The sequence below is a fragment of the Humitalea rosea genome, from assembly GCF_003253705.1.
Lineage (GTDB): Bacteria > Pseudomonadota > Alphaproteobacteria > Acetobacterales > Acetobacteraceae > Humitalea > Humitalea rosea.
The window spans coordinates 1-112,355 of the sequence record NZ_QKYU01000003.1; the positions used below are offsets into that span (position 1 = coordinate 1).

Genomic DNA, 112,355 nt, shown 5'->3' on the forward strand with positions numbered 1-112,355 from the left:
AAAACCATCCCGACACCGCCGCCGCGCCGTGATCCTGGCATGCCAGGATCACGGCGTCAGGCACTGCAGAAGCAGCATCTGAACGGTAGGGCAGCATGACCGCGGTGGTTCACCCGCCGGTCAGCCTGACCGTGAATGGCATCGGCGCCTTGGTGCTCGCCCCGCCCCAGACCCGGCTGAGCGAGGCCCTGCGCCACCACCTCGGCCTGACCGGCACCAAGGTGGGGTGCGATGCCGGCGATTGCGGCGCCTGCACCGTGCTGCTGGATGGCGCCCAGGCCTGCGCCTGCCTGGTGCCGCTGGGCCAGGCCGAGGGGAGCGAGGTGATGACGGTGGAGGGGCTCGCCGCGGATCCGCTGGGGGCTGCGTTGCAACGCGCCTTCCACCACCATGGGGCCGCGCAATGCGGGATCTGCACGCCGGGGATGCTGATGGCCGCCCGTGAGCTGCTGGCGCGGGAGCCCACCCCCGATGCGGCAATGGTGGAGGCCGCACTCGGCGGGGTGCTCTGCCGCTGCACCGGCTACCTCAAGATCATCGAGGCGGTGAGGGACGCGCCCCGATTCCGTGACATGCGCGCCGCGCCGCCCCCCGAGCCCGGTGCCGCCGTGGGCGCCCGCCTGCCGCGGCTGGATGGGCGCGAAAAGCTGGACGGCACCGAGCGCTACGGCGCCGATGCCTTCCCTGTGGATACGCTCTGGCTGCGGGCCGTGCGCTCGCCGCATGCGCATGCGCGCTTCACCTTTGGCGATCTGGCGGCGTTCCAGGCGGCGCGGCCCGGGCTGGTCGCGGTGCTGACGGCGGCGGATGTGCCGGGCGAGAACGGCTTCGGCATTTACCCCGACATGAAGGACCAGGCGGTGTTCGCCGAGGGGCTGGTGCGCTATCGCGGCGATGTCGTCTGCGCCCTGGTCGGATCGCGGGCGGCGGTCGCGGAGCTGGACGGGCTGCCCATCACCTGGGAGGTCTTGCCGCCCCAGACCGATCCCGTCGCAGCACTGGCCGGCCCGCCGCTGCACGAACGCTGGCCCGACAATGTCCTGTCCGAAGGGCGCATGGTCTGCGGCGAGGCCGCCCTCTCCGGCACGCATCAGGCCGCGGGCGCGTGGGAAACCGGCTTCGTCGAGCACGCCTATATCGAACCCGAGGCCGGCTTCGCCCGCCGCGTCGGCGACAGCATCGAGGTCACCGCCTGCACCCAGGCGCCGGGGATGGATCGCGATGAGGTCGCCCGCGTCCTCGGCCTGCCGCTGGCGCAGGTGCGGATCATCCCTTCCGCCTGTGGCGGCGGCTTTGGCGGCAAGCTGGACGTGTCGCTGCAACCCATGATCGCGGTGGCGGCCTGGCGGCTCAACCGGCCGGTCGCCTGCGTCTTCCCGCGTGGCGAGAGCATGGCCTCCAGCACCAAGCGCCACCCGGCGCGGATCACGGCCAGCGCCGGCTGCGACGCGGAGGGGCGCCTCACCGCCTTTCATTTCGATGGCATCTACGAGACCGGCGCCTATTCCTCCTGGGGGCCGACCGTCGCGGGGCGGGTGCCGGTGCATGCCATGGGGCCGTATCGCGTGCCGCATGTGCGCGCCCGGGCGCGGGCGGTGCTGACCAACCACCCCCCCGCCGGCGCGTTCCGGGGGTTTGGCGTGCCCCAGGCGGCGATCGCGCAGGAGGCGCTGTGGGACCAGCTTGCCGATGCCGCCGGGCTCGACCGGCTGGAGTTCCGCGCCCGCAACGCGCTGCGCCCCGGCGATACCATCGCCTCGGGCCAGGTGCTGGGGCCATCGGTCGGGCTGGTGGAATGCCTCGATGCGCTGCGGCCGCATTGGCTGGCGGCGCGGGCGGAGGCGGCGAGCCTTGGCGATCGCGGTGCCTTGCGGCGCGGGGTCGGGATCGCCTGCATGTGGTACGGCATCGGCAATACCGGCATGTCCAACCCCTCGACCATGCGGATCGAGCTTTCGGCCGCGGGGCTGCTGTTCCGCAATGGCGCGGTGGACATCGGCCAGGGCAGCACCACGGTGCTGGCGCAGATCGCCGCCGATGCGCTGGGGCTGCCGGTCACCGATCTGCGCTTCGTCATCGGCGACACCGCGCTGACGCCGGATGCCGGCAAGACCAGCGCCAGCCGCCAGACCTTTGTGAGTGGCCGTGCCGCCATGGAAGCCGCGCTGGATCTGCGGGCAAAGATCCTGCGCCTGACCAATGCCGGGCCGGAGGCGCGGCTGCGCCTCGATGGCGCGACGCTCTGGGCCGATGCCACCGCCCTCGACCTGCGCGGCCTGACCCTGGCGGGCGAGGGGCGGTTCGACCCGCCGACCGTGGCCCTGGATGCGGATGGTCAGGGGGTGCCCTATGCCTGCTACGGTTTCGCCGCGCAGATGGCGGTGCTGGATGTGGATACCGACCTCGGCACCGTGCATCTGCGGCACATCGTGGCCGCGCATGACGTCGGCCGCGCGGTGAACCCGACCTTGGTCGAGGGCCAGATCCATGGCGGCATTGCCCAGGGGATCGGGCTCGCGCTGATGGAGGAATTCTTGCCGGGACGCACCGAAAATCTGCACGACTACCTCATCCCCTCGATGGGCGATGTGCCGCCGATCACGACCATCCTGATCGAGACGCCGGAACCGCTCGGCCCCTATGGCGCCAAGGGCGTCGGCGAGCCGGCGCTGGTGGCGACGGCACCGGCGATCCTCTCCGCGATCCGCGATGCGACGGGGGTGGTGATCCGCCGCGTGCCTGCCTTGCCGCATCGTGTCCTGGCAGCACTCCATGGCTGACCGCACCACCCAGTTCGGCGCCCGCGAGGCCGATGGCATCGTCCGCTGCGATGCCTGCCCGGTGCTCTGCCGCATCCGGCCGGGTCGTGCCGGGGCCTGCCAGCGCTATGCGAACCGCGACGGCGAATTGGTGCGGACCGATCCGCTCGTGCTGATCGAGCGCACGGCCGAGGCCGGGGGCGCCGTCGTGCCCTTCCTCGACACTGACGACTGGGATGGTTCGGCGCTGCGCCCCGCGGATACCTTCGTGACCGCGATCGGCGCCGGCACCACCTATCCCGACTACAAGCCCGCGCCCTTCATCGTCGGCAGCCGGCACGCCGGGGTGGACACGGTCACCGTCGTCACCGAGGGCATCTTTTCGTATTGCGGGCTGAAGGTGAAGCTGGATACCGACCGCCACCTCGGCCACGAGACCGCGGCGGTGCGCGTCGATGGCGAGCAGATCGGCCATGTCACCACCGCCGAATACGGCAGCCAGATGCTCTCGCTTGGCGGGGTGCGGCATCTGACGGGTGGCTCCAAGCGCGAAGGGGCAGTGACCTGTCGCAGCATGTTGACCCTGTGCAACCGCGGTGCGGTCGAGGTCGAGATCGACGGCGGCTCCCGCGTGATCTTGCAGGCCGGGACTGCACCGATCGTGAACGGCGTCGCCGAGACCCGGATGCGCGTCGGCTGCGGCAGCGCCACCATCGGCATCTTCGCCCAGCAATGGTTCGGCCATGCCGATGAGGTCATCGTGCTCGACGACCACATCACGGGTGTGCTTTCGGAACACCAGGCGGGCAAGACGCTCGGCATGCGCCCGGCCGGCATCCGCGTGCGCGGGCGGCGCTCGACGCCGGGGCGCTATTTCCAGGTCGCCGAGCCCGGCGTGGGCTGGGGTGGCACCGCCATCACCGATCCGCTCTCGGTGATCGAGAGCATCGATCCTGCCTTGGCCTGGCCGGGGCTGCGTTTGTTGCTGACAAGCACGACGGGGGAGGACGCGCTCTGGGTCGAGTTGGACGAGGCGTTGCGCCCGGTTCCTGCGCCGATGCCGGCCATGGTGCGCCAGGTGGTCGATCGGATCGGGGAGAATTGCGAACCGGCGCTGACCTCCATCCTGTTCATGGCCGGCGCCGGCGGCTCGCTGCGCGCCGGGGTCACCAGCAACCCCGTGCTGCTGACGCGTCAGGTGCAGGAGGAGGCGGTGCGCGTGACCATGGGGGGCGCGCCCTGCATGCTCTGGCCGGGGGGCGGGATCACGCTGATGGTCGATGTGATGCGGTTGCCGACCGACGCCTTCGGCTCGGTGCCGACGCCGGCGCTGGTGGCGCCCATCGAATTCACCATGCGGCGCGAGGTCTTTGTGGCCCTCGGCGGGCATGATGATCAGGTGGTGCCGATCGAGCGGGTGATCGCGAATTACGGCGGCTCTGCCCGCCGCGCGCGTACCAACACCAACCCCTGGCCGGATGCGCCGTGACAGCGGCGCTGTTGCCGGATGGACGACTGCATCTGCAAGACGGTCCGATCGACCTGATCATCGCGGCCCATGGCGACGACCGCGCCCTGCCGGCGGCGGCGGCCGCATTCCGAGGGCTGCTGGCCGGGTTGGCGGCCGAACTGCCGGGGCTGCGCGCGCCGGTCGGGACGGTGGCGCTGACCCATCCGGTGGCGCTGCGGATGGTGGCCGCGTGCCTGCCGCATGCGGAAGCCTTCATCACGCCGATGGCGGCGGTGGCCGGGGCGGTCGCGGATCATATCCTGGCGGCGATGGTCACGGCCGCACCCGGGCTGCGCCGGGCCTGGGTGAACAATGGCGGCGACATCGCGCTGCACCTCGCGCCCGGCGAAGTCTTTCGCGTGGGGCTGGTGCCGGAGCTTGCGGTGGACGGGCAGGCGGTCATCGTCGCGGCCGATCCGGTGCGCGGCATCGCCACCAGCGGCTGGCCGGGGCGAAGTTTTTCTCTTGGCATCGCCGATGCGGTGACGGTGCTCGCGGGGAATGCGGCGGCCGCGGATGCGGCCGCGACCATGATCGCCAATGCGGTGGATGCGGAGCACCCCGCGATCCAGCGCGAGGCCGCCGAGATGCTTGATCCAGACAGCGATCTTGGCGCGCGGCTGGTGACGGTTGCGGTCGGGCCGCTGCCGGAAGCCCTGGTCGCCGATGCCTTGGCCCAGGGCCTCGCCGAAGCCGAAACCCTGCGCGGCCGTGGCCTGATCCTTGGCGCGCTGCTGCGCTGCCAGGGGCAGCAGGTCGCGACCGGGGCCGGCTACAGGCTCAGATAGCGCTGCCGCACCTCATCCGCCGCATCCAGCGCCGCCATGCTCCCGGTCCAGCGCACCCGCCCCGTCTCGATCACCACGGCGCGATCCGCGACCAGCCCGGCGAAATGCAGATTCTGTTCGGCCAGCAGGATCGACAGCCCGCCGGCCTTGATCGCCCCGATCGCCGCCGCCATGCGTTCCACGATCACCGGCGCCAGGCCTTCGGAGGGTTCGTCCAGCAGCAGCAGCTTCGGATTGCCCATCAGGGTGCGGGCGATGGTCAGCATCTGCTGTTCACCGCCGCTCATGCGGCCGCCCGGGCGCTTGCGCATGGCGGCGAGGTTGGGGAAGAGCGCGAACAGCCGCTCGGGCGTCCAGGGCTGCATCCCCGCCGGCGCCGCGCGGCGGCCGACGGCAAGGTTCTCATCCACCGTCAGATCCGCGAATATCCGGCGCTCCTCGGGCACGTAGCCGATGCCGGCGCGGGCGATGGCATAGGGGGGGGCGCCGGCCAAATCCTGGCCGAGGAAGGTGACGCGGCCGGCGCTCGGGCGCACCAGCCCCATGATGGTCTTCATGGTCGTGCTCTTGCCCGCGCCATTGCGGCCGAGCAGCACCGCGACCTCCCCGGCCGCGACCGAGAAGCCGACATCCTCCAGGATATGCGCGCGGCCATAATGCGCGGAGAGGCCCGAGACCTCCAGCATCAATGCCCCCCCGCCGTGGCGCCGGTGCCGAGATAGACCTCCCGCACCCGTGGATCGGCGCGGACCTCCTGCGGCGCGCCCTCGGCGATCAACTGGCCGCGATCCAGCACGATGATGCGGTCGGCATGGGCGAAGACGACATCCATGTCGTGTTCGGTGAAGAGCACGCCAATGCCGCCCTCCTTGGCCAGCCGCGCGGTCAGCGCCATCAGCGCGATGCGCTCGGCGGGCGCCATGCCGGCGGTGGGTTCGTCCATCAGCAGCAGCCGGGGGGTATTGGCCAAGGCGACGGCCAGCTCCACGCGCTTGAGGTCGCCATAGGCGAGCACGCCGCAGGGGCGCGCCGCCTGTTCCAGCATGCCGACGCGGTCGAGCAGCGCCTCGGCCTCGGCTGCCTTCTGCCCCGCCATCGGCCGCCACAGCCCGCCGAGCCCGCGCGCCTGGGACAGCAGCGCCACCTGCACATTCTCCCGCACGCTCATGGCGCCGAAGGTCGCGGTGATCTGGAAGGTGCGCCCGACGCCGAGCCGGAAGACGTGGCGCGGCGCCATGCCCGTGATGTCCCGCCCCGCCAGCAGGACGCGCCCCGAATCCGGCCGCACCTGGCCGTTCAGCATGTTGAAGCAGGTGGATTTCCCGGCGCCATTCGGCCCGATCAGCGCCAGCACCTCGCCCGCCGCCAGGCTGAACGACACCCCCGCCACCGCCTGCACGCCGCCCCAGGATTTGGCGAGGTGTTCGACCGCGAGCACGGTCACGCCCGCTTCTCCCAGGCGGCGCGCGCGGCGCCGGCCAGCCCTTGCGGGAAGAAGACCACGAGCAGGATGATCGTCGCGCCCAGCAGCAACCGCCAGTGATCGGTCCCGCGCATGAGCTGTTCCTGCAGCCCGGTCAGCGCCACCGCGCCCAGCAGCGGCCCGGACAGCGTCTGCACGCCGCCGAGCAGCACCATCAGCAGCGCATCCACGCTGCGCGAGATGCCAAGGTAGGTCGGGAACACGCTGCCCTTGGCATAGGCGAAGACCGAGCCCGCGACGCCCGCGAAGGCCGCCGAGATCGCGAAGGCCATCCAGCGGGTGCGAAAGGTGTCGATGCCGATCGCCTCGGCCCTGAGCGGGCTGTCGCGGCCCGCCCGCAGCGCCGCGCCGAAGGGCGCCCAGACGATCCGCCGCAACAGCATCGCCCCCCCCACGCAGAGCACCAGCGCCAGCAGATAGAACACCGGCTTGGGCTGCGCCCAGGCATCCGGCCAGACGCCGAGGATGCCATTGTCGCCGCCGGTGACCTCGACCCATTGGAAGGCGGTGCTCCAGGCGATCTGCGCGAAGGCCAGGGTCAGCATCGCCGCGTAAACGCCCGAGAGCCGCACGCAGAACCAGCCGAACACCAGCCCGAGCAGCCCGGCCGCGAAGGGGGCCAGCAGCATCCCCGCCCACATCGGCGCGGCCGCATGCTGCACCAGCAGCGCGGCGGCATAGGCGCCGGCGCCGAAATAGGCGGCATGGCCAAAGCTCGCGAGCCCCCCCGGCCCCATGATGAAATGCAGCGAGGCGGCGAAGAGCAGCGCGACCAGGATTTCGGTCAGCACCGACAATTCGTAATCCGGCAGCACCCAGGCCGAGCCGACCAGCAGCGCCAGCACCACCGCGCCCAACTGCCGCAGCGCCCTCGGCGCCGGCAGCAGCAGCGGATCGGGGGGGCCGGAGCTGGCATGCAGACCTTGGGGCGCCCGCCCGAGCAGCCCATAGGGCCGCACCACCAGCACCACCGCCATCACCAGGAAGACCAGCACCAGCGTGATCTTGGGCAGGATGAGGATGCCGAAGGCCGATAGCTCGCCGATCAGCAGCGCCGCCAGGAACGCGCCCGTCAGCGAACCGAGCCCCCCCACCACCACGACCACGAAGGCCTCGGTGATGGTGGAGAGGTCCATGTGCAGGTTCACGCTTTCGCGCGGCAATTGCAGCGCCCCACCCAGCCCCGCGAGCCCGGCGCCGAGGGCGAAGACCCCGGTGAAGAGCAGCGCCTGGTTCACCCCGAGGGCCGCGACCATCTCGCGATCCGCGGTCGCCGCCCGCACCAGCACGCCGAAGCGGGTGCGATGGAACAGCAGCCACAGCCCCGCCAGCACCAGCGGCCCGACGGCGATGAGGAACAGTTCGTACAGCGGAAACCGCAGCCCCAGGATACGCACCGCCCCGCGCAGCATCGGTGCCCGTGGCCCCAGCAGATCCTGCGCGCCCCAGGCCCAGAGCGCGACATCCTGCACCACCAGCACCACGCCGAAGGTCGCCAGCAACTGGAACAGTTCCGGCGCGCGGTAGATGCGCCGCAGCAGCAGCACCTCGATCACCGCGCCGATCGCGGCGGTCACCACCGCGGCACCCAGTATGCCGCCCCAGAACTGCCAGAACGGCCCGGCGAAGGCGAAGACGCCGTGGGTCACCAGGCTCCAGGCGACATAGGCGCCCAGCATGTACAGGCTGCCATGGGCGAAGTTGACGACCCGGGTGACGCCGAAGATCACCGTCAGCCCGGAGGCGACCAGGAAGAGCGAGGAGGCCGAGGCCAGCCCGCTCAGCGCCTGGACGACAAGATCATCCATCAGTTCAGAGAGGGCCGGTCAGACGGGCGCCGTCCGCAGCGTCCGCACCACCTCGTCGGTGGGGAAATACTTGGCGCCATCGGCGTAGCGCCAATCGGTCATGGTGCCGCGGCCATTGCGCAGCGCGGTCTTGCCGACGAAGGCGCCCAGCGTGGACTGATGGTCGATCGCGCGGAAGGTGACATCGCCGGTGCCGAAGCTGGTCGGGAAGGTCAGGCCGCGGAAGGTCGCGATCAGCGCCTCGGTCTCGATCGCGCTGGTCTTGCGCAGCGCGGCCGCGATCGCCGTCACCGTATCCCGCGCCACCACCGAGCCGAGCTTGGGATCGGCATTCCACCGCGCCTTGTAGGCGGCGCGGAAGGCGGTGTGGGTGGGGTTGTCGATCTGCTCCCAGGGGTAGCCGGTGACGATCCAGCCCTCCGGCGCCTCATCGCCCAGGGGCTCCAGGTATTCCGGCTCGCCGGTCAGCACCGAGACGACGCTGCGGTGCTCGAACAGCCCACGGGTATTGCCCTGGCGGACGAAGTTGGTGAGGTCGGCGCCGAAGGTGACGTTGAAGATCGCCTCCGGCCGCGCGCCCGCCAGCGCCTGCACCGTCGCACCTGCATCGATGCGGCCGAGGGCGGGGAACTGCTCCGCGACGAATTCCACATCGGGCTTGGCGCGGGTCAGCAGCTCCTTGAACCAGCGCACCGAGGACTGGCCGTATTCGTAGTTCGGCGCGACCATGGCCCAGCGCCTGGCGGGCAGCTTGGCCGCCTCCTCCACCAGCATGGCGCATTGCATGTAGGTCGAGGGCCGCAGGCGGAAGGTGTAGCGATTGCCCCGCGCCCAGACCAAGGCATCGGTCAGCGGCTCGGAGGCGATGTAGAGCTTGCGGTTCTGGTTGGCGAAATCGCCGAGCGCCAGGCCGATGTTGGACAGGAAGCCACCGGCCAGCAGATCGACCTTCTCATTGTTGATCAGCTCGCCGGCATGGCGCACGGCGTCCTCGGGCTTGCCGCCATCGTCGCGGAAGATGGTCTCCAGCGGGCGGCCGTTGATGCCGCCGGCGGCGTTGATCTGCTCGACGGCCAGGATCCAGGAATTGCGGTAGGGCGCGAGGAAGGCGGGCTGGGAGGTGTAGGAATTGACCTCGCCGATCTTGATCGGCGCTCCGGCCTGCGCGCGCGCCAGCATCGGTGCTGCCAGCACCCCGGTCATCACCACACGTCGCGAAACACCGCTCATCAGAGCCTCCTTTGTCCAGCCGGCGCGGATGGGACCAGAGGATGGCGCGCAACGGAAGGGCCAAAGCGCAATTCCGTGCCGGTAACCTCTCCTGCCCCCCGTCAGTATCGGGCGAGACGCCCCGGCACCGCCGCGAGCGCCGCCTCGGCCGCATTGGCGAAGGCAAGGCGCAGATGCCGTTCGTTGCCCGGACCGAAGAAGGGGCCGGGCAGGGTCTGCAATCCGTGCCGCGCGGCCAGGGCCTCCGCCGCGGCGAGGGCGTCCGGCGCGCCATCCGGCAGCCGCGTCCAGGCGAAATAGGCGCCCATGGCATCGATCCGCCACTCCGGCACCGCCGCCATGGCGTCGCGGAACATCGCGGCCCGCCCGGCCATCAGCCTGGCATTGCCGGCCCGCCACTCGGCCAGCGCCGGCACCGCCCAGGCAAGCGCCGCCTGGCCGGGGCGGTTGGGACAGATCTGCAAGGTATCCAGCGACTTCAGCAGCGCCGCGCGAAAGGCGCCGCCGCCGAGGATCGCGCCCAGCCGCTGGCCCGGCACGCAATAGGCTTTGGAGAAGGAATAGAGATGCACGACGCCCTCCCGCCATTCCGGGTCGGCGAAGAGCCCATGCGCGGGGCCGGGGGCGAGGAAGTCGCGATAGGTCTCGTCCAGCACCAGCCAGACGCCCCGCTTGCGGCAGAGCGCCGCGAAGGTCGCGATCAGCGCCGGTGAGCACACCGCCCCGGTGGGGTTGTCCGGCGTCACCAGCACCAGGGCGCGGATCTGGGGATTGGCATCCAGGATCGCCGCTGCCCGGTCGGGGTCGGGCAGGAAGCCGTCCCCGGTGCGGCGGGGCAGGGGGACGCAGGGGATGCCCGCCATCTCCAGCGCCATGCGGTGGTTGAAGTACCAGGGCAGCGGCAGCATCACCGCCGCGCCGTCGCCGGCCAGCACCGAGGTCACCATATGGAAGGCGAGGTTGCAGCCGGCGGTGATGGCCACGTCATCGCTCGTGACCGTGGCGCCATAGGCGCGGGAGATATCGGCGGCCAAGGCCTCCCGCAGCGCCGGATCGCCATCGATCGGGCCGTAGCCCGCATTGGCGGCGCGCCCGGCCTCCTCGCCCAGCCGTGCCAGCAGCGCATCGGGCGGCGGGTAGCCCGGCACCGCCTGGGTCAGGTCGAGCACCGGCCCGGCCGCGCCGTCATAGCCCATGCCCCAGGCGCGGGCGGCGGGGATGGCGGGGGCTGCGGTGCGGGCGAGGCGGGGGGAGAGCGGCGGCATGCCGCCGTATTGTCACGCTGCCCCGGCGCTTGCCAGACGCGGCACATGGTTCAGGCCACTTCTCCGGTCGGGCGCCCGCTGCGATGCCGCCACCAATGCCAGAGCAGCCGCGCCGCCACCCCGCGCCAGGGCGCCCAGCCCGCCGCCAGCACGGCCAGCGCCCGCGCATCGGGCCGCGCCGGCAGCCCCAGCAGATCCGTAGCCCCGGCGGCCAGCGCCACATCCCCGGCGGGGAAGATATCCGCGCGATCCTCGGCGAACAGCAGGTAGACGCTGGCCGTCCAGGGCCCGAGCCCGGGGATCGCCACCAGCGTCGCGATCGCCGCCGCATCCGGCGCTTGCGCGATGGCGGCAAAATCCAGCCGTCCATCCAGGCAGGCGGCGGCAAGGGCCCGCGCATGGGAGACTTTCGGTCGCGACAGCCCGGCCGCGCGCAGCAGCGCCTCGTCCAGCGCCAGCAGCCCCAACGGATCCAATGCGCCGGGAATCGCCGCGACCCGGCCCCAGATCGCATTCGCCGCGGCATTGCTGATCAATTGCCCGCAGATCGTCCGCAACAGCCCGGGAAAGCCGACGGGCCGGTTGCGCCAATCGAGCGGGCCGGCCGCGGGCAGGATGAGGGCGAAAGCGGGATGGGCCGCGCTCAAGGCCGCGATGTCGCGCAGCGCGGCGACGGGGATCTGGCGAGGCGGCGGAAGGGTGAGGGGAGTGCCCATCCGCCGCCTCTACCCGACGCCGCCTCCGGGGGGGAGAGGTGGTTAGCGCCGGTAAAAGGATATCTGGTGATCCAGGCGCCGTTGGACAGGCATCCTTCGTCGTCGGAAAGCAACGTTGCGTAACGGCAGGGGCTGCGGCAAAGCCCTGTAACAACTCCACGGCGCGGGCCGCCCGGCTCGTGTATGTAACTGGGATGGACACCACCCCGCATATCCTGATTGTCGACGACGACCGGGAAATCCGTGAACTCCTCTCGAAGTTCCTGGAACGCCAAGGTTTTCGCATCGCCGCCGCCCGCGATGCGCGGGAGGCACGCCGCCTCTGGCCGCTCGGCCGCTACCACCTCGTGGTGCTGGACCTGATGCTGCCCGGCGAGTCGGGGCTGGATCTGGCCCGCTGGCTGCGCAGCCAGTCCGATGTCCCGATCGTGATGCTCACCGCGATGGGGGAGGAGACGGACCGCATCGTCGGCCTGGAACTCGGCGCCGATGATTACGTCGCCAAGCCGTTCAACCCGCGCGAATTGCTGGCGCGCATCCGCGCAGTGCTGCGCCGGGCCTCGGGCGAGGCCGCCTCGGCCAAGGAGCCGCCGGCCAAGGCGATCCACTTCGCCGGCTGGACCCTGGAACCCGGCCGCCGCCGCCTGCTGAACCCGGATGACGTCGAGGTGCCGCTGACGGGTGGCGAATACGAGCTGCTGACCGTGCTGGTCGAGCGCCCGAACCGGGTGCTGACGCGCGACATGCTGATGGATCTGCTGCGCGGCCGGCAGGCCGGACCTTTCGATCGCGCAATTGATGTGGCCGTGTCACGCCTCAGGCGTAAGCTTGAGGATGATGGGCGCAATCCCACCCTCATCAAGACGGTGCGCGGCGGTGGCTATGTCCTGGCAGCAACTGTGGATCGGGCGGCATGAGCCCGGCCTCGTGAGTTGGCTGTCCCGCCGGCTGGTGCCGGCGAGTCTGGCGGGGCGGACGGCTCTCGTGCTGGTGCTCGGGTTGATGGTGGTGCAGGCGGCGGGTCTGACCATCCATGCCCTGGATCGCGTCGATCTGCAGCGCCTCGGCCAGGCGCGGGAAGTCTCCTCCCGCATCTTCGGGCTCTGGCGCAGCGTCGTGCTGGCGGCGCCGGACCGGCGCGAGGCGGTGCTCGCCGATATCGAACTGCCCCTTGGCCTGGTCGCCGCTTTGGATGCGCGCCCGATCGTGCGCCCAGGGATGCCGGCCCCGCCCTTGCCCGCGGTCCGGATGTTTCGGCTGGAGGTGATGCTGGCCGCCCCCCCGCGCTTCCGGCCGCGCGAGGTGCTGCTGGCCGCGACCCCGCAGGTCGATGGGATGCTGATCGCCTTCCGCCTGCCGGAGGGCGAGTGGCTCAACATGATCGTGCATCTGCCGCCGCCGCGCCCCTGGCATTCGGAGACCTTCCTCTCCGCCTTCGCGGTGATGACCATCGCCGCGGTGCTGATGGCGCTCTGGGCGACGCGGCGGCTGACGCGGCCGGTGGTCGATCTGGCCCGCGCTGCCGAGCGCCTGGGCCGCGACGTGAACGCCCCGCCGCTGCCCGAGGACGGCCCGCGCGAGGTCGGCATGGCCGCGCGCGCCTTCAACACCATGGCGAGCCGCATCCGGCGCTTTGTCGGCGACCGTACCCAGTTGCTGGCCGCGATCGGGCATGATTTGCGCACCCCGATCACCCGCCTGCGGCTGCGCGCCGAGTTCATGGAAGATGACGAGCAGCGCCGGAAGATGCTCTCCGACCTCGACGAGATGGAGGCGATGATCACCGCCACCCTCGCCTTCGCCCGCGACGATGCGGCGACGGAGCCTTCGGTGGCGCTGGATCTCGCGGCCCTGGCCCGAACCGTGCTGGATGAGGCGGCCGATGCCCGGCCGGAACTGGCGGATAGCCTGGACTACCAGGGGCCGGAGCGGCTGACGGTCCGGGTTCGGCCGGTGGCGCTGAAGCGCGCGTTGGCCAATCTGGTCGGCAATGCCATGGCCTATGGCGGGGCCGCCCGCATCCGCCTGTCGCTGCCGTCCAAGGGGCTGGTGCGGCTCGCGGTGGAAGACGACGGGCCCGGGATTCCGGAGGACCAGATGGAGGCCATGTTCCAGCCCTTCCGCCGCATGGAAAGCAGCCGCAATCGCGAGACCGGCGGCGTCGGGCTGGGCCTGCCGATCGCGCGCAACATCTTCCGGGCGCATGGCGGCGACATCACGCTCGCCAACCGGCCGGAAGGTGGCCTGGTGGCGATGGGCAGCCTGCCAGCTTAGAGGCCGATCCAGGCGCCGCTTGGCTCAGCGATTTTCGTTGTCACGGATGGAAGGCGCTCCCTTCACGTCGTGCAGCTTGCCGAAATGGCTTTCGAGCAAGCTGCGCAGCTTCTTCGCGGCGCCCACGCAGGCCTCGTCGACCGTCGCGGCCTCATGGGTGACGGCCAGCGGCTGCTGGTGCACCGGGCGGGCTTCCATCATGCAGCGCTTGTCGCGCTGACCGGACTTGCCGGCGTTTTCATCACTGATGTGGACCTCTACGCGGGTCAGGTGATCGCTGAACTGCGCCAGCGTCGCTGTCACCACGGCCTCCACGCCGGCGGTCATCGCCTCGCTGCCTTCAATGCTCTCATCGGTATTCACTTGGATCTGCATGGGGAAGCTCCTTGGCACGGTGGAAGGTTGTCCCGAAGGTGCGTTGTCCATGGTGTGCACATAATGCGCCAGATCAAAATCGGTTGCATTTTTCAATTTTTATCTGAAATACTTTGTGATTCAGAACAATTCTTGTCTTCCGCGAACACTCACGGGAACCACAGGAGGACAATGGCCAGATAAATTCTGATTCGTCTTTTCGAATACGTCATCAGATCGCCCATTGTGTCTCGTCGTTCAAGACCAAACGATCGACTCCCTACAAGACCGCCTGCCAATAGGCGGCGATGACTCGCACATTGAACAATTCATAGACTCCACAGGACCTAAAGCGGGAAGGGCCTAGCCGCGCCGCGGGTCAGATGGCCCTCCGCCATCGCCCCGCTCGCGGGGCAGCGGCCGTGGTGGTAGTCGCGCTGCCAGCCGGCGGCGGCGGCCTCGCTTCCCGGCACCTTCAGCGCGGTATTGAAAGCATCCCGCCCGAGGCGCCAGGCGGTATGGGCGGCCAGCAGCGCCGGGTCATCGGCCAGCCGCCGCACCTCGGGCTCGGTCGCGCCCAGGCGGTGGCGGTCGATCGGCATCATCCAGCAGACCGCCTCCCCGGGCCGGAAGCTGACCACGGCATGCGGCCGGGTGAATCGCCAGTTCATGGTGAAGGTCATCGGCGACCAATCCGTCTCGACCAGTCCCGAGAGCGGCATGATCCCGTCCCGTACCGCATTGGGCGGGCCCGAGACCCAGAGCGCGACCCCGGGATCGGTACGGAACAGCGCATCGACATGAAAGGTCAGCACCCCGGCGCCGAAATGCGCGAGGGGCAGCGGGCGGCCCGACGTCTCCGGCTGGTGGCGCCGGATCACCACGTCCTGCGGCTGGTCGCCGCCATTCCACCAGGCATCGAAGCCGACACCGCCCACGATCTCCCAGCCATGGGCGTTGGCCATGGTCAGCGGCAGGCAGCGATTGGCGAAACGCCGGGGCGAGGCCTCCATCCAATCGCGCCGGGGGGAGGCGGGACGCAGCGCCGGCAGCGGGTGGCCGAGGTCATAGGCGATGATCCGCGGGCCGGGCGGCGGGGTCTCGGCGTCAGGCATGTTCGCGTCCTGCGAGTAAAGTGAGCGGCCCATGCATTGCAGCACAGACATGTGAACCACTCCTCAACTGCAAGCTGCAATTATGGACGTCGAAATGCCTCGCAATTTGCAACTCATCCTAATTCTCCCGGGCCTATTCTTGTCGGCTTCGTCGCTGGCCCAGGAGGAACCGCTTCTCTTTACGCAGCCGGGCTGGGCGGTCGCCTATCTCGCGCCCGCCCCCAGCGCCGGCTGGGGCATCGCTGCCGGGCGGCTGGACCGCGAGGCAGCGCATCGGCGAGCCGAGGCGCTCTGCATCGCCCGCTCCGGCGGGGTGGCGTGCCGGCTGGTCGCGGAACTGCGGGCGCAGTGCCTCGCGGTGGCCCAGGCGCCGCTGCTGGGCGATGACCAGGGGCGGGTGGCCTTCGGCACCGTCGCCGGCGCCGCCGAGCGCGTCGATGCCGAGACCCAGGCCATTGCCACCTGCCAGATGCGGCTGCCCGGCCGGCTCTGCCGTATCGTGGAAAGCAGCTGCGCCGGGGGCTGACCCGACCCTGTCAGCCCAGCCGAAACCGGGCCTCTGCGATCACGCGCAGGGCCTCGTCCCATAGCGGCGGCAGCGCGTCGGGGGCGAAGAAGGCCGCCTCGGTCACGTCGCCGCCGGGGCATGGCTCGCCCGCCCGCCAAAGGGCGCAGAAATCGACGATGGTGTAGTGGAAGCGGATCCGCCCCTCCGCATCCGGCGTGATGGCATCGACCACCGCGGCGAGGTGGAGCGGGCCGGCGGTGATCCCGGTTTCCTCGGCCAGTTCGCGACGGGCGGCGGCCTCAGCCGTCTCACCCAGGCGCTGCGCGCCGCCGGGGATGGACCATTCGCCGAGGCGGGGCGGACGCCCGCGGCGGACCAGCAGCACATCCGCGCCACGCAGCACCACGCAGCCGATGCCGACCAGGGGCCGGGCGGGATAGTCCCGCCCGGGGCGGGCGTCGCTCAACGCGGCGCGGTGGGCACGGCGGGGGCCGGCTGGGGGGCGGGTTCGGGCGCGCGCACCAGCTCGGAGAGGCGTGGGAAAAAGGCCTTCTCCTTCCACGCCCCGACCTGATAGGCCCAGCCACGCCAGCGCGCGTTCAGCCGCGCCGCCTCGTCATCGCCGCTGGCCGAGAGGGTGATCCAGATGTTTTCCGCATCCCGCCGCCCACGCACGGTGACGCCGAGCCCGTCCGTATAGGTCAGCGCGGCCTCACCCACCGCCTCGCCCTTGTTGTCGGCCTCGGCGCGGACATCGGTGAAGGTCAGGAACTCCATGGCGCGGCCGACCTCGTCCAGCGCGCCTTCGTCGGCGGGGCCGGCATTGGCGGGAATCGCAATATGCAACGCGCTATCCGGCTCGGCGCCATGCAGCAGCTCGATCGAGCCATCCGCCGGGCGGTTGGTCAGCACCCGACGCAGCCGGTCATGGGTGAGGTTGGCGATGTCGCGGTCGATCCACAGGTTCAGGTCGGAATCGACCGGCAGCCGGCCCTCGGCCAGCCAGGCCTGAGCCTCGCCGGGGCGGCGGACGTAGATCGTCTCCGGCACCTGCGCACCCGCGAGCCCGCCCTGGGTCCGCATCCGGCGACGGCCCAGCACCAGCTCGGCGATCACGCCGCCGGTGCCATCCAGCAGCCGCAGCAGCTGCGAGGTGGCACCCGGTGCCGCCGGGTCCTCGACGCCGAGGCGCGAGAGCAGCTCGGCATTGGCGGTGCGCGGCTCGGTCAGGCGCAGCTCGGTCAGCCCGACCAGGATTTCGCGCACCTTCTCGCCGCGCGCCGGGTAGTTGCCCTTCTCGGGCAGCACCCAGCGATCGGTGCCGAGGCGGGCGATGGCGAGCGTCGAATCGCCGCGCCTGATCTCGATCCGCATCACCCCGGCAAGCTTGGGGGCGAGGCCGGGGAAGGCCAGGGTCGGGCCCGGCGGCGGCGGCGGGGCGCCCGGCGTCAGCACCAAAGCGGCAAGGCCGGTCACCGCGGCGGTGCCGCCGAGGACCAGGAGCGTGCGGCGCTGCATCAGGACAGGGTCCGCGCGGCCTGGCGCCGTTGCCGGCGCCACATCGCCAGCCCGATCGCCAGCACAACGAGCAGCACCGGCACGACGGCGATGTTCAGGATGCGCAGGCTGCGCTCCAGCGCCTCGATATCCCGCCGCAGTTCGAGCTGCACGATGCGAAGCTGCTGGCGGGTGCCGAGGATTTCCTCACGCGCACGATCGATCTCGGCGCGTTGCTCGGCGGTGATGATGGTCTGGGCCTGGTTGCGCTCGCCCCCCGCCGCGGGGCCACCGGGCGTGGTGCCCTGGCGGAGTTCGCGCAGGCGGCGCTGGGTCGCCTCCAGCCGCTGTTGCAGGTCGCGCTCGGTCTGGCGGAAGCGGGCCTCCGCATCCCGGCGCATGTCATCGACCAGCGTGAAGGGGCGCAGGGATTCGCCGCGCGAGCGCAGCGAGATCATCGCATCCCCGCCGACCAGCGTATCGGCGACATTCACCAGGAAGGAGGCGTTGTCGCTGAAAGGCTGGGCCTGGGACTGGCCGAAGAACTCCTGCACCCGGACCCAGAAGCGGTCCTCCAGCACATCCGCGTCGTTCATGACGAACAGGTTGGCCGGCGTGCCGCTGCTGGCCAGATGCCCCGCGGCGGGGGCGGTGGCCCCCTCCGGCGGCCCATCGGGGAAGGCGGAGGCGAGCACGCCCCGCACCCGGGCCGCGATCACCCGCCGCTCGCCGTCAGGCTTGAAATCGGCCAGCAACTGCGTCGGGTTCGGATCGGTCCTGACCTTGGCCGCATCGACCAGCATGCTGCGGTCGGAGGTTGTCAGCATCGGGGTAAGCTCGACGGTCGAGCCCTCCCGCCGCGTGACCTCGCCGGCGGAGGCGACGGTGACCTGGTTCAGCTCGGCGCTGGCGACATCGCTGCGCGAGAGGCTGTCGCCCTGCATGTTGTACCAGGCGATGTAATCCACCGCCTGCATGCGTTCGCCGGCATTGGCCCGCACCCGCCAGGCGCCGCGCAGGTCGAGCACGACCTTGTCCGATGGCGCATCCACGCCCCAGGCATGCAGCAGGGTGTCGAGGCTGGAGGCGGTATCGGTCGGCGGGCGGCCATTGGCGCCGGGTCGCCCGGCCTGGCCATCGGAATGCGGATCGACCAGGATCATCGCCTTGCCGCCATGCATGACGAACTGGTCGATGGCATATTGCGTCGGCAGCGGCAGGTTCTGCGGATGCGCGACCAGCAGCACCTTCACATCATCCGGGATCGCGGTGGCGTCGGTGGCGACATCGCGCACGGTGAAGAACTGGCGGAACTGGTTCAGCGCGACATAGGGTTGGCCTGCCCCCGGCTGGCGCATCATCGCCGCGCGCGGATCGCCCGAGAGCGGCAGCGACGAGATCACCCCCAGCACCGGCCGCGTCGGGTTCGACAATTCGAACACGAGCCGCGTCAGGTCGTATTCCAGGAAGCGTTCCCGCTCCGGCTGGAAGAAGGCGATGGTCCGCTCATCATCCAGCAGGTTTGCGCCGGCGAGGCCGAAATAGACCTGCTCGCCCGACTGATCGACCGGCACGCCCTGTAGCCCGAGCGAGAGCGCGCGGTCCTCGGTTTCCGAGAAGGGCTCGGGGTCAAGTACTTCCAGCCGGATCTTGCCGTTGGAGATGGAGACGTATTCCGCCAGCATCTCCCGCACCCGGTCGGCATAGGCGCCATAGACCGGGATCGTGGCGCCGAGGCGGCGCGAATAGAACAGCCGCAGGGTCACCGGGTCCTGCAATCCGCCGATGATCTGCTTGGTGCCGTCCGACAGCGTGTAGAGATGCGACTCGGTCAGATCGAGCCGGTCGCGCGCAAGGAAACGCTCGGACAGTACCACCGCGCCCACCGCCAGGAGGAGGGCCGCGAAGAGCCCAAGCAGGCTGTGCGAAAGGCGACGGGAAGGGGGTTTCGGGGGCATCAGTCGGCCTTCCTGTGATCAACCGCGACGCCATTGGCGAAGAGCCAGAAGCCGATGAAGGCGGCGAAGAAGACGATGTCGCGCAGCCCCACGACCCCGCGGGAAAACCCGCCCAGCCGATCGCTGATCGAGAGGCCGCGTGCGATCTCGGCCAGCATCGGCACCCGCAGCGAGAGGAATTCGGTGACGATGGGCGAGCCCGCCGCGGCGAAAAGGAAGCAGACCGCGACCGCCAGCACGAAGGCGATGACCTGGTTGCGCGTCAGCGCCGAAACCGCCGAGCCGACCGCGAGATAGGCGCCCGCGACCAGCAGGCAGCCGAGGTAGCCGGCCGCGATCACGCCATTGTCCGGGTTGCCCAGCACGTTGACGGTGATGACCAGCGGGAAGGTCAGAGCCAGCGCGATGGCGCAGAAGGCCCAGGCCGCCAGGAACTTGCCGAGCACCGCCTGCCATTGCGCGACCGGCAGGGTCAGCAGCAGCTCGATGGTGCCGAGGCGCCGCTCCTCGGCCCAGAGCCGCATGGTGATGGCCGGCACCAGAAACAGGAACAACCAGGGCACGAAGGAGAAGAAGGGCTGCAGATCTGCGGTGCCGCGCGCGAAAAACCCGCCGAGGGTGAAGGTCAGCGTGCCCGACATCACCAGGAAGATGACGATGAAGACGACGGCGACGGGCGTTGCGAAATAGGCCGCAAGCTCGCGGCGGAAGATGGCCAGCATCGCGGTCATGCGGCGGGCTCCATGTCCGCGGCATGGGCCACGGTCAGGTCGCGGAAGACCTGGTCGAGGCTCGGCCCCCGCGCGGCCAGTGCTGCGGCGGATTCATCCGCAACCACCTTCCCGTGGGAGATGACGATGGCCCGGCTGCAAATGGCGCCGACTTCCTCCAGGATATGCGTCGAGATCACGATGGCCTTCTTCGGCGACAGCATCTCGATCAACCGTCGCACATCATGCTTCTGGTTGGGGTCGAGCCCATCGGTCGGCTCGTCCAGCACGAGCACCGCCGGATCGTGCAGCAGCGCCTGGGCGAGGCCGACGCGGCGCTTGAAGCCCTTGGAGAGGGTTTCGACCGGCTGCAGCCGCACATCCTCCAGCGCCGTCACCGTCATCGCGTCATGGACGACCTGGCGCCGGTCGCTGCCGGAAAAGCCGCGCACGGCGGCGCAGAAGGACAGGAAGCCCTCGACCGTCATCTCGGGATAGGTCGGAGCCCCTTCGGGCAGGAAGCCGAGGTGCCGGCGGGCGGCCACGGCCGCGTCCTGCACGTCATGGCCGCAGATGCGCGCGGTGCCCGCCGTCGGCTGCATGAAGCCCGCGACCATGCGCATGGTGGTGGATTTGCCGGCGCCATTGGGGCCGAGAAAGCCCACGACCTCGCCTCGTGCCACGGTGAAGGATACGTCATCCACGGCGGTGAAGCTGCCGAAGCGCTTCGTCAGCCGCTCGATTTCGATCAGCACGTCCAAGCGAGCCACCTCCGATCTGGGTCATGACCCCGGGCGGCCGGTTTACTGCCGGAGGCAGCTTTGGCAAGGGCTTGGCCCCCTGGCGCGCGGTCAACTTGCGCCCGCGATACCATTTGTCACGGCCCAATTTTCAACGGGCCTATCCGGCGCGCAGCGTCTCGATCGCGGCATCCCGTCCGAACAGGCGCAGCAGGGCTGGAATCGCCCGTCCGCGCGGCGTCGCGGCAAGCTCCGGGTCGCGGTCCAGCAGCAGCGCCGCGTCGCGATGGGCCATATGGGCGAGCCGCTCCTGCGTCGCGGGATCGGCCAGGCGAAACCCGGGCAGGCCGGATTGGCGGGTGCCCAGCACATCCCCGGCCCCCCGCAGGCGGAAGTCCGCATCGGCGATGATGAAGCCATCCTCGGTGTCGCGCAGGATGGCGAGGCGCTCCTTGGCGGTCTCGGTCAGGCCTTCCTCGAACAGCAGCATGCAGAAGGAGCGCGCCTCGCCCCGCCCGACCCGCCCGCGCAGCTGGTGCAGCTGTGCCAGGCCGAAGCGGTCGGCGTGTTCGATCACCATGACGCTGGCCTCCGGCACATCGACGCCGACCTCGATGACGGTGGTCGCGACGAGCAGCCGGGTGACGCCGCTGCGGAAATCCGCCAGCGCCTGTTCGCGGGTCTCGGAGGGCATCTGCCCATGTGCCAGCCCGACCGCGTCGCCGAATTTTTCGCGCAGGGTCAAGGCGCGGGTCTCGGCGGCGGCGAGGTCGGAGATCTCGCTTTCGGCGACATGCGGGCAGACCCAATAGACGCGGGCCCCCTCGGCGAGCTTGCGGCCCACCGCCTCGACGACGGTCTCCAGCCGCGACAGCCCGTGCAAGGTGGTGGTGATCGGCTGGCGCCCGGCGGGTTTGCCGGAAAGGCGGCTGATGGCCATCTCGCCCCATTGCGTCAGCAGCAGGGTGCGCGGGATCGGCGTCGCGGTCATCACCAGCAGGTCGGCCGCTTCCCCCTTGCCGGCCAGCATCAGCCGCTGGGCCACGCCGAAGCGGTGCTGCTCATCGACCACGGCCAAGGCGAGGTCGCGGAATTCCACCGCCTCCTGGAACAGCGCATGGGTGCCGACCACGATCGGCAGCGAGCCATCCGCGAGGCCCCGGAGAACCCGGGCGCGGGACTTGCCCTTCACGCTGCCGGCCAGGATGGCGACGGGCACGCCGGCGGCGGCGCAGAGCGGGGCCAGGGTGCGCAGATGCTGCCGGGCCAGAAGCTCGGTCGGCGCCATCAGCGCCGCCTGGGCGCCGGCCTCCACCGCCCGCAGCATCGCCATCAGCGCGACCAGCGTCTTGCCGGCGCCGACATCGCCTTGCAGCAGCCGCAGCATCCGGTGGGGGGCCGCGAGGTCGGCGTCGATCTCGGCGATGGCGGCGGTCTGCGGCAGGGTGGGGACATGGCCGAAGGCGGCCAGCGCCCGCGCCCGCAGCCGCCCGTCGCCGGTCAGCGACCGCCCCGGCCGCGCCTTGGCCGCGCGGCGGACCAGCGCGATCGCGATCTGCCCCGCCAAGAACTCGTCATAGGCGAGGCGCAGCCGGGGCTGCTCGGCCGGAATCGCCTCCGGCTTTTGCAGCGCCGCCAGGGCGTCGCGGACCCCTGGCCAGCGCTCTCGCGCCATCAGCGGCCCATCATTCCATTCCGGCAGGGTCGGCAGCAGCGCCAGCGCCGCCTCCACCGCCCGACGCATCCGGGCGTTGGAGAGGGCGGCGGTCAGCGGCCAGACCGGCTCGATCTCCGGCGGGCGGGCCGCGGAGATCGCGGGGGCCAGCATCGACCAGCGGTCCTGCTCCGCCCGTACCGGCCCCGCGAACCAGCGGGTCGAACCCGGCGGCGCGGAGCGTTCGAGCCAGGCGGGCTTCAGCCCCATCACCCGCGCCAGCAGCGGCTCGCCGCCCGCCGTGGCCCGCAATTCGGTGTATTCGCGCCCGGCGGCGGAGCGGGCGCCCCGCAGCGAGTCGACCCGCGCGGCCAGGATCACCTCGCCCTCGGCCTCGGAGGGGCGTTCCACCAGCCGCCGCTGCACGTATCGTTCGGGCAGATGGAACAGCAGGTCGATCACCCGGTCCCCGCCGCAGGCGCGTGCGATCAGCTTGGCCATCGCGGGCGCGAGGCCCGGCAGGCCCGCGATCGGGGCGAAGAGGGCGTCGAGCCTCGCGGCCCCGTCAGGCCCGTCTTGCAGTTGTCGGGCTTCCGCGATTCCCATGTGGGCGTGTATGCCACTGCCAGCATGACCGACGAAACCGACCTCGACCCGCGCCGCCGCCGTATCCTCTTCCGTGCCTGGCACCGTGGGACCAAGGAAACCGATCTGATCATCGGTGGTTTCGTGCGCGCCCGGATCGCCGGCTTCTCCGAGGCCGAGCTTGGCGAGATCGAGGCGATCCTCGAATGGCAGGACCTGGACATGGCCGAATGGCTTTCGGGCCGCCGCCCGGTTCCCCCCGAACGGGCGACGCCGATGTTCCTGGAGATGTTGCAGACGGCCCTTAGCGGTGAGCACGCACATACCGGCCATCGCCCGGCATGAGCCCCGCCACCACCCGCGGCCTGACCGTCTTCGGCGCCCCCGAGGGCCATGACGCCGCTCTGCTGGCCCGCCGCCGCGCCGAGACCAAGGGCCACATCCTCCATGCCTGCCGCGACGATGCCCGCATGGCGCGGATGGAGGAGGCGCTGGCCTTTTTCGCGCCCGAGGCCGAGGTGCTGCGCCTGCCGGCCTGGGACTGCCTGCCCTATGACCGGGTCTCGCCCAACCCCGAGATCATCGCCGAGCGGGTCGCGACCCTGGCGCGGCTGCTGGAGCCCACGAGCAAGCCTCGCATCCTGCTGACCACGGTCAACGCCTTGGTGCAGCGCGTGCCCCCGGCCGAATCCTTCCAGGGCGCGGCCTTCGGGCTCAAATCCGGGGCCCGCGTCGATGTGGCGGCGCTGACCGCCTTCCTGGAGGCCAATGGCTATGGCCGCGCCGCCACCGTCATGGAGCCCGGCGAATATGCGGTGCGGGGCGGCATCCTCGACCTGTATCCGGCGGGTGAGGGGGATCCCATCCGCCTCGACCTGTTCGGCGACGAGATCGAGGACATGCGCCGCTTCGACCCCGCGACCCAGCGCAGCGGCAAGAAGGTTTCGGAGCTGACCCTGCGGCCCGTGGGCGAAGTCACCCTGGATGCGGCCTCCATCGCGCGTTTCCGCACCGCCTGGCGCGATTTGTTCAGCCCGGCGGCGGCCGAGGATCCGATCTACGTCTCCATCAGCGCGGGGCGAAAGCATCCCGGCATGGAGCATTGGGCGGCGCTGTTCCATGAGCGCATGGCGACGGTGCTGGAGTATCTGCCCGGCGCCTCGGTCAGCCTCGACCACCAGGCCGAGGATGTGCTGACCGCGCGGCTGGAGATGATCGCCGACCACTACCAGGCCCGCCGCCAGCCGCCGCGCGATGGCGAGACGCCCTATCGCCCGGCCCCGCCGGGGGGGCTGTATCTCGACCGCGGCGAATGGGATGCGATGCTGGCCGATGGGCCGCTGCTGCGCTTTTCCCCCTTCGCCATGCCGGACGGGGCCGCAGGCATCGATGGCGGCGGCCGGCCCGGGCCGCTTTATGCCGATGTGCGGACCTCGGGCGGCAATGTCTTCGCCGCCTATGCCGAGACGGCAGCGGGTGCGACGGCAAAGAAGATCCGCCCCGTGGTCGCCGCCTGGACCCGCGGGTCGCGCGAGCGCCTGGGCAAGCTGCTGGCCGAAAACCGCGTCCCCGCCCAGCCGGTCGAGGATGTCTGGGCGCTCCAAAAGCTGCCCGCCGGCGTGGTCGGGCTGGTCATCCTGGGGCTGGAGCGCGGTTTCACGGGGCCTGGCCTCGCTGTCACCGCCGAGCAGGATCTGCTCGGCGAACGCATCGCCCGCCCCGCGCGGCGGAAGAAACGCGCCGACCAGTTCATCGCGGATGCCACCCAGATCGAGGAGGGCGACCTCGTCGTCCACCAGGATCACGGTATCGGACGTTACGATGGCTTGACCACCATCGAGGTCAATGGCGCGCCGCACGACTGCCTGCGCCTGGTCTATGACGGCGGCGACAAGCTGTTCCTGCCGGTCGAGAACATCGAGCTGCTGTCCCGCTTCGGCAGCGAGGGCTCCGGCGCCTCGCTCGACAAGCTCGGCGGCGTCACCTGGCAGGCGCGCAAGGCCCGCGCGAAGTCGCGCATCAAGGACATGGCGGCGCAGCTGATCCGCACCGCCGCGGAACGCGCGACCCGGGTCGGGCAGCTGATGGCGCCGGAAGATGGGGCCTTCGACGAATTCTGCGGCCGCTTCCCCTTTGCCGAGACCGAGGACCAGCTGCGCGCCATCGGCGATGTGCTGGAGGATCTCGCCTCCGGCCGCCCCATGGACCGGCTGATCTGCGGCGATGTCGGCTTCGGCAAGACCGAGGTCGCGCTGCGTGCCGCCTTCGTGGTCGCCATGACCGGCGCCCAGGTCGCGGTGGTGGTGCCGACGACCCTGCTGGCGCGCCAGCACTTCCGGGTGTTCACTAGGCGCTTCGAAGGGCTGCCGCTGAAGATCGCCCAGCTCTCCCGCATGGTGACGCCGAAGGAGGCCAATGTCGTCCGCGCCGGGCTCGCGGATGGCAGCATCAACATCATCGTCGGCACCCATGCGCTGTTGTCCAAGACGATCCACTTCGCCTCCCTCGGCCTCGTCATCGTCGATGAGGAGCAGCACTTCGGCGTCGCCCATAAGGAACGGCTGAAGGCGCTGAAGACCGACGTGCATATGCTGACCCTGACCGCGACGCCGATCCCGCGCACCCTGCAACTCGCGCTGTCCGGCGTGCGGGAGATGAGCGTGATCGCAACGCCGCCGGTCGATCGCCTGGCGGTGCGCACCTTCATCATGCCCTGGGATTCGGTGGTGATCCGGGAGGCGATCCAGCGCGAGCGTTTTCGGGGTGGCCAGATCTTCTGCGTCTGTCCCCGCCTCGAAGATCTGCCGCGCATGGCCGAACGGCTGCGGGAGATCGTGCCCGAAGCCCGGCTGGTCGAGGCGCATGGCCAGTTGACCCCGACCGCGCTGGAAGCGGTGATGACCGAATTCGGCGATGGCCGCGCCGATATCCTGCTGGCGACCAACATCGTGGAATCCGGCCTCGACATGCCGGCGGTGAACACGCTGCTGGTGCATCGCGCCGATCTGTTCGGCCTCGCGGGGCTGTATCAGCTTCGCGGCCGGGTCGGGCGCGGCAAGCAGCGCGGCTACGCCTACCTCACCTGGCCGCAATCGCACCGGCTGTCGCCGGCGGCGGAAAAGCGGCTTGCGGTGATGCAGACGCTCGACAACCTCGGCGCCGGCTTCACCCTGGCCTCGCATGACCTCGACATCCGCGGCGCCGGCAATCTGCTGGGCGACGAGCAGTCCGGCCATATCCGCGAGGTCGGCATCGAACTCTACCAGCAGATGCTGGAAGACGCCGTACGGGACATGAAATACGGCCAGAAGGGCGATGGCGAAATCCCCGATACCGACTGGACGCCGCAGATCGGCCTCGGCCTGCCGGTGCTGATCCCGGAAGGCTATGTGCGCGACCTGCCGGTGCGCCTCGGCCTCTATCGCCGCATCGCGGGGCTTGCCACCGAGGGCGAGGTGGATGCCATGGCCGCCGAACTCGCCGACCGCTTCGGGCCGGTGCCGGAGGAGGTGGAGAATCTGCTCCAGGTGGTGAATCTGAAACGGCTCTGCCGCGAGGCCGGGGTGGAAAAGCTGGATGCCGGGCCCAAGGGCATCGTCATCGGCTTCCGCAAGAACCGCTTCGGCAATCCGGCGGGACTCGTCGCCTGGGTCACGTCCCAGAAGGGCATGGTGCGGCTGCGGCCGGACCTCAAGCTCGCGGTGGTGCAGGAAATGCCGCTGCCGCTGCGGGTGAAGACCGCGCGTGACATGCTGCGGGCGCTGGTGCGGGTGGCGAACCAGGCCCAGGCCGCCTGACGCCTGCTGGATTGGCGGCGGCTGGCGGGACGGATAGCCTTGCCTGGTCCATGACCGGGAGGTTCCAACAATGCGCGCCAAGGTCCTTTGCCTGTCCCTGCTGATCGCGGCCCCGGTGGGCGCGGTGGGCGTCTCGGCCGGGCATGAGATGCTCGAGCAGGGTGTGAACCAGACGACCTGCCTCGATCGCGCGTCGCAGGCCGTGGTCAGCCAGGGGCTGCGCCAACTCAGCCGCGACTCCCGGGCGGTCTGGGCGGAGAATTCCGAAGGCGATGAACTTTACGGCGTCTATTGCATCGCCGAGCGCGGCGTCGTGACCGTCACCGGCGCGGCCGAGCAGTCGCAATCGGCCGAAGCCATGGTGACGCGGCTGCGCGCGGCGATGCGGGCGGGCGGCACCGTTCGGCGCAAATAAGCGCGCGGGCGCTCAGACCCCCGCGGCGATCGCGGCGTCGAGCAGCCGCTCCAGAACCTCGGGCTCCTGCGCGCCGGCGATGGCATGGCGCTCGGCCACCACGAAGCAGGGCACGCCGTTGATCCCGAGCCGATGGGCGCGGAGGTTGTCGGCATGCACCTGGTCCGCCTCGGCCCCCGAGGCCAGATAGCGCAGCACGGGGGCCTCGGCGAAGCCCAGCCCGGCGGCGATGGCGCCCAGACTATGCGGATCGCCCAAATCCGCGCCTTGCGAGAAATAGGCGACGAACAGCGCATCCACCATCGCATCGCCAAGCCCATGCCCGCTCGCGTAGCGGACCAGCCGGTGGGCATCGAGCACCGGCGGGATCTGGCGCACGCGCTCGAAGCGGAAGGGCACGCCCTCCGCCCGCCCCATCTCGGCGATGGTCGCATGCAGCCGGCGCGCGCGGTCCTCGCCGCCGAATTTCCGCGCCAGGTAATCCGTCCGGGCGACGCCGCCGGGGCCGATATCCGGGTTCAGCAGGAAGGGGCGCCAGACCAGCTCGGCCAGGATTTCCGGTCGCGCCAGCAGCGCACGGCGCAGCCGCCGGGTGCCGAGGAAGCACCAGGGACAGACCAGGTCATAGACAACTTCGATCGTCAGCCTGGCACGGGGAGGAGAGAGGACGTTCACCGCCGGGAGTATCACGCCGCCGGGTGCGCGGCGTCCAGATCAAGCCGCCGGTCGGCGCATCATTTCCCTGCTCACCCCCCTCCCTGCTTCACCCCTCGGCGGTCGCGGGCGCCAGCAGCGCGGTGAGCGCCGCCACCAGCTCGCCCCGGGCCAGGGGCTTGCGCAGGACCGGCGCGCCCTGGGTCTGCTCGGACGGCAGGTTGGAATAGCCGGTGGTGAAGACCATCGGGACGCCCCGCTGGCGCAGCTTCTCCGCCACCGGGAAGATCTGCCGCCCGCCCAGGTTCACATCCAGCACCGCCGCATCCAGCCGTCCCGCCTGTGCGATCAGCGCGAAGGCCTCGTCCGGCGTTCGCGCCGGCCCAACCAGTTCGCAGCCCAGTTCCTCGATGATGTCCCGCAGTTCCAGCGCGATCAGCGTCTCATCCTCTGCCAGCAGGATCCTCCGGCCCCGCATCCCGGTATTCCTTGGGACCGCGTGCGGCGCGGCGTGCGGAACGCCAAGCGGCTGCGGCGCCGCGACATAGGGCTGCAGCATCGTCACATCGATGGTGATGATGGCCCGCAGGCCGAAGCGGCTCCAATCCCGCTCGAACTCCCCTTTCAACTGGCCGGCCACGGTCGCCTCGATGAGCGTGCTGCCGAAGCCGCGGCCGGTCGGCGGCTCGCTCACCACCGGGCCGCCGCTCTCGGACCAGGTCAGCCGCAGCTTGCCGCCGGGCAGCAGCACCCAGTCGATGTCGATGCGGCCGTCTCTGGCCGATAGCGCGCCATATTTCGCCGCATTGGTCGCCAGTTCATGCAGGACCATCGACATCGGCTGCACCGCATCGGCGATCAGGACCACCATGGGGCCGGAGGTGCGGAAGCGATCGCCGACGTCATGCGCCGCAAGCTCCTCCTCCACCATCCGGTTCAGTTCCGAGCCGATCCAGCGGCCCCTGGCCAGCAGCGAATGCGCGCGGGCGAGGGCGGCGACACGGCCCTCGATCGCGGCGGCAAAGTCGGGGACGGTGGCGGCCCGGGTCAGGCGGATGACGCTCTGCACCACCGCGAGCACGTTCTTGGCCCGATGGTCCACCTCGGCCGCCAGCAGCGCCTGGATCTCGGTGGCCTGGCGTTCCTCGGTCACGTCACGGGCAACGCCGGTGACACGGGCGGCGGCGCCGCTCATCGGGTCCGGCACCGCAAAGGCACGGTCATGCAGCCGCCGCTCACCACCATCGGCGCGCAGCATCCTGTATTCGATGTCGTACGGGCCTTCGCGGCGGGCGGCGCGGACGCGCTCGCGATCCTCCGGATGTACGGCCGCGAGCCAGGCCTCCGCGGCGTTCTGCGGCGCCGTCGCGGGGTGCCCGGTGATGCGCGCCCAGGCCGGGCTGACATAGCGCATGCGACCGGTCGAGGGCTCGGCCACGTAGAAGATCTCGTCGATCGTCTCGGCGATCTGGCGGAAGCGCGCCTCGCTTTCCGCCAGCGCCTGCTCGGTCTGCTTCAGCGCGGTGATGTCCAGATGCGCGCCGACCATCCGCAACGCCCGGCCCTTGGCATCGCGTTCGATCTCGGCCCGGGCGGCGGTCCAGCGGATGCCGCCTTCGGGCGTCACGATCCGGTATTCCTGGGCATAGGTCGTGGTCGTGCCCGGGCTCTCGATCGCATAGAGGAAGGCGGCCTGCGCCCGTTCACGATCCTCCGGATGCAGGCGCGCGACCCAGTCGTCGTGCTGCTCGGTCCTGGGCTCGGCCGCCATGCCCTGCAACGCCATGTATTCCGGGGAGCGGCGGTTGACCCCGGTCGGCAGGTCGATCTCGAAACCGCCGACACGGCCGATGCGCTGCACCCGCCGCAGCCAGGCCTCGCTTTCGAGCAGGGCGGAGGTGAGGCCGGAATTATCCGCCGTCAGCCGCTGCTGGTCCCGCCGCACCCGCAGGCTGAGCAGCAGCAGCGCCAGCGTCATGGGCAGGCCGAGCGCCAGATGCGGCAGCAGCCCGCTCCACCATTGCTGGATGATGGAGTCCCGCGAGCGACTTGCCAGGGCATAGATCGGGAAGCCCGGCAGCTGGCGCGCCGCGATGATCTGCGCATCGCCGGTGAAGGGAGAGCGGGTCTCGATCGCGAAGCCGTCGCCCTGCATGGCGCCCAGGATCGGTGAATCGGCAGGCAGCCGGGCCGGCGGGCCGCCATCGTTGCCGCCATCGTTGTTGGTGTGGACCAATACGGCGCCATCGGCCCGGACCAGCCCAATCACCGCTTCATCGCCGAGCACCCGGCGCATGCCATCGGCCAGCGTCGCCGGCTCGACCGAGAGGTTGACGATGCCGTCGAAGCTGCCGCGCGGCAGGCCATTGCCGGTGTTCTGCCGGCGGCGGGAGACGGCAAAGAACGGCCGCCCCTCGAAGTGCCCGACGTGGACCGCGCTGATATGCACATCCGGCGCATCCGCCGCCTTCAGCGCCAGGAAGAAGTCGCGATCCGCGACGACCGTCTCGTTGCGCGGGACCGGGAACAAGGTCGCGCTGAGCAAGGGCACGCCATCGCGGTCCATGACATGGGACGCAATGCCCTGGGGCACTTCGGCCACCATCTTGGCAAGGTCGCCGTGCAGCTCGGCCTCGCGCGCATGGATCTCCGCGTCCGACAAGCCGCGCAGCAACTCATTGATCCGCCCGGCGGCCAGGGCGTAGCCCGAGAGGATGCGGTTGCCGTAGTCAGCCCCGCCCTCCGCCGCGCGTTGCAGGTCGCTCCGCGCATCGCGCCAGACTTGCAGCCAGCTCAGTTCGGCGCCGGCGCCAAGCAGCATCATGGGGATCAGCACGGCCGCGTAGGGAAGCAGATGCACGAAGCGGGAGGGCCGGTGCGGCGGGAGGCGTTCGGTCACGGACTGGATCGGCAAGCAAGGTGTCTCCCCAAGGGGACTTATCTGGCGCCCTCAAATAAACGCCTTACGGCGCAACGCCGGACGGGGTGTGAAAGTTGCCTCGGTGTCCGGCCGAACTGCCGTCCCCGCCTTCAGCTGTTGTGCCCGGTCTCCGGTTTGTTGCCATGCGAGACCTCGGGCGTGCCGCGGAACAGGGACATATGGGTATGGGTCGCGACCCAGGGGGCGCCGATGGCCGCGCGGGCGAAGGAGACGGTGGCGCGGCCGCGGCGGTCGAAATCGCCGCCATCGGCCAGATGGCCGATGGAATCCCAGACCGCCATGCCCACGGCGAAGAGCCGATCGGGCGAGACGAGGGCCCGTACCCCATCCAACCGCCAGCGGAAGTCCTCGATGGTCGGCCAGACCTTACGCCACTGGGTCGTCTCGGCGTGCTCGCGGCCGGTGACGAAGTCGGTGAAGGTCCCGAAGGCCAGCAGGTCGTCGGCGAAGAGATGCCGTGCCCCGGTGTAATCCACCGCCCGCACCTGCGCCGAGAGCGCATCGAACCAGGCCTTCACCAGGGCCAGGTCGTCGGGATCGGTCGGGCTTTTGGTCATCGCGGTCTCCGGGGTGTCACAACAGGCCGCGCGCGATGCCACCATCGGCCGCAACGGACTGGCCGACCACATAGCCGCTGCGGGGGGAGGCGAGGAAGGCCGCCACATCGGCGATCTCCTCCGCGGTCCCGAACCGGCCGAGAGGGATGTCGGCGGCGAAGCGGGCCAGCACCGTCTCGCGGGTGGTACCCTCGGCCGCGGCCAGGGCATCGGCGCGGCGGCGCCAGAGCCGGGTGAGCGTGCGGCCGGGCAGCACGGCGTTGACGCGGATGCCCTGGGGCAGAAGCTCGGCCGCCAGGGTCTTCACCAGCGCGAGGTGGCCTGCCTTGTGGACGTTGGAGACGATCTGCTCGGGGTAGGGCATCCGCGCCGAGGCCGCGCCGAACAGCACAACCCGCGCGCCCTTCGCCCGGGTCAGCGCCGGCAGGAAGCCACGCACGAGCCGGACGGTGGCAAGGATGTTCAGCTCGTGGTTCGCCCGCCAGTCATCGTCGGTCAGCGCGGCGAAGGCGGAGCGCTGGCTGCCGCCGACCGCGACCACCAGAATGTCCAGATGCGGGTGCGCCGCGTCCCAGTCCATCACGAGGCGGGTGACCGAAGCCGCATCCGTGGCATCGGCGGTGAGGCTCGCCGCCCCGATCGAGGCGGCGGCCGCGGCAATGGTCGCGGCATCGCGCGCGACGAGGGTGACCTGGGCGTTCTCGGCCGCCAGGGCGGCGCCCGTGGCCAGCCCGATCCCGTCGCTGGCGCCGACCACCAGCGCCAACTGCCCGGCAATACGCAAATCCATTTGTTCGTCCCCTGTCCTTGGGGACGCAGACTGCGTGTCTAGGCCTCGACGGTCCAGACCTTGAAATCGGCGAGGATGTTCGGACCGAAGGTATTGCTGATCGCCACATCCGCCGCATCGCGGCCACGGGCGATCAGGACCCGGCCGATGCGCGGCTTGTTGTTGCGCGCATCGAAGGTGTACCAGCGGCCGCCCACGAAAACCTCCATCCAGGCAGAGAAATCCATCGGATCGGGCGAGATCGGCACGCCGATGTCACCGAGGTAGCCGGTGCAGTAACGGGTTGGGAAGTTCATGCAGCGCAGGAAGGCGATCGCCAGATGCGCATAGTCGCGGCAGACGCCCTTCTTTTCCTGCCAGGCATCCCAGGCGCCGCGGGTGGAGCGGGCGTCCTGGTAATTGAAGACGATGTGGTTGTGCACGAAGTCGCAGATCGCCTGCACCCGCGCCCAGCCCGGCGGTGTGTGGCCGAAGAGGTTCCAGGCGATGTCCGACAGGCGGTCCGTTTCGCAGTAGCGGCTGCCGAGGAGGTAGACGAGCGTGTCCTCCGGCAGATCCTCGACCGGCGTCTGCCAGGCATCCGGCTGCGCCGGATCGGGCAGGCCCGTGTCGTTGACCAGCGCATCGGTGCTGAGGCGGATGCGCCCGGCAGGGGCCACGATCCGCGAGCACCAGTTGCCGAACCCGTCGCGATAGGCCGAGACCGGCACCGGTGGCTCGGTCCTCAAATGGTCCGGTGCCACGATATCCGACACCCGCGAGGAGTGGATGTGCAGCGTCAGGATCATCGGCGTGGGCTGCGGGCAGTCGTAGGTGAGGGCGTATCCGAGGCGTAGGCGCAAGTCGGGGTGTCTCCGGCACCGGATCGGCGCATGCCGAACCTATCGTGCCTTAACGCCGAAGTCCCGGTTTGGTTTGACGCCGGATCGTGCTGCTATTTCTCGACGAAGGCTTTTTCGATGACGTAGTGCCCGGGGCTGGAGGACGAGCCCTCGACGAAGCCGCGTTCGGTCAGCAGCGCCTTGGTCTCGGCCAGCATCTCGGGGCTGCCGCAGAGCATGAAGCGGTCGCGTTCCGGCGACAGCGGCGGCAGGCCGAGATGGGTCGCGGCCCGGCCGCTGGCGAGCAGGGTCGTGATCCGCTCGCGCATCGGGAAGGGCTCGCGCGTCACCGAGGGCAGATACAGCAGCTTGCCGGCCAACAGCTCGCCCAGCATCTCGTCCTGCGGCAGGGCGGCGATCATGTCGCGATAGGCGAGCTCGGCCACCTGGCGGACGGTATGGCTGACCACGACGCGGGGGAAGCGGTCCCAGGTCTCGGGCTCGCGGATCACCGAGAGGAAGGGCGCAAGGCCGGTGCCGGTCCCGAGCAGCCAGAGCGTCTCGCCCGGCAGCAGGTTGTCGAGCAGCAGCGTGCCGGTCGCCTTGCGCCCGATCAGCACGGTGTCGCCCACCTGGATGTGCTGCAGGCGGGAGGTCAGCGGCCCGTTCGGCACCTTGATCGACAGGAACTCCAGCCCGTCGTCCCAGGGCGGGGAGACCATGGAATAGGCGCGCAGCAGCGGTCGGCCATCGACCTTCAGCCCGATCATGGCGAATTGCCCCGCGAGGAACCGGAACCCCGGATCGCGGGTGCAGCGGAAGGTGAAGAGCCGGTCCGTCCAGTGATGGACGTGGGTCACGGTTTCTTCGAGGAAGGGCGAGGGGGCGGCGCTGGCGGACATGGGCTCTGCTATGCCTCCACGCGTGCTGCGACGCAACGCGGCCCATCTGGACGGCGGCGCGGCCGGGGTGCAGGAGCCTGCCATGACCACCGATCCGACGACCGACACCTGGGGCAATCCCGTGGGGCCCTTGCTCGATGCGACGCCGCGGCCGCTGCCGGCGCGGGTGCCGCATCGCGGCGGGGTCATCGACCTCGAACCTCTGCATGTCCGCCATGTGCCCGATCTGTGGCGGGCGGTGCAGGGGCAGGACGCGAGCTGGTCCTGGATGGGCTATGGCCCCTTCGCGACCGAGGCGGCGCTGCGCGCCCAGGTCGCAGCCTTCGCCTCGGCGCATGATCCCCTGGTCTGGGCGGTGCGCGCGCATCGTTCTGGCGCCATCGAGGGCTGGCTGTCGCTGATGGACATCCAGCCCGGCAATGCCGCGGTGGAGATCGGCCATATCTGGTTCGGTCCCCGCCTGCGCCGGACCCGCGGCGCCACCGAGGCGATGGCGATCCTGATGCGCCATGTCATGGATGACCTCGGCTACCGGCGTCTGGTCTGGAAGTGCAATGCGTTGAACGCGGCCTCCAAAACCGCCGCGCTGCGGCTCGGCTTCGTGCCCGAGGGCGTGCTGCGCGCGGCACTGGTGATCAAGGGGCGGCGGCGGGACACGGCGATGTTCTCGATCCTGGCCGATGAATGGCCGGCCTGCCGCGACGCGCTGCTCGCCTGGCTGGATGAGGCCAATATCGACCATACCGGCGCCCCCCGCGAGGGGCTGGCCGCGATCCGCGCCCGGGGTTGAAGGGGCGCCCCGGCCCGGTGCCGGCAAGCCGGCGCTTGGCTCTGGGCCGGCATCAGGCTATGCCTAAGCTGTAACGGTTGGTTACCGGCCCGATCGCCGCGACCGAACCGCGCGGGGGGTTACAGCGTCATGTCCGATCCATCCGATCCCTATGGCGCTTTCATGCCCGGCCCGCGCGCGACCCTTGCCGGCGCACCCGAGGGGCCGCTGGCAGGGCTGAGCTTTTGCGCCAAGGATTTGTTCGACATTGCCGGCCATGTCACCGGCTACGGCAATCCGGACTGGGCGCGCACGCATCCGCCCGCAGTCGCCTCGGCGCCGATCATCGCGGATCTGGTCGCCGCCGGCGCCAGCCTCGCGGGCAAGAGCAAGACCGTGGAACTCGCCTATGGTCTGACCGGCGAGAATATCTGGTACGGCACCCCCATCAACCCCGCGGCGCCGGACCGGTTTCCCGGCGGATCGTCCTGCGGTTCGGCCGCGGCGGTGGCGGGCGGGCTCGTCGATTTCGCGCTGGGCTCGGATACCGGCGGCTCGGTCCGCATCCCGGCCTCCTATTGCGGCATCTTCGGCATCCGACCGTCCTGGGGGGCGGTGAACCTGACCGGGGCCTGCGGCCTTGGCCCCTCCTTCGACACCGCGGGCTGGTTCGCCTCCACCGCGGGCGTGCTGCGCCGGGTCGGCGATGTGCTGTTGCCCAGCAATGGCGAACTCGGCCTCGGGCCGCTGCTGCGGGTGCAGGAAGCCTGGGTGAATGCACTGCCGCAGGTGGCGACGGCACTGCAACCGGGCCTGGCCGCCGCCGAGCGGGTGCTGGGCCCGTCGCTGGCGCTGAATGTGGCGCCGGAGGGGCTGGTCGCCTTCTACGATAATTTCCGCTGTGCCCAGGCGGCCGAGGCCTGGACGACGCTTGGCCCCTGGGTCGAGGCGACCGGCCCGGCCTTCGGCCCTGGCGTGAAGGAACGCTTCGAGGCCGCCCGCGACCTCGCCCCGGCGCTCGCCGCGCGCGGCCGGGCGTTCCGCAGCCTGATCCAGGCCCGGATGCGCGCGCTGCTGGCCGGCGGGGCAGTGCTGGCCTATCCGACCAGCCCGGCGCCCGCGCCGCGTCTCGGCGCCGATCTCGCGACCCAGCAGGCGGTGCGGGAGGCGACCATGTCGGTCACCGCCATCGCCGGCCTCGCCGGGCTTTGCGAAGTGACGCTGCCGGTCGCGCGGCATGATGGCGCCCCGGTCGGGCTGTCTCTGGTCGCGGGGCCGGGGCGCGACCGTGCCCTGCTGGCCCTGGCCGTGCGCGTGGCGGCGGAGGCCGGGCTGCCGGGGTGAGCCTGTCCGGCCCTTTGCGCGCCCCGTTGTTTTTCGCCGCCCCACCGGCGCAGGCCGGCCCCGTTGCAAGGAGCCTTCCGCTGCGTTAGGCCGATGCCATGCCGATCCGTGACGCCACCGCCGCCGATGCCGACGCCATCGCCGTGATCTATGCCCATCATGTCCTGCATGGGACCGGGACCTTCGAGGAGACGCCGCCACCGGCCTCCGAGATGGCCGCGCGCATCGCCAAGGTGCAGGCCGCCGGCTGGGCCTGGCTGGTCGCCGAGGATGGCGGCATCGTGCAGGGCTACGCCTATTTCGCGCAGTATCGCGACCGCAGCGCCTATCGCTTCACGGCCGAGGACAGCGTCTATGTCCGCCCCGATGTGGCTGGCCAGGGCGTGGGCAAGTCCCTCGTCGCGGTGCTGCTGGCCCGGGCGGAGGCGGCGGGGTTCCGCCAGATGCTGGCGGTGATCGGCGATTCCGACAATGTCGGCTCGATCGGGCTGCATGTCTCGCTCGGCTTCAAGCCTGCCGGCACGTTCAAATCGACCGGGTTCAAATTCGGCCGCTGGGTCGATGTCGTGAACATGCAGAAGCCCCTCGGTGAGGGCGACCGTACCCTGCCTGCGTAAAGACGGGCTGGCCCGACAGGAGAGAACATCCATGGCGCGTACCCACCGCATCGCCGTGCTGCCCGGTGACGGCATCGGCAAGGAAACGGTGCCCGAGGGCCTGCGCGTGCTCGATGCCGCCGCGCGGCGTTTCGGCTTCAACCTTGAACTGAAGCACTTCGACTGGTCCTGCGAGACTTACAAGGAAACCGGGCGGATGATGCCCGAGGACGGGCTGGACCAGCTCCGCACCTCGGATTCCGTGTTCCTGGGCGCCGTGGGCTGGCCGGGGGTGCCGGACCATATCTCGCTCTGGGGCCTGCTGATCCCGATGCGGCGCGGCTTCGACCAGTATATCTCGCTGCGTCCCTGCAAGCTGATGCCGGGCACGCGCACGCCGCTCGCCGGCCGCACCCCCGCCGACATCGACTTCATCGTGGTGCGCGAGAACACCGAGGGCGAATACAGCAGCTCCGGCGGCCGCATGTTCCCCGGCACGCCGCGCGAATTCGTGACGCAGGACAGCGTCTTCACCCGCGTCGGCTGCGACCGGGTGATGAAATACGCCTTCGAACTGGCGATGACGCGCAAGCGGCGGAAGGTGACCTCGGCCACCAAATCCAACGGCATCACCTTCACCATGCCGTATTGGGACGAGCGCTTCGCCGAGATGGCGGCGCAGTATCCGGGGATCACCACCGACCAGTTCCACATCGACATCCTCTGCGCGCATTTCGTGCAGCACCCGGATTGGTTCGACGTGGTGGTCGGCTCCAACCTGTTCGGCGACATCCTCTCGGATCTGGGGCCCGCCGTGGCGGGCTCGATCGGCATAGCGCCCTCGGCCAACATCAACCCCGAGCGCGCGCATCCGAGCATGTTCGAGCCGGTGCATGGCTCGGCCCCCGACATCGCGGGCAAGAACATCTGCAACCCGATCGGGCAGATCTGGTCGGGCGCCATGATGCTGGAGCATCTGGGCGAGGCGGCGGCCGCCGCGGCGATCCTGGATGCGATCGAGCGCCTGCTGGCCGAGGGCGGACCACGCACCCGCGACCTCGGCGGCCAGGCGAGCACGCAGGATGTCGGCCGCGCCCTGGCCGAGGCCGTGGCGCAGGGCTGATCGCCCGCGGGGGGAAGTTTTGGCGCGAGGAGATCGCGAGGCCCGCTTCCCGGTCGCGGCGTCAGCTCTCCAGCTCGCTGTCCCAGTACAAATAGTCGCGCCAGGATTCATGCAAATAATTCGGCGGGAAGGACCGCCCATTATCCTGCAATTCCCAGGAGGTCGGCTGCCGAGGCGTCTGCCGCGGGTACATCCGGCACTCCTTCGGCAGCATCGCCGCTTTGCGCAGGTTGCAGGGGCCGCAGGCCGTCACGACGTTTTCCCAGGTGGTGCGGCCACCGCGCGAGCGGGGGATCACATGGTCGAAGGTCAGATCATGCGAGGGCCGGTCCACGCCGCAGTATTGGCAGGAAAATTCATCCCGCAGGAAGACGTTGAAGCGGGTAAAGGCCGGACGCCGCGCCGAGGGGATGTATTCCTTCAGCGCGATGACGCTGGGCAGGCGCATGGTCATGCGCGGCGAATGCACCGCGGTTTCATATTCACTGAGTACCGAGACGCGATCGAGCCACACCGCCTTCACTGCGTCCTGCCAGGACCAGATCGACAGCGGAAAATACGACAGAGGCCGAAAATCTGCGTTCAATACCAAAGCCGGGAACGTCTGACCGCCCAGGGCAAGTTGGGTGCCATGGGCCAGTTGGTTGCCCAGAGCCATTCCGCCATCGGGCACGGTTTGCTCCTTCCACCGCAGGGATGCGGCAGCGGTCCGAACGCCCGGGGGCCTGACCGGCGGTAAGGCCCCGAAACTTCTGGTGCCGCCGTGATCTGGAATGCAGCTTCATCGTGCAGGGCACAGGGGTCAACCGCCATGCAACGGGGTTTCATCCCTGCGTCATGGAACCGGGCTCAACCAGGCTCCAACATGGCGAAAGATCGCTGCAGAAAGAGCGCCCCACGGCTGATTCCGGCCTGATCGATGCCATGGCCGAGGCGGGGGCAGAACAACGACTCGACCGGCACACCAAGCGCCCGCAGCGCGGATTCGGTCCCGCGCGAGGCGGAGGCGGGCACCACCTGGTCATCCTCGCCATGCACCAGCAGCACCGGGGGGCGGCAGGCGATGCTCTCCGCCAGCCCCGCCACATCCGGCAGCCCGCCCGAATAGGCCAGGATCGCCGCCGGTGGCTCGGCCCGCCGCAGCCCATAGGAGAGTGCCGTCATCGCCCCCTGGCTGAAGCCCACCAGCGCGACATGGCTGAGCGGAATCCCGAGTGAGGCGCAGCGTTCCGCGATGGCGGCATCCAGCACCGGCCGCGCCGCCGCGAGCCCGGCCGCCAGGCGCGCCGGGGTGCGATCGGCGAGGCTGAACCATTGCCGGCCGAAGCCGGGGCCTGCCTGGTCATAGGCTTCGGGCGCATGCGGGGACCAGAACTGCGCCTCGGGCGCCGCCCCGGCCCAGCCGGGGGCGAGGTCGATCAGGTCGTTCCCATCCGCCCCCACGCCATGCAGCAGCACCACCAGATGTTTCGCCGGCCCGGTCTTCGGCCCCCAATGTGGCCCGTCCAATATCGGCATCGCTCTTGCCCCTTGCTGCGGTCCTTGGCTATCGCGGGCGGGGCGGCCCCGCAACATGACCCTGACCACACGCTTCGCGCCGAGCCCGACCGGGCTGCTGCATCTCGGCCACGCGCATTCGGCGCTGGCGGGCTTTTCGGCCGCGCGCGCCGCGGGCGGCCGGTTCCTGCTGCGGATCGAGGATATCGACAGTCAGCGCTGCCGCCCCGAATTCACCGAGGCCATCCTGCGCGACCTGGACTGGCTCGGCCTGGAATGGGATGGCGCGGTGCGGGTGCAGTCGCGGCATATGGCCGAGTACCGCGCCGTGCTGGAGGCGCTGGACGCGCGGGGGCTGCTCTACCCCTGCGTCTGCACCCGCGCCGATATCGCGGCGGCGGGGGCGGCGCCGCATGGGCCGGAGGGCGCGGTCTACCCCGGCACCTGCCGCGACCCCACGCGGGCGCAGCGCGCGGCGAGGCTGGCGCAGCCGCATGCGCTGCGGCTGGACATGGGTCGCGCCCTGGCCGTGGTGCCTGGGGATCTGTGGTTTTGCGAGGCGGGGCGGGGGCGCCTGCGCTGCGATCCCGCGCGCTTCGGCGATGTGGTGCTGGCGCGGAAGGATACGCCGGCCTCCTACCACCTCTGCGTCACCCACGATGACGCGGTGCAGGGGGTGACGCTGGTCACGCGGGGGGAGGATCTGCTGGCCGCGACCGATGTGCAGCGGCTGTTGCAGGCGCTTTGCGGCTGGCCGGAGCCGCATTACGCGCACCACCGGCTGCTGACCGATGGCACGGGGCGGCGGCTGGCCAAGCGGGATGGGGCGGCGACGCTGGCGAGCCTGCGCGAGGCGGGGCGGAGCCCGGCGGAGGTGCGGGCGATGGCGGGCTGGCCGGGTCAGCCGGCGAGGAGCCCCTCGATCGCCTGAGCCAGCGCCACATCGCGCGGGGACAGCCCGCCCGCGTCATGTGTGGTCAGGGTGATCTCCACCCTATTCCACACATTGGTCCATTCCGGGTGGTGGTCCTGCGCCTCGGCCAGCAAGGCGACGCGGCTCATGAAGCCCCAGGCCTCGGAGAAATTCTTGAAGCGCAGGCTCCGGTGGATGGCGTCGCGGTCGGGCCGCGGCTGCCATTGCGGCAGGCTCTGCGCCAGCCCGGCCCGTTCGGCGGGGGAGAGTTTCACGAGGGCGATGTTTTCTGTCATGGGGGGCCTCCTTCACCGAGATGGGCATTGACGCGGCCCGTGCCATCGGAGCCGATGCGCCCATGCGATACACAACGCCCCCCGCGATCGATGACCTGCTCGAAATGGCCGAGCGCGCCCTTGGCGCCATCCCCTCCGAACTGCGCGAGAATGTGCGCGGCCTCGCCATATTGGTGGAGGAGGTGCCCGATGATGACACCCTGGAGGAGATGGGGCTGGAACACCCCTGGGAGCTGACAGGGCTCTATCGCGGCACGCCGCTGACCGAGCGGAGCTTCGGCGATGTGCCCGCCCAGCCGGATACGGTGCTGCTCTACCGCGAGCCGATCCTGGTGGAATGGGTGGAGACCGGGGAGGATCTGTTCCGCCTCATCCGCAATGTGCTGATCCATGAGATCGCGCATCATTTCGGCTTCTCGGATGCGGAGATCACCCGGCTGGAGGGAGAGGGCTAGGCCAGCGCCCGCGCGACCGCGAGGCGCAGCGCCGGCAGCACCTCGGCCTCGAACCACGGGTTGCGCTGCGCCCAGCCGATGGTGCGCCAGGACGGGTGGGGCAGGGGAAACAGCCCCTCCGCCATATGCCCGGCAAAGCCCCGCACCGCCGTCTCCAGCCCCATGCGCGGCCCCAGCACCAGGCGGATGGCATAGCCGCCGACCAGCAGCCGCAGCCGCACATCCTTCAGCAACGGCATGATGCGCGGATGCCAGGCCGGCGCGCATTCCGGCCGGGGCGGCGCATCGCCGCCGCGCGGCAGCCGCCCCGGGTAGCACATGCCGCAGGGCAGGATGGCGACCTTGGTCGTGTCGTAGAACGCATCCACCCCCAGCCCCAGCCATCCCCGCAGCCGCTCGCCGGAGGGGTCGAGGAAGGGCGTGCCCGACAGATGCGCCTTGGTCCCCGGCGCCTGGGAGGTGATCAGCAGCCGCGCCCCATCCCCGATCTGCAGGATCGGCCGCGGCCCCAGCGGCAGGGCGGCGGCGCAAAGGGTGCAGGCGCGGGCGGCGCGGGCGGCCTGCTCCAGGGGCGTGTCGGACATGGCGGCTGAAGGGGCCACCGCCCGGGCCCGCCGTCAATAACGCCGGTTGCGACCGCGGCCCCGCCGCTCCATCATCCCTGCCAAGGGAAGAAAACATCCGGGGAGCCGCCTGTGGGCGAAGACGCGCCGATTCTGGCCGCTGACCACGTTTCCCTCCGGTTCGGCGGGGTGCGGGCGCTGACCGATGTCTCCTTCTCCGTGAACCGGGGGGAGATCTTCTCCATCATCGGGCCGAATGGCGCGGGCAAGACCTCGATGGTCAATTGCATCTCCGGCCGCTACCGCCCGACCGAAGGCAGTATCCTCTGGCAGGGGCGCGACATCACCCGCGTCGCCACCAACCGCCGCGCGGCGCTCGGCATCGGCCGCACCTTCCAGAACCTGGCGCTGTTCGGGCACATGAGCGTGCTCGACAACATCATGGTCGGGCGGCACCACCTCCTCTCCTCCGGCGTGGTGCAGGGCATGCTGTGGTGGCTCGGCGGCGCGCAGCGCGAGGAGATCGCGCATCGGCGCGAGGTCGAGGAGATCATCGATTTTTTGGAGATCCAGGCGGTGCGCAAGGCGCCGGCGGGCACGCTCTCCTACGGCTTGCGCAAGCGGGTGGAGCTGGCGCGCGCCATGGCGCTGAAACCGCAGCTCATCCTGCTGGATGAACCCATGGCGGGCATGAACCTTGAGGAGAAGGAGGACATGGCCCGCTTCATCGTCGACCTCAACGAGGAATGGGGGATGACGGTGCTGATGATCGAGCATGACATGGGCGTGGTCATGGATATCTCGACCCGCGTCATGGTGCTGGATTTCGGCCGCCAGATCGCGATCGGAAGCCCGGAGGAGGTGATGGCCCATCCCCGCGTCCGCAGCGCCTATCTGGGGGAGGAGGTCGAGGCGTGAGCGCCGATACCCTGCCCAAGCTGCTGGCGCGCAACGCCGCCGAGCATGGCGGCGAAACGGCGATGCGCGAGAAGCGCCTCGGCATCTGGACCGCGCTGAGCTGGGGGGAGGTGCAGGCCCGCACGCGCCAGATGGCGCTCGGGCTGCATGTGATGGGCGTGGGCGCGGGCGATGTCGTGGGGCTGATCGGCGACAACCGGCCGGATTGGGTGATGGGGGAGATCGCGGCCCATGCCATCGGCGCGCGCTCGCTCGGGCTGTATCGCGACGTGCTGGAGGATGAGGTCCATTACCTGCTCGACTTCGCCGCCGCGACGGTGGTGCTGGCCGAGGATGAGGAGCAGGTCGACAAGCTGCTGAACGTCGCCGACCGCCTGCCGCTGCTGCGCCACATCATCTACGGCGATCCGCGCGGGATGCGGAAATACGAGGATGCGCGGCTGCGGCCGTTGAGCGATCTGCTGGCCGAAGGTGCCGCGGCGCATGCAGCCGACCCGGGGCATTACGCGCGCCTGGTCGCGGCCGGCAATGGCGAGGATATCGCGATCCTCTGCACCACCTCCGGCACCACGGCGCGGCCGAAACTGGCGCTGCTGCCGGCGGGCTGCCTGGTGCGGCATGTGGAGATGTATCTGCGCTTCGATCCGCGCGGTGCGGAGGAGGATTACGTCTCGGTGCTGCCGCTGCCCTGGATCATGGAGCAGATCTACGTCCTCGGCTTCTGGCTGGTCTCCCGCATGCGGGTGAATTTCGTCGAGGAGCCCGAGACGATGATGGCCGATTTCCGCGAGATCGGGCCGCATTTCGTGCTCTTCGCGCCCAGGGTATGGGAAAGCCTGGCCGCCGAGGTGCGGGCCCGCGTCATGGATGCGAGCCCGATGAAGCGCTGGCTGTTCGACCTCGGCATGCGGCTCGGCCTCGCGGCGCTGGCCAAGGGCAAGCGCTCCTGGCTCGCCGATGTGCTGCTGTTTCGCGCGCTGCGCGACCGGCTGGGGTTTTCGAGGCTGCGCTCGGCCGCGACCGGTGGGGCCGCGCTGGGGCCCGAGACGTTCCGCTTCTTCCAGGCGATGGGGGTGCCGCTGCGCCAGCTCTACGGCCAGACCGAGCTTTTGGGGGCCTATACGCTGCACCGCGCCGATGCGGTGAACTTCGACACGGTCGGCGTGCCCATGGGGCCGGAGGTGGAGCTGCGGATCGAGGACCCGGATCGCAACGGCGTCGGCGAGATCGTCACGCGGCACCCCAACATGTTCCGCGGCTACCTGAACGTGGCCGAGACCCCGGACATGCGGGACGGCTGGATGTACACCGGGGATGCCGGCTACTTCGACAAGACCAGGCAGCTTGTGGTGATCGATCGCATCAAGGACATCGCGACCACCAGCGGCGGCGAGCGCTTCAGCCCGCAGTTCATCGAGAACAAGCTGAAGTTCAGCCCCTTCGTCGCCGAGGCCGTGGTGCTGGGCGATGCCCGGCCGCATCTCGCGGCGCTGATCTGCATCCGCTTCCAGATCGTCGGCAAATGGGCGGAACGCCAGCGTATCGCCTTCACGACGTATAGCGACCTCGCCTCGCGGCCGGAGGTATTGGCGCTGCTGCGGGAGGAGGTAGTGAAGGTCAACGCCACCCTGCCCGAGCCGCAGCGCATCCGCGACTTCGTGCTGCTCTACAAGGAACTCGACGCCGACGACGACGAGCTGACGCGCACGCGGAAAGTCCGCCGCGGCGTCATCAACCAGAAATACGGCCAGATCATCGACGCCATCTATCGCGGCGATGCCGCCATCCCGGTGGATACGGTGATCCAGTTCCAGGACGGCACCACGCAGCGGGTGCGGACCAGCCTGACCGTCGCCTCGCCGCTGGCCGCCTGAGGAGAAGATCGTGGATTTCACCCTGTTCTTTCCGCTGCTGCTCAATGGTCTGATCGTCGGCGCGCTCTATGGCGTGGTCGCGATGAGCTTCGTGCTGATCTACAAGGCGTCCCAGGTGGTGAACTTCGCGCAAGGGGAGTTCCTGCTGGTCGGCGCCTGGGTCTGCTGGTGGCTGCTGACGACCTATCCCATCCCGTTCTGGGCCGGCTTCCTCGTCACCATGTGCTTCATGACGCTGTTCGGGATCATCCTGCAGGTGGTGGTGCTGCGGCCGCTGATCGGGGAGCCGGTCATCAGCGTCATCATGGCGACGGTGGGCATGTCGATCTTCTTCCAGGCGCTGATGAAATGGATGTTCGGCGTCTTCGCCAAGCCCTTCCCGCCGATCTTCGCCACCGAACGGGTGCAGGTCCTGGGGTTGCAGGTGCAGCCGGTCTATCTGCTCTCGCTCGTCGTCTCGCTGTTCATCATGCTCGGCTTCTGGTGGTTCTTCACCTACAGCAAGCACGGGCTGGCGATGCGGGCCACGGCCTTTGACCAGCAGGTGGCGCAATCGCTCGGCGTCTCGGTGCCGCGGGTGTTCGCGATGTCCTGGGCGATTTCGGCGGTGGTGTCCTCGGTCGCGGGCGTGGTGGTGGGGGTGGTGAATGGCGTGTCCTCGGCGCTGTCCTTCTACGGCATCAAGGTGTTCCCGGCGGTCATCCTGGGCGGCCTGGATTCCATCATCGGCGCGGTGCTGGGTGGGCTGATCGTCGGCGTGCTGGAAAACCTCGCGCAATGGGTGGACAGCGAATTCCTGAACTGGGGCAACATGACGCAGATCGCGCCCTTCTACGCCCTCGTGCTGATCCTGCTGATCAAGCCCTATGGGCTGTTCGGCACCAAGAACATCGAGCGGGTCTGAGACATGGTGGCCCTGACCCCGGCGGGCGACTACCGCACCTCCTACGCCGCCGACATGACGATCTTCCCCACGCGCAACAGCCGTATCGCGATGCTGCTCGGTATCGTGCTGGCCTGCGCGGCGCCGCTGGTGCTGGGCCGATATGAGCTGGGGCTGCTGATCAATATCGGCACGCTCGGGATCGCGGCCCTCGGGCTCAACATCCTCGTCGGCTTCACCGGGCAGATCAGCATCGGCCATGCCGCCTTCTTCGGCTTCGGCGCCTTCATGTCGGCCTGGCTGCATGAGGAGTTCCATATTCCTGTCATCCTTTGCATCCCGCTGGCGGGGCTCGGCACGGCGGTGGTGGGGCTGATCTTCGGCCTGCCGGCGGCGCGGCTGAAGGGGCTGTACCTGGCCATCGCCACCCTCGCCGCGCAGTTCATCCTGGAGGATTTCTTCGCCCGCGCGCGCTGGTTCACCGGCGGCGTTGCCGGCCGCATGACTGAGAATGTCAGCATCGCCGGCATCGTCTTCGACCGCGAGGAAAGCTACTTCTACATCGTGCTCGGCTTCGTCGTGCTGATGTTTGTCGGTGCCGCAAACCTCATGCGCACCCGCGACGGGCGGGCGCTGGTGGCGGTGCGCGACCACTACCTCTCGGCCGAGGTCATGGGCATCAACCTTGCCTATTACCGCACGCTCTCCTTCGCGATCTCCTCCTTCTACGCGGGGATCGGCGGCGCGCTTTATGCGCATTACCTCCTGTTTGTCTCGGTCGAGGCCTTCAACATCCTCTTCTCGATCCAGTTCCTCGCCATGGTCATCATCGGCGGGCTCGGCAGCGTGATGGGCAGCCTGCTGGGCGCCGCCTTCATGGTGCTGCTGCCCGAGGTTGTGCAGGCGCTGGTGGACCAGCTCGCGGGCGGCGCCATCGATCGCACGCTGAAACTGGGCGCCAACATCTCCTTCCTGCGCGAGATGATGGTCGGTGCCTCGATCATCCTGTTCCTGGTGTTCGAACCCAATGGGCTCGCGCATCGATGGCGGTTGATCAAGGCGTATTGGAAGCTCTACCCCTATTCCCACTGATCCGCCGGAACAGGCGGGCGTGCAAAGCAAACGGAGGCGAACGACTATGAAAAGCTCATTCCTGCTGGCGGCCGCAGCGGCCATCGGTCTTGCCGGGCCCGCCGTGGCGCAGCAACGCATCCCGGTCGGCCATCTGATGGACAATTCCGGCGCGACCTCGGACGTCGGCCTGCCCTATGGCCAAGGTGTCGCCGATACCCTCGCCTGGGTGAACGCCTCCCGCAACGGCATCTCCGGGCGCCAGTTGAATGTCCTCGGCTTCGACTACGGCTATGCCGCGCCGCGCGCGGTCGGCCAGTACCAGGCCTGGTCGCGCGACCGCGTCGTCGCCATCCAGGGCTGGGGCACGGCGGATACCGAGGCGCTGACCCGGTTCGTGACGCGGGACCGCATCCCCTACATCTCCGGTTCCTATTCCGCCGCTTTGACCGATGCTGCAGGGCGCAGCGGGCGCCAGGGTGTGGAGGCGACACCGTTCAACTTCTTCTACGGCCCCTCCTACAGCGACGCTTTGCGCGGGATGCTGCAATGGGCCAAGCAGGATTGGGACCGCAGCGGCCGCGCCGGCCGGCCGAAATACGTCCATATGGGCGCCAACCACCCCTATCCGAACTCGCCGAAAGAGGCCGGTGAGAGCCTTGCGCGCGAACTCGGTTTCGACGTGCTGCCCGCCATCCAGTTCGCGCTGACGCCAGGCGACTACACCGCGCAATGCCTGACCTTGGGTAATCAGGGTGCGAATTACGCCTATCTCGGCAATACCGCGGGCTCCAACCTCTCGGTGCTGCGGGCCTGCCAGACGGCGGGGGTGCAGGTGCAGTTCCTCGGCAATGTCTGGGGCATGGATGAGAACGCCATGAAGGCCGCCGGCACCGCCGCCAATGGCGTGGTCTTCCCGGTCCGCACCGCCGTGGTCTGGGGCCAGGATGCGCCTGGGATGACGACGGCGCGGCAGATCAGCCGCATCTCCGACCCCACCGGCACCGCCTATCGCACCGTGCATTATCTCGCCGGCATGTGCGCCGCGATGCTGATGACCGAGGCGATGGACACCGCGGCCGAAGGTGGCGGGGCCATCACCGGCGAACGCATCCGCGAGGGCTTCTACGCCCGCCAGAACTGGGTGCCGCGCGGCTTCGAGGGGCTGTGCAGCCCGTCCTCCTTCGCGCCCGACGATCATCGCGGCACGATGCGAGTGGCACTCTATCGCGCCAAGGTCTCGGGCGACACCTCGCAGGGTTCGGTCGCCGACCTCGTTGCGGCCGGCACCATCAAGCTGGAGCCGGTGACGGTGATCGAGCTGGAACGCCGCCGCGAATGGCTCGGCTGGTAGCAGCATGAGCGCCGCGCAGCCCGAGGTCCCGCCGCTCCTCGAAGTGAACAACATCGAGGTCGTCTACAGCGACGTGATCCTGGTGCTGCGCGGCCTGTCGCTGAAGGTGCCGAAGGGCGAGATCGTCGCCTTGCTCGGCGCCAATGGCGCGGGGAAATCCACGACGCTCAAAGCGATCTCAGGCCTGCTGAAGACCGAGGATGGCGAGGTCACGCGGGGTGATGTGACCTTCGCCGGCGAACGCATCAATGGCATCGATCCGCATCTGATCGTTCGCCGCGGCATCTTCCAGGTCATGGAAGGCCGCCGGATCGTTTCGGATATGACGGCGCTGGAGAATCTCCGCCTCGGCGCCTTCACCCGCCGCGACCGTGAGGTCGGGGACGACATCGAACGGGTCTATGGCTACTTCCCCCGCCTGAAGGAACGCACCGGCCTGGCCGGCTACCTTTCGGGCGGTGAGCAGCAGATGCTGGCGATCGGCCGCGCGCTGATGGCGCGGCCAAAACTGATCCTGATGGACGAGCCCTCCATGGGCCTCTCGCCGCTGCTGGTGCAGGAGGTGTTCGGCATCATCCGCAAGATCAACCAGGACCTCGGCGTGACCATCCTGCTGGTCGAGCAGAATGCGCGCATGGCGCTCTCCGTCGCCTCCTATGGCTATGTCATGGAGCAGGGCAAGGTGGTGCTGGATGGCACCGCCGCGGAGCTCGCCGACAATGAGGATGTGAAGGAATTCTACCTCGGCGGTCATGGCGCGGAACGGAAATCCTTCCGCAACCTGAAATCCTTCAAGCGACGGAAGCGGTGGCTATGAGCCTCGAATATCGTAGCCCAGAATATCGCAGCCCGGACCAGCGCGCCGCCGATATCGCGCGGGAACTGCCGGCGGCCCTGGCCCATGCCCGGCGGGCGGCGGCCTATCGCGACATGCCGGAAGTGCCGCTCGCCGACCTGCCGGTGCTGCGCAAATCCGATCTGGTCGCGGGGCAGGGGGCGGCGCCGCCCTTCGGGGGCATGAATGCCGCCCCGCTCGGCAGCCTCGCCCGGGTCTTCCTCTCGCCGGGGCCGATCGTGGAGGGCCATGGCTACGGCCCCGACCCCTTCCGCTTCGCCCGCGCGCTGACGGCCACGGGGCTGCGCCCTGGGGATCTGCTGCATAATTGCTTCGCCTACCACTTCACCCCGGCGGGCTACATGCTGGAGGCGGGCGCGCATGCCCTCGGCTGTCCGGTGTTCCCGGGCGGCACCGGCAACACCGAGCAGCAGGCCCGCGCCATCGCCTTGCTGCGCCCGCGCGGCTGGTGCGGCACACCCGACTTCCTCAAGACGGTGCTGGAGAAGGGCGACGAGCTGGGCCTTGACCTCACCAGCCTCGCGGTCGCGCATGTCTCGGGCGGGGCTTATCTACCGGCTCTGCGCGCCTTCTACACCGCGCGCGGCATCGCCGCCCGCCAGTCCTATGCCAGCGCCGATGCCGGCGTCATCGCCTATGAGACCGAGGCGAATGACGGGCTGGTGGTGGATGAGGGGGTGCTGGTGGAAATCCTCCGCCCCGGCACCGGCGAGCCGCTGCCCGAGGGGGAGGTCGGCGAGGTTGTCGTCACCACCCTGTCCGCCACCACCGCCTGGCCGCTGGTGCGCTTCGCCACCGGTGATCTCTCGGCGGTGCTGCCGGGGCTCTCGCCCTGCGGGCGCACCAACATGCGGCTGCGCGGCTGGATGGGCCGCGCCGACCAGGCGGCCAAGGTGCGGGGGATGTTCATTCGGCCGGAGCAAATCGCGGCCATCGCCCGCGCGGTGCCCGCCGCCGGGCGGCTGCGGCTGGTCGTCACCTTGGATGGCACCCGCGACGTGCTGACCCTGCGCGCCGAGGGCGACCCGACGCTCGCCGAGCGCCTCGCCGCAGCCCTCGCGGATGCGACCAAGCTGCGTGGCACGGTGGCGATGGCCCCGCCCGGCAGCCTGCCGAACGACGGCAAGGTCATCGAGGACCTGCGTCCCGTGCCATGATCGCCATTCCGCCCGTCTGCAACATCGCGACCGAGGCCTGTGACCGCTGGGCCGATGGCAGCGGCCGCGCCGCCATCCATCATTTGCGGGATGATGGCCAGCTCGAAACCTGGTCCTTCGACCGGCTGCGCGCCGCCTCCGCCCGGCTTGCCAATACCCTCGCGGCCCATGGGGTGCGGCGGGGGGACCGGGTGGCCGTGCTGCTGGCGCAGGGGCCGGAGGTCGCGGTGGCACATCTCGCGGCCTATCGGATGGGGGCCATCGCCGTGCCCCTCTTCGTGCTGTTCGGGCCGGAGGCGCTGGCCTTCCGGCTGCGCGACAGCGGCTGTGCCGCGCTGATCACCGATACCGCCGGCGCCGGGCTGGTGGAGGGGATCGGCGTGCCGCTGGTGCTGGCGCTCGGCGGCGGGCCCGGCGCGCTGGACTACGCCGCGGAGACCGCGCGCGCCGCCGATACCCATGCCGCGCTTGCGACCGGTGGGGATGATCCGGCGCTGATCATCTATACCAGCGGCACCACCGGGAGCCCCAAGGGCGCGCTGCATGGCCATCGCGTGCTGCGCGGCCATCTCCCGGGCGTGGAGATGCCACATGACGGCTTCCCCCAGCCCGGCGATCTGATGTGGACCCCGGCCGACTGGGCCTGGATCGGCGGGCTGCTGGATGTGCTGCTGCCGGCGCTCTACTGCGGCGTGCCGGTGCTCGCGCATCGCTTCCGGAAATTCGACCCCGAGGCGGCGCTGAGCCTGATGGCGACGCATGACGTGCGCAACGCCTTCCTGCCGCCGACGGCGCTGAAGATGCTGCGCGCCGTGCCGGTCGCGGCCCGCTTCGGCGCCCGCCCGCGCAGCCTCGGCTCGGGTGGCGAGACCCTGGGCGATGGGCTGCTGGACTGGGGGCAGGAGACATTCGGCGTCAGCATCAATGAATTCTACGGCCAGACCGAATGCAACCTCGTCATCGCCGGCTGCGCCTCCCGCTTCCCCCGCGCCCCCGGCAGCATGGGCCGCGCGGTGCCGGGGCATGAGGTCGCGATCCTGGCCGAGGATGGCAGCCCGACGCCCGAGGGCGAGGAGGGCGTGATCGCCGTCCGCACTCCCGATCCGGTGGCCTTCCTCGGCTACTGGCAGAATCCGGCGGCGACGGCGGCGAAATACCGCGGCGACTGGCTGCTGACCGGGGATCGCGGGCGGATGAACGGGCAGGGGGATATCTTCTTCCTCGGCCGGGACGATGATGTGATCACCTCGGCCGGCTACCGCATCGGGCCGGGGGAGATCGAGGACAGCCTGCTGCGCCACCCCGCCGTCGCCATGGCCGCCGTCATCGGCCTGCCGGATGCGCTGCGGACCGAGCGGGTCACCGCGGTCATCGTGCCCGCCCCGGGCTTCGCCCCGGATGCGGCCCTTGCCATCGCGATCCAGGACCATGTCCGCCGCCAGGTCGCCGCCCATGCCTATCCGCGGGAGGTGGTCTTCGCCGAGACCCTGCCGATGACCGCGACCGGCAAGATCATGCGGGGGGCCTTGCGCGCGAGCCTCGGCGCGCGCGACACAGAGGACGGAGGCGCCTGACCATGCTCTCGAACACCACGACCCTGCCGCAGCTCGACCATGGGTTGGGCGAGGATGTGGATATGCTGCGCGACAGCGTGCGCGGCTTCGCCGCCACCCGCATCGCCCCAATCGCCGCGGAGATCGACCGCACGGATGAATTCCCGCGCTACCTCTGGCCGGAGATGGGGGCGCTTGGCCTGCATGGCATCACCGTCGCCGAGGAACGCGGCGGCAGCGGCATGGGGTATCTCGCGCATTGCGTGGCGATGGAGGAGGTCAGCCGCGCCTCGGCCAGCGTCGGCCTCTCCTACGGCGCGCATAGCAACCTTTGCGTGAACCAGTTGGAGCGCAACGGCACCCTGGCCCAGCGCGCGCAATATTTGCCCAAGCTGATCAGCGGCGAGCATCTTGGCGCGCTTGCGATGAGCGAGCCGGGGGCGGGCAGCGATGTCGTCTCCATGAAGCTGCGCGCGGAAAAACGCGGCGACCGTTGGGTGCTGAACGGCACCAAGATGTGGATCACCAATGCCCATTACGGCGAGGTGATCATCGTCTATGCCAAGACCGATCCCGAGGCCGGGCCGAAGGGCATCACCGCCTTCATCGTGCAGCGCGATTTCCCCGGTTTTTCGGCGGCCCAGAAGCTGGACAAGATGGGGATGCGCGGCTCGCCGACCTCCGAGCTTGTGTTCCAGGACTGCGAAGTTCCCGAGGAGAATATCCTGGGGGTGCTCAACGGCGGCGTTCGGGTGCTGATGTCGGGGCTGGATTACGAACGCGCGGTGCTGGCCGCCGGTCCCTTGGGCATTTTGCAGGCCTGCCTGGATGTGGTCGTGCCCTATATCCATGAGCGCAGGCAGTTCGGGCAGCCGATCGGCGAGTTCCAGTTCATCCAGGGCAAGGTCGCGGATATGTACACCGCGCTGAACGCCGCCCGCGCCTATGTCTATGCCGTCGCCCGCGCCTGCGATGCCGGCCGCGCGTCCCGGAAGGATGCCGCCGGCGCGATCCTCTTCGCCGCCGAGGCCGCGACCAAGGCGGCGCTCGATGCGATCCAGATCCTCGGCGGCAATGGCTATATCAACGACTACCCGACCGGGCGGCTGCTGCGGGATGCCAAGCTTTACGAGATCGGCGCCGGCACCAGCGAAATCCGCAGGTTGCTGATCGGGCGCGAGATCTTCCGGGAATCCGCATGAGCGCCGCGGAGACCGCCGCCCGCCGTGCGCATATGCAGGGGCTGGTCGCGACCTTGCGCGAACGCACCGAGGCTGCGGCCCTCGGCGGCACCGAAGCCTCCCGTGCCCGGCATGAGTCGCGTGGCAAGCTGCTGCCGCGCGCGCGGGTCGAGGCGCTGCTCGACCCCGGTGCGCCCTTCCTGGAATTCTCGCCGCTCGCGGCCCATGGCATGTATGGCGGCGAGGTGCCTGGCGCGGGCATGATTTCCGGCATCGGCCGCGTTTCCGGCCGGCTCTGCGTCATCATCGCCAATGACGCCACGGTGAAGGGCGGCTCCTACTACCCGCTGACGGTGAAGAAGCATCTGCGGGCGCAGGAGATCGCGGCGCAGAACAATCTGCCCTGCCTGTATCTGGTCGATAGCGGCGGCGCGAACCTGCCGAACCAGGATGAGATATTCCCGGATCGCGACCACTTCGGCCGCATCTTCTTCAACCAGGCGAATATGTCGGCGGCGGGGATTCCGCAGCTTGCCGCCGTGCTCGGCTCCTGCACCGCCGGCGGGGCCTATGTGCCGGCGATGTGCGACGAGGCGATCATCGTCAAGGACCAGGGCACGATCTTCCTCGCCGGCCCGCCGCTGGTGAAGGCCGCGACCGGGGAGATCGTGACCGCCGAGGATCTCGGCGGCGCGGATGTGCACACGCGCCTCTCCGGCGTCGCCGATCATTTCGCGCTGGACGACCTCGACGCGCTCGGCCGTCTGCGCCGGATCGTCGCGACCCTCCCGGCGCAGCCCGTGCCCGGGCGCGCCCCGGTGCGCCCGCCGCTGCATGACGACATCGACGGGCTGATCCCCGAGGATGTCCGCACCCCCTATGAGGTCCGCGACATCATCGAGCGCCTGGTGGACGGCAGCGAGTTCGACGAGTTCAAGGCGCGCTATGGCGCGACGCTCGTCTGCGGCTTCGCGCATATCCATGGCATCCGCATCGGCATCATCGCCAACAACGGGATATTGTTCTCGGAATCCGCCCAGAAGGGCGCGCATTTCGTCGAGCTGTGCAGCCAGCGCCGCATTCCTCTGCTGTTCCTGCAAAACATCTCGGGCTTCATGGTCGGCCGCAAATACGAGACCGGCGGCATCGCCAAGGATGGCGCCAAGCTCGTCACCGCCGTCGCCACCACCAATGTCCCGAAGATCACCGTGCTGATCGGCGGCAGCTTTGGCGCGGGGAATTATGGGATGTGCGGGCGCGCCTATTCGCCGCGCTTCCTGTTCACCTGGCCGAACAGCCGCATCTCCGTGATGGGCGGGCCGCAGGCCGCCGCCGTGATGGCAACCTTGCGCCGCGACACCATCGAGGGGCGCGGCGGCGCCTGGTCGGCGGAGGAGGAGGCGGCCTTCAAGGCCCCCATCGCCCAGAAATACGAGGTCGAGGGCGACCCCTATCACGCCACCGCCCGGCTCTGGGATGACGGCATCATCGCGCCGTCGGAGACGCGCGACGTGCTGGGCCTCGCCTTCGCCGCGGCGCTGAACGCGCCCATTCCGGAAACCCGCTTCGGACTGTTCCGGATGTGATCCAGTCGCTCCTCATCGCCAATCGCGGCGAGATCGCCGTCCGCATCATCCACACCTGCCGTCGCCTTGGCATCCGCAGCATCGCCGTGTTCAGCGAGGCCGATCGCGACGCCCTGCATGTCGCCATGGCCGATGAGGCCGTGGCGATCGGCGCCGCGCCGGCGCGGGACTCCTATCTCCGCGCCGATGCCATCCTTGACGCCGCCCGCCGCACGAGGGCCGAGGCCATCCATCCCGGCTATGGCTTCCTGTCGGAGAACGCCGATTTCGCCGAGGCCTGCGTCGCCGCCGGTTTTCGCTTCGTCGGCCCGCCCGCCAGCGCCATTCGCGCCATGGGCAGCAAGGCGGCGGCCAAGACGCTCGCGGCCTCGGCTGGCGCACCGATCCTGCCCGGCTACCATGGCGAGGACCAATCCGACGCCCGCCTGCTGGCCGAGGCCGCCCGCATCGGCACGCCCCTGCTGATCAAGGCGACGGCGGGCGGCGGTGGCCGCGGGATGCGCGGCGTGAGTGATGCCGATGAGTTCGCCACCGAACTCGCCGCCGCCCGCCGCGAATCCCTGGCCGCCTTCGGCGATGACCGCGTGCTGCTGGAGCGCTGGCTGCAACGCCCGCGCCATGTCGAGGTCCAGGTGTTCGGCGATATTTTTGGACGCGTCGTGGCCCTTTCCACCCGCGACTGTTCCCTGCAACGCCGCCATCAAAAAGTGCTTGAGGAAGCCCCGGCCCCGGCGCTCCCGGCCGAAATGATCGCCCGTCTGGAGGCCAGCGCCGTCGCCGCCGCCAGTGCCGCCGGCTACCACAACGCCGGCACCGTGGAATTCGTGGTGGAGGGCGACCAGGCCTCCTTCCTGGAGATGAACACCCGGCTGCAGGTCGAGCACCCGGTCACGGAGATGGTCCTGGGCCTGGATCTGGTCGAATGGCAGCTCCGGGTCGCCTCGGGCGAGGCGCTGCCCGCCTCCTGGCCCCCGGCGCCCAAGGGCCATGCCGTCGAGGTCCGCCTCTGCGCCGAGGACCCCGATCAGGACTGGCGCCCCTCCACCGGCCGCCTCACGCGCTTCACCATGCCCAAAGCCGACGCCAGCCTGCGAGTGGAGACGGGCGTACGGCAGGGCGACGTTGTCACCCCCTATTACGACAGCATGATCGCCAAGCTCGTCGCCCATGGCCCAACGCGGGCGGAGGCCCTGGCGCGGCTGGCCGAGGCCCTCGCGACGGCCGAGGTCGCGGGGCCGGCGACCAACCTCGGGCTGCTGCGGCGCATCATCCGCCATCCGGCGCTGCATGCGGCCGCGCTCGACACCGGCTTCATCGCCCGCCATGCGGAGGATCTGCTGCCCGCGCGCGGCGTGGCGCCCCTCCGCGTCATGGCCGCGGCCATCGCCGCCCGCCTGCCGGTCGCGAGCGGGGACGACCCCTGGGCGCGGGCCGACGGCTTCCGCCTCCAGGGCGTGGCGACCTTGCGGATGGTGCTGCTGGATGGCGATGACCGGCACAGCCTGATCCTGACCCGGCCGCGGCAGACACCCTGGCAGGTGGCGCTGCCCGGTTGCGAGAGTGCCGCGATTTCGGCCCATGCGCTCGATGATGGCGCCCTGCTCGTGAGCTGGGGCGAGCAGGTCTTCCGTGCCCAGGTGTTCGAGGACCGCGTGACCCTGGCGGGCATCACGTATCGCCTCGGCTTCGCCGATCCGATGGCGCCGGCGGGGGGCGCGGCGGCGGTCGATGGCCGTCTCTCGGCGCCCATCCCGGGCCGCGTCGCCGCCATTTCCACAACGGTGGGCGATCAGGTGGTCCGGGGCCAGGTGCTGGCGGTGATCGAGGCGATGAAGACCGAGATACGCCTCGCGGCACCGGCCGATGGCATCGTCGTCCATATCGGCTGCGCGGTGGGCGAGATGGTGGAGGAGGGGCGGGAGGTTGTTACCCTCGGCCCCCTTCCGGCAGTACATTGAGGTAGCGGGCAAGCTCCGGCGTGCTGCCCGCGATCTGCAGGCTGGCGGCACGCGCCAGAACGGCCCTGTCCTCCGGGGTCAGCCGGGCGGTTTCGCGCAGATGGTCGGTCCAGCTTTCCACCGCCCATAGCTCGATCCAGCGTTCCGGGAGGGCGACATCCTCATAGAGGCGCCAGGTCACCGCGCCGCCGCGCAGCCGCACGCGGCGGCATTCGGCCATGGCGGCCAGGAAGGCGGCGCGATCGGCGGGCAGGATCGTGTAGCGCACGACCTCCAGCACCCGGCCGGACTGCTCGCCCAAGGCCTGGATCAGATCGGCCGAGGGAGCATCCGGGCGGGCTGGCGTGGGGATCGTCTCGGCCTCGGCGGTGAGCGGTGCCTCGATCTGTGCCCGCCGCACGAGCCAGGAGGCGATGGCCCCGAGCACGCCGAAGGACACCAGCGTCACCGGCAGCCCGACGATGTGCCCGGCGATGCCGGCCAAGGTCGATCCCGCCGCCAGCGCGCCGAAGAAGCTCAGTTGGTAGATCGCGATCGCCCGCGCCCGCACCCAGCCGGGTGCGGCGAATTGCGCCGAGGCCTGCAAGGTGCTCGCCACCGTGATCCAGGAGATGCCGTAGCCGACCATGCCGATCCCGGCCACGAACCAGTGGAAGGACACCCCGAGCAGCGCCAGCGACGCCCCGGACAGCATGGTGCCCATCAGCACGATCTTCGACCGGTCGGCCCGCGCGCGCAGCCAGGGCAGGGCGAAGCCGCCGCCCACCGCCCCTGACCCCATCGCCGTCAGCATCAGACCATAGGATTCCGGGCCGAGGCCGAGCTGTTCGCGCACCAGCAGCGGCAGCAGGCCCCAGACCGCCGCGCCGAAGAAGAAGAAGGCCAGGGCCCGCAGGATCGTCGCCCGCAGCAGGGGCGAGGCGGCGACGAACCGGACCCCGGCCCGCATCGCTGACAGGAAGTGCTCCTTGGGCAGGGTGCGGTTCGCCTCCGACGCCTCCCGTCGCCAGAACAGCAGCGCGATCAGCAGCAGGCTGGCGCAGATGGCATTCAATGCGAAGGACGCGGCAGTATCGAACCAGCCGATGACGAAGCCGCCGACCGCGGGCCCGAGCGACCGCGCGAGGTTGAAGCCGATGCCGTTCAGCGCGATCGCCTGCACGAGGTCGCTGCGCGGCACCAGCTCGGGCGTGGTCGCGGCCCAGCCCGGAAAGGTCATGGCCGTCCCGGCGCCCACCGCGAAGGTCAGCGCGAGCAGGCTCCACGGCCCAAGCATCCCGCCCCAGGCCAGGGCGCAGAGCAGCAGCGACACCGCCACCATCCAGAGCTGCGCCGCGATCAGGAACAATCGCCGGTCGAGGATATCGGCCAGCGCCCCCGCCGGCAGCGCCAGCAGGAAAACCGGCAGCATCGAGGAGGCCTGCACCAGCGAGACCATGATCGGGGAAGGGTCGAGCGTGGTCATCGACCACCCCGCCCCGGTGTTCTGCACCCACATCCCGGCATTGGCCGCGAGGTTTGCCCACCACAACATGCGGAACGCCGGGTGCCGGAGCGGTGCGAAAGCAGATGCCATCCCATGCCTATATCCCGAACCCGGACCCGGCGGACAGTGACTGACCTGCCCGGGGACTGACTTGGCCGGGGACTGACCCTGGCCGGGGACTGACCTGGCCGGGGCTGTGGTCCGGCGCGGGATTTCGCTAGCCTGCTCCCGACCGCCTGGAGGAAGCCCGTTTGACCGACCGTTGCCGCATTGCCCTGCCTGCCGAGAAGGACTGGACCGCCGCGCAGGCCCAGGCCGTCGCCGAGGTCACCGCCGGCCGCCGCGGCCGTATTCCCGGCCCGATGATCGCCTGGCTCGCCAGCCCCGAACTCGCCCGCCGCGCCCAGACGCTCGGCGAGTTCTGCCGCTACGAGACGATGCTCGGCCCCGTGCTGTCGGAGCTGGCGATCCTGCTGACCGCGCGGCATTGGACCAGCCATTACGAATGGATCGCGCATAAGCGCGCGGCGCTGGAAGCCGGCCTCGCCGCGGCGGTGATCTCCGATATCGCCGCGCGCCGCCGCCCGGGGCTGACCACGCCGGCCGAATGGGCCGTCTATAACGTGAGCCAGAGCCTGCTGGAGACGCGAGGGGTGCCGGAGGCGCTCTATGCCGAGGGTGTGGCCGCCTTGGGCGAGCGTGGCATGGTCGAGCTGGTGGGCCTGCTCGGCTACTACGCGATGGTCTCGATGACCTTGAACACCTTCGGGATCGGGCTGCCGGAGTCGGTCGCGCCTGAACTGCTCTGACTGAACGGGTTTGGTGCCACCGGAAGCGTGCTCTGGACTTCCGGTTCCGGCTGGGCCAAGCCGCCCGACATGCTGCACCTGTTCCACCGCCTCATGTCGCGCCTGACCGGCCGCGAAGCTGCCCTGACCCGCTGGAATGTGAAGATCCTCGGCAATCTGCTGACGACCCAGCACTACATGGCGGGGCTGGCGGGCAGCCTCGTCGCCCTGCCGGAGATGCCGCAGCCGGTCGGGCTGGACAGCCGCATCTGCCGGCAGGCCGATATCGAGAGCGACTGGCTGCGCCATTGGTGCGGTGAGCTCGACACCCTGCCGACCTATCACCGCAAGCTGTGGGAGACGTGCTTCGTCGTCCAGGCGCTATGGGAGGCGGGGATGCTGGCGCCGGGCAAGCGCGGCCTCGGCTTCGCGGTCGGGCATGAGCCGCTGCCGAGTTTTTTCGCGGAGCGGGGCGCGGATGTCCTGGCCACGGATCTCGACGTCTCCAACCGCCGTGCCGCCGGCTGGATCGCGACCGACCAGCATGGCGGGGACGCCGAGGAGCTGTTCTTCCCCAAGCTGGTGACGCGGGCCACCTTCGATGCGCGGGTGACGCTGCGCGCCGTGGACATGCGCCACATCCCCAAGGATCTGGAGCGCGGCTTCGACTTCGTCTGGTCGGTCTGCTCCTTCGAGCATCTGGGCTCCATCGAGGCCGGGCTCGATTTCGTCGTCAACGCCTCGCGCTGCCTCAAGCCCGGCGGGATCGCGGTGCATACGACCGAATTCAACATGGCGGGCGAGGGCCCGACGGTGAACCGCGGCCCGACCGTGCTGTTCCAGGAGAAGCACATGCGCCGCCTGGCCGAGAAGCTGGCGCAAGCGGGCTATGAGATGATGCCCTTCGATGCGACGCCGGGGGTCAAGCTGATGGATGGGTTCATCGACCTGCCGCCCTACCCGGGCAACGACTGGCCGCTGCCGCAGCAATCCACGCCGCATCTGCTGCTGTCGGTGCATGGCTTCCCGACCACCTCGGCCGGCATCATCGTCCGGGCGCCGGCTGCGGCCTAACCCCGCAGCAGCGCCGCCGCGCGGGGCGCGAAATAGGTCAGCACGCCATCCGCCCCGGCGCGCTTGAAGGCCATCAGGCTCTCCATCATGCCGCGGTCGTGGTCGAGCCAGCCGCGCTCGATCGCCGCCATCAGCATCGAATACTCGCCCGAGACCTGGTAGGCGAAGGTCGGCGCCGCGAACTGGTCCTTGGCTCGGCGGATGATGTCGAGATAGGGCATCCCGGGCTTCACCATGATCATGTCGGCCCCTTCGGCGAGGTCGGCGGCGATCTCGCGCATCGCCTCGTCGGAATTGGCGGGGTCCATCTGGTAGGTCTTCTTGTCGCCCCGCAGCGCGCCGCCCGACCCCACCGCATCGCGGAACGGGCCGTAGAAGGCCGAGGCGTATTTGGCGGCATAGGACATGATCCGGGTATGGATCAGCCCTTCGGCATCCAGCCCCCTGCGGATCGCGCCGATGCGGCCGTCCATCATGTCGGAGGGGGCCATGATGCCGATACCGGCCTCGGCCTGTACCACCGCCTGGCGCACCAGCACGGGCAGGCTCGCGTCATTGTCCACATAGACGCCGCCCGGCCCGGGGCGCAGCACCCCGTCATGGCCATGGTCGGTGTACGGGTCGAGCGCCACATCCCCGACCAGCAGCAGATCGGGGAATTCGCGGGTCAACAGCCGGGCGGCGCGGCAGATCAGGTTATCCGGGTTGGAGGCCTCGCTGCCCTCGGCGTCCTTGGCCTCGGGCGGGGTCATCGGGAACAGTGCCACCGCCGGGATGCCGAGCTTCACCGCCGGCGCCACATGCGCCGCCAGCCGGTCGATCGTCACCCGCTCCACCCCCGGCATGGAGGCGACCGGGCTGATGGTGCCCGTGCCCTCCATGATGAAGACCGGCCAGATCAGGTCATCGACCGACAGCCGGTTCTCCGCGACCAGCCGTCGGGTGCCGGCATCGAGGCGGTTGCGGCGCGGCCGGCCGATGGGGAAGGGGGCGACGATCGGGATCATGCCACGCTGGCGTCCAGGGCCTGGGCGAGGTCGGCGATGATGTCGTCGATATGCTCGATGCCGATCGACAGGCGCACATAGCCGGGGGAGACGCCGGAGGCCATCTGCTGCTCGGCGGTAAGCTGGCTATGGGTGGTGGTCGCGGGGTGGATCGCGAGGCTGCGCGAATCCCCGATGTTGGCGACATGGTAGAACAGGCGCAGCGCCTCGATGAAACGGCGGCCGGCCTCGGCACCCGCCTTCAGCTCGAAGCCCATCAGGCTGCCGTAGCCGCCCTTCAGCGTCGCATCGGCGCGGGCACGGGCCTCGCCATCCTGCAGGCTCGGATGGGTGACCGAGGCGATGCCGGCGTGGTTGGCCAGGTAGGCCGCGACGCGGATCGCATTGGCGCAATGCCGCTCGATCCGCAGCGGCAGGCTCTCCAGCCCTTGCAGGGTGAGGAAGGCGTTGAACGGGGCCATCGGCGCGCCAAGGTCCCGCAGCAGGCAGGTTCGCATCCGCAATATATAGGCGATGGGCCCCAGGGGCGCCGCCGCCACGGTCCAGATCGCGCCATGGTAGGACGGGTCGGGCGTGTTCAGCGTCGGGAAGCGTTCGGCATGCGCCGCCCAGTCAAAATTGCCGCCATCGACCACGACGCCGCCGATGGAGTTGCCATGGCCGCCGATCCATTTGGTGGTGGAATGCATCACCACCGCGGCACCCAGATCCAGCGGCCGGCACAGGATGGGGGCGGCCGTGTTGTCCATGATCAGCGGCACGCCGATGGCGCGGCCGAGGGCGGCGACCTCGGCGATCGGGAAGACCTGCAGCTTCGGGTTCGGCAGCGTCTCGGCGTACCAGCAGCGGGTGCGCGCATCCGTCGCGGCGACGAAGCCTTGCGGATCGGCAGGGTCCACGAAGCGGACCTCGATGCCGAACTGCTTCAGCGTATTGGCGAAGAGGTTAACGCTGCCGCCGTAGAGGTCGGTGGAGGAGACGATATTGTCCCCCGCGGAGCAGAGATTCATTACCGAAAATGCCGTCGCCGCCTGCCCCGATCCGACCGCCAGCGCGGCCACGCCGCCCTCCAGGGCGGCCATGCGCTGCTCCAGCACATCCACCGTCGGGTTCATGATCCGGGTGTAGATGTTCCCCAGCTCGGCGAGCCCAAACAGCCGCTCGGCATGCGCGGTGTCCTGGAACTGGAAGGAAGTTGTCTGGTGGATCGGCACGGCGACCGATCCGGTCGTGGCATCGGCGCGCCAGCCGGCGTGCAGGGCGATGGTTTCCGGATGGCTTGAGGCTGGGGCGGGGGGGAAGGTCATTTTGGCGTCCTCGGTTTGAGCGAAACCTACCGGCTTCGGGGCAGACCGCCAACGCTGCGACCCCAAGCCCCGGTAACAAAAGGTGAGGCGGCTCAATTACCGATAATGTTGCCTATGGCATTGCGGTTTTGCTAGTGGGCCGCATGGATAATTTTCATCATTTTCCAAAAAATAAGTCATCCTGCAGCGACCCTGCCCGCATAGGCTGTACAGCGCGTCGAAGTGTGTCACGCCACTACCTGCTGGCACTGTCGCTGATCGGGGGGCTGGCGATCATCAGCGCCGTGCTGATCGGCGTCCTTGTGGAACGGCAGGAGAGCTACGCCACCATCATCGATATGGCGGGCCGGCAGCGCATGCTCAGCCTGCGCATCGCCGCGCTGGTCGCGCCAGGCGGCGTGGAGGATCCGGCGGCCCTGACCCAGGCGGCCGATGAGATGTTGCAGGCGCATTGGACGCTGCGGCAGGAGCCGGCCCATATGACGCTGGCCCTGACCCAGTCCTACTTCGCCCCGGCCACCGGTCTCGACCAGCGGGTGCAGGGCTTCTTGCGCACCGCGGCGAGCCTTGCGTCCGGCCCGGTCAACCCCGCGGTGGCGCGGCGCGTGCGGCAGGAGGCGATGGGGCCCCTGCTCGACAGCCTGCAGAACACCGTCGAATTGCACCAGGCCGCCGCGGAGCGGGACATGTCCGTCATCCTCTGGGGCCATTGCGCCTCGGCAGCCCTGGCGCTGCTGCTGCTGCTGGCCGAGACCATGCTGATCTTCCGCCCCCAGGCGCATCGCTTGGCCGGGTTGACGGAGCGCCTCGCGCGCGAGGCCGACCATGACCCGCTCACCGGCCTGTACAACCGCCGTGCGATGGAGCGGGTGCTGGAGGCGGCGCTGGTCGCCGGGGAACGGCTGGCGATCATCATGCTCGACCTCGACTACTTCAAGGGCACCAATGACAGCGCGGGGCATGCGGCCGGCGATGCGGTGCTGTGCGCCGCAGCCGAGCGGCTGCGGGCGGCCCTGGCGCCGGGCGACATCGTGGCGCGGGTCGGCGGTGATGAATTCCTGATCCTGCTGCGCGGGATCACCGATCGCGCCAAGGTCCAGGCCATGGCCGAAGGCATCAGCGAGCGTCTCGGCCGCCCCTTCACCTGGCAGGGCCAGGCGCTGCGGATTGGCGCGACCTGCGGTTTCGCGATGTCGCCCGCCGATGCCTGCGTGCGAAGCGACCTGCTGCGGGTGGCGGATGATGCGCTGCGCCGGGCCAAGGCGGCGGCGCGGGGGCGTGTCGCGGGGGCCTCGGCCGCCGATGCCACGCGGCTGGCGCGGGAGGCGCAGATCGCGACCGCCCTGTTCGCCGCCGGCGGTGCGCCGCGTGGGCTCTATGCGGCGCTGCAGCCGCAGATCGATCTGAAGGACGGCGCATTGCTGGGCTTCGAGGCGCTGGCGCGCTGGGACGATCCGGTGCTTGGCGCCATCGCCCCGGGCGAGTTCCTGCCGATCGCGGCGCGCCAGGGGCTGTTGCCGGCGCTTGGCCGCGCGGTGCGGCGCGACGCTTTTTCGACCTTGGCCTGGCTGCGCGATGCCGGGCTGCCTGCGCCCCGGGTTGCCATCAACCTTGCCCCGGAGGAGCTGGCGGTGCCGAACCTCGTGGAGGCGATAGAGCTGGATCTGATCACCCGTGGCCTGAGGCATGCCGATCTCGAGCTGGAGATCACCGAGGATGTGCTGCTCGACCGCGTCTCCGATGTGGTGCGGGAACGGTTGAAGCGGCTGCGCGACCGCGGTGTGCGCCTCTCCATCGACGACTTCGGCACCGGCTATGCGGGGCTGCTGCAACTGCTGCGGCTGTCGCTGGATGCGGTGAAGCTGGACCGGCGGTTCGTCGCCGGTATCGGCTACGACGCCCGGGCTGAGGAAATCATCCGCGCGACCGCGGGGCTGGCCGCGGGACTCGGGTTGGAGCTGGTCGCGGAAGGCGTGGAAACCGAGCAGCAGGCGCAGATCCTGCTGGAACGCGGCATCACCATCGGCCAGGGATGGCTCTTGGCCCGCCCGATGCGGCAGGCGGAGCTGTGGGACTGGCTTGAGGCACGCTCGGCAAAGGCGCCCATGGTCCTGCATCGCCTGGGCTGAGCCGGGGTGGGTGCGGACTGGCTCCCCTGCGCGCCCCGCGCAACCGCGATGTGCTGCGGGACGTTTCGCGCCATCGCCGACGCGTGCTAGTGCGGCGGCATGGTTGCACATAGCCCCCCATCGCTCTCCCTCGCCATCGGCGCCGATCATGCCGGCGTCGCGGTCAAGGCCGCGCTGATCGAAGCGCTGACCGCCGCCGGGCATCGCGTGACCGATTGCGGCACCGATGGGCCGGCCAGCGTGGACTATCCGGATTTTGCCCAGGCCGTCGCCGGGCAGGTCACCTCGGGCCAGGTGAGCCTCGGCGTCCTGGTCTGCGGCACCGGCATCGGCATGTGCATCGCCGCCAACCGCCTGCCCGGCATCCGCGCCGCCGTGCTGCATTCGACCACCGAGGCCCGGCTGACCCGCGCCCATAACGACGCGAACATGGCCTGTTTCGGTGCCCGCACCACCGGGATCGAGATCATCCTGGATTCCCTGCACGCCTTCCTGGCCACGCCCTATGAGGGCGGCCGGCACGACAGGCGCCTGCGGAAACTTTCGGCGGCCGATGCCGCGCTGACGCCTTCGGAGGCCGCCCCATGAACGAACAGATCTCAGGCATGAGCCCGGAACGCTTTTTCGGCGCCGATCTTGCCGAAACCGATCCCGAGATCGCCGCCTGCATCGGCCATGAGCTGGTCCGCCAGCAGGATGGGATCGAGCTGATCGCCTCGGAGAACATCGTCTCCCGCGCGGTGATGCAGGCCCAGGGGTCGGTGCTGACCAACAAGTACGCGGAGGGCTATCCCGGCCGCCGCTACTACGGCGGCTGCGAATATGTCGATGTCGCCGAGACCCTGGCGATCGAGCGGGCCTGCAAGCTGTTCGGCGTCGGCTTCGCCAATGTGCAGCCGCATTCCGGCGCCCAGGCCAACCAGGCGGTGTTCCTGGCGCTGTTGCAGCCGGGCGATACCTTCATGGGGCTGGACCTCGCGGCGGGCGGGCACCTGACCCATGGCTCGCCGGCCAACCAGTCGGGCAAGTGGTTCAAGCCGGTGCCCTATACCGTCCGGCGCGAGGACCAGCGCATCGACATGGCCGAGGTCCGCCGCATCGCGCTGGAGTCCAAGCCCAAGCTGATCATCGCCGGCGGCTCCGCCTATGCCCGCGCCTGGGATTTCGCCGGCTTCCGCGCCATCGCGGATGAGGTCGGCGCGATCTTCATGGTCGATATGGCGCATTTCGCCGGCCTCGTGGCCGGTGGCGCGCATGACAGCCCCTTCCCGCATGCCCATGTCGCGACCACGACCACGCACAAGACCCTGCGCGGGCCCCGCGGCGGCATGATCCTCACGAACGACGAGGCGCTGGCGAAAAAATTCAACAGCGCGGTTTTCCCCGGGCTCCAGGGCGGGCCGCTGATGCATGTGATCGCGGCCAAGGCGGTCGCCTTCGGCGAGGCGCTGCGCCCCGAATTCCGCAGCTACTCCCGCCAGATCGTCGCCAATGCCCAGGCGCTGGCCGAGGCGATGCAGGCCGAGGGCTTCGACCTCGTCACCGGCGGCACCGACAATCATCTGATGCTGGTCGATCTGCGGCCGAAGAAGGTCACCGGCCGCGCCGCCGAGGGCGCGCTGAACCGCGCCCATCTGACCTGCAACAAGAACGCCATCCCCTTCGACCCCGAGAAGCCGATGGTGACCTCCGGCGTGCGTCTCGGCACCCCGGCGGCAACCTCCCGCGGGTTCCGCGAGGCGGAGTTCCGCGAGGTCGGCCGGCTGATCGGCCGCGTCGTCGATGGCCTGGCCATGGCCAATGCCCCGGATGGGAATGCGGCGGTGGAGGCCGCGGTTGCGGCCGAGGTCCAGGCGCTCTGCGCCCGCTTCCCCATCTACACGCACTGAGGGGCTGCGATGCGCTGTCCCTTCTGCGGCAGCGAGGACACGCAGGTTAAGGACAGTCGCCCCGCCGAGGATGGGGCCGCCATCCGCCGCCGGCGCTTCTGTCCCGCCTGCGGCAATCGCTTCACCACCTTCGAGCGCGTGGTGCTGCGCGATCTGGTCGTCGTGAAGACCGATGGCCGCCGCGTGCCCTTCGACCGTGACAAGCTGTCCCGCTCGGTTCGTGTTGCATTGCGAAAACGCCCGGTTGACGAGGAGCGCATCGAGCGCATCGTCTCGGGCATCCAGCGTCGGCTGGAGATGGAAAGCGACACCGAGACCACCTCCCGCCGCATCGGCGAGATCGTGATGGCGGCGTTGCGGGAAGTGGATGAGGTCGCCTATGTCCGCTTCGCCAGCGTTTACAAGAACTTCGGCGCGGCCACCGATTTCCAGGCCTTCCTCGGCGAATTCGAGGATGGCCAGCCCTGAGATGAGCAGCGTGGACGAGGCGCATATGCGCTCGGCCCTGTCGCTGGCCGCAAGGGGCCTCGGCAATACCTGGCCCAACCCCACGGTCGGATGCGTCATCGTCAAGGATGGCCGGGTGGTCGGCCGCGGCTGGACCGCCCCCGGCGGCCGGCCGCATGGCGAGACCGAGGCGCTGAAGCGCGCCGGCGCCGCCGCCCGCGGCGCCACCGCCTATGTCACGCTGGAACCCTGCTGCCACTGGGGCCGCACGCCGCCCTGCACCGATGCGCTGATCGCGGCCGGGGTTTCCCGCGTGGTGGTGGCCCTGCGCGATCCCGATCCACGGGTGGATGGGGAGGGGCTGCGCCGCCTCCGCGCCGCCGGGATCACCGTCGATGAAGGCCTGCTGGAGGCCGAGGCCGCGGTGCTGAACGCGGGGTTCCTCAAGCGTCAGGCCAAGGGCCTGCCCTTGGTGACCTTGAAGCTCGCGACCTCGCTGGACGGGCGGATCGCGACCGCGAGCGGCGAAAGCCGCTGGATCACCGGCCCCGCCGCCCGCCGCCACGGCCATGCGCTGCGCGGGCGGCATGATGCGATCCTGGTCGGCAGCGGCACGGTGCTGGCCGACGACCCCGACCTCACCTGCCGCATCCCCGGCTTCTCGCCCCGGCCGCTCGTGCGGGTGGTGGCCGACGCGCGCGGGCGGGTCTCGCCGGCCGCACGGCTGTTCGGCGTCGAAGGCCCGGTCTGGATCGCGGTCGGCGAGGGGATCGCCCGGCCCGACCTTCCGGCGGAACTGTTGCCCTTGCCCCCGTCCGACTCGGGCGAGGGGCTCGACCCCACGGCCCTGCTGCGCGCCCTGGCCGAGCGCGGCATCACCCGGGTCCTGCTGGAGGGCGGCGGGCGCCTCGCTGCCGCTTTTCTCACCGCTGGACTGATCGATCGCCTCGCCTGGTTCCACGCGGCGCGGGTCATCGGCGGCGATGGATTGCCCGCAATTGCCGCCATGGGCTTTCTGCGGCTGGAGGCTGCGCCTAAGTTCCGTCGCAGCGCAGCAATCCCGGTTGGCGAGGATTGGCTGACCGAGGCTGTTTTACAGGAGAGTTGAGCGCGTGTTCACCGGGATCATCACCGGCATCGGCCGCATCGCCGCCGTCACACCCATCGGCGCGGGGTCGGATATGCGGCTCACCATCGCGACCCCGCCGGGCTGGCTCGTGGCCGGTGGCGCGCCGGCGCTCGGCGCCTCCATCGCCTGTTCCGGCTGCTGCCTGACGGCGGTCGAATTCGGGCCGGATCGCTTCTCGGCCGAGGCCTCGGCCGAGACCCTCAAGCTGACCACGCTGGGCGGCTGGCGGGAGGGGAGCGAGATCAACCTCGAACGCTCGCTGCGGCTCGGCGACGAGATGGGCGGCCATGTCGTCTCCGGCCATGTGGACGGGCTTGGGGAGGTGATCTCCGCAACCCCCGAGCATGGCTCGACCCGCTGGCGCTTTCGCGTGCCGACCGCCATCGCTCGCTTCATCGCGGCCAAGGGCAGCGTGGCCATCAACGGCGTCTCGCTGACCGTCAACGATACCGAGGGCAACGATACCGATGGCGACAGCTTCGGCGTCAACATCATCGCCCATACCGCCGCCCACACGACCTTCGGCACGCTGGTGCCGGGGGATGCGGTCAATATCGAAATCGACATGCTGGCGCGCTACGTCGCTCGCCTTCGGGAGTTCGCGGGATGAACCCGGTGCAGACCACGCAGACCAATCTTTCCGACTTCCTCTCCCCGACCGAGGAGTTGCTGGAGGAAGCGCGCAGTGGGCGCATGTTCATCCTGGTCGATGACGAGGATCGCGAGAACGAGGGCGACCTCGTCATCCCCGCGCAATTCGCGACCCCGGATGCGGTGAACTTCATGGCGCGCCATGCGCGCGGGCTGATCTGCCTCGCCATGACCGGCGCGCGGGTCGAGGCGCTGGGCCTGCCGCTGATGGCGCAGTCCAACGGCACCAGGCACCAGACCGCCTTCACCGTCTCGATCGAGGCGCGCGAGGGCGTGACCACCGGCATCAGCGCCGCCGACCGCGCCCATACCGTGGCCGTCGCGATCAACCCCGAGCTTGGCCGCAACGCCATCGTGACGCCGGGCCACATCTTCCCGCTGGTGGCGCGGGAGGGCGGCGCGCTGGTCCGCGCCGGCCATACCGAGGCGGCGGTGGATTTCGCCCGCCTCGCCGGGCTGAACCCCTCGGGCGTGATCTGCGAGATCATGAACGACGACGGCACCATGGCCCGCCTGCCGGACCTCGTGACCTTCGCCCAGCTGCATGGGCTGAAGCTCGGCACCATCGCCGACCTCATCGCCTATCGCCGCCGCACCGAGCGGCTGGTGCGCCGGGTCGAGGAGGGGACCATGTCCCTGCCGACCGGCGGCGAGTGGCGCGCCGTGGTCTATGCCAATTCCATGGATGGCACCGAGCATCTCGCCCTCATCAAGGGCAGTCCGGGCCGGGGCGTGCCCGCCATGGTGCGGATGCACGCGATCTCAGCACTGCCGGATGTGGTGATGGGCCGGGGCACCGCCTCGGTGCAGGCCGCGATGGCCAAGATCGCCGAGGCGGGTGAGGGGGTCATGGTCGTGCTGCGCGACTGGCGCCCGAGCAGCCTGTCCGAGGCCGTGCGCCGCGGCCGCGATCGCGCCTCGGCCCCCGAGCTGCGCGACTATGGCATCGGCGCGCAGATCCTGGCCGATCTCGGGCTGCATGAGCTGATCCTGCTCTCCAACCACCCGCGCCCGATCGTGGGGCTGGAGGGCTATGGGCTTGAGGTGGTCGAGACCCGCGGCTTCGGGCCGGGCCAGGCATGAGCACCGCCGACGCCCCGGAGCGCGCCGCGACCGCCCTGGCCGGGCCCCCGCCGCGCATCCTGGCCATCATTGCCCCCTACTACACCGCCGTCGTCACCGGGATGATGGATGGCGCCCGCAAAACCCTGGCCGCGACGCCCGGCGCGGTGCTGGAGGTGGTCGAGGTTGCCGGTGCTTTTGAGCTGCCTGCTGCGTTACGCATGGCGCTTCGCTCCGGAGAGGCCTACGACGGCGTCCTTCTGTTGGGTTGTGTCGTGAAGGGCGAAACCGATCACTACGACTTCATCTGCTCCGCCGTCTGTGACGGCGTGATGGCGATCGCCGCCGAAACCGGGGCCGCGATCGGCTTCGGCCTGCTCACCGTGGCCGAAATGGCCCAGGCCGAGGCCCGTTCCGCCCCCGACCGCCACAACAAGGGCGCCGAGGCGATGTCCGCCCTGTTGGTCCAGGTCGGGCTGCGTCGCGCCTGGTCGCTCGCATGAGCGGCGCCAAGCAGCCCGCCACCTCCCGCCCGCGCACCGGTGCGCGGGTCGCGGCGGTGCAGGCGCTGTTCCAATCCGAATCCTCGGGCGATTCGGCCGAGACGGTGATCGACCAGTTCGTGAAGCACCGCCTGGGTGACGATCCGCTGGCCCATCCGGATGATGGCGGCTTCGACAACGGCCGGGTCCCGGAGGCGCATGTGCCGCTCTTCGCCGCGATCGTGCGCGGTGCGGCCAAGCAGGGCGATGCGGTGGATGCGGCGATCCTGGCGCATCTGGCGCCGGGCTGGCCGATGCACCGGCTGGACCCCGTGCTGCGCGCGATGTTCCGCGCCGCCACCTTCGAATTCCTGGCCGGCGGCGAGCCTCCGGCGCGGGTGGTCATCAAGGAATACATGGACATCGCCCATGGCTTCTTCGGCGGCGAGGAGCCGCGTTTTGCCAATGGCGTTTTGGACGCCCTGGCCCGCCACTTCCGCCCGGGCGAATTCGGGACCTGACCTTATGTCGGAGGCGCCGGGTGAATTCGGCCTGATCGCCCGGCATTTCCGACCCTTGGCGGGGCCGGGCGGGCTGTCGTTGCTGGATGATGCGGCGGTGCTGGACCCGCCGCCGGGTCGCAGCTTGGTGCTGGCCGCCGATGCCATGGTGGCGGGGGTGCATTTCCTGCCCGACGACCCGGCCGAGACCATCGGGCGCAAGCTGCTGCGGGTGAATCTGTCGGATCTGGCGGCGATGGGGGCGGTGCCGCTCGGCTACCTCATGACCACCGCCTTCCCGCGCGACATCGACGACGCCTGGATCGCGGCTTTCGCCGGCGGCCTCGCGCTGGATCAGCAGGAATTCGGGCTGGATCTGCTGGGGGGCGACACGGTGGCGACGCCGGGGCCGATGACCCTGTCGCTGACCATCCTCGGCCATGTGGCCCCTGGGGCGGCGCTGCGGCGTGGCGGGGCGCGGGCCGGGGACGAGATCTGGGTCTCGGGCAGCATCGGCGACGGGATGCTCGGGCTCGGCGTGCTGCAAGGGCGGTTCGCGCCCGATGCTGCGGGTTTTCTGGCGGCGCGCTACCGGCTGCCGCAACCTCGGCTCGGGTTCGGCCAAGGGCTGGTGGGGATCGCGCGGGCGGCGATGGATGTCTCCGACGGGCTGGTGCAGGACCTCGGCCATCTCTGCCGCGCAAGTGGCGTCGCGGCGGAGATCGAGGCGGGGCTGGTGCCGCTCTCCCCCGCGGCGGGCGCCCTGGTCGCGGGCGATCCGGCGTTGCTGGCGCTTTGCCTGACCGGCGGGGATGATTACGAGCTGCTCTTCGCCGCCCCGCCCGGGGCCGAGGCCGCCATCCGCGCCATCGGGGGCGACACGGCAGCCACGCGCATCGGCCACTTCACGGCAGGGCCGCCGCATGTGACCGTCCGAGACAAGAATGGGGCGGAGATCGCCCTGCCGCGCGGAGGATGGAGCCATTTCTGACGTGACCGAACCCGACCGGCACATGCTGCGCAATGTGCGGCTGCTGTTCCTGTGCCAGGCCTTGCAGAATGCCGCGGTGGTGGGTCAGGTCGCGATGGGCTCGCTGATCGGCTTCGCCCTGGCTTCCGACAAGACGCTGGCGACGCTGCCCATGGCGATCCAGATGCTGGCGACCATGGCGGCCTCGATCCCGGCCAGCATGGTCTTCGCCCGGCTCGGGCGCCGCGCCGGCTTCACCCTTGGCGCCTTCGGCAGCATGGCGGGGTCGCTGATCTTCGCGGCCGGCATCTGGCAGGGCGATTTTTGGCTCTATTGCCTGGGCGCGGTGCCGGCGGGCCTCGGCTTCGGCATCGGGCAGCACTACCGCTTCGCCGCGGCCGAGGTCGCGACGCCCGCCTATCGCCCGCGTGCCGTGAGCCTCGTGATGGCCGGCGGCGTGCTCGCGGCGGTGGCGGGGCCAGAACTGGTGAAGCAGACCCGCGACCTCATGCCGGGCTTCCTGTTCATGGGCACCTATCTGATCCTGGCGACGCTGCCGGCGATCTGCCTCGTGTTGCTGTCCTTCGCCGAGATCCCGCCGCCGCCGCCGCGCACCGGCGTGTCGACCCCGCTCTCCGCCTTCCTGCGCCGGCCAGCCTTCGTGACCGCCGCGGTCACGGGCGCGATCGCCTATGGCACCATGAATTTGGCGATGACCTCGACGCCGCTGGAGATGCTGGCCTGCGGCTTCGGCATCAGTGCCAGCTCCACGGTCATCCAGGCGCATGCGGTGGCGATGTTCCTGCCGGGATTCTGGACCGGGCGGCTGATCCTGCGCTTCGGCGCGCTGCGGATCATCGTCGCGGGCGCGCTGCTGAATACCGCCTTCGTCGCCGTCGCGGTCAGCGGCGAGACCTTCACCCATTTCGTGCTGGGGCTGGTCTGCCTCGGGCTTGGCTGGAACTTCATGTTCACCGGGGCGACCACGTTGCTGGCCGCGGCCTATGCGCCGGCCGAGCGGTTCCGGGCACAGATGCTGAACGATCTGATCGTCTTCGGCACCGTCGCCTGCACCGCCTTCGGCAGCGGCTTCCTGCATGCGCAGGCAGGGTGGGTGGTGCTCAATCTGGTGCTGCTGCCGGCGATGGCCGCGGTGGTGCTGATGCTGGTCTGGCGGATCCGCAGGGCGCCGGCCCTGGCCTGAGGGCCTCAGTCTTCGTGGGTCAGCAACAGCATGGTGTCTTCGCGGCTGTTGAGCAGGACCGCGGTATCCGCGGGCTTCACCACCGCGTCGAAGTCGAGGAAGCGCAGCGGGAAGCGACCGGCGATGTCGCGCAGCAGCCCCGCGGGGTCCAGGCAGCGCGCGGCGTTGAACTCGAGCAGCACGCGCACATCGGGTGACCGGTCGAGCAGCCGCTGCATTCCGGCCCAGGCCTGTTCCTCGTGGCCCTCGACGTCGATCTTGATGATGTGCGCGGTCTCGACCAACTCGTCGAGCGGGGCGATCTCGATGGTTTCCTCATGCACCCCGGCGGGGGCGGGCAGGCCTTCGGGCACCACATAGGCGTTCTTGGGCTCGGCCGCCGTGCTGCGCAGGACGGCGCTGCCGCGGCTCGCGCCCACGGCCAGGGCATGGACCGTCGATTGCCCGGTGAAGCCGTTCACGGCGAGGTTGCGCCGCAGCAGCCGCAGGCTGCGCCCTCCCGGTTCGACGGCATGGACATGGCCACCGCTGCCCACCAGATCGGCCATCAGCACGGCATAATACCCGGCATTGGCGCCGACATCGACGGCCACCATCCCCGGCTGGGTCATGCGGCAGATCTGATCGGTCACCCAGTATTCCCAGTAGCCATCGAGCAGCAGATGCGGCGCGAAGCCCTCATCCTGCGGGTCCACGTGGAATTTGAAGCGGCCGAGGATGCGGCAGAGCAGCAAGTCCGCCGCCAGCGGCACGGCGTTGCAGCGGGCGCGGATCGCCGCCTCCAGCCAGGACCGGTGCGGGGGGGAGCGCAGCATCTGCAACGACAGCAAGGGCAGCAAGGTGGTTTCGGGCGACTGCGCCACGGCGACGGTCTGCACCAGCGGCTGGAGCGGCTCGGAGCGGCCAAGCAGACGGGAAATGGGGCCGATGCTCACGACGTAGTTCTCATGGGCAATGTCCCAGCCACGCTTGCTTCTCAGACCATCGCCGGCTGGGTTGCGCGGCGCGGAGGCCGCTCCAGGGTGGCGATGATGCGTTCGACCCTGCGGTGCGGCCCTGCGGTCGTCAAGCCTGAGCGGCCGTGAGCCCGGTTTGGCGAGGCCAGGCATTCCCCTGCTCGCCCTATCGTGATCGAATGGCGCGCTGGCTTGCGCATGAAGGAGAATGGTTTGGCTCGGAAGGATACGGCGTCCGTGGCGGGCTGGCTTTATGCGCGGATGCGGACGTGGTGGCGCGCCGATCTGCGGTCCGAGCTTTGGGGACTGCTTCCGCGGATCGACAGCAGCAATCGTCCGCAGACGAATCCGCTGGCCCAGGCGCTCAAGGACAATGCCAATCTGCGCTGGAACATGAAGGTGCTGGCATCGGCCCTGGCCGAGCAGGCCTATGCGACCGGGCGCGCCGGGCCCCTGGCGCCCATCCCGGCTGAACCGCAGCGCGTGGGGCTGCGCAGCAAGCTCTGCTGCCAGGCGGATATCGAGGCCGCCTGGGCGCGGCACTGGTGTGGCCAGCTGCACCTCACGCCGCTCTATCGCCGCGGCGTCTGGGAGCTCTGCTTCGTGCTCCAGGCGGTGTGGGAGGCGGGTCTCCTGGCTGAGGGGAAATCCGGACTCGGCTTCGCGGTGGGGCAGGAGCCGCTGCCGGCCTATCTCGCCTCGCGCGGGGTTTCGGTCCTGGCGACGGATATGGGCGGCGTCGTCGATCCGGCAAGGCTGTGGCGCGGCGTCGCGGGCCATGCGGCGCAGATCGGCGACCTTGCCCGCCCGCCGTATCTGGAAGGCGTCCCGTTCTGGAAGACCGGCGCATTCCGCGCCATGGACATGGCGGCCATCCCCGAGGATCTGGAGAACGGTTTTGACTTCTGTTGGTCGGTCGGCGCCTTTGGCCATCTCGGCTCGGTGGAGGCCGGCCTCGTCTTCGTCGAGACTTCGCTGAAGTCCCTCAAGCCCGGCGGGATCGCGGTGCATACCTCCGAATTCAACCTCGATGGCAGCGGCGAGAGCACCGACAACTGGCCGACGGTGCTGTTCCGGACGCAGCATCTCGACGATCTGGCCGGCCGTCTCGCGGCCAAGGGGCATGAGCTGCTGGCGGTGGATCTGGATGCGGGGTCGGGGCTGTTCGACCGCTTCATCGACCATCCGCCCTATGAGCATGATCCACATCCGGCGCTGGGCTACCCGTCAGCACCCCATCTGAAGCTGAGCGTCGATGGGTTCCCGATGACCTCGATCGGTCTGATCATCCGCAAGGTGGCCGCGTAACGCTGCCGGGGGCGGTTGACCGGCGCCCCGACCGGCAGCATGGAAAGCCCCGGAAACGTTCAAACCGGAGGGTCTATCCCCATGCGCCGTCGCACGATGCTCCTTGCCGCCCCAACCCTTCTGGCACCGGCCCTGTTGCCCGGCGGCGCCCGCGCCCAGGCCGCGGTCACGATGCGGCTGTCGCATCAATATCCGCCGGCGCATCACATCGCCCAGGTGCTGGAAGGCTTCGCCGCCGATGTCGCGGCCCGCAGCAACGGCGCCGTGGTGGTGCAGATCTTCCCGGCGCAGCAGCTTGCCAAGGTCAGCGACAACTTCCCCGGCGTCGCGCGCGGCGCCTTCGAGGCCGCGGTGGCGACCAACTTCACCTGGGGCAACACCATCCCCGAGATGAGCGCGCCGACCATCCCCTACCTGTTCACCTCGCTCGACCGCATCCGCAAATTCTCGGGCAGCGAGGCGGGCAAGTTCCTCGATGCCGCGACGGCGCGCCGCGCGGTACGCAGCCTCGGCTGGCTCTTCACCACCCGCGCCACGATCTTCACCAGCCAGAAGGCGCCGATCATCACCTTGGCGGATTTCCAGGGGCTGAAGATCCGCGGCCTGAACCCGATGATCGATGGCGGGCTCTCGGCCGTCGGCGCCGCCCCGGCCGCGACCCCGGCGCCGGAAGTCACCGCCGCCCTGCAATCGGGCGTGCTGGATGCCGGGCTGACCGACGTCTCCGCCGCCGTGTCGCGCCGCTACTATGAAGTGCAGCGCTTCGGCACCGTCGCGCCCTTCTTCTCGGTCTTCACCCAGATCTATGTGAACCCGCGCTGGTGGGACGGGCTCGGCGCGCCCCATCGCACCCTGATCGAGGCCGCGGTGAAGCTGGCCGAGGAGAAGGCGATCGAGGCGACCGAGGCGACCGCCGCCGCCGCCGTCACCGAACTCCGTGCCAAGGGCATGACCCTGCACGACCAGACCGACGCCGAGGCCGCGACCTGGAGTGCCGCGATGCAGCCGCCGGTGATGGCGACCTTCCTCCGCCTCGCGCCCGAGGGCGGGCCGCGCATCCTCGAACTGCTGCGCGCGCTGTGAAGCTGCTGGTCCGCCTGGTCGCGGTGCTTTCGGGCATCGCGGCCGCCTTGGGCGGGCTGGCAACGGCGACCTGCCTCGTGCTGGTCGGGGTGTCGGTGGTCTCGCGCTATGTGTTCAACGAGCCGCTGCCCTGGATCGACCGGGTGGCGGGCTGGCTCGTGGTGGCGCTGGTGCTGCTCGCGGCACCTGAGGCGCAGCGGCGTTTCGAGCATATCGGCGTGGATATCGCCGTCTCCCAGGCAAGCCCAGGCTGGGCGCGGGCCTCGCGCCTCGCGGGCACGCTCTCGGTCGCCGCGGTGGGCGCGATCCTGACTGTGGCGGGGTGGGAGGCGGTGTCCTTCTCCCGCATGGTCGGGCTGGCGACCGAGATCGAGGCCGTGCCGCTGTGGTGGGTGCAGATGCTGCTGCCGATCGGTGCCTCGGTGCTGTGCCTGGTGGCGCTGGTGCAGAGCCTCGTTCTGCTGACGGGCGGCACGCCGGAGTATCAGCCGACCGGCGAGGATCAACTGCCGCGCGACACGCTGGCACGCGGAGAATAGGCGGGTGCTGTTTCTGGGCCTGATGGCCGTTCTGATCGTTCTGCTCTACCTCGGCCTGCCGATGTTCGCGGCACTGTTCCTGCTGCCGCTCGGCGTGCTGCTGGCGGTCGAGGGCGGGGTGCCGGCGCTCGGCGAGATGGTGATCGGCAATCTCGACGGCTATCTGCTGGTCGCGATTCCGCTGTTCATGCTGATGGCGCATGTGATGGTGCGCGGGCGGGTGGTCGATGACCTCTACGCCGCCGCCTTCGCGCTGGTGCGAAACCTGCGCGGCGGGGTCGGCATCGCGACCGTCTTCGCCTGCACGATCTTCGCGGCGATCAGCGGCTCCTCGGTCGCGACGGCGCTGACCGTGGGCAAGATCGCGATTCCGCAGATGCTGCGCTACGGGATGTCGCGCAAGGGTGCCTTCGGCGTCGTCGCCGGTGGCGGCACGCTCGGCATTCTCATCCCGCCCTCCGCGCCGATGGTGCTCTACGCCTATGTCACCGAGACCAGCGTCGGCGCGCTGTTCCTCGCGGGGTTGATCCCCGGGCTGATGATGGCGGCGATGTTCGCGCTGTATGTGATGGCGACCGAAGGGCACGCCCGTGTGCCCGAGGGCGAGGAATTGCCCACCGCCATCCTGCCGGTCCTGGCGCGCGCGGGCTGGTCGATGACCTTGCCGGTATTCGTGCTCGGCGGCATCTACATGGGCGTCTTCACCGCGACCGAGGCGGCGGGGACCGGGGCGCTCTATGCGTTGTTCGTGGCGGGTGTGATCTACCGCACGCTGACCTGGCGCGACCTGCTGTCGGGCGTGCAGGAGGCGACGCGGACCTCCTCCATGCTGCTGCTCATCATCGCCGGTGCTGCCATCTACGGCTACATGCTGACCAAGCTCGGCGTGCCCCAAAGACTGACGGCGGAGATCGCCGCGATCGGGCTTGGCCGCACCGGCTTCATCATCGCGATGATGGGGCTGCTGTTCGTGCTGGGGCTGGTGCTGGAGAGCTTCAGCATCATCCTGCTGACCATGCCGGCGATCCTGCCCGCGATGGGCGTGCTCGGCATCGACAAGGTCTGGTACGGCGTGCTGCTGACACTGTCGCTGGAGATGGCGCTGATCTCGCCGCCGGTGGCGATGAACCTCGTGGTGATCAAGGCGATCACCGGGGCGCCGCTGGCCGAGGTGAACCGCTCGATCCTGCCCTATATGCTGATGCTGGCTTTTGGCACCGGGCTGCTGATCGCGTTTCCTGAAATTGCGCTCTGGTTGCCGCGGGCGGCGGGCTACGCCGGGTAGGAACGCCTCATCTCCACACCTCATGCCCGATGGCGCGCCGCTGCTTCGGCGCCGCCGGGCCGGGCAGCTTGCCGGGCCGGCCGAACAGCCAGCCCTGCCCGAAATCCACGCCCAACGCCAACATGCGCGCGGCATCCTCCTCGGTCTCGATCCGCTCGGCGACGGTCTGGGCGCCGACGGTGCGGGCGAGGTCGAGCATCGAGGCGAGGAAGCTGCGCTCCCGCTCCTGCGTCGCGGCGGCCTGGACGAAGGAGCCGTCGAGCTTCACGTAATCGACGCGGAAGGCGCGCAGGTAGCGGAAGGACGCGGCCCCGGCGCCGAAGTCGTCGATGCAGGCGGCCACGCCGCGGGCGCGCAGGGCGGCGATGGTGATGGCGGCCTCGTCCTCATCCTCGACCTCGGCGCTCTCGGTCAGCTCGATCAGCATCCGCCCTGCCGGCACCCGGGCCCGGTCGAGCAGGGCGAGCAATGCGGCGCGGAAATGCGGGCTCTGCGCCGAATAGCCGGAGATGTTGAAGGCGATCGAGGGGCCATCGCGCGAGGCCTCGGCCGCGACCGCGGCCACGGCGAGATCCAGTTCCTCGGAGAGGCCAGCGCCCTCCACCAGATTGACGAATTCCCCGACCCCGGCCGAGCCCGCGCCATCAAGCCGCAGCAGCGCCTCGAAGTGATGGATCTGTCGATCGGCAAGGCGACAGATCGGCTGGTAGTCGAGGCGGAAGCGGCGTTCGGCGATGGTACGGCGATAGCCGCCGCGCCGCTTGGCCACGAGGTCCAGGAAGGCCTGCAACCCATCCCCCATACCGGCGGCGGCCAGCCCCGAAGCACCGCCGCGGGTGAAGGCGCCGAGCGCATGGCGCAGCGCGCGCACCGCCTGCGCCTCGTTCATCCCATCATGGGTCAGCAGCAGTTCCAGGCTCTTGATCTGGCCGCTGACCCCGCTCTGCTCCAGCACGCGCGTCATCGCGGCGGCGGACTCCCCGAGCGGCAGCGGCGCCTCGCCGCCCTGCATCAGGCCGAAGCGGCCCGGCGCCACGCTGCCGGCAAGCGTTCCCGGCCCAGCCTGCAACGCCGTCGCAAGCGCGCCATTCAAGATGGGATCGCCCCGCGCGAGGCGCTCCGCGGCGGGGCCGGTGATCTCGAACAGGCCAAGGCGTCCGGCGCTGCCCGCCTGCAGCCTCGCCTCGGCAGCGCGAAGCAGCCCGGCAGCTTGCGGAGCTGGTCCATTGCCGTTCGCAGCCTGGATCGGAGCGAGCCCCAAGGGCACCGTGCCGAGGGTGAGGCAGAGCCGGAACTGGCCATCCTGCCCGGGCAAGGCCAGGCCCGACAGCACCGCCTGGCTCGACACCGGGCCCGCAGATGGCGCGGCGGGGCCAGCGGCCAAATTCACCACGCTCGGCGGCAGGCGGCCGCGCAGCGCCAGCATCGGAATGGCGGTGGCAATCAGCCCCTGCTCCTCCGGCGCCAGCAAGGTCGCGATGGGGCGACCCACCAGCGCCTCGGCCTCGCAGCCGAAGCGTGAGCGGAAGGCGCCGACCGCGAATAGGATTCGTCCCAGGGGATCGGTTTCGATCAGGCATTCGGAGGCGGCGAAGGCGAAGGCGACGAAGCGTTCGCGTGCGCCCTCACCAGGACTCATCGAGGCCTGGCCTCGCCCTTCCTCGCCGCTCACCTGCGTATTGCCCCGTCCGGATGAAGCGGCAGAGGGCGCCTGAAAGGATTGCCGCCCCGTTAAGGTGGGGCGGCCTGGCGGCTCAGCCCGCCAGCGCGTCCTCGCCATCCAGCACGACGGCGGTGGCATGCACGGTCGCGGCGATGCGGACAGCGGCCTGCACCTGCTCCTTGGAGAGCCCGCCGTGCAGCACGATCTTCTCGTGGCTTTCCATGCACATCCCGCAGCCGTTGATGGCCGAGACCGCGAGCGACCAGAGCTCGAAATCGACCTTCTCCACCCCAGGGCGCGCCATGACGTTCATGCGCAGCTTGGCCGGTATGTTCGGGTAATCGCCGCCGATCAGATGGGTGAAGCGGTAATAGACATTGTTCATGCCCATGATCGCCGCGGCGGCCTTGGCGGCGGTCAGCGCCTCGGGCGACAGCTTGGGGGCGAATTCGGCGACGATCGCGGCGGTGGTCGCGGCATGGCGGCTGGCCAGGGCCGAGGCGATGAAGGTGCCGGCAAGCTGCTGCTGGTTCAGCAAGGGTTCGGTGGCGAGGCTGCCGAGGTTCAGCTTCAGATCCTTGGCATATTCGGGCAGGCGGGCGCGCAGGGCTTCCAGCGACATGGCCGGGTCCTTTCAACTCAGTCGGATTTTACGGGGGGCGGCAGGGCAGGGCAGGGCCGCCGGCAGGCGAAAAAGGGGTCGCGCGGCCCGGAGGGGGCCGCGCGACGGATGGCCTCTCAGGCGGCCTTTTCGAACAATTCCTGCGGCGCCAGGGTCTCGGCGCCCTTGGTCCAGTTGCAGGGGCAGAGTTCGTCGGTCTGCAGCGCGTCGAGCACGCGGACGACTTCCTGCGGATTGCGGCCGACGTTCAGCCCATTGGCCGAGGCCCACTGGATCGTGCCGTCCGGGTCCACGATGAAGGTCGCGCGCAGCGCCACGCCGGCGTCCTTGTCCAGGATGCCCAGGGCCTCGCACAGCTCGCGCTTGGTGTCGGCCAGCATCGGGAAGGGCAGGTCGCGGATGTCGTCGTTGTACTTGCGCCAGTTCAGATGGACGAACTCGCCATCGGTGCTGCCGCCATAGATCACGGCGTCACGATCCGCGAACTCGCCCGACAGCTTGCCGAAGGCGGCGATTTCGGTCGGGCAGATGAAGGTGAAGTCCTTCGGCCAGAAGAAGAAGATCTTCCACTTGCCGGCGTCGGTCTCGTTCGACACCTCGGTGAAGGACACACCCGGGCCGCCCAGGCCGTCGGGGCCGCCCTTGACGGCGCTCAGGGTGAAGCTGGGGAATTTGTCGCCGACGGTCAGCATGGCGTGGTCTCCTGGAAGGAATGGCTGCCGCAGTGCACAATTTTCCGCGGCATCCTCGGTATGGCCATTAGATCGCTTGTATGCCAATGAATTGTTTTAAACAGAATGATCGATCCATTCAATGATGGCCTTGCCTGCGCCGCAGCAGCTCCGATACCTCCTGGCCCTGGCCGAATTCGGCCATTTCGGCCGTGCTGCGGGCGCCTGCGGGGTGACGCAATCCACGCTCTCGGCCGGGATCATCGCGCTGGAGCGGCTGCTGGATGCAACGGTGCTGGACCGTGCCCATGGCAAGCGCCCGGTCTTCACCCCGCTCGGGCTTGAGGTGCTGGAGCGGGCCCGCGTCGCGCTCACGGCGCTGGAGGCGGTGTCGGAGACCGCCGACCAGGCCCGCGCGCCGCTTTCGGGCCCGCTGCGCCTCGGGCTGATCCCCACCATCGGCCCGTTCCTGCTGCCTCGGCTGATGCCGCGGCTGCGGGCGGCCTTCCCGCGGCTGCGGCTCTGGCTGCGTGAGGAGCGGACGGACCGGCTGGTGGAGGAGCTTCAGGCCGGGCGGCTCGACCTGCTGCTGCTGGCGCTGCCGGTGGCGGGGGAGGGGCTGGAGACGATGGCGCTGGCCGAGGACCCCTTCCTCGCCGCCCTGCCGGCCGACCACCGCCTCGCGGCCTTCGATCCGGTGACCGTGGCGGCCTTGGGTGCCGAGCGGCTGCTGCTGCTGGAGGACGGGCATTGCCTCCGCGCCCAGGCGCTGGCGGCCTGCGGCCTGCCGGGGGCGGGGGCGGGCGATGCCTTCGCCGCCACCAGCCTGCATACGCTGGTCCAGATGGTGGCGGGGGGGCTCGGACTGACCTTGCTGCCTCGGCTCGCGGTGGAAGGCGGGGTGCTGGCCGGCACCGATCTTCTGCTGCGCCCGCTGGAGCCGCCGCAAGGGCGGACCATCGGGCTTGCCTGGCGGGCGCGTGGGCCGCGGGCGGCGGAATTCCGGGGCCTCGCCCCGGTCGTCGCGGATGCGCTGGGGGCGCTCGCCGCCTAGGCCCGCGACCGGCGTCAGTTCCGCCGGGGACCGGCCTCGTTCAGCGCGATGTTCTGGGCGGCGAGGTCGGCCGTCGGGCTGTCCGGCGCAAGCGTGATCGCCCTTTGCCAATCCCGGCGCGCGCCGTCCGGATCGCCCTTCATCTGCTTGAGGATGCCGCGTTCCAGCAGCGCCTCGGCGCTGTCGGGGTCGATCACCAAAGCGGCTTCCAGATCGGCCAGCGCCGCATCGGGCCGTTCCAGGTGCCGCGCGGCGGCCGCGCGGAAGACCAGCGCATCGGTGCGGTCCGGCGCCAGCGTCAGGGCACGGTCCAGATCCTGCATGGCCTCCTCGTACCGCCCCTGGATGCCGGAGGTGACGGCGCGGTCGATCAGCAGGTCGGCGTCCTCGGGTGCGAGCCCGAGCGCCATGGTCACGGCGCCATAGGCCCGCTGCGGCGCGCCCGTGATCATCCAGGCCTGGGCCGCCTGCCCGAACACCGCCGCCCGCGCCATGGCCCCGGCGGTGGAGGTGCGGCCGATCTGCTCCAGGCGCGGCGCGGCGCGTTCGGCATCCCCCAGCGCCAGCATCGCCAGCGCGGCGCAATGCCGCGCGGCCTCGCCGCCACCCTGGGTCTCCCAGGCCTCGGCCAAGGCCGCGCTGCCGGTCGGGTCATAGCCCAGCATGTCCAGGCAGCGATCGTATTCCGGGTCATCCGAAAGCCGCACCGGCGCCGGCGGCAGCGGCAGCGGGACTTCCTCGGCCTGGACCTCGGCGGGGGGGCTCTCGGCCGAGGAGGTGGACCAGCTGACCCAACCGCCGCCGCCGATCGCGACAAGCATCGCGCAGGCGAAGGCGCCAAGCAGCAGGGGACGGGAGGTTGCGCGCATCTCGCGCGATACTTAGCCGGATCGGCGGCATCCTGCATCCCCTGGTCTGCACGAAGCGGGACGGTCAGGATGGCGCCATGCCAAACAGACTTCTGATCTTCGGACTGGGCACCACCGGCCGTGCCATGGCGGGCGCCGCGCTGGCCGCCGGTTGGGCGGTGACGGCCACGGCGCGCGATCCCGCGCGGCGCGCGATGCAGGGGGTCGCGGTGATCCCCTTCGCCGAGGCCGGGCCCGCGATCGCCGAGGCCACCCATCTCCTCGTCACCGCCCCCCCGGCCGAATCCGACCCCGTCATCGCGGCGCACCACGCGGCGCTGCGGGCGGCGCTGCGGGCCGCGGCGCCGCTGCGCTGGGTCGGGTATATGTCCACGACGGGGGTCTATGGCGACCGCGGCGGGGCCTGGGTGGATGAGAGCACCGAGCCCGCCCCCGGCCAGCCGCGCAGCCAGCGCCGCCTGGCGGCCGAGGACGCCTGGCGCGCCATCGCCGCCGGCCGCGCGCTGGAGCTGTTCCGCACCGCCGGCATCTATGGCGGCGCGGGGCCGAGCGTCTTCGACGATCTGCGCGCCGGCCAGGCGCGGCGTATCCTCGCCCCCGGTCACGCCTTCGGCCGCATCCATGCCGAGGATATCGGCCGCGCCACCTTCGCCGCGGCGGCCCAGGAGCGCGCGGCCGGGGCGCGGGTGCTGCATCTGACCGACGACCTGCCCGCGCCGCAGGCCGATGTGGTGGCCGAGGCCGCGCGGCTGCTCGGCCTCCCGCCGCCCATCGCCCGGCCGCTGGCCGAGGTCTGGCCCGAGATGAGCCCGATGGCGCGCTCCTTCTGGAGCGAGAGCCGCCGCGTCAGGAACGATCTGACCAAGCAGGCGCTCGGGATCGCCTGGCGCTACCCGACCTACCGCGAGGGGCTGGCCGCGGTGCTGAGCAGCGCGCCCAGCAGCTGACAGATCAGCTCCAGATCCTGCGGCCGTGACAGGCGATGGTCGCCGTCGCGGATCAGCGTCAGGCGGGTATCCTGGCGCCGGCAGGCCTCGACGATGCGCAGCGCATGGTGCCAGGGCACGTCCGGATCGGCCATGCCCTGGACCAGATGCAGCGGGCAGGGCAGGTCGAAGCCCGGGTCGAGCAGCAGATGCTCCTTCGATTCCTCGACCAAGTGCCGGGTGATCGGCGTCGGCTCGCCATACTCGGACGGCATCAGCACCACGCCCTTGGCCGCAAGCTCCGCCCGCGCCTTCGCGGGCAAGGCAGGCTCCAGGAGCATCGTCAGAAAATCCGGTGCCGCCGCGATGCCCAGCACCGCCGCGACCTTCGTCGGATGCCGCCGCGCCAGCAGCATCGCGATCCAGCCCCCCATCGAGGAGCCGACCAGGATCTGCGGCCCGTCGGTCAGTTCCAGCAGCGCGGATTCGGCATCCGCGAGCCAGAGGCCGATCGAGCCCTCCTCGAACCGCCCGCCGCTCTCGCCATGGCCCGAGTAGTCGAGGCGCAGGTAGGCGCGGTCATGGGCGGCGCAGTGGCCGCGCAGGAAGGTCGCCTTATTGCCCTGCATGTCGCTGTGGAAACCGCCGAGGAACACCACCCCCGGCTTGGTTCCCGGCAACCGCGCATAGGCGATCTCCCGCAGCCGGCCGAGTTCCTCGGTCATCGGCGCGGATATCCGCGCCGGGCGAGGGAGGCGAAGAGCGCCGTGACCCCGAAGGTCCAGGGCGGGCATTCGCTGGTCAGGCGCACGGCGTTGGACAGGGTGCCGAGGCGCTTGCTGTGGATGGTCACCACATCGCCGACCTTGTGGGTGAAGCCCATGCCCGGCGCGCCGCGATCCTTGGACGGGCTGAAGGGGGTGCCGAGGTAGAGCATCGCCCCATCCGGATACTGGTGGTGCGGGCCCATCAACTGGGCGACGATATCCACCGGGTCGCGGGCGATGGCATTCACCGCGCCGGTCTCCTCCAGCCGGAAGCCATCCTCGCCGGTGATGGTCAGATGCGTGGTGCCGGCGACCACATCGGCCAGGCTGAAATCCGCATCGAACAGGCGGATCGCCGGTCCGATCGCGCTGGCGGCGTTGTTGTCCTTGGCGCGGCCGAGCAGCAGCGCGCTGCGCCCCTCCACGTCGCGCAGGTTCACGTCATTGCCCAGCGCCGCGCCGAGGATCCGGCCCGTGGCGGAGATCGCCAGCACCGCCTCGGGCTCCGGGTTGTTCCAGCCGGACATGGGGTGGATGCCGATCGCGGCACCTGGCCCGACCGAGGCCATGGGCTGGGCCTTGGAGAAGATCTCCACATCCGGGCCGATCCCGACCTCCAGATACTGGCTCCACCAGCCGAGTGCCAGCAGCCGCTCCTTCACCTGCATCGCGGCCTGGCTGCCGGGGATGAGGGCGGTCAGATCCTCGCCGATCACCGCGCGCATCTCGGCGCGGACGGCCTCGGCCTGGGCGGCGTCGCCCCGGCAGCGCTCCTCGATCACCCGTTCGAGCATGGAGCGCACATAGGTCACGCCGCAGGCCTTGGCGGCCTGCAGATCATTGGGCGCCAGCAGATCCCCGAGGCTGCCGAGCGCCACCGGCGAGCCCAGGCTGATCGCCTTCAGCGGGTTGGGATCGTTGAGCCAGGCCGAGGTGGTGCCGAACACCGGCGTCATATCGAAACCCGCGCCAAATTGCAGGGCCACGACCATGGGGCCGCCGGGCGAGTCCACCCGCAGCGCGAAATGCCCCTCCCGCCAGTCCGCGGGCAGTGCCGTCATGTCCATCGTATGCTTCTCCCGTCGCCGGCAGGGTGGCGCCACCACGGCCACTGGACAAGCCCGCGCCGAGCGACGCAGCATCCCCCGCAACGACGCCCGGTCAGCGGGCGCGGCAGGAGGAATGCCAAACATGAACCCGACCGAATGGATCACCCGTCGCGGCGTGCTCGGTGCGACCACGGCCCTGCTGGCCGCCCCCCCCATGATCGAGACGGCCAACGCCCAGTCGGGCTTCGACTGGCGCCGGTTCCGGGGCCAGCGGATCGAGGTCAGCCTCACGCAGAATCCGCGCAGCCAGATCCTGATCTCGAACCAGCGCGAGTTCGAGGAGATGACCGGCATCAGCGTCGGCGCGGAGGCGATCCCGGAACAGCAGCACCGCCAGAAATTCGCCATCGAGTTCACCTCCGGCCGGCCCTCCTTCGACGTGGTGGGGATTTCGCTGCATGTCTCCAAGCTGCAGATCGGCCGCGCCAAATGGTGCACCGACCTCACACCGATGATCCAGGATGCCAGCCTGACGGCGCCGGATTTCGATTTCGCCGATTACGGGCAGGGCATCGTGGAGTATGCGCGGCAGGCGGATGGCCGGCTGGATACGCTGCCGGAGTTCACCGACTACTTCATCATGTATTACAACAAGGAGCTGCTGGCGGCAAAGAACCTCGGGGTGCCGCGCAGCTTCGACGAGATGGTCGACTCCGCGCGCAAGCTGACCGACCCCTCGCGCCAGATCTATGGCAATGTCGGACGGGGCCTGCGCAATGCGAATGTCGTGCTCTGGACGCAGTTCCTGCTCGGCACGGCGCAGAAGGACACGCTGAACGCGCAGCGCCAGCTGATCACCGACACCCCCGATGCGATCGAGGCCGGGCGCATCTACCAGACACTGATGCGCGACTGCTCCCCGCCGGGCTCGGTCGGCTTCAACTGGAACGAATGCCAGACGACCTTCATGCAGGGCCGGGCGGCGATGTGGATCGACGGCGTCGGCTTCGCCGCGCCGCTGGAGGACCGCACCCGCTCCCGCGTCGCCGGCAAGGTCGGCTATGCGGTGGTGCCGCGCGGCTCGGCCTCGCATCACTGCTGCATGTTCGGCACCAGCTTCGGCATCGCCGAGGCGTCGCAGAAGAAGGGCCCGGCCTGGCTCTATCTGCAATGGGCCTCGGGCAAGGCGAACCAGCTGCGCTACCTCACGGGTGGGGCCGGCTCGCCCGCCCGCACCAGCCCCTACCGCAATGAGGAGGCGATCAAGGCGAGCCGCTTCCCGCGCGACTTCTTCGACACGCTCGTCGAAAGTGCCGCGATCAGCCGCCCCGGCCTGCCGATCATCCTGCCGGTGACGGAGTTCCGCGACACCATCGGCACCGCGCTCACCAACACCATCGGCGGTGCCGATGTCGCGACCGAGTTGAAGCGCGCGACCGACGCCTTCCGCCCGATCCTGGAGGCGTCGGAGCGGGCCGCATGAGCATCGCCCTCTCGGGGGTCGCGGCGGCGGGGGCCAATCCCCGCCGCCGCAACTATGCGCGCCACTACTGGTGGTTCGTCGCGCCCTGCGGCGTTGTGGTCTTCGCGACCATCCTGTTTCCCTGGGTCTTCACCCTGTTCATGTCGGTGCATGACTGGAAGCTCGGCGGTGGGCGCAGCTTCATCGGACTCGCCAACTACCAGCGCCTGTTCACCGATGAGCGCTTCGGCTGGGCGGTGCTGCGGACGCTGTATTACACCGCGCTGGCGGTGGTCTTCCCGATGCTGCTCGGCACCGCGGCGGCGCTGGCCTTCAACCGGAAATTCCCCTTGCGCGGGCTCGCGCGGGCCATCTTCATCCTGCCGATGATGGCGACGCCGGTGGCCGTTGCTCTGGTCTGGACCATGATGTTCCATCCGCAGCTTGGCGTGCTGAACTGGCTGCTGACCAGCATGGGGTTGCCGCCCAGCCTTTGGGTCTATGACGCGAACACGGTGATCCCGACGCTGGTGCTGGTCGAGGTCTGGCACTGGACGCCGCTCGTGATGCTGATCGTGCTCGGCGGGCTCGCGAGCCTGCCGGTCGATCCCTATGAGGCCGCGAAGATCGATGGTGCCACGCCCTTGCAGGTGCTGCGGCACATCACCTTGCCGCTGCTCGCACCCTTCCTGATCGTGGCGCTGATCATCCGCACCATCGATGCGCTGAAGGCCTTCGACACCATCTACGTCATCACCCAAGGGGGGCCGGGAACCTCCAGCGAGACGATCAACATCTTCCTCTACCTGAACGCCTTCGCCTATTACAACATGGGCTATGCCAGCGCGGTCGTGGTGGTGTTCTTCCTCATCATCGTGGCGCTGGCGATGCTGCTCCTCTGGGCGCGGCAGCATTTCAAGGATGCGGCGTGATGCGGCGCTGGCTGGGCCGTATCGGCTTCGGCGCCTCGGTGCTGGTGCTGATCTCGCCGGCGCTGATGGTGTTCCTGTGGATGCTGTCGCTGTCGCTGAAGAATGAGCTCGACAACACCGACTTCCCACCGATCTTCATCCCCAATCCGCCGGTCTGGACGAATTTCATCGCGGTGTTCGAACGCAACGACTTCCTGGGCCAGGCCTGGAACAGCGTCGTGGTCTCCTTCTCCGCAACCGGCCTTGCGGTGCTGTTCGGCGTGCCCGCAGGCTACGGCATCGCGCGGATGCGGGCGACGCGGGCGGCGGTGCTGATCCTGATCGCGCGGATCACGCCGGGGCTCTCCTACCTGATCCCGCTGTTCCTGCTGTTCCAATGGATCGGGCTGACCGGGACCCTCGCGCCCATCGTCATCACCCACCTCGTCATCACCGTGCCGATCGTGGTCTGGATCATGATGGGCTTCTTCGAGGGGCTGCCGCCGGAGCTGGAGGAAGCCGCCATGGTCGATGGCGCCACCATCTGGCAGGCCTTCTGGCATGTCGCGGTGCCGCTGTCGCGACCGGGGGTGACCGTCGCGGTGATCCTCTCCTTCATCTTCTCCTGGAACAACTTCATCTTCGCGATGGTGCTGGCCGGCCGCAACTCGCGCACCCTGCCGGTCGCGGTGAACAACATGCTGACCTTCGAGCAGATCAGCTGGGGCCCGCTCGCCGCCGCCGCCTTGCTGGTGACGCTGCCGGTGCTGCTGTTGACCCTGCTCGCCCAGAAACAGATCATCGCCGGCCTGACCACGGGAGGCGTAAAGGGCGGATGATGCGGTTCGAGGTTGTTTCATTGATCTCCACGGTGGCGGCGCTCTTCGCCAAGGAGGGCCTCTCCCCCGATCGCGCGCTGGACATGGCGGAGGTACTGGTCGAAGGCGACCTGCTCGGCCATGACACGCATGGGCTGGGGTTGATGGCGCCCTACCTCGATGCGCTGCGCAGCGGTGGGATGACCGCCGAGGGCGAGCCCGAGATCATCGCCCAGACCCCGGTCGCCGAGACCTGGGACGGCCGCAAGCTGCCCGGCCCCTGGCTGGTCCGCCGCGCCGTGGCGCGGGCCGAAGCCATGGCCGAGGTCTTCGGCCTCGGCTGCGTGGTCATCAAGCGAGCGCATCACATCGCCTGCCTCGCCGCCTATCCGGAGCCAGTGGCCCGCGCCGGCAAAATGCTGCTGCTCGTCTCCTCCGATCCCGCCACAGCCTCGGTCGCGCCGGCGGGCGGGATCGCGGCGGTGATGACGCCGAACCCGCTGGCAGCGGGCTGGCCGACCGGGGAGGGGCCGCCGGTCATCCTCGACGTCTCCATGTCCTACACCACCAATGGCATGAGCGGCCGGTTGAAGGCGGCGGGGGGCGTCTTCCCGCATCCCTATCTGCAGGATGCCGAGGGTGTGCCCACCAACGATCCCGCCGTCTTCGGCGCCGGCGGCACCTTGCTGCCGCTCGGCGCACCCGGCGCGCCGCACAAGGGCTTCGCCCTCGGCCTGCTGGTGGAGGCGCTGACCAATGCCCTCGGCGGCGAGGGCGGCCGCGCCGATGTGCCGGGCGGCTGGGGGGCCGCCGTCTTCGTCCTGGTGCTGGACCCGGCACGCTTCGGCGGCACCGAGGCCTTCGCGCGGGAGGCCGGCTGGCTTGCCGAGACCATCCGCACCAGCCCCGCCCCCGCCGGCCAGCCGGCGCCGCGCCTGCCGGGCGAACGCGGGCTCGCACGAAAGGCCGAGGCCCTGCACAGCGGCGTCGCCCTGCATCCCTCGCTGCCGCCGATCCTGGCCGAGCGCTGCGCTGCGGCGGGCGTGGTGATGCCGGACCCGATCTGATGGCCGAGGTGCCGGTGCTCGATGTGTCGGGGCTGGCATCGCCCGATCCCCTGGCGCGGCGGGCGGTCGCGGCCGCGCTGGGGGCGGCCTGCCGGGGGCGGGGCTTCTTCCTCGTCACCGGCCATGGCATCCCCGAGGCGCTGCGCGCCGGGTTGTTCACCGCCGCCCGCGCCGTCTTCGCGCTCCCGGCCGAGAAAAAGGCCGCCCTCTCCATCCGCCGCTCGCCGCATAACCGCGGCTGGGTGGCGCTGGCCGAGGAGCGGCTGGCGGCCGGCCAGGCCCCGGATGTGAAGGAGGCCTTCAACATCGGCCTCGATTTCGCGCCGGATCATCCGGAGGTGATGGCGGGCGCGCCCTTTCGCGGGGTGAACCTCTGGCCCGATTTGCTGGGGTTCCGCACGGCGACGCTGGCCTGGTTCAACGCCGCTTGGGACTTGGGGCGGCTGCTGCATCGCGGCTTCGCGCTGGACCTCGGCCTGGCCGAGACCTTCTTCGAGGACAAGCTGGACACCCCGCTCGCGACCCTGCGCCTGCTGCGCTACCCGGGCGGCGGCGACCCCGCGCTGCCTGGCGCCGGCGAGCATACCGACTATGGCAATGTCACCGTGCTCGCGACCGATGGCGTCGCGGGGCTGGAGGTGAAGCGGCGCGGCGGCGGCTGGGAGGATGTGCCCCAGATCCCGGGTACCCTGGTCTGCAACATCGGCGATTGCCTGATGCGATGGTCGAACGGGGTCTATGCCTCGACCCCGCACCGGGTACGGATGCCGGCGCGGGAGCGGTTCTCCGCCGCCTTCTTCCTGGACCCGAATCCCGATGCGGTGGTCGCCGCCTTGCCCGGCACCGGCATCCCGCGCTGGCCCGCGACGACGGGTGCCGCCTATCTCAAGGAACGGCTGGACGCGACCTACGCGCACAGGGGTTGATGACGCCGGCGGCGGGCCCGACTACGAACACGGCCATGTCCCGCCCTCCCGCCATCCTGCAAGTGCTGCCCGCCCTGGTTTCGGGTGGCGTGGAGCGCGGTACCGTCGAGATCGCCGCGGCCCTGACCCGCGCCGGCTTTCGCGCTTTCGTCGCCTCGGCCGGCGGGCCGCTGGTCGCGGCGGTGGAGGCGGCGGGGGCCACGCATGTCACTCTGCCGCTCGGGGCCAAGGCTCCTTGGGCGATCGCCGCCAATGCCGCGGCGCTTGCGGCCCTGGTGCGGTGGGAGGATGTGGCGATCCTGCATGCCCGCTCCCGCGCCCCCGCCTGGGCCGCGCTGCTGGCGGCGCGGCGGACCGGTGCCCATTTCGTCACCACCTACCATGGCGCCTACAACGAAGGTTTTTGGGGCAAGCGCTTGTACAACTCGGTTATGGCGCGAGGTGAGCGGGTGATCGCGATCAGCGCTTTCATCCGTGATCTTATTATCGAGCGTCATCACATTGATTCATCACGCATTCACTTGATCCCTCGCGGCGTGGACCCGGCGCTGTTCGACCCGACCCATATGCGTCCCGAACGCTTCGGCCTCCCGCCCGGCACACGCATCGTGCTGCTCCCCGCCCGGCTGACGCGATGGAAGGGGCAGGAGGTGGCGGTGCGCGCCCTGGCGCTGCTACCGCCCGAGGTGGCGCTGGTGCTGGCGGGCGGCGATGCCGAGGGTGCCTTCGCCGCCGAATTGCGCGGGCTCGCGGCCGGGCTGGGCGTCGCGGAGCGCCTGCATCTGGTCGGGCTGCGCCCCGATCTGGCCCCGGCCCTGGCCGGCGCGGACATAATCCTGCATGCCAGCACTGACCCAGAAGCCTTTGGCCGGACAGTGATCGAGGCCCAGGCGATGGCGAAGATCGTCATCGCCTCGGACCTCGGCGCCCCGCGTGAGACGGTGGCGGAGGGCGTCACCGGCTTCCGCATCCCCCCCGGTGACCCTGCCGCTCTGGCCGCCGCCATCGCCCGCGTGCTGGCCATGCCGGCCGAGGCACGGGCCGCGATGGGGGCCAGCGCGCGGGAAGCGGTGCTCGCCCACTACACCACCGCGGCGATGCAGGCGGCGACGCTGGATGTGTATCGGGAGCTGCTCGCATGAACCGCCCGATCCTGGTCATCAAATTCGCAGCCCTCGGCGATGTGGTGCAGGCCTTCGGCCCCTTCGCCGCCATCCGCGCGCATCATCCGCGCCAGAAGATCACCCTGCTGACCACGCCCCCCTATGCCGATCTGCTGGCCGGCAGCCCCTGGTTCGACGCCTTCCGCACCGATGGCCGCCCGCCGTGGCGGGATCTGCGGTCGGTCGCACGGCTGGCGCTCTGGCTGCGGCGCCAGGGATTCGCGCGGATCTATGATCTGCAGACCTCGGGGCGCTCCTCGCGCTACCGGATATTCGTCGGCACCAGGCCTGAGTGGTCGGGCATCGCCATCGGCGCCAGCCACCCGCATGCCAATCGCGCCCGAGACCGGATGCATACGGCGGACCGGCAGCGCGAGCAGTTGGAGATGGCGGGCATCACGCGCTTCCCCGAACCGCAGCTGACCTGGCTGGCGAGCGACGTGTCGCGCTTCGCCCTGCCGCCCCGCTATGCGCTGCTGGTGCCCGGGGCCTCGCCGGGGCGGCCGGGCAAGCGCTGGCCGCTGGAGCATTTCGTCGCACTCGCGCGCCGGCTGGAGATGCCGGTCGCGGTCGCCGGCAGTGCCGCCGAGGCGCCGCTGGCCGCCGCCATCGGCGGCATCGACCTGACGGGCAAAACCTCGCTGCGCGAATTGGCGACGATCGCGCGCGGTGCCGCGCTCTGCATCGGCAATGACACCGGCCCCGTGCATCTGGCCGCGGCGATGGGCGCGCCGACCCTGGCTTTGTTCGGGGCGGACAGCGACCCCGCGCTCTGTGCGCCGCGTGGCCGGTCGGCGGCGGTGCTGCGCGCCTGGCCGATCGCCGCCATCACGCCGGACCAGGTGCTGGCACGGCTGCGAGGGGGGTCACCCTTCCTCGGCGACCTCGACCCAGCCGCCGCCCTCGCCGGGGATGCGGCGCAGCCCGGCGGCTAGGACCAGCGCCTCCAGCGAACCGGTGCCGAAATAGTCGCTGTCCCGAAGCGAGATGCCGAGCCGCTCGGTCGCGAGCTTACCCAGGGCCGGCAGATGCAACCGCCCGCTCCGCGCCACCATCTCGCGCAGCCGCGCGATGGAGGTGGGGTCCTCCGCCATCGGGTCGGGCTGGACGAAGCCCTTGTCCTTGTTCTCCCTCCAGCCGAAGGCGCCGGCCGCGAATTCATCCAGCGCGATCACCTGATCCGCCGATTCCCGCATCGCCGAGGCCAGCGCCGGATGCGCCAGCAGCAGGCAGCGCCGGTCCCGCGCCCGCAGCCGGTGCAGCAGCGGCAGGAAATCGCTGTCCGAGGTCGCCAGGATCACGTCATCCGGCGGCACCTCGCCGGCAATGGCGTCCAGCACGTCGATCACCATCCGCACATCGGCGGCGTTCTTGCCGCGGGTGAGGCGGGGGCAATCCACGACCTCGAAGCCGGCCTCGGTGAAGGCGCCGCGGAAGCGGCTGAAATAGACCCGGGGATGCTGCCCCATCTCGGCAAAAGGCCCGTCGGGGCGGGTTTCGACCCAGCCGCCGGGGTTCATGTAGCAGCGCAGCGCCAGCATCCGCCGCCGCGTCCTCGGCCCGCAGAGCCAGTCCCGCCAACGCAGCGGCGTGGTGGCGAAGGCATGGGACAGCGCCTCGTCCTGCTGGTGCAGGAGGGAGAAGACATTGTCGAAATCGAGGTAGAGGCAGGCGCGGGCTGGGGGAGCTTCGGACATGGCCCAATCTGCCCCGCCGTGGGGCCGCGTGACAATCATGGCGGCCAGCCCTGCCACGCGCGCGCTTGACCGCGGCCCCGCCGCTGGCCAAATCACCGCCCCAAGCCATTTCAAGGTCACGCAACGCCATGCTCGCGATCACTTTGCCCGACGGTTCCGTCCGCCAGTTCGACGGGCCGGTGACGGGCACGACGATCGCCGCCAGCATCGGGCCGGGCCTGGCCAAGGCCGCGCTGGCCATGGAGGTCGATGGGCTCGCCCGCGACCTGTCGCAGGTGATCGACGCCGACGCCGCCGTGCGCTTCATCACCCGCCGCGACCCCGAGGCGCTGGGGATGATCCGCCACGACGTCGCCCATGTGCTGGCCGAGGCGGTGCAGGCGCTCTACCCCGGCACCCAGGTCACCATCGGGCCTGCGATCGAGAACGGCTTCTATTACGACTTCGCGCGCAACGAGCCCTTCACCCCGGCCGATTTCCCGGCGATCGAGGCGAAGATGCGCGAGATCATCGCGCGCAACGAACCCTTCGTGCGCGAGGAATGGCCGCGGCATGAGGCCATCGCCTTCTTCCGCGAGCGCGGCGAACGCTACAAGGCCGAGCTGATCCAGGACCTGCCGGCCGGGGTGCCGATCAGCATCTACCGCCAGGGCGAATGGCTCGACCTTTGCCGCGGCCCGCATATGCGCGGCACCGGCGATGTCGGCTCCGCCTTCAAGCTGACCCGGGTGGCCGGCGCCTATTGGCGCGGTGATCACCGCAACGCCATGCTCAGCCGCATCTACGGCACCGCCTGGCGCGACCAGAAGGAGCTGGACGCCTACCAGCTTCAGGTCGAGGAAGCCGAGAAGCGCGACCATCGCAAGATCGGCCTGCACACCGGCCTGTTCCATTTGCAGGACGAGGCGGTCGGCAGCGTCTTCTGGCACCCCAAGGGCTGGAAGCTTTACCGCACCGTCGAGGATTACATGCGCCGCCGCCTGGACGCCTCCGGCTATGCCGAGGTGAAGACGCCGCAGCTTGTGGACCGGCGCCTGTGGGAAGCCTCCGGCCATTGGGAGAAGTATCGCGAGCACATGTTCCTGGCCCGCGTCGAGGACGAGGCCGAGCATGAGCGCGTGATGGCGCTGAAGCCGATGAACTGCCCCTGCCATGTGCAGATCTTCAACCAGGGCATCCGCTCCTACCGCGACCTGCCGATGCGCATGGCAGAATTCGGCGCCTGCCACCGCTACGAGCCCTCGGGCGCGCTGCACGGCATCATGCGGGTGCGCGCCTTCACCCAGGATGACGCGCATATCTTCTGCACCGAGGCGCAGATCGCCGATGAGACGGTGGCCTTCGTCGATCTGCTGTCCTCGATCTACCGCGACCTCGGCTTCGACAGCTTCGTGGTCAAATTCTCCGACCGCCCCGCCAGCCGTGCCGGCAGCGATGCGGTCTGGGACCAGGCCGAGGGCGCGCTGAAGGAAGCCTGCGCCGCCGCCCGCGTGGGGTACGAAATGAATCCGGGGGAGGGCGCCTTCTATGGCCCCAAGCTCGAATTCGTCCTCCGCGACGCCATCGGTCGGGACTGGCAATGCGGCACGCTCCAGGTGGATTTCGTGCTGCCCGAGCGGCTGGACGCGCTCTACACCGCCGAGGATGGCAGCCGCCGCCGCCCGGTGATGCTGCATCGCGCGATCCTGGGCAGCTTCGAGCGCTTCCTCGGCATCCTCATCGAGCAATATGCCGGGCGCTTTCCGCTCTGGCTGGCGCCGGTGCCGGTGGTGGTCGCGACCATCACCGAGGAGGCCGCGGCGTATGCGCTGGAGGTTGTCGCCGCCCTCCGCGCCGCCGGCATCGCGGCCAATGCCGATGTCCGCAACGAGAAGATCAACCGCAAGGTCGTGGACCACATCGAGCAGCGCATCCCGGTGCTGGCGGTGATCGGCAAGCGGGAGGCGGAGGAGCGCAAGCTCGTCCTGCGCCGCCTGCCCGGGCGGGAGCAGGAGACGCTGCCGCTCGCCGAGGCCATCGCCTTGCTGGCCGCCGAGGCGACGCCGCCGGATCTCCGCCGGCCGGCCTGACCGTTTCGGACAAATCCCCGGCAAGGGGCGTCCTGACGGGGCGCCCCGAATCCGCCGGATCGGGCCAGGGGGATTGCCCCCGGCCTTCCTCCACCCCATACAGATATGTTGCATGTGGTAGCCAAACTCGGCTATCGCGCGCCTCAAGAACGTCCACCACGACAGGAGACCACCCTGGCCCGAGGCCCTTCACCCGCCCAAATGCCGACCCGCGACGGTCCGCGTGTCAATGAGGATATCCGTGTGCCGCAGGTGCGGCTGATCGACGAAGAAGGCGAGATGCTCGGCGTGATGAGCGCCTATGACGCGCTCCGCCGGGCTTACGACGTCGGTCTTGATCTGCTCGAAATCTCGCCGAACGCGGTCCCGCCGGTCTGCAAGATCACCGACTACGGCAAGTTCAAATACGAACAGCAGAAGAAGGCCAACGAGGCCCGCAAGAAGCAGAAGGTCGTCGAAATCAAGGAAATCAAGGTTCGTCCGAACATTGATGACCATGACTACGAAGTGAAGATGCGCTCGGCGAAGTCGTTCATCGAGGATGGCGACAAGGTGAAGGTCACGCTCCGCTTCCGCGGCCGCGAAATGGCGCACCAGGATCTCGGCGTGAAGGTGCTGGAGCGGATTCGCGTGGAATTGGGCGAGGCCGTGAAGGTCGAGCAGATGCCGCGCCTGGAAAACCGCCAGATGATCATGGTGCTGGCGCCGAAGTAACGGCAGCCAGCCCCAACCGGGCGGCATGGTGGAAGGGGCAGCTTCGCGCGTCTTCCGCCCGCCGCCTTTTTCTTGCGGCGATGGCATAGTGGCCGGGACGGTGCTCCGCCTCCCGCGCCGGCACGCCCACGGCGGCGTCGTAGCCCGCCCAATCCATCTCCGAAAATCCCTCGACCATCTGCGCGCCATTCAGCCAGGCCTCGGCATAGGCCGGGCGCGGCACCGGCTGCGCCAGCGCGATCGGCCATTCGGGGCGAAGGGTCACGACCTCATTGGTGCGGGTCAGGCGCAGGTTGAGGAACAGCGGGCCGAACCAGGCATCGGTTTCGACCAGCCCCTCGAAGGCATCCAGCCCAGGCGCGGGCGGCAGGTTCGGCGGACGCCGCAGCAGCAGGCTCCAGCCCGGGGCGCTTTGCGCCATCAGCCCGGTCCAAAGCTGCACCACCCCCGATTCCGGCAGGGCGGTCAGCAGCGGGGGCGAGAAGCCCTGCAACGCCGGCGGGGCGGCGGCATCGAAGACATCGGAAAATCCCGGGAATTGCGCGGCATCGTCCAGCGCCATCCAATCCTCGTTGACGGTATCGCATTGCCACCAGATCCGCTCCCCATCCCACATCAGCCGCAGGCAGGTCGGCGGAAATAAATGCCAGCCGAGGCCGGCGGCCGTCGTCGCCGCCTCGCAATAGCGCCAGGCGCGGATGGGCAGCGTGCCCAGGCCCGAACGATCGGCGCGCGCCGGCGGGCGCTGCCCCGGCAGCAGCGCGTGAAACCTTACGGGGGGTGTCGGTTGGGACATCTGTCTTAGGCTCCACGGCAATGGGCCCCGGGGGATGGCGCGCCATCCCCCGGGAAAACGCACTCAGATCCGGCGCAGCCCGGCGCCGAGGCGGATGCGGCCGCTATCGCGGACCGAGGCGGGAACCGGCGCCGGCACCGCCTGGCGGCGCAGCCCCGCACCAAGGCGAACCTTGCCGGAATCGGCGATGATGCGGGGGAGGGGCGCGGGGATCGGGGGGGTGGCCATCGGGGGGAGGCTCCATCGCTTGCGCGGACCGCGGGGGTGCTGTCCGGCCCTCTCGATCTAGGGGGCCGGCTCCACGTCGTCAAGGAATAAAAGCTCTATACGGTGCAAAAGCCTAACCCATCAGGCTGGAAGTCCTTGACATGGGTTTCACGCGCCGCCACCCGGTTCTCACGCGTCATCCGCCCGGCGCTCGGCAATGCTGCGGCATCGGAATGAGGAGCAGGGCGATGGATGTTTGGCGTGGCGCGCATCAGGGGGCGGTTCGCTCCGGTGGCGTGGCGGGGGAGGTGCTGCTGATGGAGGTGCTGCGTGCCGCCCGCACCCTGCTGAGCCTTCAGGAACGCAGCGGCATCCTGGCGCGCGCGGCGGGTTCGGTGCCACCGAGCCTCTCCGATGCCATCGAGCGGGACTTCCTCACCTTCGAGATGCAGGACGCATTCGGCGCCTTGCGTGAGACCGTCGCCGCCGCCGATGCGGTCGCGATGCCGCGCGGATAGCGCCTGTTCGCGCCGGGGGCCTGGCCCTCCGGCCGCCTCGGTGGACAGCGCCCCCCCGCGCGTTACGCTCGCGGGATGGCAGAGGCCTTATCGTCCCGTACCGAGCTGACACGACTGCGGCTGGTGCTGTTCGGCCCGATGGAGGCCTGGGGCCCCGGCGCCGCGACGGTGCTGCCGCGCGGCCGCAAGACGCAGGCGCTTCTGGCCTTGCTTGCCATCGAGGCAGCTCCGGTGCCGCGACGGCGCCTGGCGGCGATGCTCTGGAGCCGGGTCGGCGAGGAGCAGGCGCGGGGCAGCCTGCGCCAGGCGCTGTTGGAACTGCAATCCGCACTCGCCCGCATCCCCGGGCCGCCGCTGCTGCGCGCCGAGCGGGAGGAGGTGATGCTCGACCCCGCCGCGCGCTGGGTCGATGCCGAACAGGTCATGGCCGCCGATGCCGGCCATCCGGCCGCACTCGATCTGATGCGCGCGCCGCTGCTGCCGGGGCTGGACGGGCTCGATCCCGCCTTCGACCACTGGCTCGCGGCCCGGCGCACCGGGCTGGCGGCGACCGCGACCGGCCTTGCCCGGCTGCTTCTGGCACGCAGCCCGGGGGAGGCCGCGGCGCGCCGGTTGCTGGCGCTGGATGCGCGGGACGAGACTGCCGCGGCGTTGGTCATTGCCGCCCGTGTCGCCGCCGGTGACGCGGAGGCGGCGCGGGCCACCCTGGCCGCGCTGCGGGCCGCGCTGCTGCCGCTCGGGCGGCAGCCGTCGCCGGAGATCGAGGTGCTGCTGCTGCCGCGGGCCGCCAATGATCCGGCCCCGCCGCCCTCAGAGCCGCAGCGCCTCCCCGCCCGCCGCGGTGCCCGGCTCGGGGTGCTGCCGCTGACGGCGGGGCCGGGCGCGGAATGGGTCGCCGGGGCGCTGGCCGAAAGCCTTACCGCCGCCCTGGCGCGGTTCCGCTGGCTGTTCCTCGCCGATCCCGCATCGCTGGCGGCGGCGGTGCGGCAGGGTACGGCGGGGCCGATCGCGGCGGCGCGGGGGGCGGGGCTCGACCTGGCGCTCTCGGGGCAGGTGCAGGGCGGCGCGCGGCTGCGGGTGTCGCTGCGCCTGACCGATCTGCGCCCGCCCGAGACCGTGGTCTGGGCCGAAAGCTTCGAGGCCGTGCCGGCCGAGCTTGGCGGGCTGGAGGAGGGGATCGCCGCCGCCGTGGTCGCCCGCGTCGATCCCGAGCTGCTGCTGCTGGAGGCACGGCGGGCCAGCGCCGCGCCGCACAGCGACCCCTCCTCCTATGAGCTGCTGCTGCGGGCGATCCCGGGGCTTGCGGCGCTGGACCGGCCGGGGTTCGAGGCCTCGGGCCAGTTGCTCGCCCGCGCCTGCGCCGCCGATCCCGGCTTCGCCTCGGCCCAGGCCTGGCATGCCGCCTGGCATCTGTTCCAGGTCGGCCAGGGCTGGGCGCCGGACCAGGCCAAGGCGATGCTGAAGGCCGAGGCGCTGGCGCGGCGGGCGATCGCGCTGGACCCGGCCGATGCCCAGGCGCTGACCATCTGCGGCCATGTCCGCGCCTATCTGCACCATTTGCCCGAGGAAGGGGCCGCACTGCACGACCGGGCGCTGGCGCTGAACCCGAACCTCGCCATGGCCTGGGTGTTCTCAGGGCTCGCCGAGACCTATTGCGGCCGGCATGAGGAGGCGCTGCGCCGCCTCGCGCGCTACAAGGCGCTGGCGCCGCTGCATCCCTTCGCCTTCTTCTTCGACGCGGCGGCGCTGGTGCCGCTGATGCTGCTGCGCCGCCATGCCGAGGCCGCCGTGGCCGCCCGCGCGGTCTGCGAGCTGAACCCGGTCTTCTCCTTCCCCCTGCGGCCCTGGCTCGCCTGCCTCGGGCATCTGGGGGATGCGGCGGCGGCGCGGGCGGTGCGCGGGCGGCTGCTGGCGCTGGAGCCGGGGCTGACCATCGCCGCCGCGATGCGCCGCGCGCCGCTGCGCCCGCCCGATGCCGAGCATTACATCGAGGGGCTGCGCCGCGCCGGGCTGGAAGAAGGGCTCGCGGAGAAAGGCGTGGCCTGAGCCCTCACTGCGCCTCGGCCATCCTCGTGCTGGTCCGCAGCGATTCGACATAGGCGAGCCGCGACAGCAGATCATCGGCGCGACAGAGCATCACCCCCCTCAACCCAATCCCGATGCTGCGGATGTCATCGGTGCCAAGATCGGACAGGCGAATACCGGGGCCGGTATCCAGGTCGAGATGCAGGAACTCCGCATCCTCCAGCTCCGGCAACTCGAAGGCGAAGGTGAGGTCCGGACCCGGATGGATGGGGATCTCGGTGCCGATCCCCCGATTGCCGGCGCGCGCGGTGATCCGTAGCGTGAGGGCGAGCGGCGGCGGGCGAATGTCGAGGTAGAGCCGCAGCGGCGCGCCGAGCAGGGCCGCGGGCAGCGGCACGGCGACCGCGGCCGGGCCCGGCCGCGACCAGACCCCCCAATTCTCGGCGGGAAACCAGCCATTCCCGTCCCGAAGCCGATCGGCGAGGGCCAGCGACAGCTCCGGGCGGCTCGAACGGCTGAGCACGGTCGGGTAGCGGTACCCGGCCTCGATCTTCGGCTGCGGCAGGGTGAGCTCGGGCAGCGCCCGCACCGCCTCCAGCACCCCAAGCGTCAGATCCGACCAGGAGCGCATTTTCGCATCGGCCAGCCGGGCCGTGGCGGCCTCCAGCGCGGCCGGGTCCAGCATCAGCGGCTCTAGCACGGCGACCAGATCGGGCTCGCTGCGCGGGGTGAAATACGCCGCCCAATCGCCGCCCGCCTCGATCAGCGAGGAGTGGCGCGGCACCACCGGCACCTTGCCATGGGCGATGCTCTCGGTGACCGGCAGGCCCCAGCCTTCGTAATGGGTGTTGTAGACGGTGAAGGCGCAGGCGCCGTAGAGCGCGGCCAGCGCATCGTCGGAGATCTCCCCGGTCAGCACGACATGGCGGCGCAGCTGCGGCGATTGCGCCAGCAGGTCGAGTGCCGCCTGGGCGTGCCAGCCCTGCCGTCCGGCGCAGACGAGGCGCGGGATGCGGGCCGGCCCGTGCTTGCGCAGCAAGGTCAGCCAGGCCGAAAAGACCAGATGATGGTCCTTGCGGCTTTCGATCGTCGCGCAGAACAGGACGAAGGGCTCGCCCGGCCGCAGGCCCTGGACTTCGGCGAGGGCGATCGCTGCCGGGGCCGCGCCACGCGGATCGGCGTCGAGCAGGATGACGCTCCCCTCCAGCCTATGGCCGGGCAGCAGCCGCGCCAGATGCCGCGTGACATCGGCGCGGGTATTCTCCGAATTGCACAGGAAGCCGGAGGCATGCAGGCCGAAGCCCGCAAACCAGCGCGCGTAATCGCGCACCATGTCGCCGAGGCAGTGTTCCGGCACTTCCAGCGGCACGCAATCATGCACGAAGGGCAGCCAGCGCACCCCCGCCGTCTGGATCGCCCAGCGCAGCCCCCGGTAATAATCGGGCATCCCGAAGGCGTTGCCGAGGTTGACCAGGACCGCCCCCGGCGCGAAGCGCATCGGCCCGGCCTTGGCGCGCGACAGATCCATCTGCTTCGTCGCCGCGACCCAGTCCGGGTCGTCGATCGTGGCCCCGGTGCGGGAAAGCGCGGCCAGGGCCGCGAAGCTGCCCCGGTCCACCCGGCGCCACAGCCCGACCCCGGGATCGAAGATGGCGAAGGCGATGGGCAGGCCGCTGGCCGCACCCGGCGGCAGGCCGCCCTCCAGCAGCGGGCCGAGGATGCCGAGGGTGACCCGCTGGATCCCGGTCGGCGTGCGGCGGACCCGGAAGTGGTCCAGCATGTCGGTGACGTCGAAGACCAGCTTCGGATCGGCCCCGCTTGGCCCCGGACGGCTCGGCTGCGGCATCCCGCGCGGCAGCAGCCGGGCGCTGGCCGCGGCCTCGAGGGCGGCTTCCGTATTGGCCGGATCAAGGACTGCGGCGTGGGCGTAGCGCAGGGCGGCCGCCTCCGTCCGCCCTTGCAGCTTCATCAGATGCCCGATCTGCAGCTGCAGGTCGGCGTCGTCGGGCGCCAGCGCCTCGGCGGCGGAATAGGCGGCCAGCGCGCTGTCGAACTGGCCATCCTCCTTCAGCGCATGGCCCTGCTGCACCAGGCTCCGCCAATCACCGGGATGGGCGGCGAGATGCTCGGCATACCCGGCTGCGGCGTCCGACCACTCGCCACGGTCGCGGGCGGCGTCGGCGCGCCCGAGGGGCGTGTCAAAGGCATCCGATCCAGACATTACGTACTCCCGCGACCAAGGGCATGTTTAAGCGCGATTGCGGGATTTTAGAACCGCCCAGGCCAGATCCCCCGCCTCACAGTCCGGCGAACAAGGCCGTGGAGAGGTATCGTTCCGCTCCCGACGCCGCGATCCCCACCACCAGCCTGCCGGCCATCGCCGGCTCCCGCGCGACCGCCACCGCGGCATGCAGCACAGCACCGGAGGAAATGCCGATCGCGAGGCCGTCCAGCCGCGCGACATGGCGCGCCATGGCCAGCGCATCGGCCTCCGCGACGCGCATCACCCCGTCCAGCAGGCCCAGTTCGAGCACTCCGGGGCGGAAGCCGGCACCGATGCCCTGGATACCATGCGGCCCCGGCTCGTCGCCTGAGAGCACGGCGGATTCGGCAGGCTCCACGCCCAGCACGCGCAGCCCGGGGCGCCGCGGCTTCAGGGCGCGGGCAAGGCCCGTTGCGGTGCCGCCGGTGCCGATGCCGCAGATGATGGCATCCACCGTGCCGGCGCTGTCGGTCCAGATCTCCTCGGCCGTGGTGGCGGCATGGGCGGCGGGGTTGGCGGGGTTGTCGAACTGGCGCGGCATCCAGGCCATATCCGTGCTGGACAGAATCTCCTCGGCCCGCGCGATGGCCCCGGCCATGCCGAGGGCGGCGGGGGTCAGCTCCAGCTCGGCGCCGAGCAGCCGCAGCATGCGTCGCCGCTCGATGCTCGCCCCCTCCGGCATGGTGACGATCAGCCGATAGCCACGGGCGGCGGCGACGGTGGCCAGGGCGATGCCGGTATTGCCCGAGGTCGGCTCGACCAGCACGGTGCGGCCGGGGGCGATGGTGCCCTCGGCCTCGGCGGCGCTGACCATGGCCAGGCCGATGCGGTCCTTGACGCTGCCGCCCGGGTTGAAGAACTCGCATTTCATGGCGATCCGCGCGGCCAGGCCAAGCTCGGCGGCGAGGCGCGGCAGCAGCACCAGCGGCGTGGCCCCGATCGTGTCCAGCACCGAGGCGAACATACGGCCCTGGCAGCGGGTTCGGGGGGCATCGTGAGGGGACATGGCGTCTGACATGGGGGCTGTGATACCACGGCCGGGCGGCGTGAAAAGAATGGGAGGCCAATCGCCATGCTGAAAAAGGAACGCGCCTGGCTGGCGGTCTGCATCATGCTGGATGTGGCGTTTTTCGCGGGGCGGGGCCGGACGGTGCCTGGGGCCGAGGTCGCCGACCGCCTGGGCGAATCCCGCCGGGGGATCGAGCCGGTGTTGCAGGCGCTGGCGCGCGGCGGGCTGCTGGCCAGTACGCGCGGCCCCAAGGGCGGCTACCGCCTCGCGCGGCCGGCGCGGGACATCGGGCTCGACATGATCACCCGGGCCATTGTCGATCCGGCCGATCCGGCCGACCCGGGGCCGGTGCCGGCCGGTGGGTTGCGGGCGCTGGTGGCCGAGCCGCTATGGACGGAACTGGAGGCCGGTCTGGAGAAGATCCTGGCCGGCATGACCCTGGCCGACCTGCTGGCGCGCGCCGCCGCGGCCGGGATGCAGCGCCCGGCCGCCGGCCCGTTGAACTTTGCCATCTGACGAACGATGTGCCGGCCGAGGATGCGCCGTGGCGCCTCGCGCCCCCGGCCCGGTGGAGTTGCGCGTAATTGACGTCGTGCTAGCGTGATAACCATAAACCCCAAGGAGGGCACACCAGATGACCATCCAGCTCGGGACTGTCGCGCCCGATTTCACCGCTGACACCACCGCCGGCAAGATTTCCTTCCACGATTGGTCCGATGGCAAATGGGTCGTGCTGTTCAGCCACCCCAAGGATTACACCCCGGTCTGCACGACCGAACTCGGCGAGGCCTCCCGCCTCAAGCCCGAATTCGACAAGCGTGGCGTCAAGGTCATCGGCCTCTCGGTCGATACGCTGGACCGCCATGAGGGCTGGGCCGCCGATATCGCCGAGACCACCGGCTCCGCCCTCAACTTCCCCATGATCGCCGATGCCGACCGCAAGGTGTCGGAGCTGTATGGGATGATCCATCCGGCGGCCGATCCCTCCGTCACCGTCCGCACCGTCTATGTCATCGATCCCGCGCATAAGGTGCGGCTGACGCTGACCTATCCGCCCAGCACCGGGCGCAACTTCCTGGAAGTCCTGCGGGTCATCGACAGCCTCCAGCTCACGGATCGCGCCAAGGTGGCGACGCCGGTGAACTGGCAGCCGGGCGACAAGGCGATCATCGTGCCGAGCCTGTCCGACGCCGATGCCAAGGAGCGCTTCCCCCAAGGCTGGGACGCCCAAAAACCTTATCTGCGTTGGGTGGACGTCGCCTGATGGCCGCGGCGGCGGTGGCCGAGGGGTTCTGGGGGGCGGTCGGCAATACGCCGCTGATCCGCCTCGCCGGCCCATCCGCCGCCACGGGCTGTGAGATCCTCGGCAAGGCCGAGTTCATGAACCCGGGCGGCTCGGTCAAGGACCGGGCCGCCCTGGGCATTCTCCAGGACGCGGTGATGCGCGGCCAGTTGGTGCCAGGCGAGCCGGGCACGGTGGTCGAGGGCACCGCGGGCAATACCGGCATCGGGCTGGCGCTGGCCGCCAATGCCCGCGGCTGGCGCAGCGTGATCGTGGTGCCGGAGACGCAGAGCCGCGAGAAACTCGACTTCCTGCGCATGATCGGCGCCGATCTGCGGCTGGTGGCACCCAAACCACTCTCCGATCCGGGGCATTACGTGAATGCCAGCCGGCGCATCGCCGAGGAGATGGCGGCGGCCGGCGAACGCGTGATCTGGGCCAACCAGTTCGGCAACCTCGCCAATCGCCAGGCGCATCGGGACACCACGGGCCCCGAGATCTGGGAACAGACCGGCGGGCGCATCGATGCCTTCACCTGCTCCTGCGGCACCGGCGGGACCCTGGCCGGCGTTGGCTTGGCGCTGAAGGCGCAGAACCCGGCAGTTCGGATCGTGCTGGCGGACCCGGCTGGCTCCGGCCTGTATTCCTGGGTCAAGACCGGGGAGATGAAGGCCGAAGGCTCCTCCATCACCGAGGGCATCGGCCAGTCGAGCAAGGTGCCGGGCAATCTGGAAGGCGCGCCCATCGACGACGCGGTGCGCATCGAGGACCCGGAGGCGCTGGAGCTCTGCTTCGAGCTGCTGTTGAAGGAAGGGCTGTCGATCGGGGGCAGCGCCGCGCTGAACGTCGCGGCCGCCATACGCGTGGCGAAGGCGATGGGACCCGGCCATGTGATCGTGACGATCCTCTGCGATGGCGGCGCCCGCTACCAATCCAAGCTGTTCAACCCCAGTTTCCTGAGGGAGCGCGGGTTGCCCGTGCCTGTCTGGTTGGCCTGATCGGCCGGGAGTCGCTTGTGGAAATCCTGGAACTCGCCCGCAGCATTCGCGCCCGCGATCCTGCCCGCCCGTCCTGGCCGGAGGCGATCCTCGCCTATGCCGGGCTGCATGCGGTGCTGTGGCATCGGCTGTCCCACGCGCTCTGGCGCATCGGGCTGCGCGGTGCCGCGCGCGTCACCAGCCATATCGCCCGCTTCCTGACCGGAATCGAGATCCATCCCGGCGCCTGCATCGGCCGCCGGCTGTTCATCGACCACGGCATGGGCGTGGTGATCGGCGAGACGGCGCAGATCGGCGATGACGTGCTGATCTATCACGGCGTCACCCTCGGCGGCCTTTCGGGCAGCCCGGGCAAGCGCCATCCCACGGTCGGCAACAGGGTCGTCATCGGCGCCGGGGCGCAGGTGCTGGGGCCGATCACCGTCGGCGCCGGGGCCCGCATCGGCGCCAATGCCGTGGTGGTGAACCCGGTGCCGCCCGGGGCCACCATCGTCGGCATCCCAGGCCGCGCGCCGCAGAAGGGTGGGGCGGATTGCGCCACCGCCGGCTACGGCCTGCCCGAGGGCGGCGCCGATCCGGTCGCCGAGGATATGGCGAGCCTGCGCGCCGAGGTCCGCGCGCTGCGCGCGGAGGTGACGGCGATCCGCGCCGCCGAGCGGGACCGCGAACGCGCCTGAGCTAAACACAAACCGCGCCCAGCACGGCCAGCGCGACCAGCACCGCCAGCGTCGCCCAGGCCACGCGGCGCGCGGAGTGCTTCGGCGCATCCTCGCCCCAGGGGTCATCGGAGGGCGGGATGTCGCTCGGCGGTGGCGGGCGGCGCGCCAGACCGGCGCGGAGGGCGAAAGCCGCGGTCATCGTGCGGCCCGCCGTGCGGCCGGGGCCAACAGCGGATCAGGCAGCGCCAGCGCCTGGCCGACCGCGGTGCCGATGACGATCAACGCGGGGCCGGGCAGGGCGCTGCGCTTGGCCGCCAGCGTGGCGGCGCCCAGGGTGGTGGTCAGGCTGAGCTGACCGGGCAGGCTGGCCTGGGCGATGACGGCGAGCGGCGTCGCCGCCGGCAGGCCGCCGGCCAGCAGCGCCAGCACCAGCGCATCCAACCGCGTCATCGCCATGAACACCACCAGCGTGCCGCCGGCGCGGGCCAGCGCCGCCCAGTCGTGCGGCGGCAATTCGCCCGTCTCGTCGTGCCCCGCGAGGAAGGTGACCGCGCCGGTCACGCCGCGCCGGGTCAGGGCGATGCCCGCCGCCGCCGGGGCGGCGAGCCCGGCCGAAACCCCCGGCACCACGCGCCAGGGGATGCCGGCCTCGGCCAGCGCCGCGGCCTCCTCGGCGCCGCGGGCGAAGAGGAAGGGGTCGCCGGCCTTGAGGCGCACCACGCGCTTGCCGGCGCGGGCGGCATCCAGCATGCGCGCGATGATCTTGGTCTGCGGCACCGGGGCGGCGCCCTTGCGCTTGCCGACATCCATCAGCGTGGCGTTCGGCCGGGCATGGGCGCGGGCGATGCGGGCAGGGATGTGGTCGTGCAACACGAGATCGGCGCCCCGGATCGCGGTGGCGGCCCGCAGGGTCAGCAGCCCGGGGTCGCCAGGGCCGGCACCGACCAGCCAGACCTCGCCCGGCGCCGGGGCATCACCCATCGCCAGAGTGGATTCGCTCCTGATACCCGAATCTGAAAATGTGGAATGCATGGAGATAATCCGTATTCAACGTTGTGTGGACGCTAATCTGTGATATCCCTTCCTGCAAGTGATTTTCGGGAACGCGCTCATGTCCTCCAAGCCCAGCGCCGTCGAAGGCCAGAAAGAGACCAGCCTCGCCCTCCGCGGCACCATTGGCGCGGAACTCAGCGCCGCCGGGGAACGCGGCGGGGTGTCCGAGGCGACCTATACCCTGCTCAAATTCCACGGAACATATGAGCAGTTTGACCGCGACACCGCCACGCCGCGCAAGCAGCAGGGGCTGGACAAGGAATGGGCCTTCATGGTCCGCGTCCGCTGCCCCGGTGGCCGGATGACGGCGGCGCAGTGGCTGCATCTGGACAGCCTGGCCGAAACCCATGCCGACAAGACCCTGCGGTTGACCTCGCGCCAGGGCGTGCAATTCCACGGCGTGTTGCGGGGGAATGTGAAGCCGGTGATCGCGGGGATCGATGCGGCGCTGCTGACCAGCTTCGCGGCCTGCGGCGATGTCGTCCGCAACGTCACCACCACCGCCGCCCCCCGGCGCACCGCGGTGCATGCCGCGCTGCAATCCTGGGCGGCAAGGCTCTCGACCGCGCTGCTGCCAAAAACCCGCGCGCATCACGACATCTTCCTGAGCGAAGGCGGCGACGCCCCGGCCAAGGCCGAGGAGGAGCCGCTCTACGGCCCGACCTATCTGCCGCGGAAATTCAAGATCGCCCTGGTCCATCCGGCGGACAACACGCCGGATGTGCTGACCAACGACCTCGGCTTCATCGCCAAGGTGCAGGGCGGGCGGGTCGTCGGCTGGCAGGTCACCATCGGCGGCGGCCTGGGCATGACCCACAACAAGCCCGCGACCTTCCCGCGCCTGGCCGATCCCGTCGCCTTCATCGGCCCGGATGAGGTGCTGGAGGTTGCCGAGGCCGTGGTCCGCCTCTCCCGCGATTACGGCGACCGCGCCGACCGCAAGCATGCCCGGTTGAAATACGTGCTGGCCGAGAAGGGCGCGGACTGGGCGCGGGCGCAGATCTCCGCCGATCTTGGCCGCGAACTGGCGCCCCCCGGCCCGCTGCCGGAGCTGCAGATGCCGGAACTGCTCGGCTGGCAGATCCAGGGCGACGGCAAGCTCTGGCTCGGCCTGCCGATCCCCTCCGGCCGCGTCGCCGACCGGCCGGGCGTGGCGCTGCGGACCGCGATTCGCGAGGTGGTGTCGCGCTTCGGCGCCGATCCGGTGGCGACGCCGCAGCAGGATCTGATCCTCTCCAACCTCCCCCCCGACTCGCGGCAGGAGGTCGAGGCGATCTTCCGCGCGCATGGCGTGACCCTGGCGCAGGATCTGAGCCCGGTGGCGCGCTGGTCGCTCGCCTGCGTCGCGCTGCCGACCTGCGGCCAGTCCCTGGCCGAGGGCGAGCGCGTCCATGCCCCGATGCTCACCGCCGTCGAGGCGGCGCTGGACCGCCATGGGCTGGCGGAGGAGCGCCTCTCCTTCCGCCTGACCGGCTGCCCCAATGGCTGCGCCCGCCCTTATGCCGGGGATATCGGCGTCGTGGGCCGGGCGCCGGGGCTCTACATGCTGTTCGTCGGCGGCGATTTCGCCGGCACGCGGCTGTCCTTCCCGATCGCCGACAAGGTGCCGGAGGCCGAGGTCGCGACGGTGTTGGAGCCGATGTTCGCCGCCTTCGCCGCGGCGCGAATGCCCGGCGAGGGCTTCGGGGATTTCTGTACCCGGCAGGGTGCCGACACCCTGCGCAGCCTCATCGACCGTGCCACCGCCCAGACCACCATCGCCGCCTGACGGCGCGCATTCCGGATTTATCGCCATGATCGTCTCGCGTCGTTCCGCCCTGCTCGGGCTTGCCGCCCTCCCTCTCGCGCGCCCCGCGCTGGCGCGCTCGGCCCATGCCGACAGCCTCGCCTGGCCCGACCGGCCGATCCGCCTGATCGTCCCGGTCGCCCCGGGCGGCAGCCAGGATATCGTCGCCCGCCATTCCGCCCATACGTTGTCGGTCGCCCTGGGCCAGCCGGTGCAGGTTGAGAACCTGCCCGGCGGCGGCTCCAACATCGGCTATGACGCCGCCGCCCGGGCGCGGCCCGATGGCTACACCTGGCTCGCGGGCTCGGACACGCTGTCCATCACCGGCTCCCTGACGCCGAACCTGCCCTATGACCCGCTGAGCTTCGCGCCGATCCACCGCACGGTGCGGGTGCCGCAGATCCTGGTGGTGGCGGCCGACAGCCCGCATGCGGATCTGGCCGGCTTCATCACGGCCGCGCGCAAAAACCCGCCGGCGGTCGGCACGCCGGGCAGCGGCAGCCTCGCGCATCTGCTGCTGGAACTGGCGCAGCAGGCCAGCGAGACGAGCTGGATCCATGTCGCCTATCGCGGTGGCGCGCTGGCGTTGAACGATCTGATGGCAGGCCACCTGCAAGGCGTGATGATCAACATCGGCGCCGTCACCGAGCATGTCCGCCAGGGGCGGCTGCGCGGCCTCGCCGTCTCGTCCGAGGGCCGCGCTGTGGCGCTGCCGCAGGTGCCGACCCTCTCCGAACAGGGGTTCTCGGGTCTGACCGCGCTCGGCTGGCACGGGCTGGTCGCGCCCAAGGGCACCGATCCCGCCATCCTGGCGCAAGTGAATGCCGCGAGCCGGGCGGCGGTGAAGCAGCCGGACCTCGCCGCGCGGCTGCAGGCCCTGGGCGTGGAGCCGACCGATGAGGCGCCGGAGGTGCTGGCCGAGGTGGTGCGCGCCGATGCCGAGCGCTGGGGCGCGGTCGTCCGGCGCGTCGGGATCGTGGCGGGGTAGGAAGCCAAGGGGGCCGGCTCACCGGCCGCCCCCGCCTTCAGCCCAGGCGTTCGGTGGTGCCGCGGACGACCAGCGCGCCGGGCAGGCACAGCCGCTGGCGCGGCGCCTCCTCGCCCGCCAGGCGCTGGAGCAGCAGGCGGACCGCCTCGCGCACCATCTCCTCGATCGGCTGGCGTATCGTCGTGAGGTCGAAGGCGGTCCAGGACGCCATCGCGATATCATCGTAGCCGACCAGCCAGACCTCCCCTGGCACCGCGACCCCGGCCAGCCGGGCCGCGTCCCGCGCGCCAAGCGCCAGCACATCATTGGCGCAGAACACCGCATCCGGCCGGTCGGCGAGTGCGAGCAGCCGCCCCATGCCCTCGGCGCCGGCGGTATAGGTGAAGGCCTCCGTCCGCACCGTCATGGGCGGCCCATCGAGGCAGCCCTCCAGAAAGCCCGCCTCGCGCTCGCGGATGGTGCTCGGCCATAGCGGGCCGCTGAGCAGCCCGATGCGGCGCCGCCCGGCCTGGCGGAAATAATCGGCGACGGCGCGCCCGCCCGCGTGGTTGTCGCTGGCGACCTGGTCGCAGGGCCAGCCCTCCACCGTGCGGTTCACCAGCACGACCGGCAGCCGCTGGGCGATCTCCTCGTAGAGCGCGGTCGAGGCCTGGGTCGCCGAGGTGAAGATGATCCCGTCGACCATGCCCTGCCGGGCGGCATCGGCGGCGGCGCCCTCATCGGTCTCGTCCGAGTTCCAGACGATCATCCGCAGCCCGGCCAGGCGCAGCTCTCGCCCCAGCAGTTGCAGCATCTCCGGGTAGATCGGGTTGTGCAGCCGCGCCGTGACGACGCCGATATTGCCGCTGCGGCTGGTGCGCATGGTCCGGGCGGCGGCGTTGGGCACGTAGAGCAGGTCCCGCGCGGCGGCCTGCACCCGCCGGCGCACCTCCTCCGTCACCCCCGGATGGCCGGAGAGCGCGCGGGAGACGGTGGACTGGGACACGCCGGCCCGCTGGGCGACGTCGCGACTGGTGGCCATGCCGGCGATACGTATGCAACAGAAAGCCCAAGCACAAGCTATTGACGTGATCAATCAAGAATACGTATTCATGGCCGAAAGGCGTGGGCAGGGCCCATGCCAGGAGGAGGAACAGCGTGAAGATCACCGCCGTCGAGGCCTTTCCCATCAGCGTTCCCGTCCCGCCGCACCGGCAGGTGACCCTCGGCATCGGCCGCCAGGTGAAGCGCGACGCCGTCGTCGTGAAGGTCACCACCGCGGGCGGGCTGGTCGGCTGGGGCGAGAGCCACCACGGCCGCGCGCATCTGGCGATCGGCACGCTGATCCAGACCACGCTGCGCGACCTCGTGCTCGGCATGGATGCGAGCGACGTCGTCGGCATCTGGGCCAAGGTCTACAAGTTCCAGCTCGGCAGCCACGGCATGGGGGCGGCCTGCGCGATGGCGATGAGCGGGCTCGACACCGCGCTCTGGGACATTCGCGGCAAGGCTGTGGGCTGGCCGCTCTACAGGCTGCTCGGCGGCGCCTCGCGTGCCATCCCCGCCTATGTCGGCGGCATCTCGCTCGGCTACCAGGAGCCGGCCTCGCTGGTCGAGGAGGTGCGGGGCTTCGTCGCCCAGGGCTATACCGCGGTGAAGCTGCGCGTGGGCGACAGCCCGGAGCGCGACATCGCCCGCGTCGAGGCGGTGCGTGCCGCCTTTCCCAGGCTCGTGATCCTGACCGATGCGAATACCGGCTATTCCATGGCCGATGCCCGCCAGATCCTGCCGGCCTTCGCCGCCGCCCGCGTCGGCTGGCTGGAGGAACCCTTCCCCGCGCATGACCACCGCAGCTACCGCGAGGCGCGCCAGTTGGCCCCCGCGGTGCCGCTCGCGGCCGGGGAGAACCACTACACCCGCTTCGAATTCCACCGGCTGATCGAGGACGGCAGCATCAGCATCCTGCAGCCGGATATCTCCAAGACCGGCGGCGTCACCGAGACGATGCGGATCGCCGCCATGGCCTCGGCCTGGAAGCTGCCGATCCATTGCCATTCCAGCGCCGGGCTCTGCATGGCGGCGACCTTGCATGTCATGAGCGCGATCGAGAACCCCGGCTATTTCGAGGCCGATTGCGCGCTCGACAACCCGCTGCGCGAGGAACTCGTCACGCCCGCCTACACGGTCGCCGCGGATGGCACGGTGCGCCCCAACGAGGGGCCAGGCCTCGGCGTCGAGGTCGATGAGGCTTTCCTGCGCCGCTACCCCGGCATTCCCGGCCCCGGTTACGTCTGACGCGGGCAATCCCGCGGCGTCCCAACGAAAAAAACAGGAGGAACCAAGCAATGTTCGAGACAACCCGCCGCCGCCTTCTGGCGGCCCCTGCACTCCTCGCCGCCTCAGGCGCCATGGCGCAGAGCTTCCCCAGCCGCGAGATCCGACTGGTCGTCCCTTGGGCGGCCGGCGGCGGCACGGACATCATCGGCCGCCGGCTGCAGCCGATGCTGGCCGCGGAAGGGCTGCACACCATCGTGGACAATGCGCCGGGCGGCAGCAGCGTCGTGGGCCTGCAGCGCGTCGCCTCGGCGCGGCCGGACGGCTACACGGTCGGCCTTGCCTCCACGAGCATCCTCGCGCTGATGGCCTCAGGGACGATCACCCTGCGCAACGAGAATTTCACCAACCTCGTGCGCATCTCCGAAGATCCGATGCTGCTGCTGGTCTCGGCGCGTTCGCCCTGGCACGATCTGGCCTCCTACCTCGCCGCCTTCCGCGAGAAGCAGGGCGGGATGAGCGTCGGTGTCTCCGGCACGCGCGGCACCGTCAGCCATATCTTCTCCGTCGTGATGGCGAAGGCGCTGGGTGCCGACTACATCTTCTCCGGCTATCCGGGCGGATCGCGGGCGGTGGCCGATGTGCTCGGCGGCCATATCGACTCGGTGATCCTGAAGCCCAACGAGACCATGAGCTATATCCGCGAGGGCCAGCTGCGCCCGCTCGGCACCTTCGCCCCGGCGCGGCTGTCGCAGTTGCCGGATGTGCCGACCTTCGGCGAGGCCGGCATCGACATCTTCCCCTATGGGCCGATCACCCAGATGACCTATCTCGCCGCCCCCGCCGGCCTGCCGCCCGCGATCGCGGCCAGGCTCACGGAAGGCTTCCGCAAGGCGGTGCTCTCGCCCGAGTTCCAGGCCTTCGCGGCGGAGAACGGCTTCCCCGCCGATGGGCTGGCCGGTGCGCCCTTCGGCAAGCTCTGCGACGATGTGCAGG

General features: G+C 70.2%; 106 protein-coding genes (1 of these 106 running past the window's edge). 64 read left to right on the forward strand and 42 right to left on the reverse strand.

The window, feature by feature from the left end; translation table 11 throughout:
• The first annotated feature begins 95 nt into the window (after window positions 1-95).
• The 3 genes from C8P66_RS03140 to C8P66_RS03150 are packed head-to-tail and all read left to right on the forward strand — an operon-like array spanning window position 96 to window position 5,057.
• Window positions 96-2,780, forward strand: a complete 2,685-nt coding sequence (locus C8P66_RS03140; RefSeq protein ID WP_111396701.1) for a molybdopterin-dependent oxidoreductase — start codon at window positions 96-98, stop codon at window positions 2,778-2,780.
• Window positions 2,773-4,248: a 6-hydroxynicotinate reductase gene (locus C8P66_RS03145; protein WP_111396702.1), complete on the forward strand. Its 1,476-nt coding sequence runs from the start codon at window positions 2,773-2,775 to the stop codon at window positions 4,246-4,248. The genes C8P66_RS03140 and C8P66_RS03145 overlap by 8 nt, the downstream gene beginning before the upstream one ends.
• Window positions 4,245-5,057: a UPF0280 family protein gene (locus C8P66_RS03150; protein ID WP_111396703.1), complete on the forward strand. Its 813-nt coding sequence runs from the start codon at window positions 4,245-4,247 to the stop codon at window positions 5,055-5,057. The genes C8P66_RS03145 and C8P66_RS03150 overlap by 4 nt, the downstream gene beginning before the upstream one ends.
• Here the strand turns inward: C8P66_RS03150 and C8P66_RS03155 are convergent.
• From C8P66_RS03155 to C8P66_RS03180, 6 genes are all read right to left on the reverse strand, one after another.
• The gene (locus C8P66_RS03155) at window positions 5,042-5,743 is read right to left on the reverse strand and encodes an ABC transporter ATP-binding protein (RefSeq protein ID WP_111396704.1); all 702 of its coding nucleotides are present in this window, start codon (window positions 5,741-5,743) and stop codon (window positions 5,042-5,044) included. The genes C8P66_RS03150 and C8P66_RS03155 overlap by 16 nt on opposite strands.
• Entirely contained in the window at window positions 5,743-6,501 is a 759-nt protein-coding gene (locus C8P66_RS03160) for an ABC transporter ATP-binding protein (RefSeq protein WP_111396705.1), read from the reverse strand. Before C8P66_RS03160 ends, C8P66_RS03155 begins: the two co-directional genes overlap by 1 nt.
• A complete protein-coding gene (locus C8P66_RS03165; RefSeq protein WP_111396706.1) occupies window positions 6,498-8,348 on the reverse strand; it encodes an ABC transporter permease in 1,851 nt (616 codons plus the stop codon). The genes C8P66_RS03160 and C8P66_RS03165 overlap by 4 nt, the downstream gene beginning before the upstream one ends.
• 18 nt (window positions 8,349-8,366) lie before the next feature.
• Complete coding sequence (locus C8P66_RS03170) at window positions 8,367-9,578, reverse strand: ABC transporter substrate-binding protein (protein WP_111396707.1); 1,212 nt, start codon at window positions 9,576-9,578, stop codon at window positions 8,367-8,369.
• Window positions 9,579-9,679: 101 nt separating this feature from the next.
• Window positions 9,680-10,843, reverse strand: a complete 1,164-nt coding sequence (locus tag C8P66_RS03175) for an aminotransferase (protein WP_111396708.1) — start codon at window positions 10,841-10,843, stop codon at window positions 9,680-9,682.
• 50 nt (window positions 10,844-10,893) lie between these two features.
• Complete coding sequence (locus C8P66_RS03180) at window positions 10,894-11,559, reverse strand: DNA-3-methyladenine glycosylase family protein (RefSeq protein WP_111396709.1); 666 nt, start codon at window positions 11,557-11,559, stop codon at window positions 10,894-10,896.
• 194 nt (window positions 11,560-11,753) lie between these two features.
• Here C8P66_RS03180 and C8P66_RS03185 point away from each other — a divergent pair, with 194 nt between their 5' ends.
• Window positions 11,754-12,476 carry a response regulator gene (locus C8P66_RS03185; RefSeq protein WP_111396710.1) on the forward strand — a complete coding sequence of 241 codons (723 nt, stop codon included), beginning with the start codon at window positions 11,754-11,756 and terminating at the stop codon, window positions 12,474-12,476.
• Window positions 12,442-13,833, forward strand: a complete 1,392-nt coding sequence (locus C8P66_RS03190; protein WP_111396711.1) for an ATP-binding protein — start codon at window positions 12,442-12,444, stop codon at window positions 13,831-13,833. Before C8P66_RS03185 ends, C8P66_RS03190 begins: the two co-directional genes overlap by 35 nt.
• A gap of 24 nt (window positions 13,834-13,857) precedes the next feature.
• Here C8P66_RS03190 and C8P66_RS03195 read toward each other — a convergent pair whose 3' ends face one another.
• Complete coding sequence (locus C8P66_RS03195; protein WP_111396712.1) at window positions 13,858-14,208, reverse strand: HPF/RaiA family ribosome-associated protein; 351 nt, start codon at window positions 14,206-14,208, stop codon at window positions 13,858-13,860.
• Window positions 14,209-14,534: 326 nt separating this feature from the next.
• Complete coding sequence (locus tag C8P66_RS03200; protein ID WP_111396906.1) at window positions 14,535-15,302, reverse strand: DUF6065 family protein; 768 nt, start codon at window positions 15,300-15,302, stop codon at window positions 14,535-14,537.
• Between the two features lie 139 nt (window positions 15,303-15,441).
• Between C8P66_RS03200 and C8P66_RS03205 the strand changes: the two genes are divergently transcribed.
• Entirely contained in the window at window positions 15,442-15,828 is a 387-nt protein-coding gene (locus C8P66_RS03205; RefSeq protein WP_158537075.1) for a DUF4189 domain-containing protein, read from the forward strand.
• A gap of 10 nt (window positions 15,829-15,838) precedes the next feature.
• Here the strand turns inward: C8P66_RS03205 and C8P66_RS03210 are convergent, their stop codons facing one another.
• The 6 genes from C8P66_RS03210 to recG all read right to left on the reverse strand — a co-directional run bounded on the left by C8P66_RS03210 (window position 15,839) and on the right by recG (window position 22,975).
• Window positions 15,839-16,276, reverse strand: a complete 438-nt coding sequence (locus C8P66_RS03210) for an NUDIX hydrolase (protein ID WP_111396714.1) — start codon at window positions 16,274-16,276, stop codon at window positions 15,839-15,841.
• Window positions 16,273-17,328 (reverse strand): DUF4340 domain-containing protein, encoded by a 1,056-nt coding sequence (locus C8P66_RS03215; protein WP_111396907.1) that lies wholly within the window; start codon window positions 17,326-17,328, stop codon window positions 16,273-16,275. The genes C8P66_RS03210 and C8P66_RS03215 overlap by 4 nt, the downstream gene beginning before the upstream one ends.
• Window positions 17,328-19,265 (reverse strand): Gldg family protein, encoded by a 1,938-nt coding sequence (locus tag C8P66_RS03220; protein WP_111396715.1) that lies wholly within the window; start codon window positions 19,263-19,265, stop codon window positions 17,328-17,330. Before C8P66_RS03220 ends, C8P66_RS03215 begins: the two co-directional genes overlap by 1 nt.
• Window positions 19,265-19,996 (reverse strand): ABC transporter permease subunit, encoded by a 732-nt coding sequence (locus C8P66_RS03225; protein ID WP_111396716.1) that lies wholly within the window; start codon window positions 19,994-19,996, stop codon window positions 19,265-19,267. Before C8P66_RS03225 ends, C8P66_RS03220 begins: the two co-directional genes overlap by 1 nt.
• Entirely contained in the window at window positions 19,993-20,745 is a 753-nt protein-coding gene (locus C8P66_RS03230; RefSeq protein WP_245903180.1) for an ABC transporter ATP-binding protein, read from the reverse strand. The genes C8P66_RS03225 and C8P66_RS03230 overlap by 4 nt, the downstream gene beginning before the upstream one ends.
• A gap of 130 nt (window positions 20,746-20,875) precedes the next feature.
• Window positions 20,876-22,975: an ATP-dependent DNA helicase RecG gene (recG, locus tag C8P66_RS03235; protein ID WP_111396717.1), complete on the reverse strand. Its 2,100-nt coding sequence runs from the start codon at window positions 22,973-22,975 to the stop codon at window positions 20,876-20,878.
• 24 nt (window positions 22,976-22,999) lie between these two features.
• On the opposite strand from recG, the gene C8P66_RS03240 reads away from it, so the two are divergent.
• The 3 genes from C8P66_RS03240 to C8P66_RS03250 all read left to right on the forward strand — a co-directional run bounded on the left by C8P66_RS03240 (window position 23,000) and on the right by C8P66_RS03250 (window position 27,166).
• On the forward strand, window positions 23,000-23,299 hold the full coding sequence (locus C8P66_RS03240; RefSeq protein ID WP_111396909.1) for an FAD assembly factor SdhE: 300 nt from the start codon (window positions 23,000-23,002) through the stop codon (window positions 23,297-23,299).
• Window positions 23,296-26,751 (forward strand): transcription-repair coupling factor, encoded by a 3,456-nt coding sequence (mfd, locus tag C8P66_RS03245; protein WP_111396718.1) that lies wholly within the window; start codon window positions 23,296-23,298, stop codon window positions 26,749-26,751. The genes C8P66_RS03240 and mfd overlap by 4 nt, the downstream gene beginning before the upstream one ends.
• 70 nt (window positions 26,752-26,821) lie before the next feature.
• Complete coding sequence (locus C8P66_RS03250; protein ID WP_111396719.1) at window positions 26,822-27,166, forward strand: hypothetical protein; 345 nt, start codon at window positions 26,822-26,824, stop codon at window positions 27,164-27,166.
• Window positions 27,167-27,178: 12 nt separating this feature from the next.
• On the opposite strand, the gene C8P66_RS03255 is transcribed toward C8P66_RS03250, so the two are convergent.
• From C8P66_RS03255 to C8P66_RS03280, 6 genes are all read right to left on the reverse strand, one after another.
• Window positions 27,179-27,856 carry a DsbA family oxidoreductase gene (locus tag C8P66_RS03255; RefSeq protein ID WP_245903182.1) on the reverse strand — a complete coding sequence of 226 codons (678 nt, stop codon included), beginning with the start codon at window positions 27,854-27,856 and terminating at the stop codon, window positions 27,179-27,181.
• Between the two features lie 73 nt (window positions 27,857-27,929).
• The gene (locus C8P66_RS03260; protein WP_111396720.1) at window positions 27,930-30,719 is read right to left on the reverse strand and encodes a PAS domain-containing protein; all 2,790 of its coding nucleotides are present in this window, start codon (window positions 30,717-30,719) and stop codon (window positions 27,930-27,932) included.
• Window positions 30,720-30,850: 131 nt separating this feature from the next.
• A complete protein-coding gene (locus C8P66_RS03265; protein WP_111396721.1) occupies window positions 30,851-31,318 on the reverse strand; it encodes a YybH family protein in 468 nt (155 codons plus the stop codon).
• A 16-nt stretch (window positions 31,319-31,334) separates the two neighbouring features.
• On the reverse strand, window positions 31,335-32,108 hold the full coding sequence (locus C8P66_RS03270; protein WP_111396722.1) for an SDR family oxidoreductase: 774 nt from the start codon (window positions 32,106-32,108) through the stop codon (window positions 31,335-31,337).
• 38 nt (window positions 32,109-32,146) lie between these two features.
• Window positions 32,147-32,950 carry a transglutaminase-like domain-containing protein gene (locus C8P66_RS03275; protein WP_111396723.1) on the reverse strand — a complete coding sequence of 268 codons (804 nt, stop codon included), beginning with the start codon at window positions 32,948-32,950 and terminating at the stop codon, window positions 32,147-32,149.
• 92 nt (window positions 32,951-33,042) lie between these two features.
• Entirely contained in the window at window positions 33,043-33,831 is a 789-nt protein-coding gene (locus C8P66_RS03280; protein WP_111396724.1) for a ferredoxin--NADP reductase, read from the reverse strand.
• A gap of 22 nt (window positions 33,832-33,853) precedes the next feature.
• Between C8P66_RS03280 and C8P66_RS03285 the strand changes: the two genes are divergently transcribed.
• The 4 genes from C8P66_RS03285 (at window position 33,854) to C8P66_RS03300 (ending at window position 37,663) form a co-directional block, all read left to right on the forward strand.
• Complete coding sequence (locus tag C8P66_RS03285) at window positions 33,854-34,621, forward strand: GNAT family N-acetyltransferase (protein WP_245903183.1); 768 nt, start codon at window positions 33,854-33,856, stop codon at window positions 34,619-34,621.
• Window positions 34,622-34,750: 129 nt separating this feature from the next.
• Window positions 34,751-35,944 (forward strand): amidase, encoded by a 1,194-nt coding sequence (locus C8P66_RS03290; protein ID WP_111396725.1) that lies wholly within the window; start codon window positions 34,751-34,753, stop codon window positions 35,942-35,944.
• Window positions 35,945-36,042: 98 nt separating this feature from the next.
• Complete coding sequence (locus C8P66_RS03295; protein ID WP_111396726.1) at window positions 36,043-36,561, forward strand: GNAT family N-acetyltransferase; 519 nt, start codon at window positions 36,043-36,045, stop codon at window positions 36,559-36,561.
• 31 nt (window positions 36,562-36,592) lie between these two features.
• Window positions 36,593-37,663 carry a tartrate dehydrogenase gene (locus tag C8P66_RS03300; protein ID WP_111396727.1) on the forward strand — a complete coding sequence of 357 codons (1,071 nt, stop codon included), beginning with the start codon at window positions 36,593-36,595 and terminating at the stop codon, window positions 37,661-37,663.
• Between the two features lie 61 nt (window positions 37,664-37,724).
• On the opposite strand, the gene C8P66_RS03305 is transcribed toward C8P66_RS03300, so the two are convergent.
• Together C8P66_RS03305 and C8P66_RS03310 are read right to left on the reverse strand one after the other, a co-directional pair.
• The gene (locus C8P66_RS03305; protein ID WP_111396728.1) at window positions 37,725-38,321 is read right to left on the reverse strand and encodes an HNH endonuclease; all 597 of its coding nucleotides are present in this window, start codon (window positions 38,319-38,321) and stop codon (window positions 37,725-37,727) included.
• Between the two features lie 191 nt (window positions 38,322-38,512).
• Window positions 38,513-39,181 (reverse strand): alpha/beta hydrolase, encoded by a 669-nt coding sequence (locus tag C8P66_RS03310; protein ID WP_111396729.1) that lies wholly within the window; start codon window positions 39,179-39,181, stop codon window positions 38,513-38,515.
• Window positions 39,182-39,236: 55 nt separating this feature from the next.
• On the opposite strand from C8P66_RS03310, the gene gluQRS reads away from it, so the two are divergent.
• On the forward strand, window positions 39,237-40,091 hold the full coding sequence (gene gluQRS / locus C8P66_RS03315; protein ID WP_111396730.1) for a tRNA glutamyl-Q(34) synthetase GluQRS: 855 nt from the start codon (window positions 39,237-39,239) through the stop codon (window positions 40,089-40,091).
• Here the strand turns inward: gluQRS and C8P66_RS03320 are convergent.
• Window positions 40,061-40,369 (reverse strand): 4a-hydroxytetrahydrobiopterin dehydratase, encoded by a 309-nt coding sequence (locus C8P66_RS03320; RefSeq protein ID WP_111396731.1) that lies wholly within the window; start codon window positions 40,367-40,369, stop codon window positions 40,061-40,063. The two genes, gluQRS and C8P66_RS03320, sit on opposite strands and share 31 nt — an antisense overlap.
• 62 nt (window positions 40,370-40,431) lie before the next feature.
• Here C8P66_RS03320 and C8P66_RS03325 point away from each other — a divergent pair, with 62 nt between their 5' ends.
• Window positions 40,432-40,824 (forward strand): metallopeptidase family protein, encoded by a 393-nt coding sequence (locus C8P66_RS03325; protein ID WP_111396912.1) that lies wholly within the window; start codon window positions 40,432-40,434, stop codon window positions 40,822-40,824.
• Here C8P66_RS03325 and C8P66_RS03330 read toward each other — a convergent pair.
• On the reverse strand, window positions 40,821-41,408 hold the full coding sequence (locus C8P66_RS03330; protein WP_111396732.1) for a uracil-DNA glycosylase family protein: 588 nt from the start codon (window positions 41,406-41,408) through the stop codon (window positions 40,821-40,823). The genes C8P66_RS03325 and C8P66_RS03330 overlap by 4 nt on opposite strands.
• Before the next feature lie 111 nt (window positions 41,409-41,519).
• On the opposite strand from C8P66_RS03330, the gene C8P66_RS03335 reads away from it, so the two are divergent.
• The 11 genes from C8P66_RS03335 to C8P66_RS03385 are packed head-to-tail and all read left to right on the forward strand — an operon-like array spanning window position 41,520 to window position 55,778.
• Window positions 41,520-42,305, forward strand: coding sequence for an ABC transporter ATP-binding protein (locus C8P66_RS03335; protein ID WP_111396733.1), 786 nt, complete (start codon window positions 41,520-41,522; stop codon window positions 42,303-42,305).
• Window positions 42,302-44,179 carry an AMP-binding protein gene (locus tag C8P66_RS03340; RefSeq protein WP_245903184.1) on the forward strand — a complete coding sequence of 626 codons (1,878 nt, stop codon included), beginning with the start codon at window positions 42,302-42,304 and terminating at the stop codon, window positions 44,177-44,179. The genes C8P66_RS03335 and C8P66_RS03340 overlap by 4 nt, the downstream gene beginning before the upstream one ends.
• A 10-nt stretch (window positions 44,180-44,189) precedes the next feature.
• A complete protein-coding gene (locus tag C8P66_RS03345) occupies window positions 44,190-45,083 on the forward strand; it encodes a branched-chain amino acid ABC transporter permease (protein ID WP_111396734.1) in 894 nt (297 codons plus the stop codon).
• Between the two features lie 3 nt (window positions 45,084-45,086).
• Complete coding sequence (locus C8P66_RS03350) at window positions 45,087-46,154, forward strand: branched-chain amino acid ABC transporter permease (protein ID WP_111396735.1); 1,068 nt, start codon at window positions 45,087-45,089, stop codon at window positions 46,152-46,154.
• A gap of 46 nt (window positions 46,155-46,200) precedes the next feature.
• On the forward strand, window positions 46,201-47,487 hold the full coding sequence (locus C8P66_RS03355) for an ABC transporter substrate-binding protein (protein ID WP_111396736.1): 1,287 nt from the start codon (window positions 46,201-46,203) through the stop codon (window positions 47,485-47,487).
• A gap of 4 nt (window positions 47,488-47,491) precedes the next feature.
• Window positions 47,492-48,304 carry an ABC transporter ATP-binding protein gene (locus C8P66_RS03360; protein WP_111396737.1) on the forward strand — a complete coding sequence of 271 codons (813 nt, stop codon included), beginning with the start codon at window positions 47,492-47,494 and terminating at the stop codon, window positions 48,302-48,304.
• The gene (locus tag C8P66_RS03365) at window positions 48,301-49,500 is read left to right on the forward strand and encodes a phenylacetate--CoA ligase family protein (protein ID WP_111396738.1); all 1,200 of its coding nucleotides are present in this window, start codon (window positions 48,301-48,303) and stop codon (window positions 49,498-49,500) included. Before C8P66_RS03360 ends, C8P66_RS03365 begins: the two co-directional genes overlap by 4 nt.
• Window positions 49,497-51,074, forward strand: a complete 1,578-nt coding sequence (locus C8P66_RS03370; RefSeq protein WP_111396739.1) for an acyl-CoA synthetase — start codon at window positions 49,497-49,499, stop codon at window positions 51,072-51,074. Before C8P66_RS03365 ends, C8P66_RS03370 begins: the two co-directional genes overlap by 4 nt.
• A gap of 2 nt (window positions 51,075-51,076) precedes the next feature.
• Window positions 51,077-52,255, forward strand: coding sequence for an isovaleryl-CoA dehydrogenase (locus tag C8P66_RS03375; RefSeq protein ID WP_111396740.1), 1,179 nt, complete (start codon window positions 51,077-51,079; stop codon window positions 52,253-52,255).
• Window positions 52,252-53,820, forward strand: a complete 1,569-nt coding sequence (locus C8P66_RS03380; RefSeq protein WP_111396741.1) for a carboxyl transferase domain-containing protein — start codon at window positions 52,252-52,254, stop codon at window positions 53,818-53,820. The genes C8P66_RS03375 and C8P66_RS03380 overlap by 4 nt, the downstream gene beginning before the upstream one ends.
• Window positions 53,817-55,778, forward strand: coding sequence for an acetyl/propionyl/methylcrotonyl-CoA carboxylase subunit alpha (locus C8P66_RS03385; protein ID WP_111396742.1), 1,962 nt, complete (start codon window positions 53,817-53,819; stop codon window positions 55,776-55,778). Before C8P66_RS03380 ends, C8P66_RS03385 begins: the two co-directional genes overlap by 4 nt.
• Here the strand turns inward: C8P66_RS03385 and C8P66_RS03390 are convergent.
• Window positions 55,747-57,354 carry an MFS transporter gene (locus C8P66_RS03390; protein WP_111396743.1) on the reverse strand — a complete coding sequence of 536 codons (1,608 nt, stop codon included), beginning with the start codon at window positions 57,352-57,354 and terminating at the stop codon, window positions 55,747-55,749. The genes C8P66_RS03385 and C8P66_RS03390 overlap by 32 nt on opposite strands.
• Before the next feature lie 161 nt (window positions 57,355-57,515).
• Here C8P66_RS03390 and C8P66_RS03395 point away from each other — a divergent pair, with 161 nt between their 5' ends.
• Window positions 57,516-58,073: a carboxymuconolactone decarboxylase family protein gene (locus tag C8P66_RS03395; RefSeq protein WP_111396744.1), complete on the forward strand. Its 558-nt coding sequence runs from the start codon at window positions 57,516-57,518 to the stop codon at window positions 58,071-58,073.
• Between the two features lie 27 nt (window positions 58,074-58,100).
• Entirely contained in the window at window positions 58,101-59,126 is a 1,026-nt protein-coding gene (locus C8P66_RS03400) for an SAM-dependent methyltransferase (protein ID WP_245903186.1), read from the forward strand.
• On the opposite strand, the gene hemB is transcribed toward C8P66_RS03400, so the two are convergent.
• Together hemB and C8P66_RS03410 are read right to left on the reverse strand one after the other, a co-directional pair.
• Window positions 59,123-60,133: a porphobilinogen synthase gene (gene hemB, locus C8P66_RS03405; RefSeq protein WP_111396745.1), complete on the reverse strand. Its 1,011-nt coding sequence runs from the start codon at window positions 60,131-60,133 to the stop codon at window positions 59,123-59,125. The genes C8P66_RS03400 and hemB overlap by 4 nt on opposite strands.
• Window positions 60,130-61,440: an O-acetylhomoserine aminocarboxypropyltransferase/cysteine synthase family protein gene (locus C8P66_RS03410; protein WP_111396746.1), complete on the reverse strand. Its 1,311-nt coding sequence runs from the start codon at window positions 61,438-61,440 to the stop codon at window positions 60,130-60,132. The genes hemB and C8P66_RS03410 overlap by 4 nt, the downstream gene beginning before the upstream one ends.
• Before the next feature lie 224 nt (window positions 61,441-61,664).
• Here C8P66_RS03410 and C8P66_RS03415 point away from each other — a divergent pair, with 224 nt between their 5' ends.
• The 11 genes from C8P66_RS03415 (at window position 61,665) to C8P66_RS03465 (ending at window position 71,903) form a co-directional block, all read left to right on the forward strand.
• Entirely contained in the window at window positions 61,665-63,569 is a 1,905-nt protein-coding gene (locus C8P66_RS03415) for a putative bifunctional diguanylate cyclase/phosphodiesterase (protein WP_158537076.1), read from the forward strand.
• A 99-nt stretch (window positions 63,570-63,668) separates the two neighbouring features.
• Entirely contained in the window at window positions 63,669-64,157 is a 489-nt protein-coding gene (gene rpiB / locus C8P66_RS03420) for a ribose 5-phosphate isomerase B (protein ID WP_111396748.1), read from the forward strand.
• Window positions 64,154-65,458: a serine hydroxymethyltransferase gene (glyA, locus tag C8P66_RS03425; protein ID WP_456303629.1), complete on the forward strand. Its 1,305-nt coding sequence runs from the start codon at window positions 64,154-64,156 to the stop codon at window positions 65,456-65,458. Before rpiB ends, glyA begins: the two co-directional genes overlap by 4 nt.
• Window positions 65,459-65,467: 9 nt before the next feature.
• Window positions 65,468-65,926, forward strand: a complete 459-nt coding sequence (gene nrdR / locus C8P66_RS03430; protein ID WP_111396749.1) for a transcriptional regulator NrdR — start codon at window positions 65,468-65,470, stop codon at window positions 65,924-65,926.
• Between the two features lies 1 nt (window position 65,927).
• Window positions 65,928-67,013: a bifunctional diaminohydroxyphosphoribosylaminopyrimidine deaminase/5-amino-6-(5-phosphoribosylamino)uracil reductase RibD gene (ribD, locus tag C8P66_RS03435; protein ID WP_245903187.1), complete on the forward strand. Its 1,086-nt coding sequence runs from the start codon at window positions 65,928-65,930 to the stop codon at window positions 67,011-67,013.
• Between the two features lie 4 nt (window positions 67,014-67,017).
• A complete protein-coding gene (locus C8P66_RS03440; protein ID WP_111396750.1) occupies window positions 67,018-67,644 on the forward strand; it encodes a riboflavin synthase in 627 nt (208 codons plus the stop codon).
• On the forward strand, window positions 67,641-68,768 hold the full coding sequence (ribB, locus tag C8P66_RS03445) for a 3,4-dihydroxy-2-butanone-4-phosphate synthase (protein ID WP_111396751.1): 1,128 nt from the start codon (window positions 67,641-67,643) through the stop codon (window positions 68,766-68,768). The genes C8P66_RS03440 and ribB overlap by 4 nt, the downstream gene beginning before the upstream one ends.
• Window positions 68,765-69,250 (forward strand): 6,7-dimethyl-8-ribityllumazine synthase, encoded by a 486-nt coding sequence (ribH, locus tag C8P66_RS03450; protein ID WP_111396752.1) that lies wholly within the window; start codon window positions 68,765-68,767, stop codon window positions 69,248-69,250. The genes ribB and ribH overlap by 4 nt, the downstream gene beginning before the upstream one ends.
• Window positions 69,247-69,750, forward strand: coding sequence for a transcription antitermination factor NusB (gene nusB, locus C8P66_RS03455; protein WP_111396753.1), 504 nt, complete (start codon window positions 69,247-69,249; stop codon window positions 69,748-69,750). The genes ribH and nusB overlap by 4 nt, the downstream gene beginning before the upstream one ends.
• 4 nt (window positions 69,751-69,754) lie before the next feature.
• Entirely contained in the window at window positions 69,755-70,720 is a 966-nt protein-coding gene (thiL, locus tag C8P66_RS03460) for a thiamine-phosphate kinase (RefSeq protein ID WP_111396754.1), read from the forward strand.
• Window position 70,721: 1 nt separating this feature from the next.
• The gene (locus C8P66_RS03465; protein WP_245903188.1) at window positions 70,722-71,903 is read left to right on the forward strand and encodes an MFS transporter; all 1,182 of its coding nucleotides are present in this window, start codon (window positions 70,722-70,724) and stop codon (window positions 71,901-71,903) included.
• A 5-nt stretch (window positions 71,904-71,908) separates the two neighbouring features.
• On the opposite strand, the gene C8P66_RS03470 is transcribed toward C8P66_RS03465, so the two are convergent.
• A complete protein-coding gene (locus C8P66_RS03470; RefSeq protein ID WP_158537077.1) occupies window positions 71,909-72,838 on the reverse strand; it encodes an FkbM family methyltransferase in 930 nt (309 codons plus the stop codon).
• Window positions 72,839-73,096: 258 nt separating this feature from the next.
• On the opposite strand from C8P66_RS03470, the gene C8P66_RS03475 reads away from it, so the two are divergent.
• The 4 genes from C8P66_RS03475 to C8P66_RS03490 all read left to right on the forward strand — a co-directional run bounded on the left by C8P66_RS03475 (window position 73,097) and on the right by C8P66_RS03490 (window position 77,074).
• Window positions 73,097-74,167, forward strand: a complete 1,071-nt coding sequence (locus tag C8P66_RS03475) for a methyltransferase (RefSeq protein ID WP_245903189.1) — start codon at window positions 73,097-73,099, stop codon at window positions 74,165-74,167.
• An 81-nt stretch (window positions 74,168-74,248) separates the two neighbouring features.
• Window positions 74,249-75,250, forward strand: coding sequence for a TRAP transporter substrate-binding protein DctP (gene dctP / locus C8P66_RS03480; RefSeq protein WP_111396756.1), 1,002 nt, complete (start codon window positions 74,249-74,251; stop codon window positions 75,248-75,250).
• The gene (locus C8P66_RS03485) at window positions 75,247-75,789 is read left to right on the forward strand and encodes a TRAP transporter small permease (RefSeq protein ID WP_158537078.1); all 543 of its coding nucleotides are present in this window, start codon (window positions 75,247-75,249) and stop codon (window positions 75,787-75,789) included. Before dctP ends, C8P66_RS03485 begins: the two co-directional genes overlap by 4 nt.
• Before the next feature lie 22 nt (window positions 75,790-75,811).
• Window positions 75,812-77,074 (forward strand): TRAP transporter large permease, encoded by a 1,263-nt coding sequence (locus tag C8P66_RS03490; RefSeq protein WP_245903190.1) that lies wholly within the window; start codon window positions 75,812-75,814, stop codon window positions 77,072-77,074.
• 7 nt (window positions 77,075-77,081) lie between these two features.
• Here C8P66_RS03490 and C8P66_RS03495 read toward each other — a convergent pair whose 3' ends face one another.
• The 3 genes from C8P66_RS03495 to C8P66_RS03505 form a co-directional block, all read right to left on the reverse strand.
• Window positions 77,082-78,713: an EAL domain-containing protein gene (locus C8P66_RS03495; protein ID WP_158537079.1), complete on the reverse strand. Its 1,632-nt coding sequence runs from the start codon at window positions 78,711-78,713 to the stop codon at window positions 77,082-77,084.
• Between the two features lie 115 nt (window positions 78,714-78,828).
• Window positions 78,829-79,359: a carboxymuconolactone decarboxylase family protein gene (locus C8P66_RS03500; RefSeq protein ID WP_111396760.1), complete on the reverse strand. Its 531-nt coding sequence runs from the start codon at window positions 79,357-79,359 to the stop codon at window positions 78,829-78,831.
• Between the two features lie 116 nt (window positions 79,360-79,475).
• Entirely contained in the window at window positions 79,476-80,051 is a 576-nt protein-coding gene (locus C8P66_RS03505) for a peroxiredoxin (RefSeq protein WP_111396761.1), read from the reverse strand.
• A gap of 121 nt (window positions 80,052-80,172) precedes the next feature.
• Here C8P66_RS03505 and C8P66_RS03510 point away from each other — a divergent pair, with 121 nt between their 5' ends.
• Window positions 80,173-81,084 (forward strand): hydrogen peroxide-inducible genes activator, encoded by a 912-nt coding sequence (locus tag C8P66_RS03510; protein WP_111396762.1) that lies wholly within the window; start codon window positions 80,173-80,175, stop codon window positions 81,082-81,084.
• A gap of 14 nt (window positions 81,085-81,098) precedes the next feature.
• Here the strand turns inward: C8P66_RS03510 and C8P66_RS03515 are convergent, their stop codons facing one another.
• On the reverse strand, window positions 81,099-81,953 hold the full coding sequence (locus C8P66_RS03515; RefSeq protein ID WP_111396763.1) for a tetratricopeptide repeat protein: 855 nt from the start codon (window positions 81,951-81,953) through the stop codon (window positions 81,099-81,101).
• Window positions 81,954-82,030: 77 nt separating this feature from the next.
• On the opposite strand from C8P66_RS03515, the gene C8P66_RS03520 reads away from it, so the two are divergent.
• Entirely contained in the window at window positions 82,031-82,900 is an 870-nt protein-coding gene (locus tag C8P66_RS03520; RefSeq protein ID WP_111396764.1) for a Rossmann-fold NAD(P)-binding domain-containing protein, read from the forward strand.
• Here the strand turns inward: C8P66_RS03520 and C8P66_RS03525 are convergent.
• On the reverse strand, window positions 82,852-83,604 hold the full coding sequence (locus C8P66_RS03525) for an alpha/beta hydrolase (protein WP_111396765.1): 753 nt from the start codon (window positions 83,602-83,604) through the stop codon (window positions 82,852-82,854). The two genes, C8P66_RS03520 and C8P66_RS03525, sit on opposite strands and share 49 nt — an antisense overlap.
• Entirely contained in the window at window positions 83,601-84,707 is a 1,107-nt protein-coding gene (locus C8P66_RS03530; RefSeq protein WP_245903191.1) for a fumarylacetoacetate hydrolase family protein, read from the reverse strand. Before C8P66_RS03530 ends, C8P66_RS03525 begins: the two co-directional genes overlap by 4 nt.
• Window positions 84,708-84,837: 130 nt before the next feature.
• On the opposite strand from C8P66_RS03530, the gene C8P66_RS03535 reads away from it, so the two are divergent.
• From C8P66_RS03535 to C8P66_RS03565, 7 genes are read left to right on the forward strand one after another with little or no spacing between them, the layout of a single operon-like run.
• The gene (locus C8P66_RS03535) at window positions 84,838-86,178 is read left to right on the forward strand and encodes an extracellular solute-binding protein (protein ID WP_111396767.1); all 1,341 of its coding nucleotides are present in this window, start codon (window positions 84,838-84,840) and stop codon (window positions 86,176-86,178) included.
• The gene (locus tag C8P66_RS03540) at window positions 86,175-87,089 is read left to right on the forward strand and encodes a carbohydrate ABC transporter permease (protein ID WP_111396768.1); all 915 of its coding nucleotides are present in this window, start codon (window positions 86,175-86,177) and stop codon (window positions 87,087-87,089) included. Before C8P66_RS03535 ends, C8P66_RS03540 begins: the two co-directional genes overlap by 4 nt.
• The gene (locus C8P66_RS03545) at window positions 87,089-87,907 is read left to right on the forward strand and encodes a carbohydrate ABC transporter permease (RefSeq protein ID WP_111396769.1); all 819 of its coding nucleotides are present in this window, start codon (window positions 87,089-87,091) and stop codon (window positions 87,905-87,907) included. Before C8P66_RS03540 ends, C8P66_RS03545 begins: the two co-directional genes overlap by 1 nt.
• Window positions 87,904-88,953 carry an Ldh family oxidoreductase gene (locus tag C8P66_RS03550; RefSeq protein ID WP_111396770.1) on the forward strand — a complete coding sequence of 350 codons (1,050 nt, stop codon included), beginning with the start codon at window positions 87,904-87,906 and terminating at the stop codon, window positions 88,951-88,953. Before C8P66_RS03545 ends, C8P66_RS03550 begins: the two co-directional genes overlap by 4 nt.
• Window positions 88,953-89,879, forward strand: a complete 927-nt coding sequence (locus tag C8P66_RS03555) for an isopenicillin N synthase family dioxygenase (RefSeq protein WP_111396771.1) — start codon at window positions 88,953-88,955, stop codon at window positions 89,877-89,879. The genes C8P66_RS03550 and C8P66_RS03555 overlap by 1 nt, the downstream gene beginning before the upstream one ends.
• A gap of 35 nt (window positions 89,880-89,914) precedes the next feature.
• Window positions 89,915-91,021 (forward strand): glycosyltransferase family 4 protein, encoded by a 1,107-nt coding sequence (locus C8P66_RS03560; RefSeq protein WP_111396772.1) that lies wholly within the window; start codon window positions 89,915-89,917, stop codon window positions 91,019-91,021.
• Complete coding sequence (locus C8P66_RS03565; protein ID WP_111396773.1) at window positions 91,018-91,977, forward strand: glycosyltransferase family 9 protein; 960 nt, start codon at window positions 91,018-91,020, stop codon at window positions 91,975-91,977. The genes C8P66_RS03560 and C8P66_RS03565 overlap by 4 nt, the downstream gene beginning before the upstream one ends.
• Here C8P66_RS03565 and C8P66_RS03570 read toward each other — a convergent pair.
• Window positions 91,909-92,739, reverse strand: coding sequence for an NYN domain-containing protein (locus C8P66_RS03570; protein ID WP_158537080.1), 831 nt, complete (start codon window positions 92,737-92,739; stop codon window positions 91,909-91,911). The genes C8P66_RS03565 and C8P66_RS03570 overlap by 69 nt on opposite strands.
• A 128-nt stretch (window positions 92,740-92,867) precedes the next feature.
• On the opposite strand from C8P66_RS03570, the gene thrS reads away from it, so the two are divergent.
• Both thrS and infC read left to right on the forward strand, forming a co-directional pair.
• Window positions 92,868-94,808 carry a threonine--tRNA ligase gene (gene thrS / locus C8P66_RS03575; RefSeq protein WP_111396775.1) on the forward strand — a complete coding sequence of 647 codons (1,941 nt, stop codon included), beginning with the start codon at window positions 92,868-92,870 and terminating at the stop codon, window positions 94,806-94,808.
• 201 nt (window positions 94,809-95,009) lie between these two features.
• Window positions 95,010-95,522 carry a translation initiation factor IF-3 gene (gene infC, locus C8P66_RS03580; protein ID WP_111396776.1) on the forward strand — a complete coding sequence of 171 codons (513 nt, stop codon included), beginning with the start codon at window positions 95,010-95,012 and terminating at the stop codon, window positions 95,520-95,522.
• Here the strand turns inward: infC and C8P66_RS03585 are convergent.
• Window positions 95,500-96,318, reverse strand: coding sequence for a DUF6065 family protein (locus tag C8P66_RS03585; protein WP_111396777.1), 819 nt, complete (start codon window positions 96,316-96,318; stop codon window positions 95,500-95,502). The genes infC and C8P66_RS03585 overlap by 23 nt on opposite strands.
• 63 nt (window positions 96,319-96,381) lie before the next feature.
• A complete protein-coding gene (locus tag C8P66_RS23730; protein WP_158537081.1) occupies window positions 96,382-96,546 on the reverse strand; it encodes a hypothetical protein in 165 nt (54 codons plus the stop codon).
• 227 nt (window positions 96,547-96,773) lie between these two features.
• Between C8P66_RS23730 and C8P66_RS03590 the strand changes: the two genes are divergently transcribed.
• Window positions 96,774-97,043 (forward strand): hypothetical protein, encoded by a 270-nt coding sequence (locus C8P66_RS03590; protein ID WP_111396778.1) that lies wholly within the window; start codon window positions 96,774-96,776, stop codon window positions 97,041-97,043.
• Window positions 97,044-97,118: 75 nt separating this feature from the next.
• Entirely contained in the window at window positions 97,119-99,089 is a 1,971-nt protein-coding gene (locus C8P66_RS03595) for a hypothetical protein (RefSeq protein ID WP_146422697.1), read from the forward strand.
• A 4-nt stretch (window positions 99,090-99,093) separates the two neighbouring features.
• Here C8P66_RS03595 and C8P66_RS03600 read toward each other — a convergent pair whose 3' ends face one another.
• Together C8P66_RS03600 and cysK are read right to left on the reverse strand one after the other, a co-directional pair.
• Window positions 99,094-101,289 (reverse strand): glycosyltransferase, encoded by a 2,196-nt coding sequence (locus C8P66_RS03600; protein ID WP_111396780.1) that lies wholly within the window; start codon window positions 101,287-101,289, stop codon window positions 99,094-99,096.
• A gap of 76 nt (window positions 101,290-101,365) precedes the next feature.
• On the reverse strand, window positions 101,366-102,337 hold the full coding sequence (cysK, locus tag C8P66_RS03605) for a cysteine synthase A (protein WP_281271332.1): 972 nt from the start codon (window positions 102,335-102,337) through the stop codon (window positions 101,366-101,368).
• Window positions 102,338-102,403: 66 nt separating this feature from the next.
• On the opposite strand from cysK, the gene C8P66_RS03610 reads away from it, so the two are divergent.
• From C8P66_RS03610 to cysE, 4 genes are all read left to right on the forward strand, one after another.
• A complete protein-coding gene (locus C8P66_RS03610; RefSeq protein ID WP_111396782.1) occupies window positions 102,404-102,856 on the forward strand; it encodes an RrF2 family transcriptional regulator in 453 nt (150 codons plus the stop codon).
• Between the two features lie 118 nt (window positions 102,857-102,974).
• Window positions 102,975-103,604 carry a peroxiredoxin gene (locus C8P66_RS03615; RefSeq protein ID WP_111396783.1) on the forward strand — a complete coding sequence of 210 codons (630 nt, stop codon included), beginning with the start codon at window positions 102,975-102,977 and terminating at the stop codon, window positions 103,602-103,604.
• The gene (locus C8P66_RS03620) at window positions 103,604-104,620 is read left to right on the forward strand and encodes a cysteine synthase A (RefSeq protein WP_111396784.1); all 1,017 of its coding nucleotides are present in this window, start codon (window positions 103,604-103,606) and stop codon (window positions 104,618-104,620) included. The genes C8P66_RS03615 and C8P66_RS03620 overlap by 1 nt, the downstream gene beginning before the upstream one ends.
• A gap of 17 nt (window positions 104,621-104,637) precedes the next feature.
• The gene (gene cysE, locus C8P66_RS03625) at window positions 104,638-105,297 is read left to right on the forward strand and encodes a serine O-acetyltransferase (protein WP_111396785.1); all 660 of its coding nucleotides are present in this window, start codon (window positions 104,638-104,640) and stop codon (window positions 105,295-105,297) included.
• Between the two features lies 1 nt (window position 105,298).
• On the opposite strand, the gene C8P66_RS03630 is transcribed toward cysE, so the two are convergent.
• Window positions 105,299-105,478, reverse strand: coding sequence for a hypothetical protein (locus C8P66_RS03630; RefSeq protein WP_111396786.1), 180 nt, complete (start codon window positions 105,476-105,478; stop codon window positions 105,299-105,301).
• The gene (cobA, locus tag C8P66_RS03635) at window positions 105,475-106,260 is read right to left on the reverse strand and encodes a uroporphyrinogen-III C-methyltransferase (RefSeq protein WP_245903192.1); all 786 of its coding nucleotides are present in this window, start codon (window positions 106,258-106,260) and stop codon (window positions 105,475-105,477) included. Before cobA ends, C8P66_RS03630 begins: the two co-directional genes overlap by 4 nt.
• Before the next feature lie 130 nt (window positions 106,261-106,390).
• Between cobA and C8P66_RS03640 the strand changes: the two genes are divergently transcribed.
• On the forward strand, window positions 106,391-108,100 hold the full coding sequence (locus C8P66_RS03640; RefSeq protein WP_111396788.1) for an NADPH-dependent assimilatory sulfite reductase hemoprotein subunit: 1,710 nt from the start codon (window positions 106,391-106,393) through the stop codon (window positions 108,098-108,100).
• Between the two features lie 25 nt (window positions 108,101-108,125).
• Window positions 108,126-109,106 carry a Bug family tripartite tricarboxylate transporter substrate binding protein gene (locus tag C8P66_RS03645; protein ID WP_111396789.1) on the forward strand — a complete coding sequence of 327 codons (981 nt, stop codon included), beginning with the start codon at window positions 108,126-108,128 and terminating at the stop codon, window positions 109,104-109,106.
• A gap of 37 nt (window positions 109,107-109,143) precedes the next feature.
• Here C8P66_RS03645 and C8P66_RS03650 read toward each other — a convergent pair whose 3' ends face one another.
• Window positions 109,144-110,127: a LacI family DNA-binding transcriptional regulator gene (locus C8P66_RS03650; protein ID WP_111396790.1), complete on the reverse strand. Its 984-nt coding sequence runs from the start codon at window positions 110,125-110,127 to the stop codon at window positions 109,144-109,146.
• Between the two features lie 116 nt (window positions 110,128-110,243).
• Between C8P66_RS03650 and C8P66_RS03655 the strand changes: the two genes are divergently transcribed.
• Window positions 110,244-111,380, forward strand: a complete 1,137-nt coding sequence (locus C8P66_RS03655) for a mandelate racemase/muconate lactonizing enzyme family protein (RefSeq protein WP_111396791.1) — start codon at window positions 110,244-110,246, stop codon at window positions 111,378-111,380.
• Between the two features lie 50 nt (window positions 111,381-111,430).
• A protein-coding gene (locus C8P66_RS03660) for a tripartite tricarboxylate transporter substrate binding protein (protein ID WP_111396792.1) crosses the window boundary here: on the forward strand, window positions 111,431-112,355 show its 5' portion. 50 nt of this gene lie beyond the right edge of the window; 925 of the gene's 975 nt are visible here — the first part of the coding sequence; it begins with the start codon at window positions 111,431-111,433; its stop codon lies beyond the right edge, outside the window.

Coding starts and splice junctions, on each gene's coding strand:
- C8P66_RS03560 (WP_111396772.1), top strand. CDS start 89,915: ATGTCCCGCCCTCCCGCCATCCTGCAAGTGCTGCCCGCCCTGGTTTCG.
- C8P66_RS03595 (WP_146422697.1), top strand. CDS start 97,119: ATGGCAGAGGCCTTATCGTCCCGTACCGAGCTGACACGACTGCGGCTG.
- C8P66_RS03630 (WP_111396786.1), bottom strand. CDS start 105,478: ATGACCGCGGCTTTCGCCCTCCGCGCCGGTCTGGCGCGCCGCCCGCCA.
- C8P66_RS03305 (WP_111396728.1), bottom strand. CDS start 38,321: ATGGCTCTGGGCAACCAACTGGCCCATGGCACCCAACTTGCCCTGGGC.
- C8P66_RS03300 (WP_111396727.1), top strand. CDS start 36,593: ATGGCGCGTACCCACCGCATCGCCGTGCTGCCCGGTGACGGCATCGGC.
- gluQRS (WP_111396730.1), top strand. CDS start 39,237: ATGACCCTGACCACACGCTTCGCGCCGAGCCCGACCGGGCTGCTGCAT.
- C8P66_RS03165 (WP_111396706.1), bottom strand. CDS start 8,348: ATGGATGATCTTGTCGTCCAGGCGCTGAGCGGGCTGGCCTCGGCCTCC.
- C8P66_RS03545 (WP_111396769.1), top strand. CDS start 87,089: ATGCGGCGCTGGCTGGGCCGTATCGGCTTCGGCGCCTCGGTGCTGGTG.
- C8P66_RS03565 (WP_111396773.1), top strand. CDS start 91,018: ATGAACCGCCCGATCCTGGTCATCAAATTCGCAGCCCTCGGCGATGTG.
- C8P66_RS03215 (WP_111396907.1), bottom strand. CDS start 17,328: ATGCAGCGCCGCACGCTCCTGGTCCTCGGCGGCACCGCCGCGGTGACC.
- C8P66_RS03505 (WP_111396761.1), bottom strand. CDS start 80,051: ATGCTGACCGTCGGCGACAAATTCCCCAGCTTCACCCTGAGCGCCGTC.
- dctP (WP_111396756.1), top strand. CDS start 74,249: ATGCGCCGTCGCACGATGCTCCTTGCCGCCCCAACCCTTCTGGCACCG.
- C8P66_RS03585 (WP_111396777.1), bottom strand. CDS start 96,318: ATGTCCCAACCGACACCCCCCGTAAGGTTTCACGCGCTGCTGCCGGGG.
- C8P66_RS03195 (WP_111396712.1), bottom strand. CDS start 14,208: ATGCAGATCCAAGTGAATACCGATGAGAGCATTGAAGGCAGCGAGGCG.
- C8P66_RS03550 (WP_111396770.1), top strand. CDS start 87,904: ATGATGCGGTTCGAGGTTGTTTCATTGATCTCCACGGTGGCGGCGCTC.
- ribB (WP_111396751.1), top strand. CDS start 67,641: ATGAACCCGGTGCAGACCACGCAGACCAATCTTTCCGACTTCCTCTCC.
- C8P66_RS03525 (WP_111396765.1), bottom strand. CDS start 83,604: ATGACCGAGGAACTCGGCCGGCTGCGGGAGATCGCCTATGCGCGGTTG.
- C8P66_RS03190 (WP_111396711.1), top strand. CDS start 12,442: ATGTCCTGGCAGCAACTGTGGATCGGGCGGCATGAGCCCGGCCTCGTG.
- C8P66_RS03570 (WP_158537080.1), bottom strand. CDS start 92,739: ATGTCCGAAGCTCCCCCAGCCCGCGCCTGCCTCTACCTCGATTTCGAC.
- C8P66_RS03170 (WP_111396707.1), bottom strand. CDS start 9,578: ATGAGCGGTGTTTCGCGACGTGTGGTGATGACCGGGGTGCTGGCAGCA.
- nrdR (WP_111396749.1), top strand. CDS start 65,468: ATGCGCTGTCCCTTCTGCGGCAGCGAGGACACGCAGGTTAAGGACAGT.
- cobA (WP_245903192.1), bottom strand. CDS start 106,260: ATGGGTGATGCCCCGGCGCCGGGCGAGGTCTGGCTGGTCGGTGCCGGC.
- C8P66_RS03495 (WP_158537079.1), bottom strand. CDS start 78,713: ATGAGTCCTGGTGAGGGCGCACGCGAACGCTTCGTCGCCTTCGCCTTC.
- nusB (WP_111396753.1), top strand. CDS start 69,247: ATGAGCGGCGCCAAGCAGCCCGCCACCTCCCGCCCGCGCACCGGTGCG.
- C8P66_RS03180 (WP_111396709.1), bottom strand. CDS start 11,559: ATGGGCACTCCCCTCACCCTTCCGCCGCCTCGCCAGATCCCCGTCGCC.
- C8P66_RS03355 (WP_111396736.1), top strand. CDS start 46,201: ATGAAAAGCTCATTCCTGCTGGCGGCCGCAGCGGCCATCGGTCTTGCC.
- C8P66_RS03185 (WP_111396710.1), top strand. CDS start 11,754: ATGGACACCACCCCGCATATCCTGATTGTCGACGACGACCGGGAAATC.
- C8P66_RS03200 (WP_111396906.1), bottom strand. CDS start 15,302: ATGCCTGACGCCGAGACCCCGCCGCCCGGCCCGCGGATCATCGCCTAT.
- C8P66_RS03645 (WP_111396789.1), top strand. CDS start 108,126: ATGATCGTCTCGCGTCGTTCCGCCCTGCTCGGGCTTGCCGCCCTCCCT.
- thrS (WP_111396775.1), top strand. CDS start 92,868: ATGCTCGCGATCACTTTGCCCGACGGTTCCGTCCGCCAGTTCGACGGG.
- C8P66_RS03320 (WP_111396731.1), bottom strand. CDS start 40,369: ATGACAGAAAACATCGCCCTCGTGAAACTCTCCCCCGCCGAACGGGCC.
- C8P66_RS03280 (WP_111396724.1), bottom strand. CDS start 33,831: ATGTCCGCCAGCGCCGCCCCCTCGCCCTTCCTCGAAGAAACCGTGACC.
- C8P66_RS03145 (WP_111396702.1), top strand. CDS start 2,773: ATGGCTGACCGCACCACCCAGTTCGGCGCCCGCGAGGCCGATGGCATC.
- C8P66_RS03535 (WP_111396767.1), top strand. CDS start 84,838: ATGAACCCGACCGAATGGATCACCCGTCGCGGCGTGCTCGGTGCGACC.
- infC (WP_111396776.1), top strand. CDS start 95,010: ATGCCGACCCGCGACGGTCCGCGTGTCAATGAGGATATCCGTGTGCCG.
- C8P66_RS03590 (WP_111396778.1), top strand. CDS start 96,774: ATGGATGTTTGGCGTGGCGCGCATCAGGGGGCGGTTCGCTCCGGTGGC.
- C8P66_RS03370 (WP_111396739.1), top strand. CDS start 49,497: ATGATCGCCATTCCGCCCGTCTGCAACATCGCGACCGAGGCCTGTGAC.
- C8P66_RS03175 (WP_111396708.1), bottom strand. CDS start 10,843: ATGCCGCCGCTCTCCCCCCGCCTCGCCCGCACCGCAGCCCCCGCCATC.
- C8P66_RS03220 (WP_111396715.1), bottom strand. CDS start 19,265: ATGCCCCCGAAACCCCCTTCCCGTCGCCTTTCGCACAGCCTGCTTGGG.
- C8P66_RS03290 (WP_111396725.1), top strand. CDS start 34,751: ATGTCCGATCCATCCGATCCCTATGGCGCTTTCATGCCCGGCCCGCGC.
- C8P66_RS03610 (WP_111396782.1), top strand. CDS start 102,404: ATGCTGAAAAAGGAACGCGCCTGGCTGGCGGTCTGCATCATGCTGGAT.
- C8P66_RS03390 (WP_111396743.1), bottom strand. CDS start 57,354: ATGGCATCTGCTTTCGCACCGCTCCGGCACCCGGCGTTCCGCATGTTG.
- C8P66_RS03270 (WP_111396722.1), bottom strand. CDS start 32,108: ATGGATTTGCGTATTGCCGGGCAGTTGGCGCTGGTGGTCGGCGCCAGC.
- C8P66_RS03510 (WP_111396762.1), top strand. CDS start 80,173: ATGATGGCCTTGCCTGCGCCGCAGCAGCTCCGATACCTCCTGGCCCTG.
- C8P66_RS03375 (WP_111396740.1), top strand. CDS start 51,077: ATGCTCTCGAACACCACGACCCTGCCGCAGCTCGACCATGGGTTGGGC.
- C8P66_RS03520 (WP_111396764.1), top strand. CDS start 82,031: ATGCCAAACAGACTTCTGATCTTCGGACTGGGCACCACCGGCCGTGCC.
- C8P66_RS03140 (WP_111396701.1), top strand. CDS start 96: ATGACCGCGGTGGTTCACCCGCCGGTCAGCCTGACCGTGAATGGCATC.
- glyA (WP_456303629.1), top strand. CDS start 64,154: ATGAACGAACAGATCTCAGGCATGAGCCCGGAACGCTTTTTCGGCGCC.
- recG (WP_111396717.1), bottom strand. CDS start 22,975: ATGGGAATCGCGGAAGCCCGACAACTGCAAGACGGGCCTGACGGGGCC.
- mfd (WP_111396718.1), top strand. CDS start 23,296: ATGAGCCCCGCCACCACCCGCGGCCTGACCGTCTTCGGCGCCCCCGAG.
- C8P66_RS03540 (WP_111396768.1), top strand. CDS start 86,175: ATGAGCATCGCCCTCTCGGGGGTCGCGGCGGCGGGGGCCAATCCCCGC.
- C8P66_RS03330 (WP_111396732.1), bottom strand. CDS start 41,408: ATGTCCGACACGCCCCTGGAGCAGGCCGCCCGCGCCGCCCGCGCCTGC.
- hemB (WP_111396745.1), bottom strand. CDS start 60,133: ATGATCCCGATCGTCGCCCCCTTCCCCATCGGCCGGCCGCGCCGCAAC.
- C8P66_RS23730 (WP_158537081.1), bottom strand. CDS start 96,546: ATGGCCACCCCCCCGATCCCCGCGCCCCTCCCCCGCATCATCGCCGAT.
- C8P66_RS03380 (WP_111396741.1), top strand. CDS start 52,252: ATGAGCGCCGCGGAGACCGCCGCCCGCCGTGCGCATATGCAGGGGCTG.
- C8P66_RS03410 (WP_111396746.1), bottom strand. CDS start 61,440: ATGACCTTCCCCCCCGCCCCAGCCTCAAGCCATCCGGAAACCATCGCC.
- C8P66_RS03225 (WP_111396716.1), bottom strand. CDS start 19,996: ATGACCGCGATGCTGGCCATCTTCCGCCGCGAGCTTGCGGCCTATTTC.
- thiL (WP_111396754.1), top strand. CDS start 69,755: ATGTCGGAGGCGCCGGGTGAATTCGGCCTGATCGCCCGGCATTTCCGA.
- C8P66_RS03250 (WP_111396719.1), top strand. CDS start 26,822: ATGCGCGCCAAGGTCCTTTGCCTGTCCCTGCTGATCGCGGCCCCGGTG.
- C8P66_RS03500 (WP_111396760.1), bottom strand. CDS start 79,359: ATGTCGCTGGAAGCCCTGCGCGCCCGCCTGCCCGAATATGCCAAGGAT.
- ribH (WP_111396752.1), top strand. CDS start 68,765: ATGAGCACCGCCGACGCCCCGGAGCGCGCCGCGACCGCCCTGGCCGGG.
- C8P66_RS03515 (WP_111396763.1), bottom strand. CDS start 81,953: ATGCGCGCAACCTCCCGTCCCCTGCTGCTTGGCGCCTTCGCCTGCGCG.
- C8P66_RS03155 (WP_111396704.1), bottom strand. CDS start 5,743: ATGCTGGAGGTCTCGGGCCTCTCCGCGCATTATGGCCGCGCGCATATC.
- C8P66_RS03240 (WP_111396909.1), top strand. CDS start 23,000: ATGACCGACGAAACCGACCTCGACCCGCGCCGCCGCCGTATCCTCTTC.
- C8P66_RS03490 (WP_245903190.1), top strand. CDS start 75,812: ATGGCCGTTCTGATCGTTCTGCTCTACCTCGGCCTGCCGATGTTCGCG.
- C8P66_RS03265 (WP_111396721.1), bottom strand. CDS start 31,318: ATGACCAAAAGCCCGACCGATCCCGACGACCTGGCCCTGGTGAAGGCC.
- C8P66_RS03350 (WP_111396735.1), top strand. CDS start 45,087: ATGGTGGCCCTGACCCCGGCGGGCGACTACCGCACCTCCTACGCCGCC.
- C8P66_RS03295 (WP_111396726.1), top strand. CDS start 36,043: ATGCCGATCCGTGACGCCACCGCCGCCGATGCCGACGCCATCGCCGTG.
- C8P66_RS03530 (WP_245903191.1), bottom strand. CDS start 84,707: ATGACGGCACTGCCCGCGGACTGGCGGGAGGGGCATTTCGCGCTGCGG.
- C8P66_RS03615 (WP_111396783.1), top strand. CDS start 102,975: ATGACCATCCAGCTCGGGACTGTCGCGCCCGATTTCACCGCTGACACC.
- C8P66_RS03650 (WP_111396790.1), bottom strand. CDS start 110,127: ATGGCCACCAGTCGCGACGTCGCCCAGCGGGCCGGCGTGTCCCAGTCC.
- C8P66_RS03310 (WP_111396729.1), bottom strand. CDS start 39,181: ATGCCGATATTGGACGGGCCACATTGGGGGCCGAAGACCGGGCCGGCG.
- rpiB (WP_111396748.1), top strand. CDS start 63,669: ATGGTTGCACATAGCCCCCCATCGCTCTCCCTCGCCATCGGCGCCGAT.
- C8P66_RS03360 (WP_111396737.1), top strand. CDS start 47,492: ATGAGCGCCGCGCAGCCCGAGGTCCCGCCGCTCCTCGAAGTGAACAAC.
- ribD (WP_245903187.1), top strand. CDS start 65,928: ATGAGCAGCGTGGACGAGGCGCATATGCGCTCGGCCCTGTCGCTGGCC.
- C8P66_RS03365 (WP_111396738.1), top strand. CDS start 48,301: ATGAGCCTCGAATATCGTAGCCCAGAATATCGCAGCCCGGACCAGCGC.
- cysK (WP_281271332.1), bottom strand. CDS start 102,337: ATGTCCCCTCACGATGCCCCCCGAACCCGCTGCCAGGGCCGTATGTTC.
- C8P66_RS03325 (WP_111396912.1), top strand. CDS start 40,432: ATGCGATACACAACGCCCCCCGCGATCGATGACCTGCTCGAAATGGCC.
- C8P66_RS03640 (WP_111396788.1), top strand. CDS start 106,391: ATGTCCTCCAAGCCCAGCGCCGTCGAAGGCCAGAAAGAGACCAGCCTC.
- C8P66_RS03600 (WP_111396780.1), bottom strand. CDS start 101,289: ATGTCTGGATCGGATGCCTTTGACACGCCCCTCGGGCGCGCCGACGCC.
- C8P66_RS03555 (WP_111396771.1), top strand. CDS start 88,953: ATGGCCGAGGTGCCGGTGCTCGATGTGTCGGGGCTGGCATCGCCCGAT.
- C8P66_RS03620 (WP_111396784.1), top strand. CDS start 103,604: ATGGCCGCGGCGGCGGTGGCCGAGGGGTTCTGGGGGGCGGTCGGCAAT.